This window comes from Plantactinospora sp. CNZ320 (assembly GCF_002846275.1).
Genome location: NZ_PJMP01000001.1, coordinates 5,295,001 through 5,410,343, shown reverse-complemented (window position 1 = coordinate 5,410,343; position 115,343 = coordinate 5,295,001). Strand labels below are relative to the sequence as shown.

Annotated in this window: 95 protein-coding genes, 3 tRNA genes, 2 rRNA genes, 1 other RNA gene and 2 pseudogenes (2 of these 103 only partly in view); 40 read left to right on the top strand and 63 right to left on the bottom strand. The window is 70.0% G+C overall.

The genetic code is table 11. From position 1 onward, the window contains the following. Nucleotides 1-87, bottom strand: the 5' portion of a protein-coding gene (gene sp36 / locus CLT71_RS36610; RefSeq protein ID WP_130465462.1) for a Sp36 family protein. Its footprint begins 69 nt before the window's first position; the window shows 87 of its 156 coding nt (coding positions 1-87); the start codon lies at nt 85-87; its stop codon lies beyond the left edge, outside the window. Nucleotides 88-861: 774 nt separating this feature from the next. Here sp36 and CLT71_RS24140 point away from each other — a divergent pair. The 3 genes from CLT71_RS24140 to bagB all read left to right on the top strand — a co-directional run bounded on the left by CLT71_RS24140 (nt 862) and on the right by bagB (nt 3,739). Further along, a complete protein-coding gene (locus CLT71_RS24140) occupies nt 862-1,428 on the top strand; it encodes an Rv0361 family membrane protein (protein WP_486483722.1) in 567 nt (188 codons plus the stop codon). Nucleotides 1,429-1,499: 71 nt separating this feature from the next. Next, nucleotides 1,500-2,459 (top strand): ATPase BagA, encoded by a 960-nt coding sequence (bagA, locus tag CLT71_RS24135; protein WP_101371736.1) that lies wholly within the window; start codon nt 1,500-1,502, stop codon nt 2,457-2,459. 131 nt (nt 2,460-2,590) lie between these two features. Further along, on the top strand, nt 2,591-3,739 hold the full coding sequence (gene bagB, locus CLT71_RS24130) for an ArsA family ATPase (protein ID WP_486483419.1): 1,149 nt from the start codon (nt 2,591-2,593) through the stop codon (nt 3,737-3,739). On the opposite strand, the gene CLT71_RS24125 is transcribed toward bagB, so the two are convergent. Then, on the bottom strand, nt 3,726-4,022 hold the full coding sequence (locus CLT71_RS24125; RefSeq protein WP_101369108.1) for a WhiB family transcriptional regulator: 297 nt from the start codon (nt 4,020-4,022) through the stop codon (nt 3,726-3,728). The two genes, bagB and CLT71_RS24125, sit on opposite strands and share 14 nt — an antisense overlap. A 408-nt stretch (nt 4,023-4,430) precedes the next feature. Between CLT71_RS24125 and CLT71_RS24120 the strand changes: the two genes are divergently transcribed. Beyond that, the gene (locus CLT71_RS24120; protein WP_101371735.1) at nt 4,431-6,845 is read left to right on the top strand and encodes a transglycosylase domain-containing protein; all 2,415 of its coding nucleotides are present in this window, start codon (nt 4,431-4,433) and stop codon (nt 6,843-6,845) included. 148 nt (nt 6,846-6,993) lie between these two features. On the opposite strand, the gene CLT71_RS24115 is transcribed toward CLT71_RS24120, so the two are convergent. Then, nucleotides 6,994-7,452 carry a GatB/YqeY domain-containing protein gene (locus CLT71_RS24115; protein ID WP_101369107.1) on the bottom strand — a complete coding sequence of 153 codons (459 nt, stop codon included), beginning with the start codon at nt 7,450-7,452 and terminating at the stop codon, nt 6,994-6,996. Between the two features lie 25 nt (nt 7,453-7,477). Between CLT71_RS24115 and CLT71_RS24110 the strand changes: the two genes are divergently transcribed. Both CLT71_RS24110 and CLT71_RS24105 read left to right on the top strand, forming a co-directional pair. Continuing rightward, a complete protein-coding gene (locus CLT71_RS24110) occupies nt 7,478-8,371 on the top strand; it encodes a metallophosphoesterase (RefSeq protein WP_101369106.1) in 894 nt (297 codons plus the stop codon). A gap of 96 nt (nt 8,372-8,467) precedes the next feature. Next, nucleotides 8,468-8,541 (top strand) — tRNA-Pro (locus tag CLT71_RS24105). 76 nt (nt 8,542-8,617) lie between these two features. On the opposite strand, the gene CLT71_RS24100 is transcribed toward CLT71_RS24105, so the two are convergent. The 4 genes from CLT71_RS24100 to CLT71_RS24085 form a co-directional block, all read right to left on the bottom strand. Further along, complete coding sequence (locus tag CLT71_RS24100; protein ID WP_101371734.1) at nt 8,618-8,797, bottom strand: hypothetical protein; 180 nt, start codon at nt 8,795-8,797, stop codon at nt 8,618-8,620. Then, on the bottom strand, nt 8,794-9,606 hold the full coding sequence (locus CLT71_RS24095; RefSeq protein ID WP_101369105.1) for an endonuclease/exonuclease/phosphatase family protein: 813 nt from the start codon (nt 9,604-9,606) through the stop codon (nt 8,794-8,796). The genes CLT71_RS24100 and CLT71_RS24095 overlap by 4 nt, the downstream gene beginning before the upstream one ends. An 88-nt stretch (nt 9,607-9,694) precedes the next feature. After that, nucleotides 9,695-10,339: an alpha/beta fold hydrolase gene (locus CLT71_RS24090; RefSeq protein ID WP_101369104.1), complete on the bottom strand. Its 645-nt coding sequence runs from the start codon at nt 10,337-10,339 to the stop codon at nt 9,695-9,697. Between the two features lie 60 nt (nt 10,340-10,399). After that, nucleotides 10,400-10,816, bottom strand: coding sequence for a hypothetical protein (locus tag CLT71_RS24085; RefSeq protein ID WP_101369103.1), 417 nt, complete (start codon nt 10,814-10,816; stop codon nt 10,400-10,402). 50 nt (nt 10,817-10,866) lie between these two features. Between CLT71_RS24085 and CLT71_RS24080 the strand changes: the two genes are divergently transcribed. The 3 genes from CLT71_RS24080 to CLT71_RS24070 all read left to right on the top strand — a co-directional run bounded on the left by CLT71_RS24080 (nt 10,867) and on the right by CLT71_RS24070 (nt 12,233). Then, on the top strand, nt 10,867-11,184 hold the full coding sequence (locus CLT71_RS24080) for a metalloregulator ArsR/SmtB family transcription factor (protein ID WP_199187705.1): 318 nt from the start codon (nt 10,867-10,869) through the stop codon (nt 11,182-11,184). Beyond that, nucleotides 11,181-11,594 (top strand): SRPBCC family protein, encoded by a 414-nt coding sequence (locus CLT71_RS24075; protein ID WP_101369101.1) that lies wholly within the window; start codon nt 11,181-11,183, stop codon nt 11,592-11,594. The genes CLT71_RS24080 and CLT71_RS24075 overlap by 4 nt, the downstream gene beginning before the upstream one ends. Nucleotides 11,595-12,029: 435 nt before the next feature. Beyond that, nucleotides 12,030-12,233 (top strand): hypothetical protein, encoded by a 204-nt coding sequence (locus tag CLT71_RS24070; protein ID WP_101369100.1) that lies wholly within the window; start codon nt 12,030-12,032, stop codon nt 12,231-12,233. A gap of 18 nt (nt 12,234-12,251) precedes the next feature. Here the strand turns inward: CLT71_RS24070 and CLT71_RS24065 are convergent, their stop codons facing one another. Next, nucleotides 12,252-12,701 carry a hypothetical protein gene (locus CLT71_RS24065; protein ID WP_101369099.1) on the bottom strand — a complete coding sequence of 150 codons (450 nt, stop codon included), beginning with the start codon at nt 12,699-12,701 and terminating at the stop codon, nt 12,252-12,254. A 202-nt stretch (nt 12,702-12,903) separates the two neighbouring features. Between CLT71_RS24065 and CLT71_RS24060 the strand changes: the two genes are divergently transcribed. The 3 genes from CLT71_RS24060 (at nt 12,904) to CLT71_RS24050 (ending at nt 16,170) form a co-directional block, all read left to right on the top strand. Beyond that, nucleotides 12,904-13,872 carry a DJ-1/PfpI family protein gene (locus CLT71_RS24060; protein ID WP_101369098.1) on the top strand — a complete coding sequence of 323 codons (969 nt, stop codon included), beginning with the start codon at nt 12,904-12,906 and terminating at the stop codon, nt 13,870-13,872. 133 nt (nt 13,873-14,005) lie between these two features. Beyond that, nucleotides 14,006-14,629, top strand: coding sequence for a DJ-1/PfpI family protein (locus CLT71_RS24055; RefSeq protein ID WP_101369097.1), 624 nt, complete (start codon nt 14,006-14,008; stop codon nt 14,627-14,629). A gap of 110 nt (nt 14,630-14,739) precedes the next feature. After that, the gene (locus CLT71_RS24050) at nt 14,740-16,170 is read left to right on the top strand and encodes a sensor domain-containing diguanylate cyclase (protein WP_101369096.1); all 1,431 of its coding nucleotides are present in this window, start codon (nt 14,740-14,742) and stop codon (nt 16,168-16,170) included. A gap of 87 nt (nt 16,171-16,257) precedes the next feature. Here the strand turns inward: CLT71_RS24050 and CLT71_RS24045 are convergent, their stop codons facing one another. Further along, nucleotides 16,258-17,325 (bottom strand): aspartate-semialdehyde dehydrogenase, encoded by a 1,068-nt coding sequence (locus CLT71_RS24045; RefSeq protein ID WP_101369095.1) that lies wholly within the window; start codon nt 17,323-17,325, stop codon nt 16,258-16,260. A gap of 6 nt (nt 17,326-17,331) precedes the next feature. Then, nucleotides 17,332-18,597 (bottom strand): aspartate kinase, encoded by a 1,266-nt coding sequence (locus tag CLT71_RS24040; RefSeq protein ID WP_101369094.1) that lies wholly within the window; start codon nt 18,595-18,597, stop codon nt 17,332-17,334. Nucleotides 18,598-18,811: 214 nt separating this feature from the next. Between CLT71_RS24040 and CLT71_RS24035 the strand changes: the two genes are divergently transcribed. From CLT71_RS24035 to leuA, 3 genes are all read left to right on the top strand, one after another. Beyond that, nucleotides 18,812-19,660 (top strand): hypothetical protein, encoded by an 849-nt coding sequence (locus CLT71_RS24035; RefSeq protein WP_199187703.1) that lies wholly within the window; start codon nt 18,812-18,814, stop codon nt 19,658-19,660. An 85-nt stretch (nt 19,661-19,745) separates the two neighbouring features. Then, complete coding sequence (locus CLT71_RS24030) at nt 19,746-20,291, top strand: nitroreductase family protein (RefSeq protein ID WP_101369093.1); 546 nt, start codon at nt 19,746-19,748, stop codon at nt 20,289-20,291. Between the two features lie 325 nt (nt 20,292-20,616). Beyond that, nucleotides 20,617-22,371 (top strand): 2-isopropylmalate synthase, encoded by a 1,755-nt coding sequence (gene leuA, locus CLT71_RS24025; protein ID WP_101369092.1) that lies wholly within the window; start codon nt 20,617-20,619, stop codon nt 22,369-22,371. Nucleotides 22,372-22,521: 150 nt separating this feature from the next. Here leuA and CLT71_RS24020 read toward each other — a convergent pair whose 3' ends face one another. Next, nucleotides 22,522-24,009, bottom strand: coding sequence for a DHA2 family efflux MFS transporter permease subunit (locus CLT71_RS24020; RefSeq protein WP_101369091.1), 1,488 nt, complete (start codon nt 24,007-24,009; stop codon nt 22,522-22,524). A 185-nt stretch (nt 24,010-24,194) separates the two neighbouring features. Between CLT71_RS24020 and CLT71_RS24015 the strand changes: the two genes are divergently transcribed. From CLT71_RS24015 to CLT71_RS24000, 4 genes and pseudogenes are all read left to right on the top strand, one after another. Then, nucleotides 24,195-24,779 (top strand): HNH endonuclease family protein, encoded by a 585-nt coding sequence (locus tag CLT71_RS24015; protein ID WP_486483721.1) that lies wholly within the window; start codon nt 24,195-24,197, stop codon nt 24,777-24,779. A gap of 35 nt (nt 24,780-24,814) precedes the next feature. Next, nucleotides 24,815-25,042: pseudogene (locus CLT71_RS24010) on the top strand (hypothetical protein); the annotation flags it as partial. A 97-nt stretch (nt 25,043-25,139) separates the two neighbouring features. Next, the gene (locus tag CLT71_RS24005; protein WP_101369089.1) at nt 25,140-25,694 is read left to right on the top strand and encodes a winged helix-turn-helix domain-containing protein; all 555 of its coding nucleotides are present in this window, start codon (nt 25,140-25,142) and stop codon (nt 25,692-25,694) included. Further along, nucleotides 25,691-26,563 (top strand): SRPBCC family protein, encoded by an 873-nt coding sequence (locus CLT71_RS24000; RefSeq protein WP_101369088.1) that lies wholly within the window; start codon nt 25,691-25,693, stop codon nt 26,561-26,563. Before CLT71_RS24005 ends, CLT71_RS24000 begins: the two co-directional genes overlap by 4 nt. A 79-nt stretch (nt 26,564-26,642) precedes the next feature. On the opposite strand, the gene CLT71_RS23995 is transcribed toward CLT71_RS24000, so the two are convergent. The 11 genes from CLT71_RS23995 to ffs all read right to left on the bottom strand — a co-directional run bounded on the left by CLT71_RS23995 (nt 26,643) and on the right by ffs (nt 38,331). Continuing rightward, on the bottom strand, nt 26,643-27,764 hold the full coding sequence (locus tag CLT71_RS23995) for an oligopeptide/dipeptide ABC transporter ATP-binding protein (protein ID WP_101371732.1): 1,122 nt from the start codon (nt 27,762-27,764) through the stop codon (nt 26,643-26,645). 29 nt (nt 27,765-27,793) lie between these two features. Beyond that, nucleotides 27,794-28,927: an ABC transporter ATP-binding protein gene (locus tag CLT71_RS23990; RefSeq protein ID WP_101369087.1), complete on the bottom strand. Its 1,134-nt coding sequence runs from the start codon at nt 28,925-28,927 to the stop codon at nt 27,794-27,796. A 6-nt stretch (nt 28,928-28,933) separates the two neighbouring features. Further along, nucleotides 28,934-29,905, bottom strand: a complete 972-nt coding sequence (locus tag CLT71_RS23985) for an ABC transporter permease (RefSeq protein ID WP_486483720.1) — start codon at nt 29,903-29,905, stop codon at nt 28,934-28,936. Between the two features lie 79 nt (nt 29,906-29,984). After that, nucleotides 29,985-30,989, bottom strand: a complete 1,005-nt coding sequence (locus CLT71_RS23980; RefSeq protein WP_101369085.1) for an ABC transporter permease — start codon at nt 30,987-30,989, stop codon at nt 29,985-29,987. Between the two features lie 114 nt (nt 30,990-31,103). Beyond that, a complete protein-coding gene (locus tag CLT71_RS23975) occupies nt 31,104-32,771 on the bottom strand; it encodes an ABC transporter substrate-binding protein (protein ID WP_101369084.1) in 1,668 nt (555 codons plus the stop codon). A 514-nt stretch (nt 32,772-33,285) separates the two neighbouring features. Further along, the gene (recR, locus tag CLT71_RS23970; protein WP_101369083.1) at nt 33,286-33,879 is read right to left on the bottom strand and encodes a recombination mediator RecR; all 594 of its coding nucleotides are present in this window, start codon (nt 33,877-33,879) and stop codon (nt 33,286-33,288) included. An 11-nt stretch (nt 33,880-33,890) separates the two neighbouring features. Then, on the bottom strand, nt 33,891-34,199 hold the full coding sequence (locus CLT71_RS23965; RefSeq protein WP_234359584.1) for a YbaB/EbfC family nucleoid-associated protein: 309 nt from the start codon (nt 34,197-34,199) through the stop codon (nt 33,891-33,893). Nucleotides 34,200-34,347: 148 nt separating this feature from the next. Next, on the bottom strand, nt 34,348-34,767 hold the full coding sequence (locus CLT71_RS23960) for an RDD family protein (protein ID WP_101369081.1): 420 nt from the start codon (nt 34,765-34,767) through the stop codon (nt 34,348-34,350). Between the two features lie 42 nt (nt 34,768-34,809). Beyond that, entirely contained in the window at nt 34,810-35,208 is a 399-nt protein-coding gene (locus CLT71_RS23955) for a DUF2752 domain-containing protein (protein WP_101369080.1), read from the bottom strand. A 196-nt stretch (nt 35,209-35,404) separates the two neighbouring features. Continuing rightward, nucleotides 35,405-38,014: a DNA polymerase III subunit gamma and tau gene (locus CLT71_RS23950; protein WP_101369079.1), complete on the bottom strand. Its 2,610-nt coding sequence runs from the start codon at nt 38,012-38,014 to the stop codon at nt 35,405-35,407. Between the two features lie 227 nt (nt 38,015-38,241). Continuing rightward, an RNA gene (ffs, locus tag CLT71_RS23945) (signal recognition particle sRNA small type) lies at nt 38,242-38,331 on the bottom strand. An 85-nt stretch (nt 38,332-38,416) separates the two neighbouring features. Here ffs and CLT71_RS23940 point away from each other — a divergent pair. Further along, nucleotides 38,417-38,501, top strand: a tRNA-Ser gene (locus CLT71_RS23940). 400 nt (nt 38,502-38,901) lie between these two features. Continuing rightward, nucleotides 38,902-40,095 (top strand): three-Cys-motif partner protein TcmP, encoded by a 1,194-nt coding sequence (gene tcmP, locus CLT71_RS23935; RefSeq protein WP_101369078.1) that lies wholly within the window; start codon nt 38,902-38,904, stop codon nt 40,093-40,095. Between the two features lies 1 nt (nt 40,096). Here tcmP and CLT71_RS23930 read toward each other — a convergent pair whose 3' ends face one another. Continuing rightward, the gene (locus tag CLT71_RS23930) at nt 40,097-40,855 is read right to left on the bottom strand and encodes a phage Gp37/Gp68 family protein (protein WP_101369077.1); all 759 of its coding nucleotides are present in this window, start codon (nt 40,853-40,855) and stop codon (nt 40,097-40,099) included. 168 nt (nt 40,856-41,023) lie between these two features. Next, the gene (locus CLT71_RS23925) at nt 41,024-41,773 is read right to left on the bottom strand and encodes a GntR family transcriptional regulator (RefSeq protein ID WP_101369076.1); all 750 of its coding nucleotides are present in this window, start codon (nt 41,771-41,773) and stop codon (nt 41,024-41,026) included. Nucleotides 41,774-42,087: 314 nt separating this feature from the next. Between CLT71_RS23925 and CLT71_RS23920 the strand changes: the two genes are divergently transcribed. Then, nucleotides 42,088-42,360 (top strand): hypothetical protein, encoded by a 273-nt coding sequence (locus CLT71_RS23920; RefSeq protein WP_143743586.1) that lies wholly within the window; start codon nt 42,088-42,090, stop codon nt 42,358-42,360. A gap of 701 nt (nt 42,361-43,061) precedes the next feature. Here CLT71_RS23920 and CLT71_RS23915 read toward each other — a convergent pair. From CLT71_RS23915 to CLT71_RS23885, 9 genes are all read right to left on the bottom strand, one after another. Further along, nucleotides 43,062-44,852: an ABC transporter ATP-binding protein gene (locus CLT71_RS23915; RefSeq protein ID WP_199187701.1), complete on the bottom strand. Its 1,791-nt coding sequence runs from the start codon at nt 44,850-44,852 to the stop codon at nt 43,062-43,064. A gap of 161 nt (nt 44,853-45,013) precedes the next feature. Further along, on the bottom strand, nt 45,014-45,169 hold the full coding sequence (locus tag CLT71_RS37125; RefSeq protein ID WP_158242295.1) for an ALQxL family class IV lanthipeptide: 156 nt from the start codon (nt 45,167-45,169) through the stop codon (nt 45,014-45,016). Between the two features lie 52 nt (nt 45,170-45,221). After that, entirely contained in the window at nt 45,222-45,365 is a 144-nt protein-coding gene (locus CLT71_RS37120; protein WP_158242294.1) for a hypothetical protein, read from the bottom strand. Between the two features lie 348 nt (nt 45,366-45,713). Further along, on the bottom strand, nt 45,714-47,585 hold the full coding sequence (locus tag CLT71_RS23910; protein ID WP_143743584.1) for an alpha/beta fold hydrolase: 1,872 nt from the start codon (nt 47,583-47,585) through the stop codon (nt 45,714-45,716). Continuing rightward, nucleotides 47,582-50,278 (bottom strand): class IV lanthionine synthetase LanL, encoded by a 2,697-nt coding sequence (gene lanL / locus CLT71_RS23905; protein WP_158242293.1) that lies wholly within the window; start codon nt 50,276-50,278, stop codon nt 47,582-47,584. Before lanL ends, CLT71_RS23910 begins: the two co-directional genes overlap by 4 nt. 510 nt (nt 50,279-50,788) lie before the next feature. Then, entirely contained in the window at nt 50,789-53,974 is a 3,186-nt protein-coding gene (locus CLT71_RS23900) for a BTAD domain-containing putative transcriptional regulator (RefSeq protein WP_101369072.1), read from the bottom strand. A gap of 315 nt (nt 53,975-54,289) precedes the next feature. After that, on the bottom strand, nt 54,290-55,810 hold the full coding sequence (locus tag CLT71_RS23895; RefSeq protein WP_101369071.1) for an MFS transporter: 1,521 nt from the start codon (nt 55,808-55,810) through the stop codon (nt 54,290-54,292). Nucleotides 55,811-56,011: 201 nt separating this feature from the next. Further along, nucleotides 56,012-56,752, bottom strand: a complete 741-nt coding sequence (locus CLT71_RS23890; RefSeq protein ID WP_101369070.1) for an SRPBCC family protein — start codon at nt 56,750-56,752, stop codon at nt 56,012-56,014. A gap of 280 nt (nt 56,753-57,032) precedes the next feature. Then, complete coding sequence (locus tag CLT71_RS23885) at nt 57,033-58,712, bottom strand: right-handed parallel beta-helix repeat-containing protein (RefSeq protein WP_486483418.1); 1,680 nt, start codon at nt 58,710-58,712, stop codon at nt 57,033-57,035. A gap of 294 nt (nt 58,713-59,006) precedes the next feature. Here CLT71_RS23885 and CLT71_RS23880 point away from each other — a divergent pair, with 294 nt between their 5' ends. Next, nucleotides 59,007-60,656 carry a VCBS repeat-containing protein gene (locus CLT71_RS23880; RefSeq protein WP_158242292.1) on the top strand — a complete coding sequence of 550 codons (1,650 nt, stop codon included), beginning with the start codon at nt 59,007-59,009 and terminating at the stop codon, nt 60,654-60,656. 142 nt (nt 60,657-60,798) lie between these two features. Here CLT71_RS23880 and CLT71_RS37115 read toward each other — a convergent pair whose 3' ends face one another. After that, nucleotides 60,799-61,671, bottom strand: a complete 873-nt coding sequence (locus tag CLT71_RS37115; protein WP_158242291.1) for a hypothetical protein — start codon at nt 61,669-61,671, stop codon at nt 60,799-60,801. 194 nt (nt 61,672-61,865) lie between these two features. Next, on the bottom strand, nt 61,866-64,238 hold the full coding sequence (locus CLT71_RS23870) for an HAD-IC family P-type ATPase (RefSeq protein WP_101369068.1): 2,373 nt from the start codon (nt 64,236-64,238) through the stop codon (nt 61,866-61,868). Between the two features lie 155 nt (nt 64,239-64,393). Here CLT71_RS23870 and CLT71_RS23865 point away from each other — a divergent pair, with 155 nt between their 5' ends. Then, a complete protein-coding gene (locus CLT71_RS23865; RefSeq protein WP_143743582.1) occupies nt 64,394-66,139 on the top strand; it encodes a histidine kinase in 1,746 nt (581 codons plus the stop codon). Between the two features lie 142 nt (nt 66,140-66,281). Here the strand turns inward: CLT71_RS23865 and CLT71_RS23860 are convergent, their stop codons facing one another. Continuing rightward, nucleotides 66,282-67,028 (bottom strand): GNAT family protein, encoded by a 747-nt coding sequence (locus CLT71_RS23860; protein WP_101369066.1) that lies wholly within the window; start codon nt 67,026-67,028, stop codon nt 66,282-66,284. Nucleotides 67,029-67,172: 144 nt separating this feature from the next. Between CLT71_RS23860 and CLT71_RS23855 the strand changes: the two genes are divergently transcribed. The 4 genes from CLT71_RS23855 to CLT71_RS23840 all read left to right on the top strand — a co-directional run bounded on the left by CLT71_RS23855 (nt 67,173) and on the right by CLT71_RS23840 (nt 70,244). Further along, nucleotides 67,173-67,709 carry a hypothetical protein gene (locus CLT71_RS23855; RefSeq protein WP_101369065.1) on the top strand — a complete coding sequence of 179 codons (537 nt, stop codon included), beginning with the start codon at nt 67,173-67,175 and terminating at the stop codon, nt 67,707-67,709. Nucleotides 67,710-67,800: 91 nt separating this feature from the next. Continuing rightward, a complete protein-coding gene (locus CLT71_RS23850; protein WP_101369064.1) occupies nt 67,801-68,598 on the top strand; it encodes a hypothetical protein in 798 nt (265 codons plus the stop codon). A 39-nt stretch (nt 68,599-68,637) separates the two neighbouring features. Continuing rightward, complete coding sequence (locus tag CLT71_RS23845; RefSeq protein ID WP_101369063.1) at nt 68,638-69,321, top strand: flavin reductase family protein; 684 nt, start codon at nt 68,638-68,640, stop codon at nt 69,319-69,321. Nucleotides 69,322-69,491: 170 nt separating this feature from the next. Then, nucleotides 69,492-70,244: a DUF6082 family protein gene (locus tag CLT71_RS23840; protein WP_143743579.1), complete on the top strand. Its 753-nt coding sequence runs from the start codon at nt 69,492-69,494 to the stop codon at nt 70,242-70,244. Between the two features lie 15 nt (nt 70,245-70,259). Here CLT71_RS23840 and CLT71_RS23835 read toward each other — a convergent pair whose 3' ends face one another. Both CLT71_RS23835 and CLT71_RS23830 read right to left on the bottom strand, forming a co-directional pair. Then, on the bottom strand, nt 70,260-70,466 hold the full coding sequence (locus tag CLT71_RS23835) for a DUF397 domain-containing protein (protein ID WP_101371729.1): 207 nt from the start codon (nt 70,464-70,466) through the stop codon (nt 70,260-70,262). 282 nt (nt 70,467-70,748) lie between these two features. After that, complete coding sequence (locus CLT71_RS23830) at nt 70,749-71,438, bottom strand: RlpA-like double-psi beta-barrel domain-containing protein (protein WP_486483417.1); 690 nt, start codon at nt 71,436-71,438, stop codon at nt 70,749-70,751. Nucleotides 71,439-71,729: 291 nt separating this feature from the next. On the opposite strand from CLT71_RS23830, the gene CLT71_RS23825 reads away from it, so the two are divergent. After that, a complete protein-coding gene (locus CLT71_RS23825; protein WP_101369060.1) occupies nt 71,730-73,100 on the top strand; it encodes a glycoside hydrolase family 18 protein in 1,371 nt (456 codons plus the stop codon). Between the two features lie 165 nt (nt 73,101-73,265). Here CLT71_RS23825 and CLT71_RS23820 read toward each other — a convergent pair. Continuing rightward, a tRNA-Ser gene (locus CLT71_RS23820) sits at nt 73,266-73,355 on the bottom strand. A 76-nt stretch (nt 73,356-73,431) separates the two neighbouring features. On the opposite strand from CLT71_RS23820, the gene deoD reads away from it, so the two are divergent. After that, nucleotides 73,432-74,139: a purine-nucleoside phosphorylase gene (gene deoD, locus CLT71_RS23815; RefSeq protein WP_101369059.1), complete on the top strand. Its 708-nt coding sequence runs from the start codon at nt 73,432-73,434 to the stop codon at nt 74,137-74,139. A gap of 76 nt (nt 74,140-74,215) precedes the next feature. On the opposite strand, the gene CLT71_RS23810 is transcribed toward deoD, so the two are convergent. The 4 genes from CLT71_RS23810 to CLT71_RS23795 form a co-directional block, all read right to left on the bottom strand. Then, on the bottom strand, nt 74,216-75,448 hold the full coding sequence (locus CLT71_RS23810) for an ABC transporter permease (RefSeq protein ID WP_101369058.1): 1,233 nt from the start codon (nt 75,446-75,448) through the stop codon (nt 74,216-74,218). Then, nucleotides 75,448-76,245 carry an ABC transporter ATP-binding protein gene (locus CLT71_RS23805; RefSeq protein ID WP_199187944.1) on the bottom strand — a complete coding sequence of 266 codons (798 nt, stop codon included), beginning with the start codon at nt 76,243-76,245 and terminating at the stop codon, nt 75,448-75,450. The genes CLT71_RS23810 and CLT71_RS23805 overlap by 1 nt, the downstream gene beginning before the upstream one ends. 62 nt (nt 76,246-76,307) lie before the next feature. After that, nucleotides 76,308-77,348, bottom strand: a complete 1,041-nt coding sequence (locus CLT71_RS23800; RefSeq protein WP_486483416.1) for an efflux RND transporter periplasmic adaptor subunit — start codon at nt 77,346-77,348, stop codon at nt 76,308-76,310. 125 nt (nt 77,349-77,473) lie between these two features. Then, nucleotides 77,474-78,016, bottom strand: a complete 543-nt coding sequence (locus CLT71_RS23795) for a hypothetical protein (protein WP_101369055.1) — start codon at nt 78,014-78,016, stop codon at nt 77,474-77,476. Nucleotides 78,017-78,147: 131 nt separating this feature from the next. Here CLT71_RS23795 and CLT71_RS23790 point away from each other — a divergent pair, with 131 nt between their 5' ends. Both CLT71_RS23790 and CLT71_RS23785 read left to right on the top strand, forming a co-directional pair. Next, a complete protein-coding gene (locus tag CLT71_RS23790; protein ID WP_101369054.1) occupies nt 78,148-78,804 on the top strand; it encodes a response regulator transcription factor in 657 nt (218 codons plus the stop codon). Then, nucleotides 78,801-80,081, top strand: a complete 1,281-nt coding sequence (locus tag CLT71_RS23785) for an ATP-binding protein (protein WP_101369053.1) — start codon at nt 78,801-78,803, stop codon at nt 80,079-80,081. Before CLT71_RS23790 ends, CLT71_RS23785 begins: the two co-directional genes overlap by 4 nt. Before the next feature lie 139 nt (nt 80,082-80,220). Here the strand turns inward: CLT71_RS23785 and CLT71_RS23780 are convergent, their stop codons facing one another. From CLT71_RS23780 to CLT71_RS23770, 4 genes are all read right to left on the bottom strand, one after another. Further along, nucleotides 80,221-80,790 carry a nucleoside deaminase gene (locus CLT71_RS23780; protein ID WP_486483415.1) on the bottom strand — a complete coding sequence of 190 codons (570 nt, stop codon included), beginning with the start codon at nt 80,788-80,790 and terminating at the stop codon, nt 80,221-80,223. Between the two features lie 8 nt (nt 80,791-80,798). Further along, entirely contained in the window at nt 80,799-81,332 is a 534-nt protein-coding gene (locus CLT71_RS23775) for a tRNA adenosine deaminase-associated protein (RefSeq protein ID WP_101369051.1), read from the bottom strand. A gap of 162 nt (nt 81,333-81,494) precedes the next feature. Continuing rightward, complete coding sequence (locus tag CLT71_RS37535) at nt 81,495-81,662, bottom strand: hypothetical protein (RefSeq protein ID WP_199187700.1); 168 nt, start codon at nt 81,660-81,662, stop codon at nt 81,495-81,497. Nucleotides 81,663-81,798: 136 nt separating this feature from the next. Next, nucleotides 81,799-82,179, bottom strand: a complete 381-nt coding sequence (locus CLT71_RS23770) for a hypothetical protein (RefSeq protein WP_199187699.1) — start codon at nt 82,177-82,179, stop codon at nt 81,799-81,801. Nucleotides 82,180-82,528: 349 nt separating this feature from the next. On the opposite strand from CLT71_RS23770, the gene CLT71_RS23765 reads away from it, so the two are divergent. After that, nucleotides 82,529-83,320 (top strand): M23 family metallopeptidase, encoded by a 792-nt coding sequence (locus CLT71_RS23765; protein ID WP_101369050.1) that lies wholly within the window; start codon nt 82,529-82,531, stop codon nt 83,318-83,320. 28 nt (nt 83,321-83,348) lie between these two features. After that, entirely contained in the window at nt 83,349-84,353 is a 1,005-nt protein-coding gene (locus CLT71_RS23760) for a prephenate dehydrogenase/arogenate dehydrogenase family protein (RefSeq protein WP_101369049.1), read from the top strand. On the opposite strand, the gene mtnA is transcribed toward CLT71_RS23760, so the two are convergent. Both mtnA and CLT71_RS23750 read right to left on the bottom strand, forming a co-directional pair. Continuing rightward, nucleotides 84,325-85,353 (bottom strand): S-methyl-5-thioribose-1-phosphate isomerase, encoded by a 1,029-nt coding sequence (gene mtnA, locus CLT71_RS23755; RefSeq protein ID WP_101369048.1) that lies wholly within the window; start codon nt 85,351-85,353, stop codon nt 84,325-84,327. The genes CLT71_RS23760 and mtnA overlap by 29 nt on opposite strands. 85 nt (nt 85,354-85,438) lie before the next feature. Further along, nucleotides 85,439-87,286: a M48 family metallopeptidase gene (locus tag CLT71_RS23750; RefSeq protein ID WP_486483414.1), complete on the bottom strand. Its 1,848-nt coding sequence runs from the start codon at nt 87,284-87,286 to the stop codon at nt 85,439-85,441. Between the two features lie 207 nt (nt 87,287-87,493). Between CLT71_RS23750 and CLT71_RS23745 the strand changes: the two genes are divergently transcribed. Further along, nucleotides 87,494-88,567 carry a PHP domain-containing protein gene (locus tag CLT71_RS23745; protein ID WP_101369047.1) on the top strand — a complete coding sequence of 358 codons (1,074 nt, stop codon included), beginning with the start codon at nt 87,494-87,496 and terminating at the stop codon, nt 88,565-88,567. On the opposite strand, the gene CLT71_RS23740 is transcribed toward CLT71_RS23745, so the two are convergent. Further along, nucleotides 88,553-89,557 carry a DMT family transporter gene (locus tag CLT71_RS23740; protein WP_101369046.1) on the bottom strand — a complete coding sequence of 335 codons (1,005 nt, stop codon included), beginning with the start codon at nt 89,555-89,557 and terminating at the stop codon, nt 88,553-88,555. The two genes, CLT71_RS23745 and CLT71_RS23740, sit on opposite strands and share 15 nt — an antisense overlap. Nucleotides 89,558-89,643: 86 nt before the next feature. On the opposite strand from CLT71_RS23740, the gene CLT71_RS23735 reads away from it, so the two are divergent. Then, nucleotides 89,644-90,240: a Uma2 family endonuclease gene (locus CLT71_RS23735; protein WP_101369045.1), complete on the top strand. Its 597-nt coding sequence runs from the start codon at nt 89,644-89,646 to the stop codon at nt 90,238-90,240. An 89-nt stretch (nt 90,241-90,329) separates the two neighbouring features. After that, entirely contained in the window at nt 90,330-92,000 is a 1,671-nt protein-coding gene (locus CLT71_RS23730; RefSeq protein ID WP_101369044.1) for a DUF885 domain-containing protein, read from the top strand. Between the two features lie 119 nt (nt 92,001-92,119). Here the strand turns inward: CLT71_RS23730 and CLT71_RS38175 are convergent. The 7 genes and pseudogenes from CLT71_RS38175 to CLT71_RS23695 form a co-directional block, all read right to left on the bottom strand. Further along, nucleotides 92,120-92,626 (bottom strand): annotated as a pseudogene (locus CLT71_RS38175) (CPBP family intramembrane glutamic endopeptidase); the annotation flags it as partial. 259 nt (nt 92,627-92,885) lie between these two features. Next, nucleotides 92,886-93,287: a DUF6069 family protein gene (locus tag CLT71_RS23720; protein WP_101369042.1), complete on the bottom strand. Its 402-nt coding sequence runs from the start codon at nt 93,285-93,287 to the stop codon at nt 92,886-92,888. Beyond that, nucleotides 93,280-93,747 carry an SRPBCC family protein gene (locus tag CLT71_RS23715; RefSeq protein WP_101369041.1) on the bottom strand — a complete coding sequence of 156 codons (468 nt, stop codon included), beginning with the start codon at nt 93,745-93,747 and terminating at the stop codon, nt 93,280-93,282. The genes CLT71_RS23720 and CLT71_RS23715 overlap by 8 nt, the downstream gene beginning before the upstream one ends. Continuing rightward, nucleotides 93,744-94,088, bottom strand: a complete 345-nt coding sequence (locus CLT71_RS23710; protein WP_101369040.1) for a metalloregulator ArsR/SmtB family transcription factor — start codon at nt 94,086-94,088, stop codon at nt 93,744-93,746. The genes CLT71_RS23715 and CLT71_RS23710 overlap by 4 nt, the downstream gene beginning before the upstream one ends. A 45-nt stretch (nt 94,089-94,133) precedes the next feature. Continuing rightward, a complete protein-coding gene (locus tag CLT71_RS23705; RefSeq protein ID WP_101371726.1) occupies nt 94,134-96,167 on the bottom strand; it encodes an ABC transporter ATP-binding protein in 2,034 nt (677 codons plus the stop codon). Nucleotides 96,168-96,223: 56 nt separating this feature from the next. Beyond that, nucleotides 96,224-97,957 carry an ABC transporter ATP-binding protein gene (locus tag CLT71_RS23700; RefSeq protein WP_101369039.1) on the bottom strand — a complete coding sequence of 578 codons (1,734 nt, stop codon included), beginning with the start codon at nt 97,955-97,957 and terminating at the stop codon, nt 96,224-96,226. A gap of 34 nt (nt 97,958-97,991) precedes the next feature. Then, entirely contained in the window at nt 97,992-98,675 is a 684-nt protein-coding gene (locus CLT71_RS23695; protein ID WP_101369038.1) for a TetR/AcrR family transcriptional regulator, read from the bottom strand. 187 nt (nt 98,676-98,862) lie between these two features. On the opposite strand from CLT71_RS23695, the gene murD reads away from it, so the two are divergent. Then, nucleotides 98,863-100,245 carry a UDP-N-acetylmuramoyl-L-alanine--D-glutamate ligase gene (murD, locus tag CLT71_RS23690; RefSeq protein ID WP_101369037.1) on the top strand — a complete coding sequence of 461 codons (1,383 nt, stop codon included), beginning with the start codon at nt 98,863-98,865 and terminating at the stop codon, nt 100,243-100,245. On the opposite strand, the gene CLT71_RS23685 is transcribed toward murD, so the two are convergent. From CLT71_RS23685 to CLT71_RS23670, 4 genes are all read right to left on the bottom strand, one after another. Beyond that, entirely contained in the window at nt 100,226-100,759 is a 534-nt protein-coding gene (locus CLT71_RS23685) for a hypothetical protein (RefSeq protein ID WP_101369036.1), read from the bottom strand. The genes murD and CLT71_RS23685 overlap by 20 nt on opposite strands. A gap of 93 nt (nt 100,760-100,852) precedes the next feature. After that, nucleotides 100,853-102,844 carry a cell wall-binding repeat-containing protein gene (locus tag CLT71_RS23680; RefSeq protein WP_101369035.1) on the bottom strand — a complete coding sequence of 664 codons (1,992 nt, stop codon included), beginning with the start codon at nt 102,842-102,844 and terminating at the stop codon, nt 100,853-100,855. A gap of 520 nt (nt 102,845-103,364) precedes the next feature. Beyond that, nucleotides 103,365-104,360, bottom strand: a complete 996-nt coding sequence (locus tag CLT71_RS23675; RefSeq protein ID WP_486483413.1) for a hypothetical protein — start codon at nt 104,358-104,360, stop codon at nt 103,365-103,367. Nucleotides 104,361-104,507: 147 nt separating this feature from the next. After that, nucleotides 104,508-108,887: an ExeM/NucH family extracellular endonuclease gene (locus CLT71_RS23670; protein WP_101369033.1), complete on the bottom strand. Its 4,380-nt coding sequence runs from the start codon at nt 108,885-108,887 to the stop codon at nt 104,508-104,510. A 395-nt stretch (nt 108,888-109,282) separates the two neighbouring features. Here CLT71_RS23670 and CLT71_RS23665 point away from each other — a divergent pair, with 395 nt between their 5' ends. Next, entirely contained in the window at nt 109,283-111,196 is a 1,914-nt protein-coding gene (locus tag CLT71_RS23665; protein ID WP_199187698.1) for a VanW family protein, read from the top strand. A 140-nt stretch (nt 111,197-111,336) separates the two neighbouring features. Next, nucleotides 111,337-112,140 carry a serine protease gene (locus CLT71_RS23660; RefSeq protein WP_101369032.1) on the top strand — a complete coding sequence of 268 codons (804 nt, stop codon included), beginning with the start codon at nt 111,337-111,339 and terminating at the stop codon, nt 112,138-112,140. A gap of 110 nt (nt 112,141-112,250) precedes the next feature. Here the strand turns inward: CLT71_RS23660 and rrf are convergent. After that, a 5S ribosomal RNA gene (rrf, locus tag CLT71_RS23655) occupies nt 112,251-112,367 on the bottom strand. Between the two features lie 92 nt (nt 112,368-112,459). Continuing rightward, nucleotides 112,460-115,343 (bottom strand): 23S ribosomal RNA (locus CLT71_RS23650) (it continues 227 nt past the right edge of the window).

Genomic DNA, 115,343 nt, shown 5'->3' with positions numbered 1-115,343 from the left:
TTCCCAGCCGTCCTCGCCCCAGTTGTCGAGAATCTGCTTGGTGGCGTGCGTGAGCAGCGGAACCGTGGCGTACTCCCACTTCTGCATCGCTAGAGGTCTCCTCGTCTCGGGCTTGTCGGCGACAGCCTACGGGCTGCGGCCACACGGGTACGCGTACGCCTCCCGATCCGTGCGGCGGAGCTGCCCCGGCCCCGCCGCGTACCATGGCTGCCCCGTTGGGCGGGGCGGGATACCCTCGCCGGGCGGGTCGCCACAGCTCTGCCGCCACACTCACCGACCATGCCAGCCCTCCCGACCCGCCGGCCGGCGCCTTGACCACCGCATCGGGGCCCTGCGGGGATTGGGGAGACCATGAGGCAACCGTCCGACGGCGACGAATCCGCCCGCCCGCCCGCCGAACCCTCACCACAGGCCGAACCCTCGCCACCGGCCGAACCTTCACCGCAGGCCGAGGCGACCGAGCCGATCCAGCAGCCACAGCCGAGCGGTACTCCGACCACGGCGGACGTACCGGAGCGGCCGGCCGGCTCTTCGGCCGAGACCGCGCAGCAGCCCTCGGCTTCCGCTGATCCGCCAACTCCCACTGATCCGGCAAACCCCGCCGCTCCGCCCGAACCCGCCACTCCGGCTGATTCCGACGGGCCGGGCGACCCCACCGCACCGGCTGATGCCGACGAGCCGGTCGATCGCGCCGCACCGGCCGGTTCCGCCGCCCAGCCCGACGCCCCAGGCGCGCCGGAGCCACCGACCCAACGGCTCTCCGGCCCCCCGATGGCCGGACCGACTATGGCCGGCCCACCGATGACCGGCCCGCCGATCACCAGCCCACCGATGACCGGGCCGACGATGGCCGGACCGACGATGGCGGTGGGGCCGGGATACGGCCCGGAGTATCAACAGCCTGGTCAGCCGGGTGCAGGCGCTGGCGTACCCGGTCATCCGGCACCTCCCGGCTACCCGGCCGCCGGCCTCGCCGCGCCGCCGAGGAAACGGCGCGGCCTGCTCATCGCGTCGATCGCGCTTGCCGTGACGCTGCTGCTCTGCGTGCTCGGCGGGGTCTCCGCCTATCTGGTGCTGCGGAGCGCGGAGCGGGGTGAGGGAGCCGCCGATCCGGTCGTCGCCGTGGACGAGTTCCTGACGGCGGTCTACAGCGAACGGGACGCCGACCGGGCGAGCGGCCTGGTCTGCCCGGCCGCCCGGGACGGCGACAGGATCGCTGCCAAGATCGAGGAGGTGGCGGACGCCGCCGGGCGGTACGACACCGCGCGGTTCCGCTGGGCCACCCCCAAGGTCGACGAGCAGACCGAGACACGGGCCGTTGTGTCGACCCAACTCACCATGACCACCGGCGACGAGCGATCGGTGAACCAGCAGTTGACCTTCGTGGTGGTACGGGAGACCAGCTGGTGGGTCTGTGACGTGATCTGACCATCCGGCTGGCCAGCCGCCGGGGTGGTTAGGCTCGGAGGGTGCGAGCGGGTGAGGAGTCGGGCGACCGGGTGGACGCCGACCGGGCGAGTGCCCGGTGGCCGGCCCGGCTACACGTGATCACCGGTAAGGGCGGTACCGGCAAGACCACCGTCGCCGCCGCGCTGGCGCTCGCGCTGGCCAGCGGCGGTCGCCGTACCCTGCTGGTCGAGGTGGAGAGCCGCCAGGGCATCGCCCAGCTCTTCGGCACCGACCCGCTGCCGTACGAGGAGCGGCCGATCGCCACCGCGCCCGGCGGCGGCGAGGTACGCGCCCTGGCCGTCGACTCCGAGGAGGCGCTCCTCGAGTATCTCGACATGTTCTACAAGCTCGGTGCGGCCGGCCGGGCGCTACGCAAGCTCGGCGCGATCGATTTCGCCACCACGATCGCCCCGGGGCTGCGGGACGTACTCCTCACCGGCAAGGTCAAGGAGGCGACCACCCGGACGGCCGACAAGCGCCGGGTGTACGACGCCGTGGTGCTGGACGCCCCGCCGACCGGTCGGATCGGCCGGTTCCTGAACGTCACCGCCGAGACCGCCCGGCTGGCCAAGGTCGGCCCGATCAAGACCCAGAGCGAGGGGGTGGCCGCGCTGCTCCGCTCCCCGATGACCGCCGTACACGTGGTCACGCTGCTGGAGGAGATGCCGGTCCAGGAGACCATCGACGCGATCGCGGACCTGAACAGCCTGCGGATCCCGGTCGGGCGGCTGATCCTGAACGCCACCCGCCCGCCGCTGCTGGCCGGCAGGGTCAGCCAGGCCGAGTTGCGCCGAGGGTTGGCCGCCGCCGGCCTGCCGACCGACCGGGCGACTGTCGCCGGTCTGCTCGCCGAGGCCCGCGACCAGCTCATCCGGCGGGAGCTGGAGGAGTCGCTCCGGGCGGACCTGGTCGAGCTGGGGCTGCCCCTGGTGGAGTTGCCGCTGCTGGCCGAGGGCGTCGACCGCGCCGGCCTGGACCTGATCGCCGCCACCCTGCTAGCCGCCGCCTGAGGTGTAAGGAAGGGCCCCTTCTACAACAGAAAGCGATAACAGGGGGCCCTTCCTTACACCTCAGCGCCGATTGACTCACACCTGAGCGGCACCACGCCGCCCGCGCGGCGCTGTCCCGATACGCTCGGTTGGTGCGTCCCGATCACCCAGCACCGGAGCTGGACATCGACCAGATCCTCGCCGATCCCGGCGTGCGGATCGTGGTCTGCTGCGGCTCGGGTGGGGTGGGCAAGACCACCACCGCCGCCGCCCTCGCGCTCCGGGCCGCCGAGCGGCACGGCCGGCGTACGGTGGTGCTCACCATCGACCCGGCCCGGCGACTTGCCCAGTCGCTCGGGCTCACCGAGCTGGACAACACCCCACGGCAGGTCAAGGGGATCGACGTCGAGAGCAGCGGCGGCGAGCTGCACGCCATGATGCTGGACATGAAACGGACCTTCGACGACGTGGTGCTCGCGCACACCGATCCGGCGAAGGCGGCGGAGATCTTCGCGAACCCGTTCTATCAGGCGATGAGCTCCACCTTCGCCGGCACCCAGGAATACATGGCGATGGAGAAGCTGGGCCAGTTGCACGCCCGGGGCGACTGGGACCTGATCGTGGTCGACACTCCGCCGTCCCGGTCCGCCCTGGACTTCCTCGACGCACCGGCCCGGCTCTCCCGGTTTCTGGACGGGCGGATGCTGCGGCTGCTGCTGGCACCGGCCCGCAGTGGTGGACGGAGCATGTTCAGCCTGGTCACCGCCTCGTTCGGGATGTTCTCCCGGGTGGTGCAGAAGGTGCTCGGTGCCCAGTTGCTCACTGACCTGTCCGGTTTCGTGGCGGCGCTCGACTCGATGTTCGGCGGCTTCCGGCAGCGCGCCGAGCAGACGTACCGGGTGCTGCAGGCTCGGGAGACGGCGTTTCTGCTGGTCGCGGTGCCGGAGCCGGACGCGGTCCGGGAGGCGGCGTACTTCGCCGGCCGGCTCAGCCAGGAGCGGATGCCGCTGGCCGGGCTGGTACTCAACCGGGTGCACCGGCCGGTCGTGGAGCGGCCGACCGCCGCCGAGAGCCTGGCCGCGGCGGAGCGGCTGGTGGAGCTGGGCGGGCACGAGGCGACCGTGGAGACCCTGTTGGCGCATGCCGCGCTCAGTCAGCAGGCGGCGCGGGAGCGGCGGGTCGCCCGGGTCTTCACCGACGCTTTTCCGGCGGTACCGACGGTGGCGGTGACGGCTCAGCCCGCCGACGTACACGACGTCGACGGGCTGCGCACGATCGGTGCCGCGATCAGCCGGCGTTGACCAGGACCTTGTCCTTGTTCTTCAAGGCCGCCTCGAACATCTTGCGCCAGCTCGCCACCTGTGGGTGACGACGCAGCAGCGCCCGGCGTTCCCGTTCGGTCATGCCACCCCACACGCCGAACTCGATGCGGTTGTCGAGCGCGTCGGCCAGGCACTCGTACCGCACGGGGCAGCTGCGGCAGATCCGCTTCGCCACGTTCTGTTCGGCGCCCTGCACGAACAGCGCGTCAGGATCACCGTTCTGACACGCCGCCAACGTGGGCCAATCTGTGATCATGCCCATCTGCTCCTGTCCCCCCTTGCAGTCCCGCTACCGACCAGAGCCGGTCAGCCGGCGATAACCCCCCGGCCATCCGCGACGCCCTCCCCCGGGCACCACGGACGACATGCGTTTCTCTCGCTCGACCATCATGCTCTGTAGTCAACTGATTACGCAACGTTGTCAGCCAAATCCGTCAACCCGGACATTTCCTGGCCCTTCGTCCGGCAATCCGGCCCTGACTACCCGGCGGCGATCAGCGAAAACGCTGCGGAGACTTCCCGGAAGGAGGAGACTCGACAGCTAGGAGCCCGCAACCGCACACCAGGGGTCGTGCGTTTAACACAACGAGGCCAGCGCCCGCAGGAAATGGGGAAAGTACGCAGGGCGCGACCTCTGTGTCGATTCACGTACCCTGTCGAGGTGACCTGGATGCGGAAGCGTGACCACAATGTCTTCACCAACGCCGCGTCGCTGCTGATCTGTGGGCTGCTGGCCGGCGTGGTGGTTGCCGCGGCCGCGTTCCCCGCAGTGGCGATGTCCGGGCTGGCCGCCAAGGCCGGCGCGGAAACGTTCGACAAGCTGCCCACCGAACTGACCGTCAAGAAGGCGCCGCAGATCAGCTACCTCTACGCCTCCGACGGCAAGACACCGCTCGCCACCATGTACGACGAGAACCGCCGCGACGTACCGCTCAAGGACGTCGCGCCGGTGATGGCGAAGGCGCTGATCGCCGCCGAGGACAAGCGCTTCTACGAGCACAACGGCGTCGACGTCAACGGCGTCGCCCGGGCGTTCGTGGCCAACAACCAGGCGGGGGTGACCACCCAGGGTGCCTCCACGCTCACCATGCAGTACGTCCGGCTCACCATCGCCTACTCGGCGACGCACCCGCAGGACGTCGTCGCGGCCACTGAGGACACCAGCGCCCGGAAGCTGCGCGAGATGCGGTACGCCCTGCAACTCGACGGTGACCTGACCAAGGACGAGATCCTGGAGGGCTACCTCAACATCGCCCCGTTCGGCAACGGCGCGTACGGCATCTTCGCCGCCAGCCAGGTGTACTTCGGCAAGCACCCGAAAGCCCTGAAGCTGGAAGAGGCCGCGATGCTGGCCGGGATGGTCAAGGCCCCGTCGGACAACGACCCGACCACCAAGAGCGGCTACCCGGAGGCGGTCAACCGGCGCAACTGGGTACTCGACCAGATGGTCGAGACCAAGGCGATCACCCAGGAGGAGGCCGACAAGGCCAAGGCGGTCAAGCTGGTCGTCAAGGACAAGCGCACCCCGAACGGCTGCGTCGACGTCGGCAAGAACGACTGGGGCTTCTTCTGCGACTTCTTCTACCGCTGGTGGATGGATCAGGAGACCTTCGGCCGCACCAAGTACGACCGGGAGCGGCGGCTCAAGAGCGGCGGCTACACCGTGGTCACCACGCTCGACGCCAAGACCCAGAAGGCGGCCAAGGACGCGGTCGAGCGCAACGTCAAGACCGGCAAGAAGGAAGCCATGATGGTGGCGGCGGTCGAGCCCGGCACCGGGCGGGTCCGCGCGCTCGCGGTGAACCGCAACTACAAGCTCGACAACCCGAACAAGCCGCAGAACAAGATCAGCACGAACCCGGCGAAAAGGAAGAAGAAGCTCCGGGGTACGTACCCGAACACCACCAACCCGCTGCTGACCGGTGGTGGCGACATCACGGGTTACCAGGCCGGCTCGACCTTCAAGATCTTCACGGTGGTGGCGGCGCTGGAGAACGGCTACCCGCTGGAGACCACCATCAACGCCAAGGAGGTCGCCCCGACGAAGTACATCGTCGAGCGGGGCTCCAAGGCCGCGTGTCCGGGCACCAACAAGTACTGCCCGCAGAACGCCAGCAAGAGCATGGCCGGCGTACACAACATGTGGAGCGCCTTCGGGTCGTCGGTGAACACCTACTTCGTGCCGCTCCAGGAGCGGGTCGGCGCCGCCAAGGTGGTCGACGCGGCGAAGCGGATGGGCATCACCTTCCGGGCCAGCAACGACGCGAACTTCGCCGCCACCAAGCAGGCCGCCAACGGGTGGGGCGCCTTCACCCTCGGCGTCTCCCAGACGACCCCGCTGGAGTTGGCCAACGCGTACGCCACGCTGGCCGCCGACGGCAAGTACTGCAAGCCGATCCCGGTGCAGCTGATCCGGGACCAGGAGGGCAACAAGCTCGACATCGCCAACCCGCAGTGCTCGCAGACGATCAAAACCGAGGTGGCCCGGGCGGCCGTGGACGCGGCCCGCTGCCCGGTCGGCGACAACTCGTCGACCTCGCGCTGCAAGGGACGTACCGCCGAAAACGTCCGGGGCGCTGTCGGCAAGCCGGTCGCCGGCAAGAGCGGCACCACCGACGGCGGGAAGAGCGCCTCTCTGGTCGTGATGACCAAGCAGCTCGCGGTCGCCGGCATCCTCGCCGACCCGGACTGGGCCGAGACCAATCAGAAGTTTGGGCACAACGAGCCGGGCGGCGTGAACCACGCCGTCTACCAGACGCTCCGGGACGCGATGAAGGGGAAGCCCTCGGTCCAGTTCACCCCGCCAGGCACCAAGATCGTCAATGGTGACCAGCGCAACATCCCGAACGTCAAGTGCCAGCCGGTCCAGTCCGCCCTCTCCCGGGTCAGGGGCGCGGGCTTCGACGCCGAGCTGGGCGGCCAGGTCGACTCGACCTGCCCCGCCGGCACCGCCGCCGGCACCAGCCCCGACGGCCGGACGATCAAGGGTGGAGCGGTGACCATCGAGGTCAGCAACGGCAAGGCGCCGGCCGGCGCAAACGGTCCGGGCGGCCCAGGCGGCCCCCGGCCACCCGGCCGCCGCTGAGCCGACACGTAACGACGACGACGGGCGGGCATCCCCAACCAGGGATGCCCGCCCGTCACACGTTCGCCGTCACACTTTCTGACGTCCTGCGGTACCCGCGCCGTCGCGCGTAGCCACCGTCACACGAATTGCCGTCGGGTGTCCGCCGTCAGCCGGCGCCGAGCTGTCGACGTACCTCGGCAGCCACCCGACCGCCCTCGGCCCGGCCCGCCACCGCGGCCTGGGCCGCCTTCATCGCCGGGCCCATCTGGCCGCGCTCGGTGAACCCACCGGCGGCCAGTGCCCCGGCGACCAGCTCGGCCAGCTCCTCGTCGGCGAGCTGCTTCGGCAGGTACCGGTCCAGCACCTCGCCCTCGGCACGCTCCCGCTCCGCCTGCTCGGCCCGCCCGGCGTCACCGAAGGCGGCGGCCGCCTCGCGCCGCTTCTTGGCCTCCTTGGTCAGCACCGCCAGCACCTCGGAGTCGGAGAGCTCCCGCTTCTCCTTGCCGGCGACCTCGGCGGTGCCGATCGCCGCCAACGCCATCCGAAGGGTCGAGGTGGTCAGCTCGTCACGGGCCTTCAACGCGGTACGCATGTCCGTGGTCAGGAGGTCCTTCAAGGTGCCCATGGACGGTCAAACTACCCTGAGCGGCATGCGAAAGCGCACAGTATTCCGGTTGGCCGCCGGCACCGTCGTCGCGGGCGGCGCCGCCCTGGCGTACGCCTCGCTCGTCGAGCGCAACATGTTCACACTGCGCCGGTACGACGTACCCGTGCTCGCCACCGACGCCGAACCGCTGCGCATCCTGCACCTGTCGGACCTGCACATGATGCCGGACCAGCGCCGCAAGCAGTCCTGGGTGGCCTCGCTGGCCGCCACCGACCCGGATCTGGTGGTGGTGACCGGGGACAACCTGGCACACCCCGACGCGGTACCCGGGGCGCTGCGGGCGCTGCAACCGATGCTCGACTACCCCGGTGCCTTCGTGTTCGGCTCCAACGACTACCGGGGACCGGTCTGGAAAAATCCGTTCAGCTATCTGCTGCCGGACCGGGAGTACGTGCAGGGTGTCGAGCTGCCCGCCGAGGAGCTGCGGGACGTACTTGTCGGCGCGGGCTGGCACGACCTCAACAACGCCCGTACGTCGATCAAGGCCGGCGGCCGGCAGATCGAGCTGGTCGGCGTCGACGACCCGCACATCGAGCGGGACGACTACGCGTCGGTCGCCGGACAGGCTCCGGCCGAGGCCGACCTCGCCATCGGAGTCACCCACTCGCCCGAGCCCCGGGTACTCGACGAGATGGCCGCCGACGGCTTCACCCTGCTGCTCGCCGGTCACACCCACGGGGGTCAGGTCCGGGTCCCGCTGGTCGGCGCGCTGACCACCAACTGCGGCCTGCCCCGGTCGATGGCCCGGGGTCTGCACCGCTGGCCCGAGACGGACGCCTGGCTGCACGTCTCCGCCGGCCTCGGCACCCACCCCACCGCCCCGGTACGGTTCGCCTGCCGGCCGGAGGCCTCACTGCTGACCCTGATCCCGCGCTGACCTGCCCGATGCGGGGGTCGACGCGGGCCCGGCGCACCGGGCGGGATACCGAATTTGCCCGCCGGGGCGGGTGGGCTACTATTGCTCGGCACGCCTCGGGGTGTGGCGCAGCTTGGTAGCGCGCTTCGTTCGGGACGAAGAGGTCGTCGGTTCGAATCCGGCCACCCCGACAGAGGTCAGAGGGCACATCCGATCCACGGATGTGCCCTCTGGTGCCTTCTGTACAGCAGTGAAGTACAGCTGCGGTCAGCGCAGACTCTCGCCGAGACGCTTGAGCGCGTCGCGGGTGGCGTCCGAGGATGCCTGCGAATAGATCTCCATCGTGACCGAGACCTCGGCGTGCCGGAGCACCTGCACGATGACGCGCGGGTGCACGTCCAGATCGTGGTTACCCGCTTTTCGAAGTGCCTGTCCGGCGACGGTCACCCGCACGGCTCCAGATCTGCGAGCACGCCGAAGTGATCACTGGCCCAGACGCCTCCCACAGGATGGTGCAACACCAGAGCGCACCCGGTCACGCCAAGCGTCGGCCCCCACTGATCGGATCGAACGAAGACGTAGTCGATACGTCGGCCGGTCTCGAATCGGATCTGGCCACTCGCCCGGAGAGGGTTGTCCGCGGTGAAGGTGCAGCCGCCCTCGATCCCGTGGACGGCTTCCCACGAATCGCGATAGGCGACACTGAGTCCGTCGAGGGACTGCCGTCCGGACCAGAAACGAATCATCGACGACTCCGGTCCGCTGTCGAGGTCACCGGCCAGCACCACATGCGCCGGCTTCTCGAGAGCCACGGCATCCTCCACCAGTTGAGCGACGATTCGAGCCTGGAGCTCTCGCTCGTGCGACAGGTGGAACTGCCAGGACGGCTTGAAGTGCACCAGCAACGTCGGGCCGTACGGCTCCGGCGCCTGGACGTCGGCCATGGCGACGCTGCCGATCCACGGCTCCGCCGCGTTGACCCGGGCTGTGACGTGCAGGAACCGCTGGCGCACGTTGGTCATCGGCCAGCGGCTGGCGATCGAGGCCCCTACCCCATCTGGTGTGCGACCCATCTGGTGCACGATTTCGTATCCGTGACCGAGTAGATCAACGACCTGGTCGTAATCTTTCCGCACCACGGTCTCCTGGAAGACCGCGATGTCGGGCCTGAGCCTCTGCAGTTCGGCCGCGATGACCGCACGTCGCGAGGGCCAGTCGCCATGCATGCCCCAGAGGTTGTAGGTAAGTACCCGCATCGGGCGGACGTTCCCGCCAAACTTCCCAGCCAAACTGGAGTACGAGAACGGCAGGCGCGGGTTGTGCGGGCCGCGTTCCCCAGCAGCTTCAGAGCCGCAGGTAACCGGTCAGCCGGTCGGCAAGTTGCTTCGGGTGACTGAGCGACACCGCGTGACCGCCGTCGATCTCATCCGGAATGACGCCGAGCCGGGCGGCGGCCACCCGACGTTGGAAGTCCGCCTGAAAGAACTGATCATCGCGGGCGATGAGCACCTTCGTCGGCACGTCCGGCCAGGAATCCAGGGGCCACGGCCCGTTCCACTCCACACTGGCCTGCTCCCGGCCGTGCGCCGCAGCCTCGGCGACGATCTCAGCCGGCACGCCGTTGAAGAACTGCTGCTCCTCGCTCAGCCCCTCCACCCCCCGGTAACCGGTGTTGTCCCACCAGTCACCCGGACTCTCGCCTGGTTTCGGAATCATCGGCGTGAGCAGGACGATCAGCCGTACGGGCAGCTTGTCGGCGATCAGCGGGGCGGTGAACGCACCGTACGAGTGTCCGACCACCACAAGGTCGCCCCGGTCGCCGATGGCGTCGACGACCGTTGCGCAGAACTCGGCGAACCCCGCCGACCGGTCCTCGATCGGCAGCTCGGGCACCACCACGTCGTGGCCACGGCTGGCCAGCTCAGGGGCCAGCAGGTGCCAGTCCCAGGCACTGCCCCCGCCGCCATGGATCAGAACAAAGGTTGCCATGCGCCGAAGCCTCACACACGGGTACGACATCAGCCATCGACGACCTGGTGCGGTGACCGCTCACGCCTCGCGGGCGAACTCCATGTCCATCCAGTCCACCCAGGTCGTGCCGTTCGGCGAGTGCTCCCACTTCGCGGCCATCGTCCTGCCGTCCGGGTCGATGGTCAGCGTCGCGCGCATCGTGGCCCCGGCGAACGTCCAGACACCTGACTCGTCGACGCTCGCCCGCATCTCGCCGTATCCGCCCTGGTCGTCGAAGGCCCGCATCCGTAACCGGCCGTCGTCGGCCGGGTCGGGGTCGCCGATCAGCTCGATCACCCGTACCTGCTCCTCGCCCATCCGTACGTCGACGTGGTGCACCAGGAATCCGCCGCCCGGGAACCACTCGTAGGCGTCGGTGCCGGCGATCCGCACGCCGTCGACCGTACGGCCGCTGGACCGCCATCGTCCGACCAGCGGCTCCAACCGCGAGATCATCGAATCACACTCCCCGTCCTGATGTAAGCTCGTAAGCACACGCTAACACGATGGGAGCATGGATGGACGAGGTGTTCGTTGCCGTGGCCGACGCCACCCGCCGCCGGATCCTCCTGCTCACCCGGGAAGGCGAGGTGGCGGCCGGTGAGATCGCCACGCAGATCCCGACGATCAGCCGGCCGGCCGTCTCGCAGCACCTTCGCGTACTCGTCCATGCCGGCCTGCTCGACGTGCGGCGCGACGGGAGCCGCCGCCTCTACCGGCTGCGCGCCGAGGGTTTCGCCGAGGCGGCCGGCTTCCTCGACGCCATGTGGGCGGCCCGGCTCGACGATCTCAAGCGGGAAGCCGAAAAGGAACATCGAGGATGATCGAGCACACCATCCGGATCGACGCCCCGCCCGAGGTGGTCTGGCGCTTCTTCACCGACCCGGCCCGGATGGCCCGCTGGCTCGGCCCGGCCGAACTCGACCCCACCCCGGGCGGTGAACTGACGGTCCAGCTCACCGACGGCCCACGGCCCGTCGTGCGCGGCCGCTTCACCGAACTTCGACGGTACGAGAGGATCGTCTTCACCTTCGGCTGGGACCCGACGCCCGGTGTGCCCGCTCTGCCGCCCGGCTCCTCGCAGGTGGAGGTGACCCTGGTGGCACGGTCCGGCGGCACCCTGCTGACCCTGCGCCACACCAACCTGCCGCCCGGCCTCGCCGCGAACACCCGCACCGGCTGGGTCGGCTTCCTCGGCGTACTCGAGGTTGAGGCCGCAGGTCCACGACGCTGAAGCGGCTGCACCAGCCCAGCATCGTCAGCGCGTCGCCCACGTTCCGCGCACCGGCCGTCCGCCGATCGTGGCCGTCCCGAGCCTGAACGGTGATCCTTCGCCGGCACCGTGGAAATATGCGCCCCTTCCGTACGGCTCTGCTGCTGCCCCTGATCCTGGTGTCCCTCGCCGGCTGCACCCCGTCGGATCTGCCGCTCGCGGCGTTGGCGCTGCGGGACGGTGAGCCGACGGTCCTGCTGGTCGTCTGCGGGTCGGACACTGCCTCGATCCATCTGTACGAGGACCCTTCGATGAGCTCCGCCAGCCCTGCCACCAGCGCCACCACCGACTCTCCAGAGTGGTCGATCGATCGACACCGACCAGGCCGAGCCGGTCAACGAGATTCCGCTGCTCGACGCGACTCCGCCATCCGGCTGGGCGGTCGCGTCGTCCACGTTGGACCGCGTCGAACCCGGCGTCTGGTACCGCATCTCCGCCTACCAAGGGTCCCGGGCGGCCTTCAAGGTGCGATTCGACACCGAAGCCCTCGACAAGCTCGACGGCGAGCACGTGCTGGCCCCGGTGAGCTATCGCGGGCAGGAGGTCATGACCAGGGACAGGTTCGAGCGGAACGCCCGGAAGGCGTGCGAGGAGGGTTGACCGGGCGGCGCGCCCCGCTCAGGGTGCGGGAACCGGATCGTTGTTGAGCTGGGCGGTCACGATCGCGACCAGCCGGTTGCGCGCCTCCAGCAGTTGCCGGGACAGCTCGTCGAGGGCACGCGGGTCGACGAGTTGGCGTACGTGGGTCTTGTCGTCGAGCAGTTCCCAGCGCCGTACGGACTCGTCGGGTGCCTCGCTCACCCACATCGCGGAGACGACCGCGTGCCGCTTGGCGAGCAGCTTCGCCGCGATCTCGACGACGGGCAGGTACGCCTGCCGGTACTCGGGGGTGGCGAACTCGACCGAACCCCGGGCGGCGCGTACCGGCTCACCGGGTCTGGCGAGCACCTCGAACGCGTTGCCGCCTGCCTGGTCCGCACCGATCCAGGCCAGGATGAGTTCCAGGTCGCCGGCTGCGATCGTGATCCGGCCGATCGCGGCCACCACCTCGTCGGGCAACCTCGCCATGTCGGGCTCTCCGTTCTCCGGTTCCCGCCACCATGATCACAAAGATTGTGGCCGATCCTAGCCAAGCACGCGGCGGCGTACGGGGCTCCGGTCCGGCGTGTTGGCCGAGCGCCGGTCGGACCGGGGCCGGCCGATGCCGTTGGCGTAATCTGCAATACCTGCGTCATTGACGCCGTAACTCCGCCGCGAGCAGCATGAACACATGCAGCGACGGGTGGTGGCGGTGATTTTCGAGGGCTTCCAGAGCCTCGATCTCGCCGGTCCGGCCGACGTGTTCGCGCTGGCGAGTCTGATCGTCGGCGAGCGTCGGGGCTACCGGATAGACGTCGCGGCGGTGCGTCCCGGACCGGTGACGGCGGGCAACGGGGTCACCACACTTGCAGCACTGGCACTCGACCGGGTCACGGGGCCGGTCGACACCCTGCTGGTGGTGGGCGGGCTCGCCGTACCGGCGCACCTCGCCGACCGGCAACTCGTCGCCGGGATCTCCCGGCTGGCCGGTATCGCGGACCGGGTCAGTTCGGTCTGCAACGGCGCGCTCCTGCTCGGCGAGGCCGGGCTGCTCGACGGCCGGCGCGCCACCACACACTGGCTGACGGCGCAGGAGTTGGGCGACCGCTACCCGGCGGTGGACGTGGACGCCGACCGCATCTACCTCCGGGACGGCAACGTCTGGACCTCGGCCGGAGTCACCGCCGGCATCGACCTCGCGCTCGCGCTGGTGACCGAGGACCACGGCCACGAGATCGCCCGGCACGTCGCCCGCGGCCTGGTGGTCTATCTGCACCGGCCGGGCGGGCAGAGCCAGTTCAGCACGGCGATGCGGAGTTCGGTGCCGCGCAGTGACCCGCTGCGGGAGCTGCAGACCTTCATCGACGCCAACCCGACCGAGGATCTCAGCGTGCCGGCACTGGCCCGGCGGGCGGGGATGAGCGAACGGCACTTCTCCCGGCTCTTCACCGAGCAGACCGGCGTCTCCCCCGGCCGGTACGTCGAACGCAGCCGGGCCGACGCCGCCCGCCGGCTGCTGGAACGTACCGGCCATCCGCTGGACCGGGTGGCCCGGGAGTCCGGCCTCGGCGCCGCCGAAACGCTGTACCGGGTCTTCCGCCGGCACTGGCGGATCGCGCCCGGCGACTACCGCCGCCGGTTCCGAACGAAACAGACCTGACCGCACGGATCGGAGTCGATCCCGCGCGCCCTCTGCACACAGAAGCGCCTGTCGCGGAGGCAGGTGCCGACATCCCTGCCCGGAACTGGTCCGGGCAGCCGATCCAGTCCGTTCCGACGAGGAGGAACCGAGCATGCACGTCGCCATTCCGCTCTATCCGCGATACACCGCCCTGGACGTGGTGGGGCCGTACACGGTGCTGGCCTTCGCTCCCGGTGTGACGGTGACGTTGGTGGCCGCCGAACCCGGTCCGGTCGTCGACGACCGGGGCACGATGGCGATCACCGCCACCGCGAGCTACGCCGAGATGTCCCGCCCGGACGTGGTCGTCGTACCGGGCGGGCCCGGCACCCGGGCCGCGCTCGCCGACGTCGCGCTGGTCGGCTGGATCGCCCTCGCCCACCAGTACACCCGGTGGACCACCTCGGTCTGCGCCGGTTCCTTCCTGCTCGGCGCGGCCGGGTTGCTGGCCGGGCGGCGGGCGACCAGCCACTGGGGCTGGCTCGACGAGTTGCGGGCCTTCGACGCCGAACCTGTCCGGGAGCGGGTGGTCCGGGACGACCGGATCGTCACCTCCGCCGGCGTCTCGGCCGGTATCGACATGGCGCTGAGCCTGCTGGCCGAGGCGACCGACCTGCCGACCGCGCACGCCGTCCAGCTCGCCATCGAGTACGACCCGGCGCCGCCGTTCGACGCCGGCTCCCCGGTGAACGCGCCGGCACCACTCCGCGAGGCGGCCCTGGCGATGATCAACTGACCGAGCGTTCCGGGCGAGGGGAGGCGGGGATCACTCGTACCAGCAGATTCTCAGCACCCTGAGTAATCTTGGTCGGGCCCCTCGAACCCCTCCTCCCCGGATCGGAAACGGTGTCCCACGACCACTCCCGCGTCCTCCGCGACGTGACCGCGCGGCTGCCCACGGCGTCCACCGCCGTCGAGGCGAGCCAGGTGACGGTCGCCACGCTGGGCCGGCACACGCCGGGACGGGTCGCCGTGCTGCTCTGGGTGCGTGATCGACTCCGCTGTGTCGCGGCAACCGGATCGTGGCAGGTCTTCGCCTCGGTACCGGGCGGCGCCGGCACGCCGGGTCGGGTGTACGCCTCCGGCAAGACCGAAACCGTGCCGGACGTGACGAAGGAGCCCGACTACGTACCGCTACGACCCGACGCATGCGCCGAGATCTGTGCCCCGATCCTGGACCAGACGGGGCAGCCGATCGGGGTACTCGACCTGGAGTGGCCGACCACCGAGGTCGACCTGGACGCCTGGCGGCACACAGTCGAGCGGGCCGCCGCCCTGCTGGGTGCCAGGGTCGGGCAGCTCGGCGGCCCACCGGCCGAGACCCGGAGCGAGAAACTGCTCCGGCACGCCTCCGCGCTGACCGCCGCCGCCACCGAGCCCGACCTGATGACCGCCGCCGTCTCGGCGGCCCGGGACGTCTCCGGGCTCACCTCGGCGATCTTCGTGCTGGACGGTCCGGCCGGACCACGGGTGGCGACGCCGAACCTGGTACCCGATGATCTGGAGTCCCGGGTGCACGCCGCGCTGGCCGGCGCGGGCCGATCGGTCCTGGAGCGGCTCCGGGCGCACGCACACGCCTACGGCGCCTCCTACACCCTCGGCGAGGGACACCACCCGACCACGCCGGACCAGGACGTGCTGATCGCCGCCGGGGTGCGCACGCTGATCTCGGTGCCGCTCGGCCCGACCGAGTTCTGCGGGGTACTGCTGGTCGGCGACACCCGTAGCCTGCGTCCCGACCCGACCACCGTCAACCTGATCGAGCTGCTCGCCGCCCAGTCGTGGATCTGCCTGGAACGGCTGAGCGGGCTGGCCCGGCTGCGCGATCAGGCCAGTTCCGACCCGCTGACCGGGCTGCGTCACCAGGGCTCGTTCGGCGAACGGATCGCCGAGTCGCACCCGGGCCGGACGGCACTGCTCGCGGTCGACGTCGACGACTTCAAGAGCGTCAACGACACCTACGGTCACCAGGCCGGCGACCGGGTACTCGTCGATCTCGCCCGGGCCCTGCAGGGGGCGCTGCGGCACGGTGACGAGTTGTACCGGATCGGCGGTGACGAGTTCGTGGCCGTGGTCGAGGTGCTCCGCCCGGAGGAGGCGGTCGGGATCGCCCAGCGTCTGGTGGAGGCGGCCCGGCGTACCGGCCGGACGGTGAGCATCGGGGTGGCGGTACAGCAGGACGGCGAGCCGCCCGACCTCACCCTGCGCCGCGCCGACGAGGCCCTCTACGGCGTCAAGCGCGACGGTCGCGACGGCGTCCGCCTGGCCCCCACCTGAGATCTCGGGCCGCTCCGATTCTCGGCGACCTGTGGTTCGCGCTGCACTACAACTCGGCAAGGATCTTGCCGCCGCCCCGCCCCGCGGTCAGCGGGCGGGGGTGGTGAACTCGGCGGCCAGCAGCTCGGCAATCTGGGCGGTGTTCAGCGCAGCGCCCTTGCGCAGGTTGTCGCCGGTGACGAAGAGGTCGAGGGCGCGGGGGTCGTCCACCGAGCGGCGGATCCGGCCCACCCAGGACGGGTCGGTGCCGACCGCGTCGATCGGCATCGGGAACTCGCCCGCCGCCGGGTCGTCGACCACGATCACCCCGGGGGCGTTACGCAGCGCCTCCCGGGCGCCCTCCGCGTCCACCTCGGTTCCGAAGACCGCGTGTACGGCCACCGAGTGCCCGGTGACCACCGGCACCCGTACGCAGGTGGCCGAGACCTTCAGGTCGGGCAGTCCGAGGATCTTGCGCGACTCGTTGCGCAGTTTCAGCTCCTCGGAGGACCAGCCGCCGTCCCGCAGTGATCCGGCCCAGGGCACCACGTTGAGGGCCATCGGGGCGGGGAACGGGCCGAGGTCGTCGCCGACCGCCTGCCGCACGTTACCCGGTCGGGAGCCGAGCGCCCGGTCACCGGCGATCTTGGAGAGCTGGTCGTGCAGCACGTCCACCCCGACCTGCCCCGCGCCGGAGACCGCCTGGTACGACGAGAGCACCAGCTCACGCAGCCCGTACTCACGGTGCAGTGGCGCGACCGCGATGATCATCGTCAGGGTGGTGCAGTTGGCGTTCGCGATGATGCCCTTGGGGCGGTTGCGCACCTGCTCCGGGTTGATCTCCGGCACCACCAGTGGCACGTCCCGGTCACCCCGGAACGCGGCGGAGTTGTCCACCGCCACCGCACCCCGGGAGACCGCGACAGGTGCCCACTGCGCGGAGACCTCGTCCGGTACGTCGAACATGGCGACGTCCACGCCGTCGAACGCCTCGGCGGTCAGCTCCCGTACGGTCAGCTCCTCGCCCCGGCACATCCGCGTCTGCCCGGCCGAGCGCGCCGAGGCGATCAGCCTGATCTCACCCCAGACGTTCTTCCGGGAGGAGAGCAGGTCGCACATGACCGTGCCGACCGCACCGGTCGCCCCTACCACCGCCAGCGTGGGGAGCGTCGTCATCGTGGGCTACCTCCCGGTCCCGGCGTACACCACCGCTTCCTCGTTACCGCCCAGGTCGAACGCCTCGTGCACGGCCCGCACCGCGACGTCGAGGTCGGTGTCCCGGCAGACGACCGAGACCCGGATCTCGGACGTGGAGATCATCTCGATGTTCACCCCGGCCTCGGCCAGCGCGGCGAAGAAGTTGGCCGCCACGCCCGGGTGCGAGCGCATGCCCGCGCCGATCAGCGACACCTTGCCGACGTGGTCGTCGTAGAGCAGGCCCTTGAACTTGACCTGCTCCTGCACCTTGCTCAGCGCCGCCATCGCGGTCGGGCCGTCGGTCTTGGGCAGGGTGAAGGAGATGTCGGTCCGGCCGGTGCCCTCGGTCGAGACGTTCTGCACGATCATGTCGAGGTTGATCTCGGCCGCCGCGACGGTCTCGAAGATCCGGGCAGCCGCGCCCGGCTCGTCCGGTACGCCGACCGCCGTGATCTTCGCCTCGCTCCGGTCGTGGGCGACCCCGGTGATAAGTGCTTGCTCCACGGGTAGGTCCTCCGTCGATCCGGTCACCATCGTGCCGGTGTTGGTCGAGTATGACGAACGTACCCGGATCGGCAACCCGGCCCTTCGGGCGTACTCCACGCTCCGCAGGTGCAGGACTTTCGCGCCGCAGGCGGCCAGTTCGAGCATCTCCTCGTAGGTGATGGTCCTGATGTGCCGGGCGTTCGACACGATCCGCGGGTCGGCGGTGAAGATGCCGTCGACGTCCGTGTAGATCTCGCAGACGTCCGCGTCGAGCGCCGCCGCCAGGGCCACCGCGGTGGTGTCCGAGCCGCCCCGACCCAGCGTGGTGATGTCCTTGGTGTCCTGGGAGACGCCCTGGAAGCCGGCGACGATCACCACCGCGCCCTCGTTGAGCGCCGCCCGCAGCCGGCCCGGCGTGACGTCGATGATCCGGGCGCGGCCGTGCACCGAGGTGGTGAGCACGCCCGCCTGCGAACCGGTGAAGGAGCGGGCCTCGTAGCCGAGGTTGTGGATCGCCATCGCCACCAGCGCCATCGAGATGCGCTCACCGGCGGTGAGCAGCATGTCGAGCTCCCGGCCGGGCGGCAACGGGCTGACCTGGTTGGCCAGATCGAGCAGCTCGTCGGTGGTGTCACCCATCGCGCTGACCACGACCACCACGTCGTCGCCCGCCTTGCGGGCCGAGACGATCCGCTCGGCCACCCGCTTGATCCGCTCGGCGTCGGCAACCGACGATCCGCCGTACTTCTGCACGACCAGTGCCACGACGGTGCACTCCTTCCCCTGGGCCGGGCGAGGCGCACGCCCCTGAGCGTGCCGACGCCGCCGGCCCGAGACCGGCGGCGCCGTGTGAGACCAACTCAGGGTACCGGCCCGCGTCCTTGCCCCCACCAGGCGTTCCCACCATCCGACCCGCCCCGACACGCCTGGGTAGCTGGACTGACCGCCCGTTTCCGAGGTATACCCCGAGAATGGCCGGGTGCATTCCGGTGTAGCCCCCCTGTTCGGCGTGCTCCTGCTGGCCGGGTCGGTGCTGCTCGCCGGCTGCGGCACGGCGGACGACCCGGCGCCGGCCGCGACCACCCCCGCCCCGGCGGCGAGCCAGCCGACCGAGGCGCGGGACGAGCTGGCGGCGCTCGCCGCCGCCGCACAGGACCGCCACCTGACCGCCGTCTACACGCTCAGCGTGCCCGGCCAGCCGGACCGGTCGATATCGGTGGTCCGGGCGACCGACAGCTCCTGGCGGGTGGACGTCCCCGGCGGCGCGCTGGGCGGCAGCGCCGACATCTCGCTGGCCCAGAACGGCTCCGGGATCTTCCAGTGCGCACTTCCGTCGGCCGGGCAGCCGGACTCGGGCTGCGTACGGGTGGCCGGGTCGGGCCAGCCGCTCGATCCCGCCATCGATCCCCGGCTGCGACACCCGTTCACCGACTGGCCGGAGGTGCTCTCCGACCGGCAGGCCCCGCTTTCCGTCACCACCGCCACGCTGCCGGGCGCTCGGGGCAGGTGTTTCGCTGTCGAGTCGACCTCGGCGTCGGTCAGCCCGCCGCTGGATCCCGGCATCTACTGCTTTGCCCCCGACGGCACCCTGACGGCGGCCCGGCTGCCCGACGGCACCCTGACCCTGGCCGGTACCCCGACCGCCGCCCCGGCCACCATCGCGTTGCCCGGCCCGCTGGTGGCCCGGGAGCCGCTGCCGATCGCCGGACCGCCGCCCGGCACCGACGACCCGAACGACACCGACGACCCGGCCAGCACCGACCCGAACGACACCGACCCGAGCGGCACCGACCCGGCCGGCGACGATCCGAACGGGCCCGAGGGATGATCTTCACTCACGTTATGGGTGCGTTTAGTCACGTCAGGTGACCCCAATGTGGGGACAGAGCGCCCGATACGGCACACTCGACCCCATGGCCCAGCTCTCGCCGATACTGGCGACCCGATGGAGTCCGCACGCCTTCGACCCGGTCGCCGACCTCACCGACGCCGACGTCGCGTCCCTGCTGGAGGCGGCCCGGTGGGCCCCGTCCGCCGAGAACACCCAGCCCTGGCGCTTCCTGGTCGGTCGCCGTGACGACGAGGCGTTCAAGCGGATCCTGACCAACCTCTCCACCGGCAACCAGCGCTGGGCGGGACGCGCCTCGGCGCTGCTGCTCGGCGCGCACGCCACCACCGGGCCGAGCGGCGGCCCGCTCCCGCACGCCGCGTACGACCTCGGCCAGGCGGTGGCGCATCTCACCGTCCAGGCGACCGCGCTGCGGCTCCACGTACGGCAGATCTCCGGCTTCGACGCCGCCGGGCTCCGGGCCGACCTGGAACTCTCCGCCGAGGTACGCCCGCACGTGGTGGTCGCGGTCGGTCGGCTCGGCGACCCGTACTCCCTCCCCGAGGACCTGCGGGCCCGGGAACTCGGCCTGCGCCAGCGTCGCCCGCTGGCCGAGCTGATGCTGCGCTGAACCGCCCGCCGAGCCGACCCGGCACACCCGCCGCCACCTGGGCGTTTCTCAGATTGCGGACTACGCTTACCCGAACGCTCGTCGAGCACTTAAGGTGACTTTGTCATGTGGCAGGCCCTGCTTCTTCGCTGCCGCGACGAGGCTTCCCAGGCCGGCACCTCGTCGCGGAGTTGAAGCGCGCCGTCCTGCATTTCGGCCGGACCCCGTTGCGGCCAGCCTTCTTCCAGATCTGACGCGAGGATTCGACATCCGGATCCAGCTCGAAGATCTGACATCTCGATCAGACCTCGGCGCTCACGCCACATGACCACGGGAGCATTCCGCCATGGCAAAACCTGCGGCCATCACCACCGACGGTGATCCGATAGCCCGGCAGCGGCCCAGCCGCATGCCGTACCAGCGTTACCAGCCCTACCACCAGCAGTTCGCGATCGACCTGCCCGACCGGCAGTGGCCGACCCGGCGCATCGAGACGGCACCCCGGTGGTGCGCGGTCGACCTGCGCGACGGCAACCAGGCGCTGATCGACCCGATGTCCCCGGAGCGCAAGCGGCGGATGTTCCAGCTCCTGGTGCAGATGGGCTACAAGGAGATCGAGGTCGGCTTTCCGTCGGCCAGCCAGACCGACTTCGACTTCGTCCGGCAGCTCATCGAGCAGGACCTGATCCCGGAGGACGTCACCATCCAGGTGCTGACCCAGTGCCGGGAGCACCTGATCGACCGCACCTTCGAGGCGATCCGGGGTGCGCGGCGCGCGATCGTGCACTTCTACAACTCGACCTCGACCCTGCAACGCCGGGTCGTCTTCGGGCTGGACAAGGCCGGGATCACCGACATCGCCACCTCCGGCGCCCGGCTGTGCCAGAAGTACCACGAGATCCACGCCCCGGACACCGACGTCTTCTACGAGTACTCGCCGGAGTCCTACACCGGGACGGAGCTGGACTACGCCCTGGAGGTCTGCGCCGCGGTGATCGAGGTGATCGACCCGAGCCCGGACCGGCCGCTGATCATCAACCTGCCGGCGACCGTCGAGATGGCCACCCCGAACGTCTACGCCGACTCGATCGAGTGGATGCACCGCAACCTGCCCCGGCGGGAGAGCGTGATCCTCTCCCTGCACCCGCACAACGACCGGGGCACCGGGGTCGCCGCCGCCGAGCTGGGCCTGCTGGCCGGTGCCGACCGGGTCGAGGGCTGCCTCTTCGGCAACGGCGAGCGCACCGGCAACGTCGACCTGGTGACGCTGGGGCTGAACCTCTTCTCCCAGGGCGTCGACCCGCAGATCGACTTCTCCGACATCGACGAGATCAAGCGGGCCGTCGAGTACTGCAACCAGCTTCCGGTGCACGAGCGGCACCCGTACGCGGGTGACCTGGTCTACACCGCCTTCTCCGGCTCGCACCAGGACGCGATCAACAAGGGCTTCGACGCGCTGCACGCCGACGCGGAGGCGGCCGGGGTGCCGGTCGACCGGTTCGGCTGGGCGGTGCCCTACCTGCCGATCGACCCGAAGGACCTGGGCCGCACCTACGAGGCGGTGATCCGGGTCAACTCGCAGTCCGGCAAGGGCGGCGTGGCGTACATCATGAAGACCGAGCACCACCTCGACCTGCCCCGACGGCTCCAGATCGAGTTCTCCGGGGTCGTGCAGCGGGTCACCGACGACGGCGGCGGCGAGGTGGAGCCGGGCCGGATGTGGCAGCTCTTCGCCGAGGAATACCTCGTCGACCAGCAGCGGGAGCCGGCCGTCCAGGTCGAGGGCTACAGCATCGGCACCGTCGACGGCAAGGTCGAGATCGAGGTCGACGCACGGTTCGGCGGCGAGAGCCGGTCGCTCTCGGCGACAGGTAACGGCCCGATCGACGCGTACGTCAACGCGTTGCAGGCGCTCGACGTGCGGGTACGCGTCCTCGACTACCACGAGCACGCGATGTCCTCGGGTGGCGACGCCCAGGCCGCCGCGTACGTGGAGTGCGAGGTCGACGGCCGTACGGTCTGGGGTGTGGGTCTCGACCCCAACATCGTGACCGCCTCGGTCCGCGCGGTGACCAGCGCCGTCAACCGCGCCCTGCGCTGAGCTCCCCGACCACCTGAACCAGGGCGACGCCCTGTCCTGAACAGCCGCGTCGTACGGGTCGGACCGGTGATCCCGGCCGACTACGTACGATCCGGCACGCCGCCGCCGACGTGCCCGCCCCAACAGTCGCGGGCACGCCTGTCGGCACCGCTACGAGCGGCGCCGTCCCGCAGTCGACCGGTCCGGATCCTGCTCCGGTTCGTGCTGGTGGGTCGGGGGCGGCGGCAGGGAGGGGCAGGGGCGGGACTTCTTCGGTTCCCGCTCCGGCCGGTGCACCGCCACGGCGGCGAGCAGTGCGCCGAGCAGCATCAGCCCGGCGGACCAGAGCACCGCCTGCCGGTACGCCGGGGTGAGCTGGTTGGAGTGGGCGTACCCGCCGCCGGAGAGGCCGACCACCAGCGGCAGTGCGGAGACGGCGAGCAGCCCACCGACCCGGGACGCCGCGTTGTTGAAGCCGCTCGCGGCGCCGGCCAGCCGGTCCGGGGCGGCAGCGAGGACCGAGGCGGTCAGCGGGGCCACCACCAGGGTCATGCCGAGCCCGAAGAGGGTGATCCCGGGCAGGATGCCGGTCCAGTACGCCTCGCCCCGGTTCACTCCGTGCAGCAGGAGGAGCCCGGCGGCGGCGACCAGCGGGCCGACGGTGAGCTGCGGCCGTGGCCCGATCTTCGAGGCGAGCGCGCCGGAGCGGGCCGAGCCGACCAGCAGCAGGACTGTCATCGGCAGGGTCGCCAGGCCGGTCTCCAGGGCGGAGTAGCCGACGGCGTTCTGCAGATAGACGGAGAAGAAGAAGGTGAGCCCGGTGAGCGCGGCGTAGACCAGCACCGTGTAGACGTTGAGCACCCCGAAGAGTCGACTGGCGAAGAGCGTCGGCGGCAGCATCGCCCGCTCGCTCCGGCGCCGTTCGAGCAGTACGAACGCGACGGCGGCGGCGATGCCGAGCGTCGCCGCGCCGACCACCTGCCCGGAGCCGGGTCCGCGCTGCTGCGCCTCGATCAGCGCGTACGTGACGCCGGCCAGGCCGAGCGCGCCGAGCAGCGAGCCGGCGACGTCGAACCGTACCGCCGTGGCGCCGTCGGCCCGGCTCTCCGGGGTCCAGCGCAGCGCGGCGATGATCACGATCACCGCGAGCGGGAGGTTGAGGAAGAAGATCGTCCGCCAGGAGAACGCGTCGATCAGCCAGCCGCCGAGGAACGGGCCGAGTGCGGTCGACACGCCGGCCAGGCCGGACCAGGCACCGATCACCCGGCCCCGCTCGTCCGGGTGGAAGCTGGACTGGAGCAGGGCCAGCGAGCCGGGGGTCAGCAGCGCGCCGCCGAGTCCCTGGAGAAGGCGGGCCACGACCAGCCACTCGACGCTGCGTGCCGCGCCGCAGAGCACCGAGGCGGCGGTGAAGGCGAGGACTCCGGCGAGGAAGACCCTCCGTCGCCCGACCCGGTCGCCGAGCGCCCCGCCGAGCAGTACGAACGCGGCCAGGGTCAGCAGGTAGCCGTTGAGCGTCCACTGTAGGCCGGCGGTGCTGGCGTGCAGTTCGGCGCCGAGGTGTGGCAGGGCCACGTTGACCACGGTGGCGTCCAGGAAGACCATGCCGGAGGCGACGACGGCGGCGAGCAGGGTACCCCGGCCGGCCGTACTGGACATTCTCAATGGGGCTGACGAGTCACTCACGGTGTCAATCTGCCCTGCTCGTGTCGTAAGATGCCGCGAAACGCCGGAACCTGCGCCGGTTACCCCGACGCGGGTCTAACACCTCGCGAGCTGGAAGCGTGCCGTTCATCCGTACCAGATCACTAGCACGGTCGGGAACAGCGGCCGTGCTCGTCGCCCTGCTCGCGGCCGGTGCCGCCTGCGCCCCGGTCGAGAGCCCGGCGCCGGAGCGGTCCGGCCCGACCGACACCCATGCCCAGCTGGACCAGCTCACGGTGGCCAGTGCGGGCTCGATGCGCGGCTACAGCCGGGAGCGCTTCCCGCACTGGCGCAAGGCTGGCAAGAACTGTGACGTCCGGGACACCGTGCTCCAGCGGGACGGCACCGGCATCAAGCTCTCCGGATGCAACGTGGTCGGTGGGCGCTGGTCGAGCCGGTACGACAAACGGACCCTGGCGGATCCCTCGGACGTGGACATCGACCACATGGTGCCGCTGGCGAACGCCTGGCGCTCGGGTGCCGACGAGTGGGACGACGACAAGCGCAGCGACTTCGCCAACGACCTGGACCGGCCGCAGTTGGTGGCGGTGTCGGCGAGTTCCAACCGGGCGAAGGGCGACCAGGACCCGTCCCAGTGGAAGCCGTCGAACCGGGACGACTGGTGCCAGTACGCGGAGGACTGGATCGCGGTCAAGCACTACTGGCGACTGTCGGTGACCTCCGGCGAGAAGGCCGCGCTCGACGACATGCTGGGGAGCTGCTGATGGGCGAGACGGGATCCGCCGCGCAGAGCACCGACATCACCGCTGGCCCGGGTGGGGTGATGACCGACGAGGTCGGGGTGATCACCGGGGAGTTGACGCTCCGCACCGAACTGGACGGCAGGGACGCCGTACTCCGGGTGCAGTACAAGGACGCCGACGAGTGGTACGCGGTCACCGGCGGACGGGCGGCGCTGGCCGACCCGGCCGACCTGGTCGCGGTGCACACCGTCGCGGTCGGCCTGCTCAACCGCCCCGAGGGCTGACCTCCGCGCACCGACCGGATGAGTCCGGCTTGGATCCGGTCGGCTTCCGCGTGCCCGATTGACAAAATCACTTTTTACGTACAGGATGTTTTTTGTTATGAGAGATGTGATGTACCTGGAGCAGATCGAGCAGGCCGAGACCCTGCTCAAGCCGCAGCGCATCGAGGTGCTGCGGCAGCTGGCCGAGCCGCACACCTGCACAGAGGTGGCGACCCAGCTCGGCCAGACCCCGCAGCGGGTCTACTACCACGTCAAGCGCCTGGTCGAGGCCGGCCTCGTCGACCAGGTCTCCGAGCGCAGGGTGCGGGGCATCTCCGAGGGGATCTATCAGGCGAGCGCCCGCTCCTACTGGCTCTCCCCCCGGCTGGTCGGCCGGCTCGGGCTGCGCAAGGCGCAGGACGAGATGAGCCTCGGCTACCTGCTCAACCTGATGGAGGAGGTCCAGGCCGACATCGCCGCCCTCGACCGGACCGCCCCGGAGCTGCCGTCCATCGGCGTCTCCGGCGAGATCCGGGTGCCGGCGGAGCAACGCCAACAGTTCCTCACCGACCTGCAGACCGCACTGCAAGAGCTGTTCACCCGCTACGGCGGAGCCGAGGGCGACGCCTTCAAGCTCGCCGTCGCCTGCTATCCACATGGAGGCACCGAATGACCGCACCAATGACCCTCCGCGCCCGCGCCGCCGCACCGATCAAGAACGTCTGGCAGGCCCTGACCGACGCCGCCGAGCTGCGCGTCTGGCTCGCCGAGCACGCCGAGGTCGAGCTGCCGCACCGGTACGAGTTCTGGGGGCGGCACGTGCCCGAAGGCGATGCCCCGCACCAGCGGCTGCGCCACGTCGGCGAATACAGCCTCCGGTTCGACTGGTTGCTGGACGGCGAGGAGACCCACACCGAGATCACCCTCACCGAGGAGAGCGCCGACTCCACAGTCATCACGCTCTCGCAGAGCCACTGGCTCTGGACGGACGTGACGACCGGCGCAAGCATCCGGGGCGTGCTCCAGACGTACTGGTCGCTGGCGATCGCCAACCTCGTCGACCACGTCGAGGGCCGACCGCTGACCGCGAAGACCGACTTCACCTCGACGACCATGCGCGAGGAGATCGTCATCGACGCCACGCCGGAGGCGGTCTACGAGTCGCTCACCGACTCGGCCAAGGCCAGCGAGTGGTTCGGCTACCCGATCGGGATCGAGCCCGTCGTCGGCGGCCGCTACGCCATGGGCGGCTTCGACAACAACCCCAACCCGGCCAAGGTGCTCGACCTGACCCCCGGCCGGGCGATGACCGTCGACTGGGGACCGGCCGGCGTGGTGAGCTGGGAACTGGAGGGCAGCGGAGGAAAGACCAAGCTCTCCTTCGTGCAGAGCGGTTTCGACCGGCCGCCGTACGCGGCCTGGACCGGGTGGCTCAGCGGCCTCGCCGAGCTGCGCCGCTATCACGAGCTGGCCGACTGGCGGCCGATCTGGATCTACGACCCGACCGACAACGTACCGGTCGAGGCGCACGCGGAGAGCTGACCGCGACCGGTGTGCCGCCGGCCCCGCCCGAGGGGTACGGCGGCACACCGCACGGCGTACCTCTCGGCGGGCCGGCGCCCTAGACGAACGAGCCCGGCTCGCTCGGCGCGGAGACCACGCCGGGTGCCTCGCCCTCGTCCTCCGGCCGGACGATCTGCACGCTCACCTTGTGTGGCCGGATCTCGCCGCTGGCGATCTGCTCCGCCCAGTGGCAGGCCACCCGGCTCTCGCCGATCTGGCGCAGCACCGGCCGTTCGTCGCCGCACCGGGTCGGCTGCGCCCACGGGCAGCGGGTGTGGAAGCGGCAGCCGGCCGGCGGGTTGGCCGGCGAGGGCAGGTCACCGGCGAGCAGGATCCGCTCCCGGCGGTCCTCCACCTCCGGGTCCGGCACCGGCACCGCCGACATCAGCGCCCGGGTGTACGGGTGCAGCGGCTCCCGGTAGAGCCGGTCGCTCGGCGCCTCCTCGACAAGCGCGCCGAGATACATCACGCCGACGATGTCGGAGATGTGCCGGACCACCGCGAGGTCGTGCGCGATCACCAGATAGGTCAGCCCCAGCTCGTCCTGTAGCTCGTCGAGCAGGTTCACCACCTGGGCCTGGATCGACACGTCGAGCGCGGAGACCGGCTCGTCGGCGACGATCAGCTCGGGACCCAGCACCAGGGCGCGGGCGATGCCGATCCGCTGCCGTTGCCCGCCGGAGAACTCGTGCGGATAGCGGGACAACGCCCACTTCGGCAGCCCGACCGCGTCCAGCGTCCTGGTGATGATGTCCCGCCGGGCGGCGCGGTCGGCACCGATCCCGTGCGCCTGCAACCCCTCCACCAGGATCGACTCGACGTTCTGCCGGGGGTCCAAACTGGACATCGGATCTTGGAAGATCATCTGCATACGCCGACGCATCGCCCGGAGCGGGTTCGGCGACAGCCCGGTCAGCTCGACGCCGTCGAAGTTCACCCGCCCGCTGGTCGGCTTGGTCAACTGGAGCAGCGCGCGGCCGAGCGTCGACTTGCCGCAACCCGACTCGCCGACCAGCCCGTACGTCCTGCCGCGCGGGATGGTCAGGTCGACCCCGTCCACCGCCTTGACGTGCCCGACGACCCGGTCGAAGATCACACCCCGGGTGATCGGGAAGTGCACCTTCAGATCCCTGACCTCGACCAGGTTGCCGGACTGCCCGGTCGGCTTCTCGTCTGTCATGCCGGACTGCCCGGTCGGCAACTCGTCGGTCATGCCGACTCCTCCTCGCGCGGGGCGGGCAGCTTCGCCTGCTCCTCCACCGGTACCGGCACGTCCTCGGTGGTCGTCGCCGTCGCCTGGGCCGGGATCACACCCTCCACCTCCGGCTCCGCCGCCTTCGGCGAAGCGGGCGCGGCCGGGGCCGATCCGAGCGGCGGCACCGGGTTGACACACCGGTACGTCCGATCGGTGTGGGTCAGCGCGAGCTGCGGCGGCTGGCCAAGGCACGCCTCCACCTGCCGGTCGCAGCGCGGCGCGAAGGCGCAGCCGTCGGCCCAGGGCAGTACGTCCCGGACCGAGCCGGGGATCGGGGAGAGCCGCTCGCCCCGGCCGGCGTCCAGCCGCGGGATCGACCTGAGCAGCCCCACCGTGTACGGGTGCCTCGGCTCGGCGAAGAGCGGCTTGCGCCGGGCGGTCTCCACCACCCGGCCGGCGTAGAGCACGTTCACGGTGTCGCACATCCCGGCGACCACTCCCAGATCGTGAGTGATCATGACCAGCGCGGTACCGGAGTCGCGTACCAGATCCTTGAGCAGCTCCAGGATCTGCGCCTGGATGGTCACGTCCAGCGCGGTGGTCGGCTCGTCGGCGATCAGCAGTCGAGGCCGGCAGGCCACCGCGATCGCGATGAGCGCCCGCTGGCGCATCCCGCCGGAGAGCTGGTGCGGATATTCCTTGAGCCGCCGGTCCGGATCCGGGATGCCGACCCGGTCCAGCAGGGCGGCGGCCTCCTTGCGGGCCGCGTCGCCGCTGAGCCCACGGTGCCTGGCGAGTACCTCGGTCACCTGCCGGCCGATCGGGATGACCGGATTGAGCGAGGAGAGCGGATCCTGGAAGATCATCGCGACGTCCCGGCCCCGGATGTCCCGCATCGCCCGCTGGTCGACCCGGAGCAGGTCGGTACCGTCGAACTCGGCCCGGCCCTCGACCGAGATCCCGGGCTGCCGGGGCAGCAGTCCCATCAGCGCCAGCGAGGTGACGCTCTTGCCGCAGCCGGACTCGCCGACCAGGCCGACGACCTCGCCCGCGTCCACCGAGAACGACACCCCGTCGACCGCCCGCACCGTACGCTTCCCGCGCTGGCGGAACGTGACGGAGAGATCGTCCACATCAAGCAGTGCCATGACAGATCACTTCCGCAGCTTCGGGTCGAGGGCCTCACGCATCGCCTCACCGAGCAGGGTGAAGCCCAGCGCGGTGATGATGATCGCCACCGCCGGATAGATCGCCAACTCCGGCCGGATCCCCAGGTACGGCTGCGCGTCGGCGAGCATCACGCCCCACTCGGGAACCGCCGTGTCGGGGTTGCCGAGGCCGAGGAAGGAGAGCGCGGCCGCCTCGATGATCGCGGTGGCCAGGGTCAGCGTGGCCTGCACGATGACCGGGGCCAGCGAGTTCGGCAGTACGTGACCGAGTGCGATCCTCGAACGGCGTACCCCGAGCGAGGTCGCGGCGAGCACGTAGTCGCTGTTCGACTGGGCGATCATCGCGCCGCGCAGCAGCCGGGCGAAGACCGGCACCGAGACCACGCCGACCGCGATCATCACGGTGGTGAGGCTGGCGCCGAGCAGTGCCGCGATGCTGACCGCGAGCAGCAGGCTGGGCAGCGCCAGCATCATGTCGACGATCCGCATCAGGATGGTGTCGACCCAGCGCCCCCAGCGCCCGCCGAGCCCGGCGGCGGCACCGGCGACGCCGCCGATCAGGGCGCCGGCCGCCAAGCCGATCAGCGTGGAGACGACGCCGACCAGCAGGGTCTGCCGGGCGCCGACGATCAGCCGGCTGAACTCGTCGCGGCCCTGGTGGTCGAAGCCGAGCCAGTGGTCGCCGCTGGGGCCGGGGATGATGCCCTGGCCGGATTTGACCAGGCCCTCCCGGATTCCGATGGTGTCGGTCGGCGTGTACGGCACGAAGAACGGCCCGACGATCGCGACCAGCACGAAGATGCCGAGCACCACGGCACCGACGATGGCGGCCGGGTTGCGCCGGAGCCGGCGGAACGCCTCCTGCCAGAGGCTGACCCCACGCTCCTCGTCACGGGCGGCGGAGAGTTCGCCGAGCCGGTCGAGCTTCTCGGCCTTCTTCCGGGCCCGTTCGGTGATCGTCACCGGAGCCACCTTCCGTTTGCGACTGCGGGGCTCGCAAGCTCACTCCTCGCGCTCACAATCTCGTTGGTCGCGCTCACCGGACCCTCACTCTCGGGTCGATCAGGCTGTACGAGAGGTCGACCAGCAGATTCACCAGCACGAAGACCACCGCAATGATCATGATGAAGCCCATCAGCACCGGATAGTCCCGATGGCCGATCGAGTCGGCGATGAACGCGCCGATGCCGCTGAACGCGAAGACGGTCTCGGTGAGTACCGCGCCGGAGAGCAGACCGCCGGTGAGCAGGCCGATCGTGGTGGCCACCGGCAGCATGGCGTTGCGCAGCACGTGCCGTCGGCGTACCACCCGCTCGGTCAGGCCCTTGGCCTCGGCCGTACGGACGAAGTCCTCGCCGAGCACCTCCAGCACACTCGCCCGGGTGATCCGGACGATGATCGCCAGCGGGATGCTGGCCAGGGCGATGCCGGGCAGCACGAGATGCCAGAGCGCGTCGGCGGCGGCGTCCCACTCGCGAGTGAGCAGCCCGTCCAGGACGAAAAAGTTGGTGACCCGGGTCGCGCCGATGGTCGGGTCCTGCCGGCCGCTGGCCGGGAAGAGGTTCAGGTTCTCGGCGAAGATCGCCTTGAGCACGTACGCCAGGAAGAAGACCGGGATGCAGACCCCGATCAGCGATCCGGCCACCGAGGCGTGGTCGAGGAGCCGGCCGCGACGGCGGGCGGCGAGGTAGCCGAGCGGGATGCCGACCGCGATCGCAATGATCAACGCGGTGACGGAGAGTTCCACGGTACCCGGGAAGCGTTCGATGAACTCGGTGGTCACCTCGCGTCGGGTCGAGATCGAGGTGCCCAGATCCAGCCGGAACATGCGCTGCATGAACCGGCCGTACTGCACCATGATCGGCTCGTCCAGTCCGAGGTTCTCCCGGATCGCGGCCCGCATCTCCGGGGTGCCCCGCTCGCCGAGGATCGCGGTCTCCGGGCCGCCGGGCAGCCGGTGCAGCCAGATGAACAACAGGATGGAGAGCCCGAAGAGCGCGGGTATCAGCTGCAACAGACGTCTGACGATGAACCGGAACACTGGCGGCCTCTGGCGGGGTGCGGAGGGTCGCGCGGGCGGGCGCTCGTCTGACCTCCGGCCGGGGTCTACCGGCCGGGATCAGGGCGCGCCCGCCCGCGGTCCCTTTTCTCTATGTCAGGACTTGAACTCGGCGGTGGCGAACCGCTCGTCGGTGAGCGGGCTCGCCTTGACGCCGGTCACGTCCTTACCGAACACGATCGCCGGCGGCGAGTGCGAGATCGGTACACCCGGCAGGAACTTCATGACCTCGGCGTTGAGCTCCTTGTAGAGCTCGGTCCGGGCCGCGATGTCCGCGGTGCCGTCGGCCTTCTTGAAGAGGTCGAACAGCGCCTGGTTGTTGAAGCCCCACTCCGGCTTCGGCCGGTCGAAGAAGGTGCCGATGAAGTTGTAGCCGTCGCCGTAGTCACCGGTCCAACCCAGGATGTGCAGGTCGTGCGCGGTGCCCGTACCGGTGGCGTTGAGGTAGTCCGGCGTCCACTTCAGCGGAATCGGCTGGACCTTGATGCCGACCGCCTGGAGGTCGTTCGAGAGCAGCTCGAAGAGGTCCTTCGGGTTCGGCATGTACGGCCGGGTGACCTCGGTCGGGTAGTGGAACCGCAGCGTCAGGTTGGTGGCACCGGCGTCAGCCAGGAGCTGCTTGGCCTTCTCCACGCTGTACTCGTACGTGGGGACCTGCGGGTTCCAGCCCTCCACCGTGTCCGGCATGAACTGGGTGGCGACCTTGGCGCCCGGGGGGAGCTTCGAGTCGACCAGCGCCTGCCGGTTCAGGGCGTGCGCGATCGCCTGCCGCACCCGGATGTCGGCGAGCTTCGGGTTGCCGCCGGTCTGGTTCATCGCCAGGTAGAGGACGTTGAACGCCGGGCGGGTCAGCACGTTGAAGCCCTCGCCCTTCAGCGGCTCCACGTCCGCCGGGCCGACCAGGTCGAAGCCCTGGATGTCGCCGGAGCGCAGCGCCTGCTTACGGGCGTTCTCGTCCGAGATCGTCTTGTAGATGAGGGTCTTCAGCTTCGCCTTCTGCGCGCCGCTGTACTCCTCGTACCGCTCCAGGGTCAGCGTCTTGTTCGCCACGTCCCAGGACTTGAACTTGAACGGCCCGGTGCCGGTCGGGTGCTCCATCGCGTACGACGGGTACTGGATGTTGTCGGCGCTACCGCCGATGGTGCTGGCCTGGTACTGCTCCAGCGCCTTCGGGCTGTGGATGGAGAACGACGGCAACATCAGCGCGGCCGGGACCTTGCTGGATACCCGGGTGAAGGCGAGGTCGACGGTGGTCGCGTCCTTCGCCGTGCAGGACTTGAAGAGGCTCGGGGGCAGGTCGTCCCGCTCGTTGGCCGCGAAGCCGCCCATCACGTCCTGCCAGTACGGCGTGACGTCCGGGCTCTGCATCAGGCCCTTGGCGTTGTACCAGCGGTTGAAGTTGACGCAGACGGCCTCGGCGTTGAAGTCGGTACCGTCGTGGAACTTCACGCCCGAGCGGAGCTTGAAGGTCCAGACCATGCCGGTCGCGTCCGGAGTCCAGCTCTCGGCCAGACCCGCCGTGATCTTGGTGCCGCCCTCCTCGGGGCGAACCAGCGTCTCGAAGACCTGACGAGCGACCCGCAGTGACTCGCCGTCACTGGCCAGGCTGGGGTCGAGCACCTTCGGGTCACCGGCCACGCCGAAGACCAGTGTGTCCTTCTGGCTTGCGCCCGAATCGCCGCGGTCGCTCTCGGCACAGCCGGCTACCGCGAGGGCCGCGACCGCTACGGCCGCGATGGCGACCTTCGGTCTTGGTGCACGCATGGTGCTTCACCTCGTCCTGTGGATACGACAAACGCGGTGACGGGGGCCACCGATGGCGAGACACTAGCCCCCGGTCGGACCGGCCGGAAACGGGCCGCGAATGGGTTGGTACCGGATCGTGTCTTTACTGTCATGACACCGACGACAGAGCGTCGCGCATGGTCGACATTCAGGGCGTTTGTCCGGATCTGACTATGCGAATTTGTTACATCGCCTGTCGGGCTGATGCCCCCGATGTCAGACCTGCGGCCGGGTCACCGGCGCCTCCGAGCGGTGCCCGGACAAAGGCCTCCGAGCGGTGCCCGGACGAAGACAGCCGGAGCCGGGTCGGGAGGAGGACAGCCGTATCCGGAATGGAAAGGGGAACGGGCCGGCCCGGCACCGGAGGGATGCTGCGGCGCCGGACCGGAAGGATCAGGCCGAAGGGATCGGGCCGGAAGGATCGGGGCCGGAAGGATCGGGCTGAAGGGCTCGGAGCCGGAGGGATCGGGGTCGGAAGGATGTCGACGGTCGGTCAGACGGCGCGGCGGCCCTCGAAGGCCCGGCCCAGGGTGATCTCGTCGGCGTACTCCAGGTCGCCGCCGACCGGCAGGCCGCTGGCGAGCCGGGTCACCGAGATGCCCATCGGCTTGACCATCAGGGCCAGGTAGGTCGCGGTCGCCTCACCCTCGGTGTTCGGATCCGTGGCCAGGATCAACTCCCGGACCGAGCCGGTGCCGAGCCGGACCAGCAGTTCACGGATCCGCAGGTTGTCGGGGCCGATCCCCTCCAGCGGATTGATCGCGCCGCCGAGCACGTGGTAGCGGCCCCGGAACTCGCCGGTCCGCTCGATCGCGACCACGTCCTTGGGCTCCTCGACCACGCAGAGCACCTCTTCGGTACGCCGTGGATCGCGGCAGACCCGGCACTGCTCGGACTCGGCGACGTTGTAGCAGACGGTGCAGAACCGCACCAGCTCCTTGACCCGACGCAGTGCGGTCGCCAGCCGGGTGACGTCGGCCGGGTCGGCGGAGAGCACGTGGAACGCGATCCGCTGGGCGCTCTTCGGACCGACCCCCGGCAGGCGCCCCAACTCGTCGATCAGATCCTGGATGGCACCCTCGTACATCGCGGGGTGGCTCAGAAACCGGGCAGGCCGAGGCCGCCCATGCCGCCGGTGACCGGACCCATCTTCTCCTCGGTCAGCCTGCGTACCTCGTCGTGGGCGTTGTGCACGGCCGCGAGTACGAGATCCTCCAGCGTCTCCACGTCCTCCGGGTCGACGGCCTTCGGATCGATCTTGATGGCCTTGACCTCACCGGCGCCGGAGATGGTCACGGTGACCAGCCCGCCCCCGGCCGTACCGGTCAGCTCCGCCTCGGCCAGCTCCGCCTGCGCGGCGGCGAGCTGCTGCTGCATCTTCTGCGCCTGCTTCATCATCTGTTGCAGGTTGGGCTGTCCACCCGGGCGCACGGCGACTCCTCGGTTGCGGAAACTGGTCGGCTCCAGCCTAGTCCGGCCGGCCGCGAGCGGTTCGACGGCCCGCGACCGGCCGGCGCGTCGATCGGCCCGCGACCTACCGACGCCCTGCCTCGGCTCAGCCCACGACCACGGTCCGCATGATTTTGTCGGCGATAGTCTGCCGCTTGGCGTCCCAGAGCGGGAAGAGGTAGCCGATGTAGCAGATGATGCCGTCGACGAAGTGCGCGAGGTCGCGGAGGAACGCCTTGCCGGCGCCGATCGGCTCTTCGGTCGCCTCGCCGATCAGCCGGATGCCCAGCGCCCGCTTGCCCCAGCTCTGCCCGGTGGTGCCCGTCAGGTACCACCGGTTGTAACCCCAGAGCGCCAGCGCGAGCAGCACGACGATCCAGTAGATCGGACCCTCACCGGTGACCTCGCCCGTTCGCGGGTCCATGGTCGACTGGTCGAAGGCAGCGGCGACGATGTAGAGCGGCAGGACGACAAGCTGGTCGATAACGTGGGCGCCGAAGCGCGGCCCCCAGGTGGCGTACTTCAAGTAGTGCTCCTTGGACGAAGGGTGTACGAGGGGAAACGCGGCTCAGCCCAGGCCGAGCCGGTGTAGCTGGAACAACCAACTCGCGCAGGCGAGCAGGCCCACGCCCCATCCCGTACGCCGCCATGCCCGGTCCGACCAGCGCACCGGCGGCGGCAGTACCCCGGACGCCCGCAGCAGGAGCAGCGGCGGCACCGCAACCGCGAGCAGCGCCAGGCCGACGATCACCGGGTTGGCCGCGATCGCACCGGCCAGGTCACCCCGGACCAGGGCGACCGCCGCCGTGGTCAGGCCGCAGCCCGGACACGGCAGCCCGGTCAGCGAGCGCAGCGGGCACGGCAGGCCCAGGCCGGTCGCGTCGGTCAGGTGGGGCCACGCCGCAGCGGCGGCCGCCACACCCAGACCGAAGACGCCGAGCCGCTCGGGTACCGAGAACTCGCGCACGCCACACTCACAGGAGAATCACAGAAACCGGGATGGGCGACCGATACTAGAAGATCATCAATCGGCGCGTCGCCCGGTTTTCCACGGATGTCGAAAGCCGACAGTCGATGTCGAGCCCCGGTCACCACTCAACCGACGCCCCGGCCAGGACGGGGGCGGAGGGGGCCCGCCGTGGAAACGACCGCCGGAGCGCTCGCTACTTGAGGTCGACCTCGCCGATCCGCTCCGCTCCGAGCGTCTGCTGCAACAACTGCACCGCCTGCTGCTCACTGGTCTGCCGGGCGGTCCGCTCGTCGATCACCTCGTCGAGCGGCTCGTCGCCCGGATCGAAGCCCTCGTAGCCGATCGCCGTCGTCGTCGACGTGCGTGGGCTGTCATAGTCGGGGTCGTAGGGCGGCTCGCCGGCCCAGTCCCGGTCCGCCGTCCGTTCCGGCGCCGGGGTCGGTTTCGGTCCACGGCCGGCCGCCGCCGCCCGGGCCGCCGCCAGGCCGGAACTGACCGCGCCACCGCCAGCCGCCGCACCGGTACGCCCACCGCCCGCAACACCGACACCGCCGCCGCCCGAGCCCTGCCCGGCCGTACCACCGTTGCCGGCCAGCGCTCCGTTACCGGTCGACGCCGTGCTACCGGCGCCTAGAGCACCGGAGCCACCGTTCGGGGCGCCGCCGCCCGTCGCCCGGCCGCCGGGTCCGCCCGGTGCTGGGCTGCCGTTGGTACGGGTACCAGCGCTGCCGGTCGAGCCACCGCCGGCAGCCGGCGTGCCGGTGCCACCCGGGGACGACGCCCCTGCCGGTGTCGCGCCTGTCGTGGCGGCGGCACCCGTTCCGCCTGGCGGGGTCGGCTCGGGCCAGTCGTCGTCGGCCGTCGCGCTCGGCGCGGCGCCACCGGGTCGGGCCGGTTCCGGCCAGTCGTCGTCATCGGCGCCGGACGGCGTCGAGCCGCCCGCGCCGGAGGGTCCGGTCGTACGCTCCCGTCCACCGGTCGCGCCCCGGCCACCACCGGAGGAGGCGGAGCCGCTGCCGCCCCGGGGCTGGGTACCGTTCGCGGCCGGGCCGCCGCCGGTCGACTGCCGGGGCGGGGCGGCGGCCGGCGCTGGTCCGCGCTGCTCGCCGGCCACCTCACAGCGGATCTGCCAGCGCCCGCCCAACTCCTCGTAGAGGGCGTCGGTGAGCACACCGGAGGCGTTGGCGAGCATCTGGGCGAGTACCGGAGACTTGACAGTCAAAATCAGCGTGTCGCCGTCGAGGTCGCGTACGACCGCGTCCCGCATCAGGGCGGCGATCCGCTTGTTACTGCGGTTGACCATGCCGACGATCTCGCCCCAGACCCGGCGTACGGCGGCGGCGTCCAGTTCACCCGTCGGCTCGGCGCCGGCCGGTACCGGATCCGGGGTGGCCGGGTCGGGCATCACCGCCGCCGGCGGGAGGGGGCGCCGGGCCGGTGGCTCCGGCCGCTCCTCAGCCGGGGCGGCGGGCGCCTGGCTCGGCCCGGGTGCGGTGATTTCGCGTACCCGGGGAGGAGGAGTGACCGGTGCGGGGCTGGCGGCGGCCGGCGGTGCCTGAGTGGTCGCGGGGGGCGTGCCCGGGTCTGCCGCGGCGGCGACCGGCGGGCGGATCGGGGCGGCGGCCGGGGCCGCGTCGCCGGAGAGGGTGAGCCGGCGCTCCATGCGTTCGAGGCGTTGCAGCAGGCTGCCGGTGGAATCCTCGGCACCGGGCAGCAGCATCCGGGCGCAGATCAGTTCGAGCAGCAACCGGGGGGCGGTGGTGCCACGCATCTCGACCAGGCCGTTGTGCACGATGTCGGCGCAGCGGGACAGCGTGGCGGGGCCGAGCCGTTCGGCCTGGGCGGCCATCCGCTCGATCTGGTCGGTCGGGCCGTCGATCAGGCCCTTGGCGACCGCGTCCGGCACCTGCCGCATGACGATCAGGTCGCGGAGCCGTTCGAGCAGGTCGGAGGCGAACCGGCGCGGGTCGTGCCCGGCCTCGGCGACCCGGTCGATCGTCGCGTACGCGGCGGCGCCGTCCCCGGCGGCGAGCGCGTCGCACATCTCGTCGATCAGGGCGGCGTCGGTCACCCCGAGCAGCGCCACCGCGCGGGCGTAGCTGACCCCCTCCGGCCCGGCACCGGCGATAAGTTGGTCGAGCACCGAGAGCGAATCCCGGGCGCTGCCACCACCGGCCCGGACCACGAGCGGAAAGACCGCCGGCTCGATCTTGACGCCCTCGGCCGAGGCGAGCTGCTCCAGGTACGGCCGGAGCACGCCCGGCGGGATCAGCCGGAACGGATAGTGGTGGGTCCGCGACTTGATCGTGCCGAGGACCTTCTCCGGCTCGGTGGTGGCGAAGATGAACTTGACGTACTCCGGGGGCTCCTCGACCAGCTTGAGCAGGGCGTTGAAGCCCTGGGTCGAGACCATGTGCGCCTCGTCGATCACATAGATCTTGAAACGGCTGCTGGCCGGGGCGAAGAAGGCGCGTTCGCGCAGTTCACGGGCGTCGTCGACACCGCCGTGGCTGGCCGCGTCGATCTCGATCACGTCGATCGAGCCGGCCCCGTCGGCGGCCAGGCTCTTGCAGGAGTCGCAGACCCCGCACGGCTCCGGGGTCGGCCCCTGCTCGCAGTTGAGCGAGCGGGCCAGGATCCGGGCGCTGGAGGTCTTGCCGCAGCCACGCGGGCCGGAGAAGAGGTACGCATGGTTCAACCGACCGGTACGCAGCGCCTGGGACAGCGGCTCGGTAACGTGCTCCTGGCCGATCACCTCGGCGAACGTGCGGGGCCGGTACTTGCGGTAGAGCGCCAGTGCCACTCGTCCCGCCTCCTCTCGACCGGGCCATTCTCCACCCGTCGCCGCGCTGCCGAGTGCCAAGGTTGTCACGCGCGCCCGACGTTTTCCACGTCGATCATCCGGTCCGGGTGGTGTTCGGTGGACCCGGGTCGATCATGTGGGGCGGGTGACGTGCCGGCCGGTCGATGGAACCGGGACGGCGCCGGAGGCTGCCCGTGGCCCGCTGCTCGCGACGGTCAGGGGGAAGACAAGGCCCCCCGTGCACCCGCCAGAGCTCGCTTATCCTTGCTGCCTTCCGGCCCTGGGGAGGTTCACGAGGTGACGCCACACGGGGGGTGCCGCCAAGTGTACCCGGCCGGCTCCGGGATCTCCGGGGGGACCGGCGGGGTGGGCGTACGCCGGGGAGCCTGTATCCTGTCGGACGGAGGATTCGCCTAGAGGCCTAGGGCGCACGCTTGGAAAGCGTGTTGGGTTAACACCCTCACGAGTTCGAATCTCGTATCCTCCGCTCACCTGAGCAGCGCAAACGCCCGGCAGATCCCCGTGGGACCCGCCGGGCGTTCTGCGTCCGGTCTCAGTTTCGGTCTCAGTTGCCGGTCACGAGCGCTCCCGACGGCCCGTCGTCGGGCTCATCGTTGGCGGTGATGGAAGGCACCTGGTGGGAAGCGCCGGCTTCCTTCCCGGCTGGTCCCAGATGAGACCACCAGATCGCAGCTACGTCGACCCGGATCGTGGCTTTGATCACGCATGGTCTCCGGGCCGTTGCCGGCCCTCCTAAGCCTTCGTGTCCTCGGCGTCGCGGCGCCGCCCCGATGCCATGCCTGCGACCTCCTTCCCCGGCTACAGGGTGGCGCGGATCGATACTCATAGCTATCGTTTGACTACGGATCGAGATAGGTGGTGGGCCTGTGTCGAGCAACGACGACTTCTTCGCCACGAAGAAGGCGGCGGCGGTCTTCAAGCATGGAATCCTGTCCCGCTACCCGGTGGTGTTCGCCGCAAAGGCGGGCATGAACGTGCAAGACCACCGCGTGACATTTCTAGACGGTTATGCCGGGCGTGGCCGCTACGACGATGGGCAGCCCGGGTCGCCGTTACTGCTGGTCAAGTCCGCGGAACAGGTTGAGAAGTTTCGTTCCGTGCGCGCGATTTTCGTGGAGCGAGACGACGACAACTTTGAAAACCTGTCTCGCGTGCTCAGCGAGCGGGAAGGCGCCAGGATGCCGGTGCTCTACCACAAGTCCTTGGACGAATGCCTGCCCGAGATTTTGACAATGGTGAAAGATGACGCGCTGTTTGCCTTCCTGGACCCGTTCGGGCCAGCGTTGGACTACAACCTGCTGCGAGCCGGGCTGCTGGGCCGTCCTCCACGACCACCAACCGAGGTGCTGTTGCACTTCAGCGTGCAGGCCGTGGCCCGGATGGGCGGGGCGCTGCGGAAGGTGAGGGCCGGTGGCGCGCCCTTGACAGGACCGGACCTTAAGTCAGCGCAACGCCTGAACCGGTTTCTTGGCGGTGAGTGGTGGCAGCAGCACTTTGCCACCGTTTCGGATGCGCGCGACGAGCAGCGGGCAACCCTCGCGGCGATGACCGTCGCCGATCAGTATCGCAGGGTGATCGCGGACGGGACGGGGTTCATGTCGATGAGCATGCCCGTTCGGCCCCGGCCCGACCTGCTGCCCAAGTACGTGCTCGTCCTGTTCACCCGTCACGTCGAGGGGGTGTGGCAGTTCGCTGATGCGCTGGGCAAGGCGGGCGCCGAGTGGCGCAAGGCATGTTTGACCGAGGCATGGAACCGGGGCCTAATGTCAGCTCAGCCAACGCTCTTCGACCTGGAAACGGTAGTTCCCAACTTCGACGCGTCCGAACAGGCTAGTGGACAAGAGTGGGGCAAAACGATCGCGGCGAACATCCTCCGACTAGCGATGTCCGGTGGACCGTTTCGGATCGCTGACCGGGTCACCGATGTATACGGCATCACGCTGGGCTCAGCCTGGATACCGCACGTGCGCTTGGCGGTGCGAGACCTGCACCGTCAGGGCCTCATCGTGAACGACGGCAAGGGCGATCGCTTCCACTACAACCTGATTCGTCCCTCGTGACTCAGGCAGCTACCTCCACCCGAGACGTGACCGGCATCTGGCCCCAGGTAAGCCCATCAAGCAGTCGCCCGCCAGCCTTCGGAGTGCGACCACCCCATTGCTTGAAAAAGAACGGCACACCACTGTCCAGGCATCGATCGCGCAGAGATCGTGCCCAGGTCGGGGACATCGGCCGGGCGCTCGGCCCAGACTCGCCGCCCACGATCATCCAGTGGATCCCCGTCAGGTCTACCTCAGCCAGCGGGCCGAGTAAAGGCTCAGCCGAGACGAAACGGACCGCTGCGGGGACCTGACGTAGATGGTTGAGGCGCGCGAGCTGGCTGGCATCCTCCACGCTCACCCCCATCCACACGTTCGGTGGCCAGTCGAACAGGTGCGCTACCTTGGACAGTCGCGCGGCGCGTTTGGTCAGGATCTGGTAGGTGTGCTGCGGCGTCGCCGCCATCACGGCGAAGACCTGGCGGATGAACGAGGTAGACACCCGAGCGTGAAACAGGTCCGACATCGAATTCACGAAGACCATCCGGGGCTGGTGCCACCGATAGGGAAGCGCCAAGGCATCGACGTGCGTGGTCACCGCGAACCCGGGACCGGACGTACGTGGATCTCCGTCGTTCTGATATTTGGGCGAGCCCATCGCCTTGAGGCGTTTGGCCAACGTCAAGGCATAGCAGTTGTCGCAGCCTGCCGAGATGCGGTCGCATCCGGTGGTGGGGTTCCACGTGGCCTCGGTCCACTCGATCGCACTGTGATCGGCCATAGCCAGCCCCCTTCTCCTGTTGGGTAATCTTGTCGTACACAGGTTCGGATGAACAGAGCCAGGAATCACATACTTGTGATTCGTTGTCGACCTGTGCCCTCAACGGGCTAACGGCGGAACCGCTGCATGGTCGTGGTACAGGTGGTTGACCTTGCCCGACGCCCCCAGTCAGTCGATCGGCACCCGGTACACCAGCTCGTACCGGTCGCCAGGAAACACGATGTCGGCGGTCTCGACCGGTTGGCCGGCGGCGTAGTAGGTCCGCTCGACCACCAGCACGTACGAACCTCGGGACGGGAGCACCAAGTGCTCGATCTCGCGGGTGTCGGCAGCCCGTGCGCTGACCCGCTCCGCGAACTCGTCGATGCGGATTCCGATCGCGTCGAACCGAGCCACCACGCCGACCGCCGCTCCGTCCTCGGGCCACTCGACCGGCGAGCCGGAGGTCAGGGACAGCGGCTCCCACGACGTAGCGAGCTGGACCGGCGAGTCATCGGCCAGGTACCGGTAGTCCGTCCGCATCACCGCAGCCCCGGGCTCGATCTCAAGCCTGGCCGCGATCCGCTCGTCGGCCGCATCGTGTCGGGAGTCGTGCTCCCAGGTCGGTCGCTGGCCGTCGCTGAGTGCGTCTCGTGCGAACGGTGAGGTCGAGCGAGTGTCGGAACGTCGATCGCGCCCCAGCGCGTTACGGGTGATGCGCCGGCTCTGCCGCACGTAGTTGCCGGAGCCACGCCGGCCCTCAACCAGCCCTTCACCCTTCAGGATGGACAGTGCCCACTTCACCACCGTCGTGGAGACGCCGTACCGCTGGCGAAGCTGCGCCTCGGTCGGGAGCTTGTCGCCGGGCGCCAGGTCGCCGGCTCTGATCTGGTCGCGTAGCTCCGCAACTATGCGCAGGTACGCGGCATTTTCGGGCATGGTGAACCGCCCCTTCGTCCGGTCTGCGCCTGCCAGTCGACCACAGAAAAGTTAGTGCGCCAAGTTCTTGAGTCGATCAGTGTTAGTGCACTAACTTCCATTTGACTCCGTAACTGGTCAGCTCCGGTCTGCAACCAGGTGGATCGGTGACGGAGTTCTGGGTGCGCCCGTGGACGGCGGATACCCGAGCGTGCCCAGCTTCGATCGGGGCCGGTGTCTTCCCCTTGCACCGGTCCCGGCCGCCTTCGACCGGGTGCGGCGGTCGGTGCCGGGGCGGCCCGGCCGCCGCGCCCTCATCAACTGAGGAGATCAACGTGAACCTGTGGCAACGGTGGCGGGCACACCGCCAAACCAAAGTGACGGCCGAGGTCGAGCGGGCGGCGCGGGAGCGGGACGCGGCCGAGGCGGAGGCCGCGCGTCAACGCGTACTCGAAATGGCCCGCCGGCAGCGCGACGACCCGGACCACGGGACCGGCCCCGAGTCCACCCGGTCCGCCCGTGCCTGGCACGACCCGACCATGGTGCTCGGCCTGCCCCTGCTCACCTACGGGCAGCAACGGCTCTATCGGACACCGCGACAGTGTTGAACGGGCTCCGGCGCTGGTGCCTCCGACGACCGCCGGGACGCGTCCGCGACTACCGGTGGGACGGGCGGCGCTGGTGCCGATACCGAGAGCGGCGATGACCGAGCCGCCCCCGACCACCGGCCCGGCCGTCGAGATCCCGGAGCTGCCGGTCGGCGCCCTGCTCCGGCTCGGCCCCGGCGAGTGGTCGCACTGCGCCACGGCGCGCCTCGGGACGTACCTGGAGATGACCCTGACCAGGATCCACCGCAACGCCGTCCGGGCGGACGACGCGGGACTCTGGGTCTGGGTGGTCGGTCACGAGCATCCGGCCTGCACCTGGGCGCACGTCGACCCACATCCGCCGTGCCTACAGCTCATGGCGCGGGTCGACGTGCTACCAGTGCGGTGGACGAATGACCATCTTCGCGCTGGCCACCTCGATCGAACTGTGCCGGCAAGCCGATCCTCTTATGGTTTCAGCTCATCGACGGGGTCGACCACGACCGATGGAGCCGGCAGTAGCGGCGGCAGCAGCGAAGGCGCGGGACGTTCGGATGATCTTCAGGGGCGTCGGGCCGGACCCGGGCGGTGTCGAAGACTCCCAGAATAATCCCGTTCCCATCCCTGAACGACCGCAATGATCGGCAGGTCCGGACGGATCCCCGACCCGCAGCACGAGTCGGCAGGGTGTACCGCCGACCATACACAGCCCAACGGCTTGCTCAGTGGGCGAGCGCGTTCTCCGCGTCGACCTCGTTCGCGAGGAGTTGTGTCGTCGCGAGTTCCCGGTACAGATCGTCGTCGCCGATCAGTGTGGCGTGGCGGCCACGAGCCCGGACGACTCCCCCGTCGAGCACCAGGATCTGGTCGGCGTCGGTGACGGTCGAGAGCCGGTGCGCGATCACGATCACGGTACAGCGCTCCGCCACGCCGGCTATGACGTCGCGGAGGGCCTGCTCGTTCCGGGCGTCGAGCTGGGCGCTCGCCTCGTCCAGCAACAACACCTGCGGGCGCCGCAACAGCGCCCGGGCTATCGCCAGTCGTTGCCGCTCGCCGCCGGAGAGCGTGATACCACGCGGGCCGACGACGGTGTCGAGGCCGCCGTCGAGACCGCCGACGAGGCGCTCCAGCCGGGTCGACCGCAGCGCCTCGGCGATCTCGCCGGGGGTGGCGTCGGGCGCCGCGTACAGCAAGTTGTCCCGAATGGTGCCCGCAAGCACCGGCGCGTCCTGCTCCACGTACGCGATGCGCCGACGCAGCTCCGCCCGGGAAAGGGTGGTGATGTCCACACCGTCCACTCGGATGCTGCCGCTGTCCAGATCGTAGAAGCGTTGCAGCAGAGAGAAAAGGGTGGTCTTGCCTGCTCCGGAGAGCCCTACGATCGCCGTCTGGCAGCCGGCCGGCACCGTGAACGAGACACCCCGCAGCGCTGGCGACCGGTCCCGGTACGAGAAGGTCAGGTCGCGTACGTCGATCCGCGGCGGCGTAGCCGTGCGCTTTCCATCGGTCACGGCGACGTCCACGTCCTCCTCGATTTGCATCATCCGGATCTCCTCGATCCGTCCGGCCGCGCCGAGCCCCTGTTGCAGGGTTCGGGCTCCGTTGATCAAGGAGCTGATCGGATTCGCCAGATAGAAGACGTACAGCAGGAAGGCGATCAGGCTGGAGAGGCTCAGCGCTTTCGAGGCGACCAGCACGCCGCCCATGCCGAGCACCACGAGGAAGCTGGCCTGTACCGAGGCGCCCGAGACCACCGTCACCACCGCGGTGTGCCGGGCTCCGACCAGCCCGGCCCGGTACGCCTCGTCGATTGCGGCGTTGGCGAGCGCGGTCTCACGCTGTTCGGTCCCGTTCGCTTTCACCGTACGGGCCGCGCCGAGCGCACGGTCCAGCGCCGCGCCGACCGAGCCGATCGCTCCCTGCGCCCTGGCCACGGCCTCCCGGATGCGGGGAAGCACCACGGTCAGCACCGCAACGACACCGACGAAGACGGCGGCGGTGATGCCGAGCAGGCCGAGGTGCAACGACGCCATCAACGCGATCGCGGCGACGAGGGTCAGCGCTCCGTTGACCACCAGGATGAATCCGTCAGTGACCGCGCTCTTCAACAAGACGCTGTCAGAGGTCACCCGGGCCACGAGGTCGCCCGGCGGCCTGTTGTCGAGTTCCGGCACCCGTAGCCTGATCAACCGGAACACAGCATCCCGCCGTACGCGCCGCACCACACGCTCCGACGTACGCTGTTGCAACCACGAGTTCAGGCCCGTCAGCCCAGCCCCGCCGATCAGCAGACCGCCCGCAACCAGCACACCGGTGAGCACGCCGTCGCCGGACACGAGCGAATCGAGCACCCGTTGCGCGAGGAGCGGCAGGACCAGCCCGGCCGCACCGGTCAGGAGGCTGAGCAGAAGTACGCCGAGCAGTGCTGCCCTGTGCGGCCGGGCGTACCGGTACAGGACTCGCAGCGAGCCGCTCGGCGCCGCACCGCCGGTTCCGCCATCTCTGGTCATCATGCCGATGCCTCCGTACAACCACCGTGGGAGACGCGCCGTGTCACGCGCAAGGTTTCCGAGGCTGTGGGGGCTGGCCGAACACTCGGCGCGGTCAGCCCCCACAGGTTCCACTGGCGGGTCGATGTGCCACCCCGCCGGATCGTCGTGTCCGGACTGGCGGATCAGCCCTCGTTCGTGTTGGTGCAGGAGGCGCAGGTCCAAATGAGGAAACTCGCGAGAGGGTTGGTCAGGCAGGTGTACCAGCAGCAGGCGGCCAGCGGAATACCCTCCGCCTCGGTCTGCGGCAGTTCCTGCAACGCGGCGACGTCGACGTTCATGTGTCACCTCCTTCGTCCGTCATCGTGGTCGTTCCGATGCCGATACCGGGAATCAGTCGACCTGGGTGTCACGGGTGCACAGGATGGTGCACGTCTCGCAGGTGAGAATCGACCAGAGCGCGCAACAGCCGGCCGCTTGCATCGCGTACCGCTCGGTCGCCGGAAACTCCTGTAGGGATGCGATATCCGTGGACATGAGTTCGTTCACCTCCTCTCGACCTTCTCGTCAGTCGATCCGGTGGGACCGATGGGCGTGCCCGGCCGCTCCGGATTCGGCGTCACCTGGTCGCGCTGCAGCCGAAGCAGGTCACCCACGAGGGGCCACAGATGTCCACCCACGGGGTCGTGCAACAGAGCGCGTTCGGCCGCACCACGGCCAACGCGTCCTGCTCTCCCGGTAACAACTCCTGAAGAGCCGCGACGTCTACTGACATGAAATTCACCTCCATTCGTAGTAATCGATGGTCCTTTCCAACCGATAAGGCGTGGCGCTCGTGCCCAGCCTTCACCCCGGCCACGTACCGAAAGCAAGGTTGAAAAGGATTCAGCGCAGGGCCAGGGACGACAACGGTGGAGACTCCTGCGCCGACAATCCGTGACACAGGAAGCGCACTATCTGGTCGCGGACGCTGGTCCCGTCGTCGTAGCGGGGGTAGTGGTCGCCGCCGGCAACCTCGCGGTAGGTGAAGTCGACGCCTTCCCGACGGCCCGCGTCGACCAGGCACTGCCGCAACGTCCGGGACTGGTCGACCGGGATGACCGGATCCTCGCTGCCGTGCACGATTAGCAGCCGGGCGGTCAACCTGGGCGCCACACGTAGCACATCACGAGGACCGATGGAGTCGCCGATCTCGGTCAGTCCGTCGAGCCGGTCGAGCAGGCGGCGCACTCCCGGGCTCGCCACCGGGTAGAGCCGCCGGCCGGAGAGGAACGGCGCCACCACGGCACACCGCGACCACAGTCCTGGTTCGACACCCGCCGCCAGGAGTGCGAGATAGGCGCCGTAGCTCAGCCCGTAGAGCAACAGCCGCCGGTCGGACACCTGCCGTTCGCCGACTATCGTACGGGCGAGGTGGCGGACATCCTCGAGATCGGGACCGCCCCACGAACCCTGGATCGCGGTCTGGTGGGCCGTACCGTAATGGGTGCTGCCGCGTTGGTTCGGCGCGACAACCGTGGCGCCTGCCTGGACCATGTCCCGGAAGAGCGGATCGAACTGCGGCCGCCAGGCCTGCTCCGGGCCGCCGTGCAGGGCGATCACCACCTGGTCGGCCCGACGCCAATCGGGATGGCCGTAGACGATGGCCTCCAGCGGGCCCGCCGGCCCGGAGAACCGCTCGACCCGCGCCGACGCCGACCCGTTCGGCGCCGATGCGAAGCCGTCCGGAGCCGAGGCGGGGCCGTCCGGAGCCGCCGCCGTCGACGTGGTGAGCAGGGGCACCGTGATCAGGTCGGCCGGTTGCTCTGGCGTCGTGTAGGCAAGCCGGAGCACTGCCCCGTCAGTGTCGACGTCGAACCGCACCGGACCGCAATGGGTGCCGAGCGGTAAAGGCAACTCCTCGTGCCGGTCGTCGTCGAGATGGTGGACCACTGTCCGATGGTCCACCCCGTGGCTGACCCGCAGCGCCAGCCGCCGCCCGTCCTGGTCGAAGCAGAGCGGCAGCACCGCGCCGTCGAGGCCGTTCAGTCCCGGCGGGAAGTACCGGTCGTGCGGCCGGTCGACCGCCTCGATTGCCAATCGGAACTCCCCCGAGCAGTCGCTGGCCAGCAGCATCAGCCCTCGGGGTGGGCTCGTGCACTGAAGGATCTCGTTGTTGTTCCGCCCGGTGGCGGCGAGTGGTGCGACGGTCCCACTGGCGACGTCCACCGCGACGGGCCGGATCCGGCCGTCGGACTGCCGCCGGTTCACCGCGAAGCGGCGTCCGTCGACGTCCAGCCAGCCGCCGCCAATGAGCTGGAGGTCGGGCAGCGTCACCACCCGCTCGACGCCAGGTGTCCTGGCGGTTACCCGCCACACCGTCCCCTCCGACGGGCCGTCGCGACCGACGACGAGCGCCAGCGTGTTCGGGGCCGGACAGGATCGGATCCGGATCTTCTGGCACCGGATCCGACCGAGGGTCTGCTCCTCGGCGAACGGCGCACCGGTCCGCGTGAGCAGCACCAGTTCGTGGTCGACGGCCGTCGTCGACCGCACCAGCAGCACCCGCCCGCCGGGCAGTGGCAGCGCGGTGGACGGTGCCCCGCGCGCCGGGTCCACCGGCAGGACAGCTGGTCCGCCCTTCTCGTCGAACGTCCAGAGTTGCACCATCACCCGGTGCCGGGCGTCCATCGCCAGGCAGGCAGCCCGCCGCCCGTCGGCGGAGATGGTGAAGTTGATGCGTTCCAATTCGGCGTCGCCCCCCGTCGGCGTAATCACCGGTCGTCGCCCGCCTTCGGGACGACGGGCGCTGGCAGGACGAGGTCGTCGATCATCCACATCCGCCGCCCGCCGTTGCGTAGCCGCAACAGCAGCGCCAGCACTCCGGCGAGACCGGAGTTGTAGCCCATGTCGATCGCGCTCATCGAGTCGCCCGGAACCACCAGGTGGCCGTCCCGGAAGGTGTGGCGGGCGTAGATGCACATCGCCATCTCCTCCGCCCACTCGCGATAGCGGACATCACCCAGTGCCGCCGCCACATCTAGCAGGAATTCGGCCCCACCGGTACCGCCGTGGCAGCCCGACGGCGAGTACAGCCATCGCTCCGAGCGCACCGCCACGGCCGCCGCCTCGGCCAGGTCGCGGGCCCACTCGTCTCCGGTGACCCGCCACAGCCGGATCAGGAACGCCCCGATTCCGGCGGAACCGCTGCACCACCAGGTCAGACCAATGTGCTCGGCGCCCTCCTCACCGGTCGGCCACCGGGCCGCATCCCCGTCGATCTGGGCAGTCACCCGCAGCGCGTCGGCACCGGCAAGCGCCAGTTCCACGTACTCGGGGCAGTCCAGGGTCTTACCGGCGGCGAGCAGGAAGGTGCTCACTCCGGCGACACCGTGGGCGTACCCCAGGTGGCTGATGCCGGACATCTCCGACCGGAAGTTGAGCGGTACCGGCCAGCCGACGGTGTCACCCTCGCGCTTCGCGGCGGCGATCAGGGACCGGGCGCAGCCATGCGCCCGATCCGCGAACTGCGGGTCGCCGGTCTCCTTGAGTAGGTGCAACATCGCGGTGCCCGCACCGGCGGTGCCGTGGGTCATGTCAGGATTCGGCCACCGGATCGGCACCCGCCTGGCGAACGCCAGCGCCCGCTGCGTCATCTCGTCGCCATTGAGTGCGCGGGCGGCGTCGTAGTACGCCCAGGCAGTTCCGGACCGTCCGAAATAGAGGCCGGGCAGGACCCGCGACTCCTCCGGGATTCGCCGGTCCAGCCACCCGGTCGCTCTGACCAGCCCGTCCCACACCTCGGGCTCGTCCAGTTCGGTGGCGGCCCGGGTCAGCATCGCGATCACCCCACCCGCACCGGCCTGCACGTTGCAAGGGTCGGAGGTGACCCCCTCCGCCACGATCGGCGGCCACAGGTGGGGCTCCGTCAGCTTCATCGTCGCGAGGGTGTAGCCGAGCCCGCCGCGCAGCATCCGTTCCTGGTCCGTGGCCGGCAGCAGGGCGTCGGCCGGCGACACGTCGACCGTTGGCCGGTCCGGGTAGGTCGCCGCGAGGAACTCGGCGGTCCGGGCCAGGCTCCAGCGCTGGCGCGGATCGTCTGCGGTAAGCCCCAAGATCGCGGGAGCGAGCCGGCGGCACGCCTCGACGCTGGCTGCCGCGGGCCGGACGAAGGCGGTCAGACGCTCGCCGATCGGGCGTGCGGGCGCCTCGTCCTCCGGCCCGACCGGGTCGATGCCGGTGGCCAGGTTGAGCAGGGTAGCGCCAAGGCTGAACAGGTCGACGGTCTGTTCGGGTGCCGGCCCGTGCCGGGCACTGCGGAGTTGCTCGGGTGCGGTGTAGCCGAAGGTCGAGATGTTGCGTACCGGCTCGCCCGGTCGGGCGACGAACTCCAGGTCAACCAGACGTGGCAGATTGTCGCCGGGTACCACGATGTTGGCCGGGTTGAGGTCCCGGATGACGTATCCCTCGGCGTGCACCCGGCGCACCATGGCCACCAGCGCCCCGGCCATGTTCTCCGCGTCCTCGACCGAGATTCCCCCGTCGGACGTCTGCTTCTTGCGCTCGTCCCGCCAGTGGCGCAACGACTTCCCTTCGAGTTCCTCCTCGGCGAGAAACAGGTCGCCCTGGTACTCGAAGAGCTCGACCTTGCGCGGTGTGAACCCCAGCGGCGCGAACTCGTCGAGCATCTCCGCCTCGTGCCGCATCCAGTCCCGGGCCTCTCTGCCCATCAGGTCGGCACCGACGTACGGCCGGGCCTGCTTGATGACTACCCGCTGGCCAGTCTCGTTGTCGACGCCGCGGTAGACACCGCCGCGGAACGACTGCCTGATCGCCTCCGTGACGGCAAACCGGTCCGCGAGCAGCACCTGCTGTCCCCGGGCGGAGTCGGGCTTGGCCGTCGGCGTATCCGGAAGGGGCAGTGGCGCCCAGGCCGGCACGTCGAACCAGGCGCGACGGCGGTCCCGGAGATAGCTGCCGTCGGGCTGTACCAGGACGAACTCGTAACTGCCCTCGGTGTTGAGCACCTGCCTCGGAGAGAAGCCTCCGTAGCGGTAGTACACCAGGCTGCCCGGCGCGTAGGGCCGGTCGGACAGTATGCCCGGGCCCGGAAAGTCGCGGGTGGCGCGGTCGAGGGCCTCGATGATCTGCCGGAAGTGGTCATCGTGGTCCGGGTAGACGGTGATGAACTTCCCGCCCGAGCCGCGGTCGACCCGCGACGAGACGAGGTCCTCGACCTCGCGCAGCCCTCGCGCGTACTTGAACGAGGCCCGATGGCCCACGAGAACCTCGGCCGCGCGTTCGAGTACGTCGGCTGCGGACAGCGGGGTGGCCGACACGTGGATCTTCCAACCCTGGTCCCGTCGCTGGTGTCCCGGCGGTGAGACGTAACACCAGAAACCCTCCGGATTGACCGTCCAGGTCTCCGCACCACTCAGTTTCTCCAGGACGATGTCGATCCGATCTCGCAAGGTCGTATCCGCCTCGCCTGGATCGGGATGTGGACGAGAATGTGATCTTCCCTCGGGTTTTATTGGCGACATCTCCGGCATCGGATACCTCGATCACTGGAAACGGAACGGCGGGCGGCGCTCTGCCCCGGGCAACCGACGATCGGCGGCGGAGCATCGGACAATCGGCGAGGCGCCTCGACCGATGTACCAAGAGCATCCTGACAAGGCGGCCCTTACATATGCCTTTCACGGGATTGACACCGCCATTACACGCCCAGAAATCAAACCAAATCTTCCCAATGTCGCAATCAAGAGGCGCTCTAATCAGGGTTGCGCTGCGGGACGGACTGCACGAGCAGTTGATGGTATTTCGTAGTGAAAGGACTGAGGCCGTCACTTTCACGACTCGCGGCACGATCCGGCACGACGACGAGTTGGGCCGTGTCGGCGCGACTGGTGGCGTGACCCGGTGTCAACAGCCAGGCGGGCCCGGGGCGTGGATCCGTGGGGAGACCTACGGGCGCGGCTTCACGGAAGCGACCGTTCCGCCTGGCCTGCCACACAGTCCAGTAGCCGGACGGTGTCGTCGAACCGCTGCCGGCTGTCCAACTGCTGGAAGAGGTCCCGGGCCTCCCGAAGGCACCCCCGAGCGGCATCCGGATCGACGGTGGCATAGGCCGAGGCGAGGCTGACCAACGCCTCGGCCAGAAAGGACAACCAGCCACGCGTCCGCCACAGCGCGACGGACTCCTCCAGGTAGCCGATCGCCCGGCCCGGCCGCCCGGCCGCCAGCTCCACCTCACCGAGCGTCCGCAACGCGTCGGCGACGTGATGGTTCAGGTGGTACCTGCGCGCCAGCACGAGCGCGGACTCCGCGACCGTACCCGCCCGGGGATCCGCCTGCTTCAGATAGAGGCGTCCGAGTGCCACCAGGGTGAACGTCTCCGTGTAGTCGTCACCATGCCGACGGGTTATCGCCAGCGACTCGGTGAACATCCGTTCGCTGAGTTCGAGGTTGCCCAGCTCCCGGTGAGCGATCCCGGAGAACTGTAGGACGGTGGCGACGTATCGGGGGTTTTCGAGGATCAGAGCACGCTCCAGCGCGGCTGCCAGGTGCGGCAGCGCCGGCCCATATCGACCCTGGTCAGCGTAGACAACGGTCATCGCCATGTGGGCGCGGGCCTCGCCGCCGAGGTGGCCCGACTCCTCCGCGAGCCGCAGCGCCTCGGTGGCTGACCGGAGCGCCTCGGAGTACGCCCCCCTGGCGGTCAGCGCCCAGGAGCGCAGGACGATGGCGTCCGATAACCCCGGTTTGTGGCCGAGCCGCCTGAAGAGCTCGACCGCCCGTCCCGCCTCCAGATAGCTCCTGGACATCGCCTCGTCGTCCTCGCTCGTCGCCGACCAGGTGCACACGTCGATCAGGCCGCGTCGCATGACCGCCTCACCGAGCAGGTTCCCCGCCTTCTGGCAGAGCGCCAAGACCCTGATGTTGGTGCGCGCCCAGTCGTCGTACATGCCACGCAGGTCGAAGTACTTCTCCAGGCAGCCGGCCAGGTCGAACGCGAAGTCGTCCAGGCCGAGATCACACGCCTGCCGAATGAGGGAGAGCAGCACCTGTCGTTCCACGTCGAACCACGACGCCGGGTCGGCCTGCAGCGTCCCCTCCTGGGCCGGAAGGCACAGGTGTCGCGGGGCGGGACCGCTGATCGGCGCGTAGCAGGGGCCGGGTACCCGGAACGCCATCCGCTCCGCGAGCCCCAACCATGCGCCAAAGCCACGCTCGACAACCCCGCTGTTCTCCTCCGCCGGGTGCTCCCGCTGCGCGCGTTCCCGCGCGAAGATGCGTACCAGGTCGTGGAACCGGTAGCGGCTCTGGCCGACCACGTCGGTGCCGTCGGCGGCGAGCAGTTGGGCGTCAACGAGCATCTCCGCACACCTGGTCGCATGATCCATTGGTTGATCCAGCACCGCCGCAGTCATCCAGGCCGGGAAGTCGGGCACGTCGAAGAGCCCGAGCAGGCGGAAGAGTCTGCGGGGCGCCTCGTCCAGTCCGTCGTAGCTGAGGGCCAGGGAGGCCCGTACCGCGAGGTCACCGGTTACCAGGCCGTCCAGCCGGCGGTACTCGTCGGCGAGGATGCCGATCAGGTCCGCGAGCTGCCACGTCGGTCTGGCGACGAGCCGGGCGCCGGTGATCCGTACCGCCAGCGGAAGGCCGCCACAAAGGCGGGTCACCTCCGCCGCCGCGTGCGGGTCCGCCGTCAGCCGATGCCCGTCGACTATCCGGGAGAGCAGCAGCAGCGCCTCGTCGTGCGAGAACACGTCGAGTGCGAGCTGGGTCGCGCTCTCCAACCCGGTCAACCTCGCCCGACTCGTGACCATGACCGCGCAGGTCGCCGAGCCAGGCAGCAGCGGGCGTACCTGCTGTTCACACGCGGCGTTGTCGAGGACCACGAGCATCCGACGCCCCGCCAGGTGGCTTCGGTACATTTCCGCGCGCTGCGACAGTTCCGCTGGAATAGCTCGACCGTCCACCCCGAGCGAACGCAGAAACCAGGCCAGCACGTCGCCCGGATCGAGTGGCGATGCCTGCACGCCGCGCAGATTGACGAAGAGCTGACCGTCCGGATACCTGCTCTCGATCATGTGCGCGACCTGTACGGCAAGCGTGGTCTTGCCGATGCCGCCCATCCCGGCAATGGCCGCGACCACGGGCACACCGGTCTCGCTGTCACCCCGGGCCGCGTCACCGAGCAGCTCCCGGAGCAGCGCGACCTGCTCGGCACGGCCGGAGAAGTCGGCGAGATTGGCCGGCAACATGGCCGGGCGTACGGCGACCGCCGGGGCCGGTGGCCCCACCGCCACGACCGGTTGGTCCACCGCCGGAAACGGCACGGATACCGTCGGTGGCGGCTGCGACGGAAAGGAGGGTGATGGTGGCCGTGCCGAGGGGCCACCGTTCGGCCTGGAGGTCACCGACTGCGCGGCGATGATCCGCTCGTGCAGGAGTTGCAGCTCCGCAGAGGGCAGCACGCCAAGTTCCCCAGAGAGCCGGTCCCGCAGCTCCGCGTAGGTGATCGCCGCCTCGGCGGTCCGCCCGGCGGCGACCAGTGCCCGCAGCGCCAGCGCGTGCAGCGGCTCGTCGAACGGATTGGCCTCAGCCACCCGGAGCAGATGCCCGACGGCGAGATCGGGGCAGCCGCCCAGTTCACACACCTCGGCCAACTCGCACGCCGCCGCCACCCGGTCACGGTTGAGTTCGGCGACGGCCTTGTGGGTGTGCAACCACTCCGCGGCGTTGCCCAACACCGGACCACGCCACAGGTTCAACGCAGCTGCCAGCCTCGCCCGTCGTTCGTCCCGGTCGACGCTCCGTTCCGTCACCAAGGTGCGGAACTGGATCACGTCGACCGCCTCGGGCCCGGTGTACAACTGGTAGCCCGTTAGGTTGCGTTCCAGAGAGACGATCCCGGCCAGCCGTTCCTTGAGCCAGGTACGCAGCCGGAAGACGGTCGTGTGCAGCGCGGCCAGAGTGCCGCGCTCGGGACCCCACACCAACTCGATCAGTTGCTCGGAATCGACCGGCTGATCCGGTACGAGCAACAACACGCCGAGCAGCAGGCTCGGATTGCGGCCGGGAAGGTCGACCGGATGGCCGTCGAGCCGGGCGCGTAGCGGTCCGAGTCCCTGGAAGTAGGCCCCGGCAGACATAGACATTGCCGAAAGTGTACTGCCGAGAGCCTCTGATCACCGACCAAGCTCAAGAACGGCCACTGCTGAACAGCAATGCGACAGAATCCTGCGCAATCGTGGGCAGCTACAGTATGCCTGTCACCGGGCCAGCGTGGCGCACGGCTTCGGCGACGGATGTCGCCGAAGCCGCAACCCGTTCCGTGGGGGATATTCCGATGCCTTTGCGTACGTTATCCAATGAATAGTGGACGGGGCATGTTCGTGCGCAACCGGCAACCGCGACGGCACCATCGCCTACCGCACCTCGAGCGACCGGGAGGCGGCGTACCGGGCTCCGCGTCAGGTTCGCACCAGCGGTCCGTTCTCCGTCTCGTTGGCCGCCTCGGCGCTCATCTCGGCTTTCGGATCGGCCTTCGGTCGCAGGGCGATCGCGGCGGCCAAGGCCAAGGCGACGAAGATGACGGTTCCGACGACGCCGACCGCGTTGAGCCCGGCCGTGAAGGCGCTCCGGGCCGCCCCGAGCAGGCCAGGGACCTCCCCGGCGACCGCGAGGGCACCGGTCAGACTGCTCCTGGCTGCCTCGGGCGCGCCGGCCGGCGGTTCGAGCACCGTGCGGTACACCAGGGTGGCCAGGCTGCCGAGCGTCGCGATCCCCATCGCGATCCCGAACTCGCCGCTGGTCTCCGAGATGGAGGCGACCGAGCCGGCCCGCTCCGGCGGCGCGGTGGCGAGCATCAGGTTCATGGTGAGCGCCATCGGGGCCGAGATTCCCGCCGAGGCGAGCACCAGCCCGACTATCAGCAGTGGCGCGTCGGCGGTGCCGACCTGCGTGACCAGCGCCAGGCCGATGCCGGAGACGGCGAGCCCGGCAGCGGCGACCACGGCCGACGGCAACTTGCGGGCCAGGGCCGGCGCGACCATCGAGCCGAGGACCATCGCGATGTTCTGCGGAATCAGTCGCACGCCGGTCTCCAGCGGTGACAGCCCGGCGACGTTCTGGAGGTACAGGCTGGAAACCAGTGACAGCCCGGCCATCACCACCCCGCCGAGCAGCATGATGCCCAGGGCCGTACTGAAGACGCGGTTGCGGAACAGGCCCAGGTCGAGCAACGGGTCGGGCAGGACCCGCTGACGCCGTACGAACATGGTGCCGACGGCGAGCCCGACGGCGACCGCGAGCAGCGGTACGGGCTGCCAGCCGTCGCGGGCCACCGACTTCAACCCGTAGATGACCGGCAGGATCGCGGCGAGCGAAAGTGCCACGCTGGCGAGGTCCATCCGGTGCTCGGGCCGCTCCGGGCGGTACTCCGGCAGCAGGAACGGTCCGGTGCCGAGTAGCAGCAGCATGAACGGTACGCCGAGCAGGAACGCCGAACCCCACCAGAAGTGCTCGAGCAGCATGCCGCCGACGAGTGGCCCGAGCGTCATCCCGCCCATGAAGCAGCTGAACCAGATGCCGATCGCCATCCCCATCTGCTTCGGGTCGGTGAACATGTTGCGGATCAGGGCCATCGTGGAGGGCATCAGGGTGGCGCCGGCGATGCCCAGCAGCGCGCGGGCGACGATCAGCAGTTCGGCGTTGGGTGCGTACGCCGCGACGACCGACGCGATGCCGAACACGGCGGCACCGACCAGCAGCAGTCTTCGGCGGCCTATCCGGTCGCCGAGTGCGCCCATCGTGACGAGGAACCCGGCGAGCATGAACGAGTAGATGTCGAGAATCCACAGCTGCTGGGTGGCGTCGGCGTGCAGGTCGTTGCTGAGCTGCGGGAGGGCGAGATAGAGGACGGAGACGTCGAGTGAGAGCAACAGCGTCGGCAGGGCGAGCACAGCCAGCCCGATCCAGGGGTTCCTTCTCATCGGTTCGGTTCCTTCTGTGGTCTGTTCGGGTGTTCGGCCAGATGGCTGCGGAACGAACAGCAGCCGGCCGGTGGTCACAGGAAAGGGGCCGGCCCACGCGGGAGGGGCCGGCCCCTGGTCTTGCTGTCCCGGCCTGTCGTGCCGGTGGCGGTCTACGCCAGGCGGCTCAGGCCGTTGCCTTCGCGCGGCGAACCAGGCGGCTCAGGCCATCGCCTTGGCGAGCCAGTCGCCCCAGGCCTGCTCGGCCTCGGCCGGATCGATGTCGGCGAAGACGTGATGGCCGGTCAGGATGACGCCGTCGCCGCCGACGAACCGCAGCAGCGCGTCGTCGGTGCGCACGCCGAGGAAGCTCGGTGCCAGCACGGTGTCGACGACGCCCTCGACCTGCGTACCGTCGACGGTGAAGCGCACCGGTGTGCCTTCGCGCACGTCGGTGGACAGGCCGGTCGCGTCGGTGAGCTTGGCCCAGACCGTGTCCTGGTCGGGCTGCTGCGGACCGAACGCCGCGACCGGCACGGCGGTCCGCCCGGGGAAGTACTTCAGGTACTGCGCCAGGCTCCGCAGGTAGAGCGGGTTGCCCACCTTCAGCGCCTCGTACTCGGACTCCCAGTCGCCGGTCAGGACGCCGCTGTGCACCATGCGCAGCGTGGTGGAGCCGCCGTCACGACCCTCGATCAGATATTCGAACGCCATGAACGCACCGTCCTCGCCGGGCCGGCTGCGATAGGCGAAACGCCGGCCGGGCTCCCACGCGCTGATCGTGGCGTCCTCGGTGTTGCCGAACATCGTCATGCTGGTCGTGCCGCCCTCGCGGGGCTCGACCTCGTTGCGGCCCATGAACCAGGAGTCGATGCCCGGACCTGTGGCGATGGCGTTCCAGACCTGCTCCGGGGTGGCTTCGAGGGTGATGTCGTGGGTCAGCTCGAACTCGTGCGCGGTCATATCGGACTCCCTGGTGTCGGTCTGTGCTGCGGTTCCGGTTGTGCTGCGGTGCGGTCTGTCGGCGTCCCGGGCGGCGCCGGCTGGTCGGCCCGACAGTGCTACGGCCTGGCCGGCTTCGACGACTCCGACTTCGAGCATGCGTGAACGCTATGACCGACAACTTGATTTGTCAAGACGATACTTCTTGTCGGTCGGTGCTCGCGTTGCCGGTCGACTCGGCCGCGAACGCGAGACGCCGGCGCCATCGTTGCGATGACGCCGGCGTCGTACGACTGACTCGTTACGGTGTGACCACCCTGCCGCCGAAGGTCACCACGAGGCGACCGTCGGAGGCGAAGGACCAGCCCAGCGCGCCGGAGTACTGGGAGCACCGGGATCCGTTGGTACCGGACCAGAACTGGTTCGAGCTGTCGGAGTTGCCGACGATCCGGTCGTTCGAGCCGCCGTCACACGAGGTGTTGTTCCGGAACACCGAGGAGCCGCCGTCAAAGTTGAAGTTGCGCTCGGTGTTGCCGATGTTGGCGTTGTTCGACACCGTCATCGTGCCGGGGTTGCGGTTGTAGGTGAACCCGTGCTTGCCGTTGTCGTACGCGATGTTGCCCCGGATGGTGTGGTTCACCGCGATGTCCTCGCCGCCGAGCTTGAAGCCGTTGCGGTCGCCGTTGCCGGCCTGGCCGCCGTTGCTCAGCGTGCCGTTGTTGTAGGCGAGGGAGGACTCGATTGTCACCGCACCGATGGCCCCGGTGTCGCTCTTGGTGTAGAGGTCGTAGCCGTCGTCGATGTTGTTGTGCGCAACGGTGTAGCGGAAGACGTTGCCGGGGCCGACGGTGAGCTTCGGGGCGAAACCGTCGGCGTCCTCACCGTCGGAGTCGACGTTGTCGTGCGAGACGGTACTCAGCACGAGGTTGTTGGCGGGCCACTGGTCACGGGGCGCGTCTGCCACCAGCCGGGAGAGCTGGAGCCCGGAGTCCCGGTTGTGGCGGGTCACCGTACGCTCGATGATGTTGTTGTTTCCGGCGAGCAGGATGCCGTTGTCCCCGGCCCGCTCGACGATGATGCCCCGGATGTGCCAGTACGATCCGCCCACCTGGAGGCCGCGGTTCGCCGGATCCTCGCTCTGGGCCGAGAAGTTGAGGATCGGCGTCTCGCCCGGATAGGCGAAGATGTTCTTTCGCGCGCTCGACGTGCCGTTGTTACCTTGGCCGATGGTGATGGTCTGCGAGTAGCGGTAGGTGCCGCCGCGCAGGTAGATCGTGCCGCCGGCGGCGACCCGGGTGATCGCGGAGGTGAGCGTCGTCGGGTTCGCCTCCGTGCCGGCCGCGCCGTCGGTCCCGGTCGGCGCCACGTAGAGCGTGCTGCTCGACGGCGGGGGCGTGGTCGGTGCCGGCGTGGTCGGCCCGGGGGTGGTCGTCGGCGGGGTGGTCGGCCCGCTGGTCGGCGGGGTGGTCGTGCCCGAGGCGTACGTCTCGAACTCGGCGACCCTCGGCGTACCGGTCGCACCGGTGATCTCGAAGTTGATCTTACGTAGCGAGGTGGCGGCGAAGGTGATGGCCCCGTTGCCTGTGCCGGTACCGGTGGCCAGGGTGGCGCCGGTGTCGTTGTTGACGACCCGCCAGGAGCCGATGACCCCGACGGCGCCGGTCGCCTCACGGATGTTGATCGAGGCAACCGTCGTGGCGGAACCCCACTTGATCGAGATACGACCGGTCGAGCCGGCCGGCGACCAGTAGGTGCTCATGTTGCCGTCGAGCACGTTGCCGTAGCTGGTGCCGCTGGCCTTGCTGGACCCGTCGGCACCGGCCCCGAGGCTGAGGTTTGTCGCGTCGGCGCTCACCGACACGGTTCCCGGGCCGCCGGCCGCACCCAACGCCCGGGTCACCGGCAGCGCGGCTGCGACCGCGGCCGCCGCTACCACGGCGGTACCGCTGGCAAGGAGTTTGCGTCGTACTGCGGTTCTCACTGGTGGACTCCTCAGGAGTGAGCGCGGTGCGGGGGGCAAGGCCCTCCACAGCCCCGGCACCGCGTGTGTGACTTCTGTCCGCACCCTCAGCCCGGTCGAGGATCGAAACATCGATGAACAACAGATTAGGAAAGCGCTTACCGGAGACGCAAGGGCGGGAACGTGCAGGTTTGTTGCACTCCTGTGTGGAGGATGCGCCGAGGGCGGAGCGCTGCTCGTCCTCCGAACCGCGTAGCCGATCCGGGGACTGGCCTGGCATCATGTGCCCGACACTGGGTTCACGGGGAGAAATCAATGGCTACTGCTCGGCTGCGCCGGATCGCCGGAGCGACATGTGTCGCCGTCCTCCTGGTGGGCCTGTCACCGACCAGCGCCGCCGGAGCACCCGTCAAGCCACGACCCGGCACCACCACCGCAGACCGCACCACCATCAACCGGGATGGTGCGGGGCTCGACGTCCAGCGTGTCCGGACCTCCGGCACGGCCGCTCCGAAACTCGCCGCCGCCGCCACGATCTCCCGGCTCGACATCGACCGGGACGGCAGGGACGAGATCGTCGCGGGCGGTTTCCTGTCGCGCGGCTACGGCGTCGTCGTCACCTACTCCGGCCTGCCGCAACGCGACTACATAACCGCGCCGATCACGTCGCCGACCCGGCCGAACTTCGGCGACTCGATGACGTCCGGCGACTTCAACGGCGACGGGTACGCCGATCTCGTGGTCGGCAACCCGGGCGAGTTCACCGCCACCGGCGCCGCCTTCGGCGGTGCGGCCTGGATCTTCTACGGCAGCGCCACCGGCCTCGACCTCGACCGCCGCCAGCATCTCAACCAGGACACCACCGGGGTGCCGGGCGAGATGAGCGGCTACGACATGTTCGCCGGCGCACTCGCCGCGGGCGACGTCAACGGCGACGGCCGGGACGATCTCGCGGTCGGCGCCTACGGCGAGACGGTCGGCGGCGTCGCCAACACCGGCTCGGTCACCCTCTTCTACGGCAGCCCGACAGGGCTCAGCACGGCGAACGTCCAACTGCTCACCAGCCAACCGGCAGTGCTCAACGCCGGCTTCGGCACGTCGCTGGCGATCGGCGACACGACCGGGGACGGGTACGCCGAACTGGCCGTCGGTGCCCCCTACCACGGCGACGACTACCTCAACCCGTACCGGGGCGGGTTCGTCACACTGCTGCGGGGCGGCCCGAGCGGGATCACGACCACCGGATCCACCCTGCTCAACGGCCTCGACCTGGAGAGCCGGGGCATCGGTGACGAGACGGTGATCGCCGACATCGACGGCGACGGGGACGGAGACGTGGTCACCAGTGCCCCGAGGAGTTGGATCGGCTACATCGCCTACGTCCCCGGCACGCCTTCGGGAATGGACATCGCGAAGGCAACTGTGATCAGCATGGAGACGCCGGGAGTCCCCGGCGACCCGCACGCCTATGTGGAGGGTGGGTCGCCGCACTCGTCCTTCGGACACGCACTGTCGACCGGGGACGTGACCGGGGACGGCCGCGCCGACGTACTCACCGGGGCGATGGGGTACGACGCCGGTACCGTACGGGACGGTGGAGCGGTGCTGCTCATCCCCGGTACCGCCCAGGGGCTGACCGGCGCCGGCTCGGTCATGCTGATCCCGGGTACCCCCAACGGGCCCCTGCACGACCAGCAGCCGAACCCTCTCGGCTCGCCGGCCACCGAGGACTACTTCGGCGAGGCGACCTCGATCCTCAACCTCGACGGCACCGGCCCGCTCGACATGCTCGTCTCGGGGAGCCGGGTCGGTGACAGCGGGCTGATGGTCGAAGTGGACCTCTGGTACACGGTGAAGCGCCGCCCCACCGACACCCGGACGCTCGCCGGTCTGATCGTGGCCGACGTCTGGACCGGCTCGGACCTCGGGGTGTACACCCTCGGCCACACGCTCCTGCACCGCTGACCGGAGTCGGCGGGCCCGGGGTCGGCGGGCCCGGGGTCGAGGCCGGCGACGGTGGCAGCGGCCGGCAGCCGGAAACGACGACGGATCCCCGTCCGCCCTGCGCGGGCGGACGGGGATCCGGGAGTACGGGACGCGCGCCCGATCAGGCGCAGATCGCGTACGCCTTGACGGCCCACGAGTTGCCGTAGCCGCCCTCCTCCTCGGCACCGGTCACGGTGACCGTGGTCGACGAGTTCGCCCACATCGCGGTCATCCGTACCTCGCCCTGGCCGTTGTCGATCTCACCGCCGACACCGTGCACCCGCTTGCCCACCGGGCACCGGGCGACCGCCGTCTTCGGGCTGGTCGAGTCGAGGACCCCGAAGCCGGTCACCCGGACCAGTCCGGCCGGCGGGGTCGCACAGATCGCCTTGCCGACCATCGTCCATTTTCCGGCGTAGTCGGGGCCACCGTCCTCCATCCCGGTCACCGTGATGCTGGTCAGGTCGGCGCTCGGGCGTAGGTCGTCGATGACCACCCGGCCCAGCCCGCCGGACATCTCCGCGCCGAGACCGAGGACCTTCTTGCCGGGCGGGCACTCGACCTCCATCGTCTTGCCGAGGTTGGAGTCGTGGTCGGAGAACTGGGTCCGGGTCTCCAGGCCGGCCGGTGCCGGGGCGCAGAGCGCGCTCGTGGTGATCGACCAGTCGTTGCCGTACCCGTTGCCGTCCTCGCGCCCGGTCACCGAGTACGCCTCACCGCCGACCAGCGGCAGCATGGTGTCCATCGTCACCTGACCGTTGCCGTTCTCGATCCGCCCGCCGCCGCCGAGCACTGTCGTGCCGGCCGGACACTGCGCGTTCGTGGACTTCCAGTCGCTGTTGCTGGGGCCGCCCGTCACCTTCAACACCAGGCCGGGTACCGCGCTGGCCGGCGCGACCAGCGCCAACTGGCTCGCCAGCAGCGCGGCGGACGCCAGGCCCGCGGTGGTGACGATCCGTCGGGTACGCCCAGCGCCGTTCCGTCGTACGTACATGGGGCAGCTCTCCTCGTTCCTCGCGATTCCTCGCGCTATTCGGGTCGCCCGAACTGTCAATTCCCCGACAGTTCCCCGAACCCGTTTTCTTTCGGGTCCGACCCGCCTCCGACCTGGGTTTTCCCGGCCGAGAACGAGGTTACGAGACAGGAGTCCACACCCGACTCACCAATTCGTGCCGCCCTGCCGGACAGTCACGAGGAATGGCGTACGGTCCGGCGCACGGCGACCCGGATCAGCTCCAGCAGTACCCCGGCGGCGACCGCGAGTCCGACCGCCGCAGCCGGTGCCGTCGTGCCGACCAGACTCAACTGGAAGAACTCCTGGAGGAACGGCACCACCAGGATGGTCACGAAGGCGAGGCCGAGGGCCAGCACCAACAGGATCCGCCACCAGGTGTACGGCCGGGCGATGATCGCCACCGCCCAGAGCCCGACCAGGAAGAGGGTCAGCGTCGCGGCCGAGGTCTCCGCGGCCAGGTCACCGCCGTAGACGCTCCGGGCGAAGAGGTACGACGTGATCGTCGCCGCCATCGCCACCACCCCGGACGGTACGGCGGACCGCAGCACCCGGCCGACGAAACCGGGCCGGGCCCGCTCGGAGTTCGGGGCGAGCGCCAGGAAGAACGCCGGGATGCCGATGGTCAGCGACGAGATGATCGTCAGGTGCCGGGGCAGGAACGGGTACGGCACCTGACTCAACACCACGACCACGGCGAGCAGTACCGAGTAGACCGTCTTGGTCAGGAACAGGTTCGCGACCCGCTCGATGTTGCCGATCACCCGCCGCCCCTGCGCGACCACCGCCGGCAGCGCGCCGAAGTTGTTGTCCAGCAGCACGATCTGCGCCACCGCGCGGCTGGCCGGGCTGCCCGAGCCCATCGCCACCCCGATGTCCGCGTCCTTCAGCGCGAGTACGTCGTTGACCCCGTCCCCGGTCATCGCCACCGTGTGCCCGACACCCTGGAGCGCGGCCACCATGTCCCGCTTCTGCTGCGGCCCGACCCGCCCGAACACGGTGTGCCGGCCCAGCACCTCGGCGAGTGCCACCGGGTCGGTCGGCAGGTCCCGGGCGTCGACCGGGTGCTCGGCGCCGGGCAGCCCGAGGCTGCGGGCCACCGCGCCCACCGAGAGCGCGTTGTCGCCGGAGAGGACCTTCACCGCCACGCCCTGCTCGGCGAAGTACCGCAGCGTGTCCGGCGCCTCCGACCGCAACCGCTGGGCAAGCACCACCAGCGCGACTGGGTGCAAGGAAGGGCCCCCGCTTATCGTTTTCTGTTGTAGCGGGGGCCCTTCCTTACACACCAGGAGCAGTACCCGCAGGCCCCGGGCGCCGTACGCGTCCACCTCGGCCAGCGCCGGATGCCCGGCCGGCAGCAGTACGTCGGGAGCGCCGAGCCGCCACTGTTGACTGATCCCGTCCGGGTCGGTGAGGGTGGCCCCGCCCCACTTCCGGGCGGACGAGAACGGGATCCGCTCCCCGATCCGCCACCCCGCCCTCGCCCCGGTTCGGTCCGGCGGCGCCGGGTACGCCTCGACAACCGCCCGCAGGCTGGAGTTCGGCCGCTCGTCAGCCGCGCCGAGCAGACCCAGCACCTCCGGCACCGGGGCGGTCGGGTCGAGGCGGCGTACCTCGGCCACCGTCATCGCCGCGTCGGTGAGCGTGCCGGTCTTGTCCAGGCAGACCACGCTGACCCGGGCCAGTCCCTCGATCGCCGGCAACTCCTGCACCAGGCAGCGCTGCCGGCCGAGCCGGATCACCCCGACCGCGAACGCGACCGAGGTGAGCAGGACCAGCCCTTCCGGCACCATCGGAACCAGTCCGGCGACCATCCGGCGTACCGCCTCCGGCAGGTCGTCGGAGTTGACCAGGTACTGGCTGACGATCAGGGCCAGTCCGGTCGGGACGATCAGCCAGGTGACGAACCGCAGAATGGTGTTCAGGCCGCCACGCAGCTCCGAGTTGACCAGGGTGAACCGGCTGGCCTCCTCGGCGAGCCGGGCCGCGTACGCCGCCCGGCCGACCTTGGTGGCCCGCATCGCCCCGACACCGGCGGTGACGAAGCTGCCGGAGAGCAGCGGGTCGCCGGCCTGCTTCACCACCGGGTCGGCCTCGCCGGTCAGCAGCGACTCGTCGACCTCCAGTTGCTCCGCCTCGACCAGTACCCCGTCGACCGCGATCTGGTCGCCGGGTCCCAGCTCGACGAGGTCGTCGAGGACCAGGTCGGCGGAGGTCACCTCGACGGCCTGGCCGTCGCGGCGTACCACCGGGCGGGCCGCGCCGACGATCGCCAGTCGGTCCAGGGTGCGCTTGGCGCGCAGCTCCTGCACCACCCCGATCAGGGTGTTGGCGATGATCACGCCACCGAAGAGAGCATCCTGGATCGGGCCGACCGCGAGGATCATCCCGAACAGCACACCCATGATCGCGTTGATCCGGGTGCAGAGATTCGCCCTGACGATCTCCCCGACGCTCCGCCCGGACCGCACTGGTACGTCGTTCACCTGCCCCGCCGCGATCCGCTCGGCGACCTGGGCGGTACTCAGCCCGGCTTCGGTTGTCAGCATCGCTCGAAGCTACGAATCCGGGCCGCCGGTCGGCTGCGCCCGATGGTCAGCCGTCGACCCTGAGCTTTCTCAGGGTCGAAGACGCCGGCATTTCCGGGTCGGTGGGGCGACGTCCCGGATCGTCGGGCGCTGCTTCGCTGCGTACCGTCGAAACGGTGCGACCCGTGGCCCAGGCGAACCGGTTCGAGGGCGGGCGGTGGCGCTGCCGGACTCTCCTGGTGGACGTGCTGCTCTGGGCGTCACTGGCCGGCCTGGTGTACTCGTCGTGGACCGGGCACCGGGCGTACCCGATCGGGCTGCTCTTCGCCGGCCTGGCGCTCTGGGGCGGTGCGGTGGCGGTGGGGCGCCGCCTGCCGCTGGTCCCGCTCTTCGCCGTGGTGCTGCTCTGCGTGCTGGACGGAAACTACAGTTTCGGCCTGCCGCTGGTCAGCTATCTGCTCGGCCGGCGCACCGAGAACACCTGGCCGGCGGTGGCGAGCTACTGCGCGTTCGCGGTCCTCGGCACCCCGCTGGTGTTGAGCTGGTCCGGCTTCGTGGCCTGGGCGACCATGGCCGGCGCACTTGTCTACGCCGGGCTCTTTCCGTGGCTGGTCGGCCGCTACCGGCGGCAGCAGCGCGCGCTGATCGCCGCCGGCTGGGAGCAGGCCGAGCGACTCGAACGTGAACAGCAGATGCTGACCCGCGAGGTACGCCTCCGTGAGCGCGCCCGGATCGCCGAGGAGATGCACGACTCGCTCGGCCACGAGCTGAGCCTGCTCGCGCTCCGGGCCGGCGCCCTTGAGGTGTCCACTGACCTGGACGAGCGGACCCGGGCGGTCGCCGCGCAACTGCGGGCCGGCGCGGCGACCGCCACCGGGCAGTTGCGGGACATCATCGACGTCCTGCGGGACGATCTCGATTCCGAGAGCGGTGCCGAGCGCGCTTCCGAGAGCAGTGCCGAGAGCGGTGCCGAGAGCGGTGCCGAGAGCGGTGCCGAGAGCGGTGCCGGTGGCGAGAAGACCGAACCGGCGCCGGGGGCCGGGGCCGGGGATCTCGCCGACCTCGTACGCCGGGCGCGGGCGGCCGGGATGCCGGTGGAACTGCACGACAGGCGCCGCCCGGCCGAGCCGCTTCCGGCGCAGGTGGGACGGACCGTCTACCGGGTGGTACGGGAGTCACTCACCAACGCCAACAAGCACGCGCCCGGTGCGACGGTGCGGGTACGGCTCGAGGTCGACGAGAGCGGGGCGGTGGTGGTGAGCGTGGTGAATGCCCGGCCGCCGGCCGCACCGCGGCCCGCGACGGTCCCGGTCGGGGGTGGGCGCGGCCTGGTCGGGCTTCGCGAGCGGGTACGGCTGACCGGTGGCACCCTGCGCACCGGCGCGCGGGACGGCGGCTTCGAGGTCGTCGCCCGACTGCCCGGCGACGTCGTCGCCCGACTGCCCGGCGAGGTCCTCGCCCGACTGCCCTGCCCTGCCGGGTGGCAGAGCGCGGCAGCGCCGGCGGATCCGCCGTCGTCCGGCGCGTCCCCTACAGCCGGATCGGCTGCCGACCGGCGTCGCCGGGTGCACCGGGAGGCCCGGCGGGGACTGGTCGGGGCGACCATGGTGCTGGCCACGTTCGCCGCGACGCTCGGCGGTGCCGCTCTCGGCTACTACCTCTACGCGACCAGCAACTCGGTGCTCAGCCCGGAACGGTACGCGGCGCTGCGGGTCGGGCAGGACTGGGCCAGCGCGCTCCCGCTGCTGCCTCGCCGGGAGATACTGGAACCGCTCGACCCGGATCCGCTGCCAGCCCCGGCCGGTGCCGACTGCCGGTACTACCGCTCGCACGGCAACGTGCTCCAGCCACGCCTGGACGTCTACCGGCTCTGCGCAGCACACGGCAAACTGGTGTCGAAGGACCTGCTTCCGGCCTCGTGAACCGTTGCTCCCGGCCTCGTCGCCCAGCCCAGCTCGCGAGGGCGTGAACCGTTGCTACCGGCCCTCGTGAGCCGTCGCATCCGGCCTCGTGCACCGTCGCGTCGTGCGGGCGGTGGTGTCGGGGTCCGGCGCGATCGACGGGTCACCGGTGCTGGACCCAGACGTTGGGTTCGACGTAGGTTCCCCGATCGGCTTCCAGGTCGATGCGGAGCGTACCCAGGCCGTCCGGGATGACGAACTCGCCGGAGTCGGGAAACTCCAGGCCGGTCCAGCGCTGCCACTCCGCGACGGTGCCCGTGATCACCTGCGATCGGGGCGCCATCGCCAGGATCCGCCCACCGGCCCTCACGTGGGTACGCAGCCACGGATCGAACGGTGTGCCGTCCGGCCGGGTCCAACCGGCGTACCGGTCGATCGGGGTGAGCGGATAGCGGTCCTTGCTGGTCGGTCGAACCGGGCAGATCACCCGGTGCTGTGCGGGGGCGAGGTCGCCGAGTGCCCGCAGCAGCTGCCCGGCCAGTCCCCGACGCTGATGGTCGGGCCGGACCTGTGCGGCGAGGATCGCGAGCGTGTCCGGCGGCTCACCGGCGTCGTACCCGCCGAGCGCCCGGGCCAGTGCGCCGGTGTAACCGGTCGGCAGGTCGTCGACGGCGCCCGTCCAGCGCAGCGGCACCGCCCAGCCGGCGGCCACGATCTCGCCACCGTCGGCTTGCTCGTCAGCGCCGTCGAGGAGTACGACTTCCAGCCCGGCGAAGAGTTCGCGGATCCGGCCGAGGAGTCGGGCGGCCCCCTGGTCGTGGAAGATGAACTCCGGCCAGCCGTCGCCGAGCCAGGCCAGCTCCTCAGTGGATCGAGGCCGCGCGTGCAGCGGCTCGGCGATGATCACCATGGCTGGATTCTGCCGGTCGGGCTGCGCGCGGCGTAACCGACTTTGCTCGTACACATGTGCTATCCACAGGGTGTGGACGCCGACCCACACCCCGACCAACCAGATCAATCCGGGATAAACTACGCTGTGCCACCGGAGGGTGACATGGAGGCACGAAAAGTCGTACGTCTCGTGGCGGTACTCGTGGCGAGTGCGGTGGCGGTCTGTCATGCGTACCGGACGGTCTCGGACGAGCCGGCGACCACACCTGCCTACGGGCCGGACGTCCTCCATCTCAAGGGCGTCCGCGACATCAGGTTCGGCGACACGGAGCAGGAGTTGTTCCGGCGCGGTGAACTGCACGCCGAACCGGCCCCCGCCTGCGGCCCGAGCCTGACCGACCCGGCCACCGTCAGTCCGGTCTTCGCCGACGACCGACTGGTGCTGCTCTGGGCCAGCCCTCCGGTGCGTACCCCGGAAGGGGTGACCGCCGGCACCCCGGTCGGCCAGGTCGAGGCCGCCTATCCGACCGCCACCCGGCTGACCGCGCCGGCCGGCAGCTACCGCTACGACGGGCTGCTCGCCATGCAGGGCGATCGGGCCTACCTGTTTCTCCATGATGGACGGACGGTCCGCAAGACCGTCGCCGGCTACACCGACTACGCGAAGCGCCTCTTCGACGAAGGCTTCGGCACCTGCTGACCCGCCGCCGCGCCCTGGCGGCGTCGACGTCCGGCCGGGCAGCGTCGCGGGCGGTGGCGGAGGTGCGGCAGGCCGGCAATAGCATCGAGCCGTGCAGGGCACCATCTGGTTCCCCGGCAACCCATGGCCGGACGGGCACCGCGTCACCGCGTTCGACTGGACCGGCCGGCTCGACGACGCCGGCCGACTCTGGTTCGACCTCATGCTGGAGACTGCGGACTACGACGAAGCCGACGGCGATCCGGCCGAGGAATCAGGCGAGGGGGGATCGGGCGAGGGATCGGCCGAGGAATCAGCCGAGGAATCAGCCGAGGAATCAGCCGAGGGATCGGGTGAGGAAGGCATCGAGGACGAGGATGAGGATGTCGAGGACTTCCTCGCCCCGATCGTCTGGCAGAACTACCACTCCTGCACGCTCGGCTCGGGCTGGGAGGGGGCGACAGGGCTGGTGGCAGCGACCCCCGGGCGCCCGTTCCGGTTCGCCGGGCCGCAGCCGCAACGGCTGACCGCCGACGCGCTGCCGATCGCCGACCCGGCGGTCGCACCGGCGTTCCGGATCTATCTGCTCGGCCACGACTCGGTCGCCGGGCACCAGGTCGACTTCGTTCGCGAGCCGAGCGGCGTTGGCTACCGGATCGACTGGCAGGGACGGATCGCGCTCACCTACATCGGTGACCGGGAGTTCCGGTACACCTTCCGGGCCGACATCCGGGAGGTCGAGCTGGGACACGTCGGCATCCCCGAATCGATGTCGGTCGACCAGGCACGGCAGCACCTCGCGGAACTGGTCGACGTCCCGGAGTGGTTCGTTCCCGCCGAGGTTGCCGGGCGTACGGTGCTGAGGCTCGTCGTGCCCCCGGCCGACCTGCCGGAACGTCACGTCCGATGACCGCCAGCAATCACCCGCCCGGCCGACCAGTGTTGCCGCATGCACATCGTTCCCGGGCTCAGGGTGCTGTACTTCGGCACTCCGGTGGTATTGATCAGCTCCCGCAACGAGGACGGCAGCGCGAATCTCGCACCCATGTCCTCGGCCTGGTGGCTCGGGCAGGCTGGCATGCTGGGGCTGGGCAACAGCGGCCAGACGACGGCGAACCTGCGGCGGGAGCGGGAGTGCGTACTCAACCTGCCCTCGTCGGCGATGGTCGACGCGGTGGACCGGATCGCGCTCACCACCGGGAAGCGGGAGGTGCCGGAGCACAAGCTGGCGCAGGGCTACCGGTACGAGCCGGACAAGTTCGCCCTCGCCGGGCTGACCGAACAGCCGTCCGAGCTGGTCCGGGCACCCCGGGTCGCGCAGTGCCCGATCCAGCTTGAGTGCCGGGTCGTCTCGGTGCTGCCGATGGCCGAGCCGACCCCGGACTGCACCGCCTTCCAGGTCGAGGTACTCCGCGCGCACGTCGACGAGTCCCTGGTCATCCCCGGCACGCACCACGTCGACCCGCTGGGCTGGGATCCGCTGATCATGAAGTTCTGTGAGTTCTTCGGCGGCGGCCGCAATGTGCACCCGTCGAGGCTCGCCGAAGGCTGGCAGATGCCGCACCGGCTTCCGGCACTGAGGCCGGATACTGGTTGTGCCAACAACATTTGCGGCGTCCGCAGCACCGTCTAAGATCGGTAATTGTGAGAGAATGGAACTTCCACGGATTGACGGAGCATGATATACCGGGGCAAAACAGCAGGTCTTCCGTAAGATTGTGAATGAACATGCGTGACAGCGGAAGTCATCGGAGGGCAGCACGCAGAATTGCTATCTGACCCGGCCCGATGGAGGAGTCACGGATGGCCGTTCGCGAGCCCTACGCTCTGGGCGAACTGGGGCGCACACTCGGTCGACGCGTACTGCTCGTCGTGTCAATGTTCCTGCTGGGCGCCACACTACTCGTCGCGACGGTGTCGCCAGCGATCCTCAATCGTCTCTACACCAGAGGTGACGACTACTCGCGAGCCAGCGAGATCGGGCAGGCGTACGGAGCCGCCTCGGCGCTCCTGGCCGCACTCGCTCTGTTGGTCGTCTCCGCCTCGGTGGCGCTCCAGTACGGCCAGTTCAGATACGAACGGATGCAGGCGATCCACCAACGCACCGAGGATCTGGTGAAACTCGCGATCGAGAACCCAGAATACTGCCAGTGCTGGGGTTCGCGGGTCTCACCGGAACACGTTGACGAGCGATTGTTCTACTACTGCAGCCTGATCATCAAGTCTTGGACCCGCGCCTGGGAGCGGGGCGGCCTGACCGCCCCCGAAGCCCGCAACTTCCTGGCACAGTTCTTCGACAGCGAGGTTCCCCGGCTGTTCTGGCAGCGGCACGGCGACTGGCACCTCTACCGCAAGCCGCGCACCCGGGCCGCCCGTTTCATGGCCCTGGTGAACGAGGAATATCTTCGCGCCGTAAAGGCCGGTCCGCCGTCACGCCCGTACGAACCACCGGGGTTTGCGGTCAACCCACCCTGGAACAGCTTCGCCAAGTCGGCCCGACTCGGCGACAAGGTCGTACGACCGCAGCGAAGGCGAGAGTCGCGCGCCACGGAATAAGACGGGGCTCGAAATCTATGCGTCGGCACCCGGTGTGCCGAAGACGCCTGCCTTGATTCCGGCGACGAGCGCACGCCACTCGCTGCTTCCGACCAGAAGCACATCCGTCGGCTGTTGGGAATTCCGGAGCGCCACACCGTCACCCATCAGGGTGAACTCGACACAATGGTGCTCGGCAACGCACCGCGAACTGCGCCGCCACCCTGGCTGATCAGAAACCATCCGGTCGGAGCCCACCGTTTCCCTTTCCTCACCTGACCTGACATAGCCATGCCCGCCAAGGGCCGTCGGCCGATGAACATAGCACGGCGGAGACCACGAGATACGGCGTTTCGCCTGGTAGAGGCCCTGTGGCTGACCCGCCTCACGCAATCGGCGCCGAGACGTCAGATCGTGTCGGAATCTTCGGCACGCGTGATCGTACGCAGACTGCGGTGAGCCCAGCCGGCCGGGTGGCCCGGGCCGGTCGGCGGTGCGGTCTCCGGGCAACCCCGAGCGTGAATGTCAGCCGATCCGTTCGATCACCGGCCGTCGGATCAGGAACTTGCCCGGCTCCCGTACCTGCTCGAACGCCGCGTTGTTGAGCAGTACGCAACTGCCGGACGGGCTGGTCACCCTGACCGTGACACTCCGGTTGTTGTCCAGGTTGGTGACCTTCAACGTGGTGCCGATCGGGAACGTGCCGCTGGACGCCGCTGGGCCGGCGTCCTCGTTGAAGAGGGTGACCGTGGAGCCTTTGCAGACCACCTCACCCGCTCCGCCCGAGCCCTGCCCGTCCGAGCCACTCCTGTCCGCACCGCTTCCATCCGAGTCGCTCCCGTCGCCACCGCTTCCGTTCGAGCCGGTGCCGCCGGAGTTGGCCGGTGGCTGGGCGGGTGCCTTGGGCGGCTGGGCCGGAGGCTTCGCCGGGGTACCGGTCGGTTCGGACGCGGGCGGGGCGGCGGGCGGTACCGGTCTGTCCGCGCGTACGTCGGCGGTGCAGCCGGCGGTGGCCCGGCGCTGCTGGATCAGGTCGACCACGGCCTGCCGGTTGGCGATCCGGGCTTCGGAGAGCGCGTCCGGGTTCGCCTGCTGGCCGGCGATGAAGTTCAGGTTGTTGCGCAGTGCGGTGTCCAGGCCCGCACAGCTCTCGCCCGCGTTACCGAGTCCGGTGCCGACGGCCAGCGCGCCGCCGAGCAGAGCCGCCGCCGTCACGCCCAGGAACACCTTGCGTGCTCGGCCGGTCGTCCTGCGTCGCCCGTACATCCACCGCTCCCTCGATCGTCTGCTGCTGCCGGTTGCAGCCGCCGGTGGATACGCGAGGCACGTTCGGATTGGATCAGTTCAGAATCCTAAATGTTCTTTAACTACTCACCGCTACACCTTCGGTGCGATCCGGCGCAGCACACTTGACCGTCCGACATCGACGGCCCTACCTTGCAGAGCAGGCACCGGAAAGTTTCCTAACTGTTCCGTCGACGCTCCATCCCCCGTTCAGGAGTGCATATGCGCCGATCTGTCCTCCGTCGACTCGGTACCCTCACCGCAGCCACCGCCGTGACCGCACTGCTCGCCGGCATCGTCGTACCCCCGGCTTCGGCCGCTTCCGACGCACCGTCCCGGCACGACGGCGACCAGCGCGGCGACTTCGTCAAGGTCGGATACTTCACCCAGTGGGGCATCTACGGCCGGGCCTTCACAGTCAAGAAGTTGCACGACTCGGGCGCAGCCGGCCGGCTGACCCACCTGAACTACGCCTTCGGCAACGTCAGCCCGGACGGCAGGTGCTACGTCGACGGCGGGCCGGGCGAAGGCGACGCCTGGGCCGACTACCAGCGACCGGTACCGGCCGAGGAGAGTGTGGACGGCGTCGCCGACACCTGGGGCGAGCCGCTGAACGGCAACTTCGGGCAGCTACAGAAGCTCAAGGCGCTGCACCCCGACCTGAAGGTGCTGATCTCGCTCGGTGGTTGGAGTTGGTCGACGCACTTCTCCGACGCGGCGCTCACCCCCGAGTCGCGGCAGCGGTTCGTCACCTCCTGCATCGACCTCTACCTCAAGGGCAACCTGCCCAACCCGGACGGCAGCGCCGGCGGCCCCGGCTCGCTCGCCGGGGTCTTCGACGGCATCGACCTGGACTGGGAGTGGCCGGGCTCGGCCGGTGACGTCGACACGGTCTACCGGCCGGAGGACAAGCAGAACTTCACCGCCCTGGTCGCCGAGTTCCGCCGCCAACTCGACGCGCTCGGCAAGCCGGCCCGCAAGCACTACGAACTGACCGCGTTCGTACCGGCCAACCCGGCCGCGATCGACGCCGGCTTCGAGGTCCGGAAGGTCTTCAAGAACCTGGACTTCGCCACCGTGCAGGGCTACGACTTCCACGGCACCTGGGAACCGGTCGCCAACCAGCAGTCGGCGCTGCGGGTACCGGCCGGAGCCACCGAGCCGGACTTCGCGGTCGACCGCACCATCGACGCCTGGCTCGACCGGGGCGCCGAACGGCGCAAGCTGGTGCTGGGCATCCCCTACTACGGGCGCGGCTGGACCGGGGTGACAGGTGGCCGCAACGGACTCTTCGGCACCTCCACCGGAGGCGCCGCCCCGGCCACCTTCGAACCGGGCTACGAGGACTACAAGGTGCTGAAGACCAAGGTCGGCAAGGACGGCTTCAAGGTCTACCGCGATCTGCGCGCCGGCACCGCCTGGCTTTACGACGGTACGACGTTCTGGACGTACGACGACCCGGCCGTCGTACTCCAGAAGACGCTGTTCATTCGCGCGGAGCGGCTGGGTGGCGCGATGGTCTGGTCGCTGGACGGTGACGACGAGCAGGCGACCCTGACCCGGACCATCGACCTCGGCCTCTGGACACCGTAACCGGCCGCCGCGTCGCCGTACGGCGAGGTGCCGCGCGTCGCTGCCAGGACCCGCGACACCTCGCCGCGTAGCAGCCGCTGGGCGGCAACCGAGGCCCAAGACTGAGACCGCAAGCCGAACGCCCGGTAGATCGTTTCCGACCTGCCGGGCGTTTTGCCTGTTCAGTGGCGGTGGCGGCGGGATTTGAACCCGCGGAGGGCGTAAACCCTCACACGCTTTCGAGGCGTGCTCCTTAGGCCACTCGGACACACCACCGCCGAGAAGGGTACCCGACGCCCCGCCCCGACGTCGCGGCGGTATCGGCCGGAGCGACCTGGCAGGATGACCCCACATGAGTACGCACATTGGCGCCAAGCCTGGCGAGATCGCCGAGCGGGTCCTGATGCCGGGCGACCCGCTGCGGGCCAAGTGGATCGCAGAGACCTACCTCGAGGACGCCAAGTGCTACTCGACGGTGCGCGGCATGCTCGGCTTCACCGGCCGCTGGTCCGGTACCGAGGTCTCGATCCAGGGTTCCGGCATGGGTATGCCGTCCGCCTCCATCTACGCCCACGAGTTGATCAACGACTACGGCGTGAAGTCGCTGATCCGGGTCGGCTCGTGCGGCGCCCTCAGCGAGGACCTCCAGCTCCGGGACGTGATCGCGGCGATCGGCTCCTCGACCGACTCGAACATGAACCGGATGCGGTTCGACGGGTTGATCGACTATGCCCCGGTAGCCGACTTCGGGCTGCTGCGTACCTCGGTGGAGGTGGCCGAGCGGCGCGGCATCGCGATGCGGGTCGGTCCGATCCTGGCCGCCGACGCCTTCTACACCGACCGTCCGGACCTCTACGACACCCTCGCCGACTACGGCGTACTGGCGGTGGAGATGGAGTCGGCGGCGCTCTACACGATCGCAGCCCGGTTCAAGGCGCGGGCGCTGACGCTGCTGACCGTCAGCGACCACATCAAGCGGGGCGAGCAGACAACCGCCCAGGAGCGCGAGCAGACCTTCAGCCAGATGGTCGAGATCGCCCTCGACACCATCGTCGCCTGATCACATTGGTTAGGAAGGGCCCCTTCCTATACAAAAAGCGATAAGCAGGGGCCCTTCCTTACACTCTTCCCGCCCGCTACGGGGTGGCGAGCGCCTCGGTCGGGGCTAGGCGGGCGGCTCGGATCGCCGGGTAGAGCCCGGCGAAGGCACCGATCAGCAGGGTCGCACCGACTCCGCCGACCATCGCCCAGCTCGGTACCACCGTCGGCCAGTCCCGGGACAGGGCGTAGCCCGAGGTCACCCCGATGCCGATCAGCACTCCGCCCACCCCGCCGAGGGCGGAGAGCAGCAGTGACTCGGCGAGGAACTGGGTGCGTACCTGGCCACGGGTCGCGCCGAGCGAGCGCCGCAACCCGATCTCGGCCCGCCGTTCGAGTACCGAGATCACCATCGTGTTCGCCACCCCGACCCCGCCGACCAGCAGCGCGACCGCGCCGAGCCCGAGCAGCAGCCCGGTGAACGCCTCGTCGGTGGCCTGCTGTGCCTCCAGCGCGTCGGAGGGCCGGGACACCTTCACCTCGTTCGGCGCCTCCGGATTGGCTGTGGCGCCGAGTACTGCCTGCACCGCCTCGACCGACTGCTCCGCCGACCGGGTGTAGACGGTGGTCGGGTGCCCGTCGAAGCCCAGGTACGACCCGGCCGCCTCCCAGCCGACCAGCGCGGAGAGGTCCAGTTCCGGCGCCAGCGGTACCGGTGCCAGGATCCCGACCACCGTGAACCACCGGCTGCCGAGATAGACCTGTACGTCCGGTCCGGCGGCGCCGAGCCCGAGCCGTTCCGCCGCAGCCGATCCGAGTACGACGGCCGGATAGCGTGCCGTCGCCCCGTTCAGCCAGGTACCGCTGGCCACGGCCGCCCCGACCGTGTCGAGCAGGTCGAGCCGGGCCGCCCGGGCGGCGATCCCGCCGCTCTCCACCTCGGGGATCCGGTCCGAGCGGTAGACCCGGGCCTCGGAGAGCTGCCCGGTGGCGGAGACCTGCTGGACCGGGCCGATCCGGCCGATCATCGCCACCGACTCCTCCGGCAACTGTGCGGCTTCGCCGAACATGGTGTTGCCCGGGGCGACGGTCAGCAGGTTGGTGCCGAGCGCATCGAGCATCCGGTCGAGTTCCGCCCGGGACGAGGAGGAGATGCCCACCACCGCCACCATCGCGGCGATGCCGATCGCGATGCCGAGCGCGGAGAGGAACGCCCGCAGCGGCCGGGTACGCAGCCCGACCCCGCCGACCCGGAGGATGTCGCGGGGCCGCATCCGGGCCGGTACCAGCCGGGGTCGCGCGCCGCCCCCGTTCGCCTTCGCCGCCGCCATCAGCCGACCCCGCCCGCCACGATCGGCGCCATCGGCGCCAGCCCACCGCCGCCAACGCCATCACCGCCACCGTCAACGCTGGCAATGCCACCGCCACCGCTGGCAACGCCACCGGCGGCGGCAGCACCACCGCCGGGGAGAGCGCTGTCGGAGAGCACCAGTCCGTCGCGCATCCGCACCTGCCGGGGCAGGCTCGCCGCGATCTCCCGGTCGTGCGTGATCACCACCACCGTGGTACCGGTGGCGTTCAGCTCACGCAGCAGCGTGAGTACCCCGGCCCCGGACGTCGAGTCGAGGTTGCCGGTCGGCTCGTCGGCCAGCAGCAGCGCCGGGTTGCCCACCACGGCCCGGGCGATCGCCACCCGCTGCCGTTCGCCGCCGGAAAGTTCGTGCGGCCGGTGGTCCAGCCGGTGGCCGAGCCCGACCCGGACCAACGCGGCCTCCGCGCGCCGCCGCCGCTGTCCCAGGGGTACGCCGGCATAGAGCAGCCCGTCCGCCACGTTGTCCAGCACCGGTACGCCCGGCGCGAGATGGAACTGCTGGAACACGAATCCGATCCGGGACGACCGCAGCGCGGAGAGTTGCCGGTCGGAGAGCTTCGCCACGTCGTACCCGTCGATGTGCACGGTGCCGGTCGACGGCCGGTCGAGGGTGCCGATCAGGTGCAGCATCGTGGACTTGCCGGAGCCGGAGGGCCCGACGATCGCCACCAGTTCGCCCGACCCGATGGTCAGGGTGACCCCGTCGAGGGCTCGCACCCCGCCCGGATAGATTTTCGTGACCCGGTCCAGCACCACGACGCCGTCGGAGCCGGCCGGCGGGTCGACGGGTGCGGTCGCCGGGGCGGCCCCCTTCCGGTTCACTTCGGCATCCCCACGGTCGCTCCCTCGACCAGCCCGTCGCCGGTCACCTCGACCCGACCGGAGGCGAAGAGCCCGGTCCGTACCGCGACGATCCGGGTGGCGTCGCCCTCGACGACCTCCACGCCGTAGCCGCCCTCGGCGAGGGCGAGCAGCGCGGCGACCGGGACGGTGAGGACGTTCTCCCGCTGGGCGGCGGTGAACGCCACGTCGACCGAGGCGCTCTCGAACCCGGCCAGCGCCTTCGGGTCGGCGGCGGTGACCGTCACCTCGATCTTGGTTTCCGGGTCGCCCTGTGCGTCGTTACCGGTCTCGATGACCGTCTCCGTGGCGGCGACGGTGCCGGCCACCTCCTTGCCGTCCGGCAGCGTCACGGTGACCTTGGCACCCCGCTTCGCCAACCGCTGGTCGTCCACGTCCAGCGAGACGGTGACCACCCGAGAGGTACCGCTGTAGCTGAGCACCCCACCACCCGGCTGTACGGCCTCCCCGACCTCGACGTCGGTGCTGTCCACCCGGATCTCGCCGGTGGCGTAGACGACCTGGCCCAACTCGACCCGGCCGGTCTCGTCGAGCCCGAGATCCTCCTGCCACTCCCGCACCGCCTCGGCGGTGGCCGAGGTGTACTCGTCGTCGACGGTGAACCCGTCGTAGCCGAGTGCACTCAGGTTCTTCTCGAACTGCTCGACATCCTCGCCGCTGTCGCCGGAACGCAGCGTCCGGTACGCCGGCAGCCCGCCGTAGAGCAGTACCACCTTGTTGTTGTCGATCGAGTAGAGCGGCTTGCCCCGGGTCACCCGGGTACCCGAGGTGGCGATCGAGGTGATCGTGCCCGCCTTGCGTACCGCCACGGTCCGGGTCTCGCCGTACCCGAGTTCGCCGTCGACCGTCTCCGAGTCGACGAGCGTCTGCCGGGTCACCTGCGCGTTCGCCGGTGGCAGATTGCTGGCGGTGGCCGTACCCGGATCGTCACCGCCGAATCCGACGGCGGCGGCGACCCCGGCGGCGACCGCCAGCGCGGCGGTGGTCACGACCGCCACCGCCCGACCCCGGCCGCCCCGGCGACGGCGCCCTGACCCGCCGCCAGCCGCCGGAACCGGCCCGGTGCCGTCTGCGGCCGGCCGGTCCCCGGACGGGCCTGCCTCGGACACGGGGGTGCCCACAGTCATCGGCCACCACCCTGGCGCAGGATCGGGAAGTCGCCCCGGCACTTCTCCATCGCGGCCTGGAACGCCGGATCGTCACGATCGATCCCGCTGGCCTGGTCGAACCGCATGCTGCCGTCCGGCTGCGGGTCCGGGAAGTTCGGTACCCCGTTCTCCCGCATGCACTTCGCCATCTTGCGCACCTGCTCGACCTGATCCGGGTCGAGTTTCAACTGACCGCCGTTCGGCATCAGGTGGCGGCACTTCTCCATCGCCGCCCGCATCTTGGCCGGATCGTCAGCCCGCCCCTGCTGGATCCGGATCCCGCCCTGACCCGGCTCCGGGTCCGGCATCTCCACCCCGTTCTCCCGCATGCACTTGGCAAACTCCAGCCGGCGGTCCTCGTCGCTCACCGCGGCAGCGCTGGCACTGACCGTAGGCCCGGCTCCGGTGCCACCTCCGGCGGTGGCCACCCCCGGTCCCTCGTCGGCCCCGGCGCAGCCGGCGAGGGCCAGGCTGAGAACGGGGAGGACCAGCCAGCCGCCCGACATTCGTCGGCGCATGGCACAACTCCTTCCGTGGGCCGGCGCGGTTCGCCGGCCGATACCGACGAAGTCAAGTCGGCGACGCGTATCCGGGGCGTAACCGTCGACGTTTACGGCGGAGTTATCCGTGGCCGAGTCAGGATGGGACGGTGCGGGTTCTGGTGGTCGAGGACGAGAAGCTGTTGGCGGACGCCGTCGCCGAGTGGCTGCGCCGGGAGGCGTTCGCGGTCGACGTCGCGTACGACGGTGACGCGGCCCTGGAGCGACTCGGGGTCAACGACTACGACGTGGTGGTGCTCGACCGGGACCTGCCGGTGGTGCACGGCGACGACGTGTGCCGGGCGATCGTGGAGGGCGGGGGCGAGACCCGGGTACTGATGCTCACCGCCGCCGCCGCGGTCCGGGACCGGGTGGCCGGGTTGGCCCTGGGCGCCGACGACTACCTGATCAAGCCGTTCGCGCTTGTCGAACTCTCCGCCCGGGTACACGCGCTGGTCCGACGGGCCCGGCCGGCCGCACCGCCGAAGCTGACCCGGGCCGGCCTGGTCGTGGACCCGGCCCGGCACGAGGTCTACCGGGACGGCCGGTACGTGGCGCTGTCCCGCAAGGAGTTCGCGGTACTGGCCGAGCTGATGCGGGCCGGTGGCGCGGTGGTCTCCGCCGAGGAGTTGCTGGAGCGGGCCTGGGACGAGCACATCGACCCGTTCACCAACGTGGTCCGGGTGACGGTGATGAAGCTGCGCCGCAAGCTCGGCGATCCGCAGATCGTCGAGACGGTACCGGGAGTGGGGTATCAGATCCGGTGAAACGACTGACGATTCGGGCCCGCCTGACCCTGGTCTACGGCGGCCTCTTCCTGCTCGCCGGAGTGGTGCTGCTGGCCGTCACCTACGTACTGGTCGAGCAGCGGATGCCCGGCACGTTCGGGGTGACGCTCAACTCGACCCGCCCGCCGGACCCCGTACCCGGCCGGATCATCAGCCCCGAGAATGCCGAACAGCTCCGGGTCTTCGCCCGCCAGATCCAGGACGAGGCCCGGGAGAACGCCCTGGAGACCCTGCTCACCCAGGGCGGCATCGCCCTCGCTCTGGTCTCGGCGACCGCCTTCGCCTTCGGCTGGCTGATCGCCGGGCGGGCGCTGCAACCGCTGCACCAGATCACCGGTACCGCCCGGCGGATCGCCGGAGCCGGTACCGCCGGTCGCGGACTGCACGAGCGGATCGCCTTGGACGGCCCCCGCGACGAGGTCAGGGAACTCGCCGACACCTTCGACCTGATGCTGGAACGGCTGGACCAGTCCTTCGACGGGCAGCGGCGGTTCGTCGCCAACGCCTCGCACGAGCTGCGTACGCCGCTGGCGCTGAACCGGTCACTGCTGGAGCTGGCGATCACCCGGCCGGGCGCGCCGGCCGAGTTGCGGCAGCTCGGCGAGACACTGCTGGCGGTCAACGAGCGGCACGAGCGGCTGATCGACGGGCTGCTCACCCTGGCCGACTCGGAGCAGCAGGTGGTGGAGCGTACGCCGCTCGACCTCGCCGAGCTGGTCGGGCACGTGGCCGAGCAGATGCGGACGGATCTGCCGGTGTACCGGCGCCTCTCCCCGGCACCCACCACCGGGGATCCGGTGCTGCTGGAGCGGCTGACCCAGAACCTGCTGGAGAACGCGGTGCGGCACAACGTGCCGACCGGCGGCCAGGTCTGGGTCGACACCGCGACCGTCGACGGCTGGGCGCGCCTGGTGGTGGCGAACACCGGGCCGATGGTGCCCGGGTACGAGGTCGAGACGATGTTCCAGCCGTTCCGGCGGCTACGCCAGGAGCGGGTCGGCGGTGGTCGCGGCTTCGGGCTCGGGCTGTCGATCGTGCGCGCGGTCGCCGGTGCGCACGGCGGTTCGGTCCGGGCCGAGCCCCGGCCCGGCGGCGGGCTGGTGGTGACGGTCCTGCTGCCGGCCGCGTCGTCGGTGCAGTCCGTTCCGGGGCACGTCCCACCGGCCGCGTCGTCGGTGCAACCCGGTCCGGGCGTCGAGCCGCGCACCGGCAGCCTCGGCCCGGTGCCGGGCCAGGCTCGGGGCGTACCCGGCTGATCCGGTGCACCAGCGAAAGTCGGGATCCGAAAGTTTTCCACAGGCGGCCGAGGTTATCCACAAGGGTGTGCACAACCTCGGCACAAGCTGTGCACAACCGGCGTCGTACCGGACCGGGGCTGTGTACAACAGCCGGGAATCAGCGGAAGAAGGCGCGTAGTGCCGCGGCGCACTCGGCCTCGAGTACGCCGCCGTACACCTCGGGACGGTGGTTGAGCCGCTGGTCGCGTACGACGTCCCAGAGCGAGCCCACCGCACCGGTCTTCGGCTCCCACGCTCCGAAGACGAGGCTGGAGATCCGGGCGAGTACCAGCGCACCGGCGCACATCGTGCACGGCTCCAGGGTCACCACCAGGGTGCAGCCGGTCAGCCGCCAGGCGCCGACCGCCCGGGCCGCCCGGCGCAGCGCCAGGACCTCGGCGTGCGCGGTGGGATCGCCGGTCAGTTCGCGCTCGTTGCGAGCGCTCGACAGTTCGGTACCGTCCGGGCCGTAGACGACCGCGCCGACCGGTACGTCCCCGGCCAGCGCCTCGGCGGCCACCTCGACGGCCCGGTCGGTCGCCGGAGGGGTCGGGGCGGGGCCGGGCGGGGCACCGGCGACCTCGAGCGCCCGCCGCATCCACGCCTCGTGCCGGTGTCGACGCCCGAGCAGCAGTGGCTGGTCGGAGGGGTCGGAATCCCCGGCAGCTCGACCCGTTGGTCCGGTCACGCCTCGCGTCACGCCTCGCGGAGTTCCTCGACCTCGTTGCCACAGCCGATGATCTGGCAGACCTCGGCTGTCACGTCGGCCGGCAGCATCCCCTCGTGGGTGCAGAGCGCCAACAGGCGGTGGGCCGAGATGCCGAGGTCGGCGAGGAGATCGGCATCGCCCACCGGATCAGCGTCCGGGTCGACCGCCGGTTCGTCCTCGTCGTCGTCGGACGACCCGGCCGCGCGCTCCACCGGCTCGACCACGTCGTCGATGTCCAGGGCCGGGGCCTTGATGTCGCCGACCAGCAGCGCGCCGAGCCGCGACTCCTCGGCGAACGCGGAGTCCGAGCCGAAGACCCGCAGGTCCTCGCCCTCGTCGAGTCGCACGATGGCCAGATAGGCGTCGTCGGACTCGACGAAGAGCAAGGAGACCTCGGCGTCCTGGTCGACGTCGCGGAGCAGGTCGGCGACCTCGTCGATGTCGGCCGCGCCATTGAGATCAACTTCTGTCGCGGCCCAGCCGGACTGGCGGCGCACCACCGCCGCAGCGAAGTACGACACGGTCCCCCCAATTACCCAGCGGCCCCCAGCCGCACAACGCGCCGGCTTCCCCTGGTGCACAGCCGGCTCCCCTGTCACGCGTGACGGTATCCGGTCGTATCCAGCGGAGCCCACGCAACGCCCCGAAGGAGGGACGGGGAATCGAAGTGGGCGAGGTTGCGGTCAGTTCACCAGACGGCGACGGGTGGCGATCAGTTCGCGCAGGCGGTCGACGCGGGCACGTCGGGGATGTTCGCGCTCCCGCACCGACTTCGCCCCGGCAAGCTCGGCGAGGAGCTGCAACCGACGACGGCTGCGTTCAGGGTCGAGCCGATGCTCTGTCCAGGCCATACCGCCGAGACTGCCGAGTCGGACCCGGTTCGTCAAGGCCGGTAGCGGTACGCAGCGACAGCCTCACTCAGAGCGGCGGTCGCGAGCGATTCTCGGATACCGTCGACGAGCCGCGACAGTGCAGAGCAGTCGGCCGTCACCACAACGGCCAGTCGGCGCTGGTGTACCAGCGCGTGGCAACGGCCGCCCCGGCGATCGCCCAGCCCATCCCGGTGGCCAGGGCGATGCCCGTACCGGCCCCCCGGTTGCCGCGCAGCGTCAGCAGGAGCGCGACGAGCCAGGCCAACCCGCCGGCCAGCAGCGTCCAGAGGACGTACCCGCGCAGGCTCTGCCCGAGCAGTCCGAAGGCCACCAGCCAGGCGACGGCGGAGGCGGCACCCGCGGCGACGGCGCCGGGGCGTACCGGATGGGGTTCCCGGTAGGTCGGATGGGTCTTCTTCGGTGGCGAACCGGCCGGAAACAGGCCGGACGGGCTGTGTGCGAAGGGCCGGGGCTGGAGAGCCGGCTGTTCCGCCACGACCTCGCTCCTTCCCGCCATCACGGGCGGCCACGCCCCCGACGCACCCGCGTCACGCCCCCGACGCAAAACGCGCCACGCACCCGACGCACCAGCGCGGGGCACCGCCCGTTTCGGCCGGGTCCACCCGTTCGCAGCCTACCCGGCCGGCGACGAACGCCGACCGAATCACAACCCACCAGATCACGACCGACCGGCAACTCGCACGCACAGGTACACACACCCCTCACGCACAGGTCCACCCGGCACGACCCGGGCGACAGGGCCGCGGCGGGTACAGATTCGGCCCGCTGGCCGCGACGGCGGTTCCGGGCCGGCGGGCTCCGCGCTGGTCTGCCACTATGGCCCAATGCCATGGGGAGGATCAGCGGAACCGGCCCGGTTCGGCCGGCGGCGGGGATACCCGGTCGCCGTCCTGCTGGTGACGGTGACGGCGCTCGCGGCGGGCTGCGCCGACACGCGGCAGCCGACCGGCGCACCGGCCTTCGAGCCGATGGAGCCGCCGGCCACCAGCGCCGCCGCCGCCGACGGTACGCCGACCGCCGCACCGACGCCGACCGCCAGCGTGAAGCCGAGCGGGTCGCCGTCGAAGAAGCCGACCACTCCGCCGCCGACCACCAGCGGCAGTCACAAATACGTCTTCCCGGTGCAGACCGGCAACGTCGCCTACCACCCGACCCACTCGGCGTACCCGGCCACCGACATCTTCGCCAACTGCGGCTCGCCGGTGGTCGCGGTCACCAACGGCCGGATCCTGGAGGTGAGCCGGGTCGACAGGTACAGCAAGACCGGGCCGCAGGGGCCGAACAACGGCGGCAAGGCGGTCTCGCTGCTCGGCGACGACGGCGTCCGCTACTACGGCTCGCACCTGACGAACGTCGCCGGCGGGATCGAGGCGGGTGTCCGGGTACGCGCCGGTCAGCAGGTCGGCACGGTCGGCCGGACCGGCAACGCCAACAACGTCTGCCACCTGCACTTCGGCATCTCGCCGCCGTGCCAGAAGACCGCCGACTGGTGGATCCGGCGCGGCGTGGTCTGGCCGGCGTCGTTCCTGGACGCCTGGCGCAAGAAGCGCAACACGTCGCCGGCCGCCAAGGTGCGGGACTGGCGCGCCGACAACGGCTGCCCGAAGGCCCCGTAACGCCGGCCGGTGTGCGAGAGTTCCGGTCGTGGACGTCGCGGTGATCGGGCTCGGTCTCATCGGCGGCTCGGTGCTGCGGGCACTGGCCTCGACCGGTCACGCCGTGCTCGGCTACGACGCCGACCCGGCGACCAGGGCCACCGCCCGGACCGCCGCCGCGCAGGCGCCGCCGGCACACCGCTGGCAGGTCGCCCGGACGGTACCCGACGCGGTGGCCGGCGCCGACCTGGTGGTGATCGCCGTCCCACTGCCGGCGGTCGCCGGAGTACTCGACGAACTCTGCACGGCCGGTTACACCGGACTGGTCACCGACGTCACCTCGGTCAAGGAACCGGTACGCGCCCTGGTCGACCGGCACCTGCGCGGCGGTACCGACCGGCGGGCCGGATTCGTCGGCGGGCACCCGATGGCGGGCCGGGAGACCTCCGGGTTCGGTGCCGCCGATCCGGGCCTCTTCACCGGCTGCGCCTGGGTGCTCTGCCTCGAACCGGGAGTCACCCCGGTGGCGGACTGGCTGGAGCTGGCGGCGTTGCTGACCGGCATCGGCGCCCGGGTGGTACCCGCGGTCGCCGCCGAACACGACCGTGCGGTGGCCGCCGTCAGCCACGTACCGCATCTGCTGGCCACCGCCATCGCGGCGGTCGCGGCCGGCGACCCGCTGGCCGGCACCCTGGCCGCCGGCTCGTTCCGGGACGGCACCCGGGTCGCGGCGACCCGGCCGGAGCTGGTCGCGGCGATGTGCGGCGGCAACGCGGCGGCGGTCGGCCCGGCGCTCGACGCGGTGCTGCGGGAGTTGGAGGGCGCCCGCGCGGCGATCGGCTCGGCGGACCCGATCGGGGCGCTGCGCGACTGGCTGGCGCCCGGCTCGGCGGCCCGGCAGGCGTGGCCGCCCCGGCCCGGTGCTGCGGTGGAGTTGCCGGCCCGGCCGGACGCGCTGCTCCGGCTCGGTCGTTCGGGTGGCTGGGTGACCCGGGTCGCCGGGGACCGGCGTACGGTCACTGCGGTCAGACCCGCTCTCCCCGATCCAGCCTGATCACCCGCCGCTCGGTGACGATCGCCGTGACCAGCTCGTACGGGGTCACGTCGAAGGCGGGATTGACCGCGTCCCCACCACCGACCCCCGGGTCGACGCGGCCCACTCCCGCATCGAGGCCACCGACCTCCGGGGCGGGTTCCGGGGTCCGGCCGTAGGACAGCACCTCGTCGGCACCCCGGTCCTCGATCTCGACCTGTGCACCGTCGGCGGTGTCGGGGTCGACTGTCGACTCCGGCGCGACGACCACGAACGGGATGCCGGCCTGACGGGCACCGAGCGCGTGCGCGTACGTGCCGATCTTGTTGACCACGTCGCCGTTGGCGCAGATCCGGTCGGCACCCAGCACCACCGCGTCGACCTCGCCCCGGGCCATCAGGAACGGGCCGGCCCCGTCCACCGCCACCCGGTACGGCACCCCGGCCCGGCCCAGTTCCCAGGCGGTCAGCCGGGCGCCCTGCAACAGCGGCCGGGTCTCGCTGGCCAGTACCGCGCCGAGCGCGTCCCGGCGGTGCAGTTCCAGTACCGCGCCGAGGGCGGTACCGCCGACCACCGCCGCCAGCGCACCCGTGTTGCAGTGGGTGAGCAGTCGGGGCCGTGCCCCGCAGAGTTCGGCCAGCAGGTCGGCGCCGAGCCGGGCCATCGCCTCGGAGGCGGCGATCTCCTCGTCCCGTACCGCCAGCGCCTCGGCGAGGACCGCGTCGGCGCCCTCCGGCAGCCGGGCGGCGGCCCGGCGTACGCCCCGGGCCAGGTTCACCGCCGTCGGCCGGGCGGTCTCCAGCTGGCGTACCGCCGCCGCCACGTCGCCGGACTGCCGTACGGCGAGCGCGACGCCGAGCGCACCGGCCACGCCGAGCGCCGGAGCACCGCGTACGGCGAGCCGCTGGATGGCCGCGACCAGTTCCTCGACGCTTGTCAGCCGGAGTACGGTGAGCCGCGCGGGCAGGGCCGTCTGGTCGATCAGTTCGACGGCACCGTCAACCCAGTCGATCGTGCGCATGACCGAAAGGGTACGGCGGCAACCGTCGACCTGTCCCGACCGCGTCAGCGCTCCCGAACGGCTTCAGCACTCCCGAACGACGGCGTCAGCGCTCCCCGAACGACTTCAGCGCCTCCAGCAGGGTGTCCCGGCTCTCCTTCTCCAGCAGTTCGCTGCTCCACGCCTCCCGCAGCGTCACCCGGCGGCCGTCGTGCAGCACGAGTTCGGCCCTCAGCGGCACCTCCTTGCCGATGGTGGCTCCGGCGATCTCCTCGAACGGCAGGAAGGTGTGCCGGCCGGCCAGTTCGGCGATCGGGGCGGAGCTGACCAGTTCACGCAGCCGCTTCGTACCCTTGTCCGCCTTGCCCGGGTTGCCGACGAAGACCAGCCCACGGTTGAGCATCAGCACGTCGTGGTCGACGCCGTCGATCTTGATGTTGGCGAGCCCGGCGAGCAGCCGGGCGCCGTTGGCGGTGGCCCGGCGCTGCACCACCCGGCCGTGTGCCGGGTCGATGCCGAGCGCGGCGAGCCGGGCGACCGCCTCGGGGAGGGTCTGCGCCGAGACGGCCAGTTCGGCGATCTCGGTGAAGGAGATCGGTTGACCGTCCCGCCCGACCAGCCGGGCCGGCTCGGACCACGAGTGCTGCCACCAGGCCGCCTGTGCGGCGACTGCCGCGCTCTGCAACAGCATCTCCATCGGTTCGGCGAACTTGCCGGCCGCCTCGCGGCGGGTGGCGTTCGGGAAGAACTGCTCGGCGAACTCGCCGAGCCGGCCGGCCTGGACCACTTCGAACAGGACCGGCAGTCCGGGCTCGGGTGCCCCGGTGAACCGGCCGAGCGCCCGGAAGACGGCGTCGGCCTGGCGCTGCATTCCGGCCGTGACCATCGCGTGGGTGAACTGCGGCCAGGGCAGCACCTGCCGGTCGCCGACGTCGACGACCCGCTCCTGGAGCCGGCGGCCGAGCACGGCGATCTGCGGGAGCAGGGCGTACCCGGGTCGGTTGTCGGGCGGTCGGGGTACGTCGGGAGTGGTGGCGATCACCGAGATGCGCTGCGGGATCGGCGGGTGGGTGTCCCAGCGTGAACCGGTGTCGTCCGGCTCGGTGCCGCGCAGTTTCGCCAGTTCCTCCTGCCGGGCGGCGACCAGGGCGTAGAAGCCGGCGAAGAGGTCGTCCGGCACGAACCCGGCCTCCCAGCCGGGGTGGACGTACCGCTGGAAGAAGAATCCCCAGGCCGCGTCGAGTACCGGCAGTTCGCGCAGCGCGGACGCGGCCGCTGCCCGGCCGGCGACCTGCACGGAGGCGCGGTCCGCCTCCAGCTCCTGGCGACGGGAGGCGGCGTTGTCGACCAGCAGGTAGAGCCGGGCGTAACCCTTGAAGACCCAGCCGGCCGGGTTGGCCGGGCCGATCCGGTGGATGGTGCCGCCGAGGGCGAGCCGGCCCCGGTAGGCCACCGCACCGAGCCGGGTGTGCCGGCCCGAGTAGTGCCCGAGCTCGTGGGCGACCACCGAGCGGATCTGGTCGACGCTCATCGCCTGGAGCAGCGGTAGTCCGATGTAGAGGATCCGTCGCCCGCTGATCAGGCCGAGCAGTTTGGCATCCTCCGTCACCGCCGCGTTGACCTCGGGCAGCAGCCGGATCTCGTCCGGCACCCGGGTGCCGACCACGCCGGCCAGCTCGTGCACCGTACGCCACAGCTCCGGGGCCTGGTCGGGGCCGACCGGAAGCCCTTCCGGTGGCGCCGGCTTGGCCCGGACGGCCTTCCAGAGCGCGACCGAGACGGCGCCCACAGTGGCCACGAAGAGCGGAAACACGATCTTCAGCGCGAGCACGCCGTTGAGCACGGTCGCGAGCCAGATGGTCAGGGCCACCGCCCCGCCGAGCTGAACGAGCGCGACGACGTAGAACCCGGCGAGCATCACCACCGACGCCAGCGCGCGGAAAGTGGCGACCACGATTCGTCCTCCCCCGTGAGTGCTTCCGCCTGCGACCGTGGCGCGAGGCGGCGGACGGACAGTACGACGAGGGTCGGACAGCGGCAACCCCGTTCCGCCTCCGGCCGGGCGGCACCGGCTGATCGGGTACGCCGCTGGCGGCCCGGCCTGCGTCACCGCCCCGGCGAGTCCCCCCGCCGGTGCCGGCCGCTGGTTAACCTGGTCGGCATGACCGGCCGCGACCCCCTCGCCGACCTCCGTCGGATCGCCTTCCTGCTGGAACGGGCGAACGAGGCCAGCTTCCGGGTCAAGGCGTTCCGGTCGGCCGCCAAGACCCTGGCCGAGCTGCCCGCGCCGGAGCTGGCGGCCCGCGCCGAGGCCGGCACCCTGACCGAACTCTCCGGGGTCGGCGACGTGACCGCGCGCACCGTCACCGAGTCGCTGCGCGGCGAGGAGCCCGTCTATCTGCGCCGGCTGCTGGCCACCGAGGGACTCGACCTGGACGAGGAGGCCGCCGCGTTGCGGGCCGCGCTGCGCGGCGACTGCCACACCCACTCCGACTGGTCGGACGGGGGTTCGCCGATCGAGGAGATGGCGTTGGCCGCCGTCGAGCTTGGCCACGAATATCTGGTACTCACCGACCACTCACCCCGGTTGACCGTGGCCCGGGGGCTGACCGCCGCCCGGCTGCGCCGGCAACTCGACTATGTCGCCGCGGTCAACGACGCGCTGCCGGAGGGCTTCCGGATCCTCACCGGCATCGAGGTGGACATCCTCGACGACGGCTCGCTGGACCAGGGCGAGGAGCTGCTGGCCCGGCTGGACGTGGTGGTCGGCTCGGTGCACAGCAACCTGCGGGACCCGAAGGCCCGGATGACCAGGCGGATGCTGGCGGCGATCGCCAACCCGCACCTGGACGTCCTCGGGCACTGCACCGGGCGGATGGTCGCCGCCCGGCCGCCCGGGGTGACCGGCCCCGGCGACCGGGGGCACCGGGCGCGGACCAGGCCGCCGAGCGACTTCGACGCCGACGCCGTCTTCGCCGCCTGTGCCGAGCACGACAAGGCCGTCGAGATCAACTCTCGTCCGGAGCGGCAGGACCCGCCGAAGCGGCTGATCAGGCTGGCCGTGGAGGCGGGCTGCCGGTTCGCCATCGACACCGACGCGCACGCACCGGGTCAGCTCGACTGGCAGCGGTTCGGCTGCGAACGGGCCGCCCGGTGCGGCGTACCGGTGGATCGGGTGGTCAACGCCTGGTCGGCCGAGGCGCTGCTCGACTGGACCGGCTCACACGCGGCCTGACGTGGTCAGTTCCGGCGGCATGCCGGCCGGTACCGCCGGACGCCGTCGCCGACCGAAGAGGCCCTGCGAGACCGCCACCCCGGCCAGCACGATCGCCGCGCCGACCGGCTGGTACCAGGCCAGGTGCTCACCGAGCGCGAGCACCCCGATCAGCACCGCGAAGACGGGAACCACATAGGTGACCGTGGAGGCGGTGCTGGCCCCGGCGACCCGGATGTTGCGAAGGTTGATCACGAAGGCCAGGCCGGTGCCGAGCGCGCCCAGCGCCAGCACGCTGGCGATCACCTCGCCGGAGAGCCGGGTCGGCGCCGGCGGGGCACCGGCGATCAGCGGCGCGGCGATCGCGAGCTGCGCCGTCGCCATCAGCAACTGCGCCGTCGAGAGCGAGAGCCCGGACTCGGCCCGGCCGGCGACGAACCGCTTCTGGTACGGGATGGCCACGCCGTAACAGGCCGCCGCCGCGAAGCAGAAGAGTTGACCTGTGAACTGGGCACCGCCGAGGCCCTGCCAGACGCCGAGCACCACGAGTACTCCGACGAAGCCGAGTCCGAGCCCCACCCCCCGGCGTACGGTCATCCGCTCGGTCCGGAACACCAGTACCGCCAGCGGCAGCACCACCAGCGGGGTGGTGGCGTTCCAGATGCCGGCCAGCATCGAGGAGACCCGCTGCTCGCCGTAGCCGAAGAGGGTGAACGGCAGGGCGACCCCGATCGCCGAGTAGAGCGCGGTGTGCAGCCAGAGTTTCGGATCCCGGGGAAGCCGGTCGCGGAGCACCGCCAGCACGATCAGCAGGGTGATCGCTCCCGCGCCGACCCGACCGAGGGTGACGTAGACCGGGTGCATCTCCGAGATGCCGATCTTGATGAAGAGGAAACTCGAACCCCAGATCGCGCCGAGGGCGAAGAAGCCCGGCAGCCATGATCGAAGGGCGGCCTTGTCAGGGGTGGTAGCGCCAGTCACTCCTGACACTCTGCGCCAGGCGTACGACATTGTCGCGCGATTTTCTCCGGCCCCGTGGCGGGCGCCACACGGCGAACGGTTGGTTGGTAACGTCGATCGCGTCGAGGAGGTGGCCCATGGCGATGCCGGCGCAGTTCGATCCGCTGGTGGACTTCGACGGAATGTGGACAACCCAACTCGCTGACCGCTATCTTCCGCTGCCGGAACTGCCTACCGCACGTTACGAGTGCATCAACGGAAGGTTAGTGATGACCCCGGCGGAAGTCGGCGCCAACAGCTACGGGGAAATGACGCTCGCCCACCTGCTCCGACCGGCGGCCCAAGCATCCGGGTTCTACGTGTACGGGCCGGTCAATCTCACGTTCGAGTTGCGGCAGTGGATCCAGCCGGACATCACGATCCTGCACGCGTTGCCACAGACCGACGACGAGGACAGGTGGGTGCCGGTCCGGCTCTGCACGATGGCGATCGAGTTCGTCTCGCAGGGCAGCCGAAAGCAGGACTTCGTCGACAAGCCGAAGCGGTGTGCCGAGGGTGGCGTGCCGTACTTCATGCGGGTGGAGATCGTCCGCCGGCTCCGGCACGCCTCCGTCGAGTTCTTCACCCTGGAGGACGGCGAATACCGGCGCACCGCCGAGGCGGTCTGCGGGCAGCGGCTCCGGGCCGACAAGCCCTTCGAGATCGACTTCGACCCACGCGAACTCCTGCCCTGATCCCACTCCTGCGGCTGGCCCGCCGACGCGGCAGGGCGTACGGCGTGACGCGGATGAGTGACGTCGGGCGGATCACGTAGGGTCGTGGCGTGGGACGAATCAACGAGTTGGCCGACGGCTACGTCGACGAGTGGGCCCGGCTCAATCCGACCGGGGCGACCTTCGTCGGCATCGGGGGATACGACGACCAACTCGGGGACCTCTCCCCGGAGGGCTTCGCGGCACAGGCCGAGCTGACCCGGCGTACGCTCGCCGCCCTCGACGCCACCGAACCGGACTCCGAGGCGGAGCGGACCGCCAAGGAGGCGATGCAGGAGCGACTCGGCCTGGAACTCGCCCGGTACGACGCGGGCGAGACGACCAGCGAACTGAACGTCATCACCAGCGGACTACACGACCTCCGGCAGGTCTTCGACCTGATGCCGACCGAGGGAGCCGAGGCGGTCGGCAACATCGCCGCCCGGCTGGGCCAGTTCGCCGGTGCGCTCGACGCGTACCGGACCACGCTGCGTACCGCCGCCAAGGCCGGGCACGTCAGTCCCCGGGTGCAGATCGTCGAGGTCGCCAAGCAGTGCGACGCCTGGACCGACCCGAACGGCGACAACTTCTTCCACTCCCTGGTCGAGCGGCTGGAGGCCGATCCGGCACTCGCCGCCGAGCTGCGCCGGGGCGCGGCCGCCGCCACCGCCGCCACCGCCGCGTTCGGGCACTTCCTGCGGGACGAACTCGCCCCGCTGGGCCGGGAGAAGCAGGCCGCCGGGCGGGAGCGCTACGAACTCGCCTCGCAGTACTTCCTCGGCGCCCGGGTCGACCTCACGGAGACGTACGCCTGGGGGTTCGAGGAGCTGGCCCGGCTGGAGGCCGAGATGCGCGCGGTGGCGGCGGAGATCGCCGGTCCGGGCGCCAGCGTCGACGCGGCGGTGACCGCGCTGGACGCCGACCCGGCCCGCCGGATCCAGGGCAAGGAGGCGTTCCGGGACTGGATGCAGGCGCTGGCCGACAAGGCGATCGCCGAGCTGCACGGCACGCACTTCGACATTCCCGAGCAGGTACGCCGGATCGAGTGCTGCCTCGCGCCGACCAGCGACGGCGCCATCTACTACACCGGCCCGAGCGAGGACTTCTCCCGGCCGGGCCGGATGTGGTGGGCGGTGCCGCAGGGCATCACCGAGTTCTCCACCTGGCGCGAGGTGACCACCGTCTTCCACGAGGGCGTGCCGGGGCACCACCTCCAGGTGGCACAGACCCAGGTCCGGGCCGATCTACTCAACCGCTGGCAGCGGCTGCTCTGCTGGAGTTCCGGGCACGGCGAGGGTTGGGCGCTCTACTCCGAGCGGCTGATGGACGAACTGGGTTACCTCGCCGACCCCGGCGACAAGCTCGGCATGCTCGACGGGCAGGCGTTCCGGGCCGCCCGGGTGATTGTGGACATCGGCATGCACCTCGAGCTGGAGATCCCCCGGGACAACCCGTTCGGCTTCCACCCGGGACAGCGGTGGACTCCCGAGCTGGGCTGGGAGTTCCTGCGGGCGCACTGCCGGCTGCCGGACGAGAACCTGCGGTTCGAGCTGAACCGCTATCTGGGCTGGCCGGGGCAGGCGCCGTCGTACAAGATCGGCGAGCGGATCTGGTTGCAGGCCCGGGAGGACGCGAGGACCCGCAAGGGCGCCGACTTCGACCTCAAGGAGTTCCACCGGGCCGCGCTCGACCTGGGCTCGCTCGGTCTGGACCCGCTGCGCGCCGCGCTCTCCCGGATCTGACCCCATCGGGTACGCCAACAGGTCAGCACCGCTGCGATCCCGACCGTGAGGAGTGCGACGGTCATCGGGTCGTAGTGCGACCCCGCGTTCGGGAACATCGACCAGGCCACGTTGTAGGAGGCGTGGCAGATGGCGACGGTCAGCACGCTGCCCGTGCCGTCGTAGAGGTGGACCAGGACGACGCGGAACGCGACGGTGAACAGGGTCTGCCAGGCGATCCACGCCGCAATGTGCCCCGCCTGCCAGTACGGCACGAGATGCCAGCCGGCCCAGACGACCCCGATCACCAGCCCCGCGCCGAGTACGCCCCAGCGCCGACGCAGTGGATCCGTGGCGTACCCGGTCCAGCCCAACTCCTCGACGAACCCGCTCAGCAGGTAGACCACGACCAGTACGGCGACGCCGGCCAACGGCAGGTGCGGCTCCGGCAGGGGCGAGCCGGTCCACCGGAGGATCAGGTACGACACCGTCAGCACCAGGGGAAGCAGCAGGATCGCCGTGACCAACCAGCCGGCGCGTACGGCCGTTGACCGGCGCAGTATCCCGCCGAACCATCGACGTAGCCCGGCCCGACCGTCGAACCGCCAGATCAGCAGCACCGCCGCGACAGTGGGACAGACGAACATCAGTGCGCTGGCCGGCAACTCGGCCCGGGTCAGCGGCGACAGATCGCCGAGCAGCGGCTCGATCGCGTAGAACACCGCTCCGAGGCCGAGCACCGCAGCCATGAACGGTAGGACGGGTCGACGTTCGCTCGGCTCCGGCCCCGTCTGCCTCACCCGGCGAGCGTACCGGGCAGGGTCGCCGGCGTACGCACCATCGGGCTCGGCCTCCGCGACCGCGGCCCACCCCCGAACCGGATGGCGGGCCGGCGACCCTGCCGCGTCAGGCCCGCTGTCGCGGATCCAGCGCGGGTACCGCGACGACGATGATCGCCACGAGTGTCAGGTGGCAGAGGGCCAGCGTCGTCTTGCTGGTGGCGTCCAGGTCGGTGGGCAGGGTCATCACCGCGATCGTGACGACCGCGAGCGCCGCGCCGACGACCGCCGCGACCTGGCTGATCCAGCCGGCGAGCGGGGCCAGCAGGGCGACGGCGACCAGGCCGACCAGCAGCGGTACCGCGCTGAAGCCGGCGACGGTCACCGCCTCGACCTCGGCCGGTCCCTGGGCCGAGGTGAACCGGAACGACCCGCCGGCCGCCCTGCCGACACCGTAGATCACGAGATTGCCGAGCACCGCGACGACGACGGCGAGCGCGACCACCCCGGCCCGGGGAAGCCTAGCCATCCGAGGTTTCCCGTCCCCGTTCCCGGACCAGGTACGCCTCGATCCGGTCGAGCGCGCCCACCCACACCTCGCCGGCGAAGAAGTCCCGCACCTCGGGTGCCGGGAATCCACCCTGTACGACGGTCATCAGGGTGCCGCCGTCCTGTTCCACAAAGGTGATCTCGACCCGGGTCGTCATGGTGAGCCCGTCCGGGCTGCTGCCGGTGGACTCGGTGACGAGCCGGTGCGGGCGGTCGATCTCGACGAAGGTCTGCGTCTCCCGGAACAGCATGTCCGGGCTGGGTCCCCAGACGGCGGTCTGCTTTCCGCCGACCCGGAGGTCGACCTCGATCTCCACGATCCCGGGCTCCTCGTCCAGGATGCTGAACCAGATCTTCTGCTTCTCGGCGTCGGTGTAGGCGTCGAAGACCTCGTCCGGGGTTGCCGGGAGGTGCCGTGTCATTCGCATGTCGAGTGTCATGAGTCCTGTTCCTCGGTGCCTCGTTGCAGGGTCAGGTATGCGTCCAGCCCGTCCAGACGACGTGCCCACAGGCGCTGGTAGAAGCTGATCCAGGCCATCGCCTCGTCCAGCGGGGCGTCGCCGAGGCGGCACTGCCGGGACCGGCCGACCTTCTCGGTCACCACCAGGCCCGCCTCTTCGAGCAGTTGGACGTGCTTCTTCATGCCGGTCAGGCTCATCCCGGCCGGCTGGGCCAGCTCACCGATGGTGGCGGGTCCTTCACCGAGCCGGACCAGGATGCGTCGACGGGTGCCGTCGGCCAGGCAGGCGAAGACCCGATCGAGAACCTCTTGCTGAACCATACGGTTCACCGTACATCAGTGAACCGTATGGTTCAACGTCGGCTGTCAGCCCCGCTGTCGAGGCGCCCCGGCGGGTACGTCGCCCGCCCCGGCCAGCACCGCCGGCTCCACGTCGGCCACCGGCTGGCTGAACTGCGCGTGGTAGAGCCGGTGGTACGCGCCCTGCGCGGCCAGCAGTTCGTCGTGGGTACCCTGCTCGACGATCCGGCCGCTCTCCATCACCAGGATCAGGTCGGCGTCCCGGATGGTCGACAGCCGGTGCGCGATCACGAAACTGGTCCGGTCCGCCCGCAGTGCCGCCATCGCCCGTTGCAGCAGCACCTCGGTACGGGTGTCCACCGAGCTCGTCGCCTCGTCCAGGATCAGCAGCGACGGGTCGGCCAGGAACGCCCGGGCGATGGTGATGAGCTGCTTCTCGCCCGCGCTGACGTTGTTGCCCTCCTCGTCGATGACCGTGTCGTAGCCGTCGGGCAGGCTGCGGACGAACCGGTCGACGAAGGTGGCCCGGGCCGCCGCGAGGATCTCCTCCTCGCTCGCCTCCGGGTTGCCGTACGCGATGTTGTCCCGGATCGTCCCGCCGAAGAGCCAGGTGTCCTGGAGCACCATGCCGATCTCGCTGCGCAGGGTGTCCCGGCGCAGTTCAGTGAGGTCGACCCCGTCCAGGGTGATCCGGCCGGCGTCCAGCTCGTAGAAGCGCATCACCAGGTTGACCAGGGTGGTCTTGCCAGCGCCGGTCGGCCCGACGATCGCCACCGTGTGCCCCGGCTCGGCGACCAGGGAGAGGTCGTCGATCAGCGGCTTCTCCGGCTCGTACCGGAACGAGACGTGTTCGAACTCGACCCGCCCGTGCCGCTCGGTCAGCCGGGCCGGCTCGGCCGGATCCGGGCTCTGCTCGTCGGCGTCGAGTACGTCGAAGACCCGTTCCGCCGAGGCGACCCCGGACTGGAGCAGGTTCGCCATCGCGGCGACCTGGGTCAGCGGCTGGGTGAACTGCCGGGAGTACTGGATGAACGCCTGTACGTCGCCGAGCGTCATCGCCCCGGACGCGACCCGCAGCCCGCCGATCACCGCGATCAGCACGTAGCTCAGGTTTCCGATGAACATCATCGACGGCATGATGATGCCGGAGACGAACTGGGCAGCGAAGCTGGCCTTGAACAGCTCGTCGTTCTTCGCGCCGAAGGCCGCCTCGACCTCGCGCTGCCTGCCGAAGACCTTCACCAGCTCGTGCCCGGTGAACGCCTCCTCGATCTGGCCGTTCAACGCACCGGTGTGTGTCCACTGTGCGATGAACTGCTTCTGCGAACGTTTCGCGATCTGCTTGGTGACCAGCACCGAGGCCGGTACCGCGATCAGCGCGACCACGGCCAGCAGCGGTGAGATCCAGAACATCACCCCGAGCACCCCGATCACGGTGAGCAGCGAGGTGAGCAGTTGGCTGAGGGTCTGTTGCAGGGTCTGCGAGATGTTGTCGATGTCGTTGGTGACCCGGCTGAGCAGCTCGCCCCGGGGCTGGCCGTCGAAGTACGGCAGCGGCAGCCGGTTGAGCTTCGCCTCCACGTCCGAGCGCAACTGCCGGATGGTGCTCTGCACGGCGCCGTTGAGGATGTAGCCCTGTAGCCAGCCGAGCAGGCTCGCGGCGAGGAAGAGCAGCACCGCCAGCAGCAGGATCCGGGCCAGCAGCTCGAAGTCGATGCCGACGCCGGGGATGACCTCCATCTTCAGCAGCAGTTCGGCGTAACCGTCGTTGCCGGCCGCCCGGGCACCCTCGGCGGCCTGCTCGGCGGTGGTACCGGCCGGCAGCTGCCTGCCGATCAGCCCGGAGAAGATCACGTCGGTGGCGTACCCGAGGATCTTCGGCCCGGCGACCGACAGCCCGACGCTGACGATCGCCAGCAGGACCACCGCGACCAGCGAGAGCCGGTGCGGCCGGAGCAGACCCAGCAGCCGCCGGGCCGACGGACCGAAGTTCATCGACTTCTCCGCCGGCATCCCGGCGGTGGCCCAGCCCGGGCCGCCCCGGTGGGCGCCGCCGCCGGGCAGCCGGGCCGGTGTCGGCCGGGCCGTCTTCTGCTTCATCGCCTCACCCTGGGTGTCGTGCCGTTGGAGGTTCCCGTTCTGCTTGCTCGGCTCGGTCATGCCGTCACCTCGACGGTGAGCTGGGACTCGACGATCTCGGCGTAGGTCGGGCAGGTCCGCAGGAGTTCGCTGTGCCGGCCGGCGCCGACCACCGCCCCGTCCTCCAGCACGATGATCTGGTCGGCGTCCAGGATCGTGGAGACCCGCTGCGCCACGATCACCACCGCGGCCTCGGCGGTGACCGGTTTCAGCGCGGCCCGCAGCCGGGCGTCGGTGCCGAGGTCGAGTGCCGAGAACGAGTCGTCGAAGAGATAGATCTCCGGCCGCCGGACCAGCGCCCGGGCGATCGCCAGCCGTTGCCGCTGCCCGCCGGAGAGGTTCGTCCCGCCCTGCGCCACCGGCGCGTCCAGCCCTTCCGGCAGCGCCTCGACGAAGTCGCGGGCCTGGGCGATCTCCAGGCTGGTCCAGAGTTCCTCGTCGGTCGCGTCCGGCTTGCCGTACCGCAGGTTGCTGGCGACGGTGCCGGAGAAGAGGTACGGCCGCTGCGGCACCAGCCCGATCCGGTCCCAGAGCAGGTCGGCGTCGAGTTCCCGGACGTCGATCCCGTCGACGAGTACCGCGCCGCCGGTGACGTCGAAGAGTCGGGGTACCAGCCCGAGCAGCGTCGTCTTGCCCGCACCGGTGCTGCCGATGATCGCCGTCGTCCGGCCGGCCCCGGCCCGGAACGAGATGTCCCGGAGCACCGGCGCCGCGGCGCCCGGGTACTGGAAGCTGACGTTGCGCAGCTCCAGATCGGCCCGGCCGCGGACCTCGCGTACCGGCTCCTCGGGCAGCACGACCGACGATCCGGTACGCAGCACCTCCATGATCCGTTCGGCGCAGACCGCCGCCCGGGGCACCATGATCAGCATGAAGGTCGCCATCATGACGGACATCAGGATGAACATCAGGTAGCTCAGGAAGGCGGTCAGCGCGCCGATCTCGATCTGCCCCGACTCGATCCGGTGCGCGCCGAACCACAGCACCGCCACGCTCGACACGTTCAGCACCAGCATCACGATCGGGAAGATCAACGCGGTCAGCCGGCCGACCCGCAGCGCGGTGTCGGTCAGCTCGCCGTTCGCCGCCTCGAACCGACGGGTCTCGTACGGCTCCCGGACGAACGCCCGGACCACCCGGATACCCGTGATCTGCTCCCGGAGTACCCGGTTGACGGTGTCGATCCGGGTCTGCATCAGCCGGAACTGCGGCACCATCCGGCGGATCACCAGGCCGATCGCCAGCACCAGCACCGGTACGCAGACCAGCATCAGCCAGGAGAGACCGACGTCCTCGCGCAGCGCCATGATCACGCCGCCGAAGAGCGTGATCGGGGCCGCCACCAGCATCGTGCAGGTCACCACGACAAGCATCTGCACCTGCTGCACGTCGTTCGTGGTACGGGTGATCAGCGACGGTGCCCCGAACTGGCCGACCTCCCGGGCGGAGAAGCCCATCACCCGGTGGAAGATCGCCCCGCGTACGTCCCGACCGAAGCCCATCGCCGTGCGGGCTCCGAAATAGACGGCCGCGATCGAGCAGGCGATCTGCAACAGGGTCACCAGCAGCATCCAGCCGCCGGTGCTGACGATGTAACCGGTGTCACCCCGGGCGATGCCCTTGTCGATGATGTCGGCGTTGAGGCTGGGCAGGTAGAGCGAGGCCATGGTGCCGACGAGTTGCAGCAGCACCACGGCGGTGAGCGGTCGGCCGTACGGCCGCAGATAGGTACGTAGTAGTCGGTTCAGCATCGACGACCCCCCGAATCGAGGACGCGGTGACCGGTCACGACCGGTCAGGATGAGTGTGGTCAGTGTGGTGCCCCGAGCCGGACTCCTCGGCCGGCCGGACAGCCTCGGTGGGCCCCGACCCACGTACGCCGTCGAGCAGCACGGCGGCGATCGTCTCGGGAGTCAGCGGCTCGTTCTCGGAGATCCGGGGATGCGAGCCGGCGAAGGTCAGCAGGCGGAGCAGTCGGGCCACCTCGGGCAGCGGATAGCGGAAACGGTCGGCATCCGGCTCCAGCACCCGGACGATGGCCTGATAGATCTTTTCGTTGTGTGATCCCGGCTTGCCCGTGCCGGTCGTCCGGTCCGTCGAGTGCTCCGGCGGCCCGTGCATGCCGATCGAGTGCAGCAGGTTGAAGGCGCTCGTGAGCCGACGCTGGAGGATCGCGGCCAGCTCGGTGAGCCGCTCCGGCAACGGCCTCGCCAGGTCGATCGCCGCCAACTCGTCCAGCACCGGGGCCGGATCGAGGGCGGTCTCGACGGCCACCCGGACCAGCCCTTCCTTGTGCGGGAAGACCCGGAAGATCGTGCCCTCGGCCACCCCGGCCGCCTCGGCGATCTGCCGGGTGGTGACCTTGATCCCATGCTCGCTGATCAGGGCCAGGGTCGCGCTTATCAGCGCCGCACGTCGCTCCTCGGGCGGCAGCGGCCGGGCCCGGCCCGACGGGGTCTGCGAGTTCACGGCGCAACAGTAGTGAGTGAGTTACTCACTCACAAGCGAATTTCCGCGACTTCCCCGAGTCGGTGTCCGGGGTCACCCGTCCCGGTGACCGGATGCGCACCGGACGGCGGCCGGGGGTCGACGTCCCCACCCGGAGCGCCGGAGGCCGGGACTAGAGTTTGGGCGCGTACCGGAGGGAGTTGTTCAGGTGCAACTGGCGGATCTGCGCGGCCGTCGGGTCGCGGTCTGGGGCACCGGCCGGGAGGGCGTCGCGGCGATCAACGCGATCGCACCGGTCGGGCCGGCCGAACTCGTCGCGGTGATGGACCGGGAGACGTACGCCGCCAAGCCCTGGACGGGCCGGCTCGCCGAACTCGCCCCGCTGCACACCGGCCCCGCCGCGCTGGAGGTACTGCTCCGCTCGGACGTGGTCGTCCGCTCACCGGTGATCGGCGAGACCCACCCCTGGGTGGTACGCCTGCGTGAGCGCGGCGTCCCGATCACCAGCGGTACGGCGCTCTGGATGGCCGAACACGCCGCCAGCACCATCGGGGTCACCGGCAGCAAGGGCAAGAGCACCACCACGAACCTGATCAGCCACCTGCTCACCGCCGTCGACCGCCCCAACGTGATGGGCGGCAACATCGGGGTACCGGTACTCGACCTGCCGCCCGCGCAGCGCTACGTCCTGGAACTGTCGATGTACCAGTGCGCCGACCTGACCGACTCGCCCGAGGTCGCCGTACTCACCTCGCTGGCCCCGGAGCACCTGGACTGGGCCGGCGGGGAGGCGGAGTACTACCGGCACAAGCTGAACCTCGTCGACCACGGACCCCGGTGGGTCGCGTTCAACGCACACGACACCCGCCTCCGCGCCGAACTCGCGGCCCGGCCGGGGTTGCCGCTGCTGCCCGCCGGCACAGCCACCCCCGATGCGGCAGCCGAGCCCACCTTCCAGGTGGCCGACGAGCCCGACGGCACCCGCTGGGTACGCCTCGGCGCCGAGCGGCTCTTCCCGCGTACCGCCCTGCCGCTGGTCGGGCGGCACAACGAGGGGAACCTCTGCGTGGCGCTGACCGCACTGCGGGCGGTCGGCGTCGACTGTGTCGCCGAACGGGACCGGCTCGGCGCCGCACTGGCCTCACTGCCGGTCCTGGAACACCGGCTCACCCCGATCGAGGACCCCTCCGGGATCACCTTCGTGGACGACTCGCTCTCGACGATCCCGCAGTCGGCGATCCACGCCATCGAGGCGTACGCGGACCGCCCGTTGACAGTGATCGTCGGCGGTGAGGACCGGGGCGTCGACTACACCCCGCTACGCGACTTCCTCGCCGAGCGGGAGATCGTGGCCACCCTGATCGGCATCCCGGACAGCGGCCCCCGGATCCTGGACGTGGTCAAGGATCTGGGCACCATCACCACGCTGGCCGCCGAGGACCTGCCCGAGGCGGTACGGCTGGGCCGCGAACGCACTCCGGCCGGCGGGGTGGTGCTGATGTCCCCGGCGGCACCGAGCTACGGCCGGTTCGACAACTACGCCCACCGCTCCCGGGTCTTCCGGGAGGCGATCACCGCGACCCGGGCCTAGCGTCGCTGCCCAGATCCTCCGGTTGCAGCTCCGGATCACAGAGCCGACACCCGGCCTCCCCCTCGTACACGTCGTGTTCGGGGCAGCGGGTCAGCAGAACCGGTGCGGGCGCCAACCGCCAGTCCCCCCACCGGGGAGCGTCGACCGGCTCGGGGGTGAACGCCGCCACCATCTCGCGGTACCTGCCGAGCTGGCCGGCCACCTGCGGAGGGTCGTAACGGAGCCGGTGCCAGCCGTGCCTCGCGAGTGCGGTGTCGAGCACCCGGAGGAGGAACGCCTTCTCCGCCGGCCAGTCGGCCGTCCACGGAATCTCACCGAGGTCGAACCCGGCGCACCCACGGGCGTGTGGGTGGCCGTCGGCGAACATCAGGACGAGATTCCGCTGCCAGGGGGTCTCGGCGACCCGGCAACCCGCCAGGGTGAGAACGTCGAAGAAGACGTCCGTCGCGCCGTTGGAAAGATGGAGCGACTCCGGCCCACCCGACGCCGCGTACGCCGTGAATCTGTTCCCCATGCCCGCATGGTCGCACCACCGGCCCCGGCCGGCACGGCAGAGGGGGCCGGTCGGTCGACCGGCCCCCTCTGGGTTAACAACCACGTTGCGGGACTACCGCTGCTCGAGCCGCTCCTTCAGCCCGGCCACGGCCGCCTCCAGCTGCTCCGGAGTACGGACCCGGCTCGGGTCCGCCGCCGTCGCCGCCGCACGGGCGGTGCTGGCGGTACCCCGGTCGATGCCGACGATCCCGATGTTGGTCGGGTTCTGCACCACGGTGTAGCCACCCGGGCCGCTGATCCAGCTACCGGCCGGCGCCTGCTGCCCCGCCGAGACCACCGCGGCGGATCCGAAGATCAGCGCGGTGTCCAGGGAGCCGCTGTGCTCGTCGAGGAAGAGCTCGGGCTCGAAGGAGAGCCCGGACTCGTTGCCCCGGGTGAGCAGCAGCGGACCGTTGATCGTCGCCATCAGGGCACCGCCGGAGAGCGCGTCCGGCCAGTTGACCCCGGTCGCCAGGCCGGCGAAGTCGGTGCCGCCGAAGAACGCCCAGGCGGTGAAGAGGGACGTCTCGTAACGGCTCGACCCGAAGATCTCGATCGGGTTGTACGGCTCGGTCGCCGTCGCACCCTGCAGACCGATACCCACGATCCGCGAGGTCGACCGGACCTGGTCCAGGTAGGTCTTGGTCTCGGGCGCCAGCGTGTAGTCGGCGGTGAGGATGACCACCGCGGACTGCCCACTGCCCGGCACGTTGAACGAGCCGGCCGCCGCACCCGCGGCGAGCGCGTCCGGGAAGTTGACCCCGGTCGCGGCGAGCACGTAGGTCGGGTTCGGGTTGATTTCCTTGGCGATCGCGATCGAGGTGCCGTACCGGGTCTGGCCGGCGAGCCGCTTCACCTGGTAGCCCAGCGCCTTGACCTGGTCCTCGACGGTCGTCGAGATCGCGCCGGGGCTGCCGAGCAGGTAGACGGTCTTGCCGACCGGCAGGATCCGCTTGATCTCGCTCTCGACTGGTGCGTTCAGCCCGGTCGGCGGGGTCATCAGCAGCGGACCCTGCTTCGCGGCGGCCAGCGCCGCACCGCCGAGCGCGTCGGCGAACAGGTCCGCCCGGGAGAGCACGACGGCGTCGGCGAACTGACGCGGGTCGTTCTGGTCGGACGCGGTCGCCCAGTGCGCCTGGGAGACGGCGTTCGCGGTGGTGTACCGGTCCTGCCCGGCGAGCCGGGCCACCGTGTCGGTCCGACGCGGCTGGTACGACGGCACCCCGGACAGCCCGGACACCACGCTCGGGTTCGCCGCCCCGCTGCCGTCGGCGGGCGCCGTCGCCACACCGGAGCCGTTGGTGAACGCGATGGTGTTGCCATCCGGCGACCAGGTCGGGTGGTCGTGGGCCACCGCGTTCGAGGTGATCGCGATGACGCCACTGCCGTCGATGTTGGCGGCGTAGATCTGGCCACCCCGGACGAACGCCACCCGCTTGCCGTTCGGCGAGATGGACGGGTTGCTGGCGTCGTCCAGGATCGTGTTGAAGCTGTCACCGTCGAAGACGCCGACCTGCGACGCACCCGACGGGGTGTCGGCGGTACCACCCTGGGACTGGTAGACGAAGATCCCGCCCGGCCCGGAGTCCGGGTTGAGGTAGTGGCGCCCGTCGGCCGGGGTGAGTTGGCGCGGCAGGAAGCCGCCCGAGGCGACCTGCGCCTCGATCCGCCACGGCGAGCCCGGCTCCCTGGCCGACCAGAGCACGCCGATGCCCTCGCTCCGGTAGACCGGGCTGCGGTACTCGACCACCGGCTCGTTTGGAAGAGGAGGCGGCGAGACCCACCAGTAGTTCCCGCCGTCGTTGTGCCGCAGGGTCGCGATCTCACCGTTCTCGGTGGCGAAGATCGCCCGGCTGCCGTCCGGTGCCCAGGCGGCGCCGTTCACAGTGGTGATGGTCGGGTCTGCGGTGGTGAGCCGGAGCGTGGAGCCGTTGTTGAACCTGATGGTGTTGGTGCCGTTGCTGGCGCTCAGCACGTTCCCGGTGCCGGGGTGACTGGCCTGCGCCGCCGTGGCACCGACAACGGCGGTGGTGGCGCTGAGCGCGACGGCCGAGGCAAACGCCATCGACCGCGAAATAGAACGTGGAGGCAAGGGGACTCCTCGCAACAGAAACGCGTCGCACTACCCAGATAGGGAACGGTTGCCCCCCCGTGGGGCGACGCCGGAGCAACTTTAAGGGTTCCTTTATTCGGCGCGCTGCCCCGTTTCGGTTCTCCGGACCAAATTGGTCCGTTAGGCCGATCACACTCCGACGATCCGGCGAATCGGCGCTGCGAAAGCCAGCATGTCGCACGATCCGGGCGGGTAATCCCGTTTGCGGTCCACAAGAGACGGTGATGGATTGCCGCGCCCTGCCGCTCCGTGATTATCCGAGTACGTACAACAGATTGCGTATCCACCGAACGGCGGATCACACAATGACGCCAGGGCGGCCGTCCGGCCGCCCTACGTGCCCGGACCCTGCCGCGTTACCGTCCGCGCACACGGTGCCGCTCCACCACGGCGGCGCCCTGCGGCCGATCCGAAGATGAGGGAACTGTCGGAGACGTTGTCGAGATAGCTCCGGCTGTCTGGACGGCGCCGGTCAGAGGGCCCGCAACAGGTTGCCGATCGACCGGATGGTGGACCTGATCTCCTGGAGGTACCGGTCCGCGCCCAACGGCTCCGAAGAGGCGTACCCGGACAGCGCCGCCGGATCAAGCCCCACCGTGTCCACCTGGCACCCGTACCCGAGACTCAGCGTACGGATCGCGTCGCAGTGCTGGAACGGCACGTAGATCTGCGAGGTCAGTACGAGCACCCGGTCCCCGGCCGACGGTCGGAGTTCCGCCGCCCAGAAGTGGTACGTGTCGGAGGTGTGCGCCCGCCGGGTCGCCGGTTCCGTCGACGGTGCGGCCAGTACCCGCACCACCGGCCGGCCGGGTGGGCGGTAGACGGCGACCGACCAGGACCGATGGTCGATCCCGCCCGGTGAACGCCGCTCCTCGACGGTTGTCGGGCAGCCGAACGCGGCCCGGATGCCGAGGTCCATCGCGTCCACCTCGTAGCCGTCGTCGAGCCGCATCCGGTGCTGGTCGGCGGGGAGGTGCAGCCGCGCCAGTTCCGCCGGGCGGAGCGGGCGGAAGCTGCCCAGCGCGGCGACCTCACCGGCCTCGACGGCTCCGGTGTCGACGAGCCGGGCGGCGTAGGCGGTCCGTTGCAGGCAGGACCGGGCCAGTCCGCCCAGCACCAGCAGATGGTCGTACCGCCGGCCGGGCACGGGTCGTGGGCCGGCCAGGCCGAGCGCACCGGAGGCCGACCGGACCAGCTCGGCGATGTCGGGGGCGAGGGCGGCCTCGGCCACCTCGTCCCGCTCGACCGCACCGTTGCGGCTGCGGAAGTCCCAGTGCCGGGCCGAGAACCCGTCCAGCCAGTCCAGCAGCTCGATCGGGGCGAGCCGGTCGGGCAACTCCGCGCCGAAGGCGGCCACCAGGTCCCGCAGCGGCCGGGACCGGACCCAGCCGGTCAGCCCGGTCACCAGGTCGGCCCGGGACGTCGCGCCGGCCCCGCTCGGCAGCGGCACGGGCTGGTACCCGCTCACCCTCGTCCTCTCCCGCCCACGGAGGAACGCTGTCCACCCCCGTGGGCACGTCACGACAGACGACCGCGGGTCCGGAACCGGTGACCGGTCCCGAACCCGCGGCCGCGTTGCGTCAACTCGACTGTCGGTACGTACGCAAACCGTCGTTCACAGCCTGGCACACTGTCCGGTCGCCGGGCCCCGGACCGTGTTGGTCCGGCCGTCGTTGCCCGGTGCCGGGGAGTTCGCCAGGCAGCTCAGCGGCCCGCTGATGGTGTTGCCGGCGACAAGCACCGGCTGGCTGCCGGAGTTGCCGACCAGCGAGACCGGGCCGCCGACGGTGACGGTGTCGACCCGCACCCCGCCACTGGACAGCGCCACCGAGACCGGGCCGGCGACCCTGCCCTCCTCGACCAGCACCGCACCGGTCGCGGCGACCACCGTGACCGGGCCGGAGATCCGGGTACCGCTCAGGGTCAGCGTTCCCGCCCCGGTGGCGGTTACCGGGCCGGTGATGCTGCCGCCGGTCGCCAGCAGTGACGCGCCGGGCAGCACGGTCACCGCCCCGGTGACGGTGGCGTTCTCCAGGCAGGTGAGCCCGGAGAAGACGGTGACCGCCCGGTTGTGCCGACCGGTGATCGTCGTGGTGCACTCCGGTCCCGGCTGCCCGACCGCCGAGCGCGGCGCCGGGTCGGCGGTGACCGGCGAGTTCGCCGCGAGGTAGTTGGTAAGCATGGTCAGGTCGTTGTCGCCGGTGGTGACCCGGTCGGTGCCGCCGGCCAGGGTGGTGAAGTTGTCCCCGCCGGACGCGAGGAACGAGTTCACCGTCACCCGGTAGCTGCCGCTCGGGTTGATCGGCGTGCCGTTCAGGGACATCGACGTGATCCGGGAACCCTGGGCGGCCTCCGGGTCGTAGGTGTAGGAGAAGCCCTTCGAGACACCCAGCCAGAGCACCGGCCGGGAGGCGCCGGCCGGCTGCCACTGCTCCTCCAGCACCTGCTTGAGCTGCGCCCCGGTGTACGTCTTCGTCACCACGTCGTTGGCGAACGGCTGCACCGAGAACGCCTCCGCGTACGTGACCACCCCGTCCGGGGCGTACAGCAGGTCGGCCCGGAGACCGCCCGGGTTCATGAGCGCGATCTGCGCCCCGCCCCGGCCCGCCGCACTGGTCCCGGCGAGCTGCACGTCGGCGATGAAGTTGCCGAGCACCGACTCCTTGCCCCGGTCCTCGTTCCCGGCCTCGTTGTACGCCCGCCTGATGTCCGCGGTGATCGACCCGAGCGGCCGCTGACCCAACTCCTGCGCCCGCTCCTTGGCCGCCGCCACGATCTGCGCGACCTCCGCGTCCTGCGGTGCGCCGACCACGTCGACGAGTGCGGCATCGGCCGCGGTGACCGTACCGCTGGCCGGGTCGAAGGTCAGGTCGACCCTGCCCAGCCGCTTGCCGTAGTCCTCGGCCTGCACCACCGGGCGCAGCCGGTCGGTGCCGGGGATCGGCACCTCGAAGGCGTACGGCTGGTGGGTGTGCCCGCTGAAGATGACGTCGATGGTGGCGTCCGCCCGGGTGAACTTCCCGAAGACCGGGTCGTTCGCCAGCGCCTCGGCCGAGCCGATGTTCTCGGTCGCCGCGCCCTCGTGGGTGAGCAGCACCACCACGTCGGCCTCGCCGTTGGCCGGGTTGCCGTCGGAGAGCTGTGCGGCCACCGCGTTCGCCTCAGCCACCGGCTCCCGGAAGGTGATCCCGGCGATGCCGTCCGGGCTGACCAGCGAGGCGGTCTGCTCGGTCACCACGCCGACGAAACCGACCTGGATCCCACCGACACTGCTTACCGAGTACGCCGGCAGCACCCGCTCGTCGCCCCGATAGACGTTCGCGCCGAGCAGCGGGAAGTCGGCCCGGTCGGTCACCCTGCCGGTCAGGTCCGCGATGCCCTTGTCGAACTCGTGGTTGCCGACCGCCGAGGCGGCCAGCCCCATCGCGTTCAGGGCGTCGATCGTCGGGTTGTCGTCGTCGATCGCCGAGACGAACGTGGAGGCGCCGATGTTGTCGCCACCGGAGACGAACGCGGTGTTCGGGTTCTCCGCGCGGAGCTGGTCGACCAGGCCGGCGACCTGGGCGGCACCGCCGACCGGGCGGCCGTCCGGCGCGTTGCCGGGCGACTCCAGCCGACCGTGGAAGTCGTTGACGCTGAGCAGCCGCAGATCGACCGGGCCGGTCGCACCCGTCTCCAGGCCCAGCACGATCGGGTTGTGGTCACTGGCCCGGTACGGGTTCTCGGCGAAGAACGCCGGGTGCCCGTCGTACTGGTAGGCGAACGACTCGTGCGAGTTGATCTGCCAGACGTCGACCCCGGTGACCCGTTCCGCCAGCGACGCCGAGGCGACCGCGTGGTCGAGCGAGCCGGACTCGCCACCGAAGACGTAACTGGCCCGGCCGGTGTCGTTCAGGTCGACGTACCCGGCGTCGTGGAGGACCTTCATCGGGTCCTCCTGGGTGTACGCGTTGAAGTCGCCGAGCAGCAGCACCTGGTCGCTGCCGCTGTCGGCCTTGAGCCGGTCGACGAAGGCGGTAAGCGCGCGGGCCTGCCGGACCCGGTCGCCGTTGAACGCGCCCTGCCCGTCCCCGCTGTCGGCGTTGTCGCCGGTCGCCGAGTCGGAGCTGCTCTTCGACTTGAGGTGGTTGGCCACCACGGTGAAGGTGGTCGTGCCGGCCGTGAAGGTCTGCGCGATCGGCTCCCGGGCGTTGAACCACACCGTCTCGTCGTTCACCGACCGGGAGGCGCCCTTCGGCTGTGCCTTGGCCGGCTTGAAGACGATCGCGGTGGTGATGAAGTCCTGCTGGGCCGCGGCCGGCAGCTCCGCCGGGGTACGTACGTAGTCCCAGGTGCCGGCACCGGCCGCCGTGTTCAGTGCGGCGACGAGCCGCTTCAGCGCCTGCTGCGGGTCGGCGGCGTTGAACCGGACCGAGTTCTCGATCTCCTGGAGGGCGACCACGTCGGCACCGAGCGCGTTGATCGCCGAGACGATCTTCGCCTCCTGCCTGGCCAGCGCCGCCTCGTCCGGTGCACCCCGGGCGTCGCCGCCGAAGTGCACGAAGTAGTTCAGCACGTTGAACGCGCCGACCTTGAGGTCGCCGCCGACGTCCCGGGGTGCCGGGGTACGCGGGTTGGTCACCTTGAACGTGGTCCGGGCGGCCGGCGGGGTCTGCGCGTCGACCGGGGTGGTCGGCTGGAGCCGCCACTCGTCGAACCCGTACGAGAGCACGCTCGGGCCGAACGCCTCGACCGAGTCACCGACCCGCAGCGGGCTGCCCGGGGCGAGGTACGGCGGCAGCAGGTTGGCACTGGCCAGGTTCGTGGTACGGCCGTCGTCGACCAGCAGCCGGGCCAACCTGTTCGCCGTCGCCGCCGCGCGGGCGGCGTCACTGCCGGGCCGGGCGACGTCGGTGGGGATCACCGCTGCCCGGTCGCCGGCGGCGAGCACGACCTCGCCGTACCGGTTGGTGTTGTAGACCTCGGAGACGGTGAACTGGCCGACCGGGGCGACAAGCATCGACTCGACCGACTCCCGGGCCGGGGCCTCCAGCGGCAGCGAGAGCGCGACCGGCGACGGCAGCGCGACACCCTGCTCGCAGACCTGCACGTCCGCCTTGGCGCCGATGCTGACCTGGGTGAGCCCGTTGAACTCGCTGGCGGTGCCGCTGACCCGGACCCGGTCGCCGATCCCGACGCTCGGGTGGTTGGCGGCGTTGCTGGTCAGGTAGACGAAGATGCCGTCCGAGGCGGTGCCGGCGGCCGGCGGCCGCCCGTCGCTGCCGGCGGTCTGTAGGTAGACGCCGTTGTAGCCGCCGGTGCGGTGGTCGCCGGTGACGACGCCCTCGACGGTGACCCGGGTACCGGCCAGCGGCGTGGCGTCGCCGCTGCCCTGCACCTGGGCGATGGTGTGGCTGACCGGGGTGTCGCAGCCGACCGGGTCCGGATCCGGATCCGGGTCGCCGCCACCGTTGCGGGTGCCGAAGCTCTTCAGTGCCGGGGCCCGCCACGTCCCGTCGATCCGCTGGAGGGACTCGCCGATCGGGGTGCCGCTGCCCTCGGCGACGCCGATGTCGGTGGCGGCCCGCCCGTCGGCCGGCCCGCCGACCGCGGTCATCCCGCCCTCGTAGCTGAGGAACTCGGCGACCGCGCCGTCGGGGGCGACCAGCGCGATCCCGTCCGGCGCGCCGTTCTGGATGCCGTCCGTCGGGTACGTCGCGACGACCACTCCGGCCGCCGGCACCGTCCCGCTGAGCGTCCGGGTGTTGTACGGGGCACCGTTGTTGCCGTTGTAGAGAACGAGCTGCCAACCGGTCAGGTCGGTACCGGCCGGAGCCTCGACCTCGATCGCCTCACCGGTGTCCGTACCGACGTTGTCGTAGTGGATCTCACTGAGGAAGGGCGTCGCCACGGGTTCGGCGGCGAGGGCCGCTACTCCGCTGGTCACACCGAGCGCACCACTGGTGAGCAGTACGCCCAGCGCCTTGAGCGAGCGTCCGCGTCTGTTCCGGCGCATCAAGTTGCCTCCGATAGGGGGTAGACGGTCGGAGCATATGCGGGCCAGGTGACGTACCGAGAGCTGCCAGGCGTACGGAACACCATGGATGTTTGGTCGTACCCCGCCGAAGATCGGACTATTCGCAGTTTTCGCCCGCGCGTCGGAACTACTTGCCCCGACACCGTCCACTCGGGCTCGATCGTTTCCGAGGTCGCACCGCCACGCCGGTTGCCGAGGTCACCCCGGCTCAGGCCGGACCCGCTGCCCGGCGGAGCCGGTTTTTGGCTACCGTAGTCGGTCAAGGTCCTGCCGGGCGGCTGTCGTGCCGGCCCGCCGCATCGCGCTGAGGTGTCCGTGAGGCTGGGGTGTCCGTGAGTCAGTACGGCGACAACAGAATGAACCAGCGAGGTTCGATGCCCGCCGACGAGCGGCCGACCGTGCAGATGGCCGCCGTCGGGGGGACTGCCGGGGATCGCCCGACCATCCAGATCACCACCGTCACACTGCCGGCCGGGCAGCAGAACGGCGGTCCGGGCGGCGGCGCCGGAAGTACCCCGGAGACCGTCACCACGACCTCGGCCGGCTGGGAGACGCCGGTCTCGGGCTCCGGCCCGGCAGACCCGGCGGGCAACCCCGGCCAGCCGACCGGCCGGCGACGCCTGCGGCGGCTCCTGCTCGCCGGTGGCGCGGCCGTCGCCGTCCTCGTCGCCAGCGGCGGCGCCACGGCCGGCTACGCGTACGCCGGTGACGTGCCCCGGGGCACCACCGTGCTCGGCGTCGACCTGGGCGGCCAGAGCCGGGCCGAGGCGGCCAAGGCGCTCCGCGCCGACCTGGACGGCCGGGCCAGCACCTTCACCAGCCCGGTGCAGGTCCGCATCGGCGACCAGACCGGTGAGGTCTCGCCGGCCGCAGTCGGGCTGGCGGTGGACGTCGAGGCGACCGTGGCGGCGGCCGCCGAGCACCGTCCCGGCCCGTTGAGCCTGCTCTTCGGCTCCCGCAGCACCGAGCCGGTGGTCACCGTCGACGCCGAGAAGCTCGACGCCGAACTGCGCAAGATCATGGGTCGGACCGGGCCGCAGATGACAATGCCGGCGATCACGTTCAGCGGTACGACGCCCCGGCCGGTCTATCCGAAGCCGAGCAAGGGCCTGCAACCCGAGGAGTCGGCGAAGGCGCTGCGGTCCGGCTGGCTGCGCGGGCAGCCGGTCCAGGTGCCGCTTGTCGAGACGCACCCGGCGACCAGCACGGAGGAGGTCGACAAGCTGGTCACCGAGTTGGCCAAGCCGGCGGTCTCCGGCCCGGTCACCGTGAACACCGAGCGGGGGAACTTCACCATCACGCCGGCCGCCATCGCCAAGAGCCTGGTGCTGACCTCCGACAAGGCCGGCAAGATCTCGCCCCGGGTGGACGAGAAGAAGCTGCGTACCGCGCTTTCCGGCCAGCTCGACAAGGTGGAGGTGAAGCCGAAGGACGCCACCATGTCGATCCAGGGCAACAAGCCGAAGATGGTGGCCGGTTCGAGCGGCTCGCAGGTCGACACCGCCGCGCTGGCCCGCGACCTGCTGGCGGTGCTGCCCAAGACCGACGGCCGTACCCTGCGGGCGCAACTCAAGCCGGTCGAGCCGAAGGTCAGCACCGAGGACCTGGCCAAGATGGGGATCAAGGAGAAGGTCTCCAGCTTCACCACCAACTTCACCGGCGGTCTCAGCTCGCCACGCAGCCAGAACATCGTCACCATCGCCCGGGACGTGGACGGCACCGTGGTCAAGCCCGGCGAGACCTTCTCACTGAACGGGCACACCGGCGAGCGGGGCTACGCCCAGGGCTACCGGGACGCGCCGGTCATCCTCGACGGCAAGCTCGTACCGGGGGTCGGCGGCGGCACCTCGCAGTTCACCACCACGCTGTTCAACGCGACGTACTACGCCGGCCTGGAGGACGTGGAGCACAAGCCGCACTCCTACTGGTTCAGCCGCTATCCACCGGTCATCGAGTCGACCATCTTCTGGCCGGACCTCGACTTCAAGTTCAAGAACGACAGCCCGTACGGCGTACTCATCGACACCTCGCACACCTCCAGCTCGATCACGGTGTCGATCTGGAGCACCAAGGTCTACGACAGGGTGACGACGGAGTGGAGCCCGCGCCGGAACATCACCAAGCCAAAGGTGATCAAGCTCCAGCCGGGGCCGTCCTGCATCCCCACAAACGGGATCGACGGCTTCACCCAGGACGCGTTCCGGCTCTTCCACAAGGATGGAAAGGTCGTCAAGCGGGAGAAGTTCACCTGGAAGTACCTCGCCGAACCCCGGTACAGCTGCGGCTGAGCATCTCCCATCCCGGTGGTATGACACAACCGGGATGACATCGGCGCATTGCGATATAGCGATGGGGGTCCATACGCTGCCGGCATCGTGATCTAAGGCGCGCCCACGAGGCGCGTCGCCGATGTTCGGAGAGGACCCCCATGGCTCGTTGGCGCTCCCTCACCCGCCTGGCCGCCGCCACGTTCGCCGCGGTAGCCGTCGGCGGCGTCACCCTGGCCGCACCGGCCGCCGCCGCACCGGAGAACACCGACGTCACGCCCTTCGTCGTCGGCGGCACCCGCGCCGCGCAGGGCGAGTTCCCGTTCATGGTACGACTCTCGATGGGCTGCGGAGGCTCGCTCTACAGCCCCCGGCTGGTGCTCACCGCCGCGCACTGCGTCGGGCGTACGGGCAGCAACACCAGCATCACCGCCACGCTGGGGGTGGTGGACCTGCAGTCGTCGAGCCGGATCCAGGTCCGCTCCAACTACGTCTACCGGGCACCGGGCTACAACGGCAACGGCGACGACTGGGCGCTGATCCGGCTGGCCAGCCCCGTCACCGGGCTCAGCACCCTGCCGATCGCCACCTCGACCGCGTACGACAACGGCACCTTCACCATTGCCGGCTGGGGCGCCACCCGGGAGGGCGGGGCACAACAGCGGTACCTGATGAAGGCAAGCGTGCCGTTCGTCAGCGACTCGGTCTGCAACGGACCGTCGGCGTACGACGGTGACGTCATCGCTGCCGAGGAGATCTGCGCAGGCCCGCTCTCCGGCGGCACCGACACCTGCCAGGGTGACTCGGGCGGCCCGATGTTCCGACAGGGCGGCACCGGCCTGGTCCAGGTCGGCATCGTCAGCTGGGGCTACGGGTGTGCACGGGCGAACTACCCTGGCGTCTACACCCAGGTCAGCTACTTCTCCTCGGCGATCGTCTCGGCGGCGGCGAGCTTGGGCGGCTGACCGGCGGAAAGGGTTGTGGTCGGGGCCGTGGGAACCGACCCAACCCGGTCGACAGGGCGTGAAAACACGAGTGGCGCCACCTGTGAAGGTGGCGCCACTTCGTAGAAGATGTCCGGCGGCGTCTTACTCTCCCACACCCTCCCGAGTGCAGTACCATCAGCGCTGGAAGGCTTAGCTTCCGGGTTCGGAATGTAACCGGGCGTTTCCCCTCCGCCATAACCGCCGTAACCCTATCAACAACACAAACAACACATCCCACCCACACGCGGGAACCGTTGTTCGTTTGCTGTGAATCACACAGTGGACGCGTAGCAGCTTCGTAGTCAAGTCCTCGGCCTATTAGTACCGGTCAACTGAACCAGTTACCTGGCTTACATCTCCGGCCTATCAACCCAGTCGTCTCACTGGGAGCCTTACCCCCTTTACGGGGTGGGATACCTCATCTTGAAGCAGGCTTCCCGCTTAGATGCTTTCAGCGGTTATCCCTCCCGAACGTAGCCAACCAGCCGTGCCCCTGGCGGGACAACTGGCACACCAGAGGTTCGTCCGTCCCGGTCCTCTCGTACTAGGGACAGCCCTTCTCAAGTATCCTACGCGCACGGCGGATAGGGACCGAACTGTCTCACGACGTTCTAAACCCAGCTCGCGTACCGCTTTAATGGGCGAACAGCCCAACCCTTGGGACCTGCTACAGCCCCAGGATGCGACGAGCCGACATCGAGGTGCCAAACCATCCCGTCGATATGGACTCTTGGGGAAGATCAGCCTGTTATCCCCGGGGTACCTTTTATCCGTTGAGCGACACCGCTTCCACACGCAAGTGCCGGATCACTAGTCCCGACTTTCGTCCCTGCTCGACCCGTCAGTCTCACAGTCAAGCTCCCTTATACACTTACACTCAACACCTGATTGCCAACCAGGCTGAGGGAACCTTTGGGCGCCTCCGTTACATTTTAGGAGGCAACCGCCCCAGTTAAACTACCCACCAGACACTGTCCCTGAACCCGATAAGGGCCCGAAGTTAGATACCCAAACCAACCAGAGTGGTATTTCAAGATTGCCTCCACCCATACTGGCGTATGGACTTCACCGGCTCCCACCTATCCTACACAAGCTAATTCAGATACCAATGTCAAGCTATAGTAAAGGTCCCGGGGTCTTTCCGTCCTGCCGCGCGTAACGAGCATCTTTACTCGTACTGCAATTTCGCCGGGCCTGTGGTTGAGACAGTGGGGAAGTCGTTACGCCATTCGTGCAGGTCGGAACTTACCCGACAAGGAATTTCGCTACCTTAGGATGGTTATAGTTACCACCGCCGTTTACTGGCGCTTAAGTTCTCAGCTTCGCCCCGAAAGACTAACCGGTCCCCTTAACGTTCCAGCACCGGGCAGGCGTCAGTCCATATACATCGAATTACTTCTTCGCATGGACCTGTGTTTTTAGTAAACAGTCGCTTCCCCCTGCTCTCTGCGGCCATACAACGCTCCACCAGCAAGTGGCTTCACGTCTCCGGCCCCCCTTCTCCCTAAGTTACGGGGGCAATTTGCCGAGTTCCTTAACCACAGTTCACCCGATCGCCTCGGTATTCTCTACCTGACCACCTGTGTCGGTTTAGGGTACGGGCCGCTCGGAACTCGCTAGAGGCTTTTCTCGGCAGCATAGGATCACTGACTTCACCTGAATCGGCTCGGCATCACGTCTCAGCCACATGGCGTGCGGATTTGCCTACACACCGGCCTACACGCTTACCCCGGCACAACCACCGGCCGGGCTCAGCTACCTTCCTGCGTCACCCCATCGCTTGACTACTACCCGCCAGGTTCCCACGCTCCCCCACAGAGGTCCGAAGACCGCCACAGGTTCGGGTGGTTAGCACAACGAGGTTCATCACGGGCGCTCCTACACGGGTACGGGAATATCAACCCGTTATCCATCGACTACGCCTCTCGGCCTCGCCTTAGGCCCCGACTCACCCAGGGCGGATTAACCTGGCCCTGGAACCCTTGGTCATCCGGCGGAAGGGTTTCTCACCCTTCTTTCGCTACTCATGCCTGCATTCTCACTCGTGCCGCGTCCACAACTGGGTCACCCCGCTGCTTCACCCCCGGCACGACGCTCCCCTACCCATCCACACACCTGCATGCAAATCCCGAAAGACCTACACGAAGTTAAAATGTGAATGCCACAGCTTCGGCGGTGTACTTGAGCCCCGCTACATTGTCGGCGCGGAACCACTTGACCAGTGAGCTATTACGCACTCTTTAAAGGGTGGCTGCTTCTAAGCCAACCTCCTGGTTGTCTATGCGACCCCACATCCTTTTCCACTTAGCACACGCTTAGGGGCCTTAGCTGGCGATCTGGGCTGTTTCCCTCTCGACTACGAAGCTTATCCCCCGCAGTCTCACTGCCGCGCTCTCACTTACCGGCATTCGGAGTTTGGCTGATTTCAGTAACCTTGTAGGGCCCCTAGACCATCCAGTGCTCTACCTCCGGCAAGAAACACACGACGCTGCACCTAAATGCATTTCGGGGAGAACCAGCTATCACGGAGTTTGATTGGCCTTTCACCCCTAACCACAGGTCATCCCCCAACTTTTCAACGTTGGTGGGTTCGGCCCTCCACGCGGTCTTACCCACGCTTCAGCCTGCCCATGGCTAGATCACCCCGCTTCGGGTCTAGAACACGCGACTACACGCCCTATTAAGACTCGCTTTCGCTACGGCTACCCCACACGGGTTAACCTCGCCACATGCCACTAACTCGCAGGCTCATTCTTCAAAAGGCACGCCGTCACCCCAAAAGGCTCCGACGGATTGTAGGCGAACGGTTTCAGGTACTATTTCACTCCCCTCCCGGGGTACTTTTCACCATTCCCTCACGGTACTCGTCCGCTATCGGTCACCAGGAAGTATTTAGGCTTACCAGGTGGTCCTGGCAGATTCACGGCAGATTACAGGAGTCCGCCGCTACTCGGGAACACCCACAAGGAAGACCAGCTGCTTTCACCTACCGGACTATCACCGCCTACGGTTGGCTTTTCCACACCATTCAGCTAACAACTGGCTTTATAACTCCCCGGATGGTTGTCAGCCCACCCCATGAGGTCCCACAACCCCGACCACGCAACCCCTGACAGGTATCACACGCAACCGGTTTAGCCTCAATCCGCTTTCGCTCGCCACTACTCACGGAATCACTATTG

What these genes read in the sequence shown, in the direction of transcription:
- CLT71_RS24140 (WP_486483722.1), top strand. Translation starts at nt 862, where the DNA reads ATGGCGGTGGGGCCGGGATACGGCCCGGAGTATCAACAGCCTGGTCAG.
- CLT71_RS24125 (WP_101369108.1), bottom strand. Translation starts at nt 4,022, where the DNA reads ATGGGCATGATCACAGATTGGCCCACGTTGGCGGCGTGTCAGAACGGT.
- CLT71_RS24120 (WP_101371735.1), top strand. Translation starts at nt 4,431, where the DNA reads ATGCGGAAGCGTGACCACAATGTCTTCACCAACGCCGCGTCGCTGCTG.
- CLT71_RS24115 (WP_101369107.1), bottom strand. Translation starts at nt 7,452, where the DNA reads ATGGGCACCTTGAAGGACCTCCTGACCACGGACATGCGTACCGCGTTG.
- CLT71_RS24110 (WP_101369106.1), top strand. Translation starts at nt 7,478, where the DNA reads ATGCGAAAGCGCACAGTATTCCGGTTGGCCGCCGGCACCGTCGTCGCG.
- CLT71_RS24095 (WP_101369105.1), bottom strand. Translation starts at nt 9,606, where the DNA reads ATGCGGGTACTTACCTACAACCTCTGGGGCATGCATGGCGACTGGCCC.
- CLT71_RS24090 (WP_101369104.1), bottom strand. Translation starts at nt 10,339, where the DNA reads ATGGCAACCTTTGTTCTGATCCATGGCGGCGGGGGCAGTGCCTGGGAC.
- CLT71_RS24085 (WP_101369103.1), bottom strand. Translation starts at nt 10,816, where the DNA reads ATGATCTCGCGGTTGGAGCCGCTGGTCGGACGATGGCGGTCCAGCGGC.
- CLT71_RS24080 (WP_199187705.1), top strand. Translation starts at nt 10,867, where the DNA reads ATGGGAGCATGGATGGACGAGGTGTTCGTTGCCGTGGCCGACGCCACC.
- CLT71_RS24075 (WP_101369101.1), top strand. Translation starts at nt 11,181, where the DNA reads ATGATCGAGCACACCATCCGGATCGACGCCCCGCCCGAGGTGGTCTGG.
- CLT71_RS24065 (WP_101369099.1), bottom strand. Translation starts at nt 12,701, where the DNA reads ATGGCGAGGTTGCCCGACGAGGTGGTGGCCGCGATCGGCCGGATCACG.
- CLT71_RS24060 (WP_101369098.1), top strand. Translation starts at nt 12,904, where the DNA reads ATGCAGCGACGGGTGGTGGCGGTGATTTTCGAGGGCTTCCAGAGCCTC.
- CLT71_RS24055 (WP_101369097.1), top strand. Translation starts at nt 14,006, where the DNA reads ATGCACGTCGCCATTCCGCTCTATCCGCGATACACCGCCCTGGACGTG.
- CLT71_RS24045 (WP_101369095.1), bottom strand. Translation starts at nt 17,325, where the DNA reads ATGACGACGCTCCCCACGCTGGCGGTGGTAGGGGCGACCGGTGCGGTC.
- CLT71_RS24030 (WP_101369093.1), top strand. Translation starts at nt 19,746, where the DNA reads ATGGCCCAGCTCTCGCCGATACTGGCGACCCGATGGAGTCCGCACGCC.
- leuA (WP_101369092.1), top strand. Translation starts at nt 20,617, where the DNA reads ATGGCAAAACCTGCGGCCATCACCACCGACGGTGATCCGATAGCCCGG.
- CLT71_RS24020 (WP_101369091.1), bottom strand. Translation starts at nt 24,009, where the DNA reads ATGTCCAGTACGGCCGGCCGGGGTACCCTGCTCGCCGCCGTCGTCGCC.
- CLT71_RS24005 (WP_101369089.1), top strand. Translation starts at nt 25,140, where the DNA reads ATGAGAGATGTGATGTACCTGGAGCAGATCGAGCAGGCCGAGACCCTG.
- CLT71_RS24000 (WP_101369088.1), top strand. Translation starts at nt 25,691, where the DNA reads ATGACCGCACCAATGACCCTCCGCGCCCGCGCCGCCGCACCGATCAAG.
- CLT71_RS23995 (WP_101371732.1), bottom strand. Translation starts at nt 27,764, where the DNA reads ATGACAGACGAGAAGCCGACCGGGCAGTCCGGCAACCTGGTCGAGGTC.
- CLT71_RS23990 (WP_101369087.1), bottom strand. Translation starts at nt 28,927, where the DNA reads ATGGCACTGCTTGATGTGGACGATCTCTCCGTCACGTTCCGCCAGCGC.
- CLT71_RS23975 (WP_101369084.1), bottom strand. Translation starts at nt 32,771, where the DNA reads ATGCGTGCACCAAGACCGAAGGTCGCCATCGCGGCCGTAGCGGTCGCG.
- recR (WP_101369083.1), bottom strand. Translation starts at nt 33,879, where the DNA reads ATGTACGAGGGTGCCATCCAGGATCTGATCGACGAGTTGGGGCGCCTG.
- CLT71_RS23930 (WP_101369077.1), bottom strand. Translation starts at nt 40,855, where the DNA reads ATGGCCGATCACAGTGCGATCGAGTGGACCGAGGCCACGTGGAACCCC.
- CLT71_RS23925 (WP_101369076.1), bottom strand. Translation starts at nt 41,773, where the DNA reads ATGCCCGAAAATGCCGCGTACCTGCGCATAGTTGCGGAGCTACGCGAC.
- CLT71_RS23915 (WP_199187701.1), bottom strand. Translation starts at nt 44,852, where the DNA reads ATGATGACCAGAGATGGCGGAACCGGCGGTGCGGCGCCGAGCGGCTCG.
- CLT71_RS37125 (WP_158242295.1), bottom strand. Translation starts at nt 45,169, where the DNA reads ATGAACGTCGACGTCGCCGCGTTGCAGGAACTGCCGCAGACCGAGGCG.
- CLT71_RS37120 (WP_158242294.1), bottom strand. Translation starts at nt 45,365, where the DNA reads ATGTCCACGGATATCGCATCCCTACAGGAGTTTCCGGCGACCGAGCGG.
- CLT71_RS23900 (WP_101369072.1), bottom strand. Translation starts at nt 53,974, where the DNA reads ATGTCTATGTCTGCCGGGGCCTACTTCCAGGGACTCGGACCGCTACGC.
- CLT71_RS23895 (WP_101369071.1), bottom strand. Translation starts at nt 55,810, where the DNA reads ATGAGAAGGAACCCCTGGATCGGGCTGGCTGTGCTCGCCCTGCCGACG.
- CLT71_RS23890 (WP_101369070.1), bottom strand. Translation starts at nt 56,752, where the DNA reads ATGACCGCGCACGAGTTCGAGCTGACCCACGACATCACCCTCGAAGCC.
- CLT71_RS23880 (WP_158242292.1), top strand. Translation starts at nt 59,007, where the DNA reads ATGGCTACTGCTCGGCTGCGCCGGATCGCCGGAGCGACATGTGTCGCC.
- CLT71_RS37115 (WP_158242291.1), bottom strand. Translation starts at nt 61,671, where the DNA reads ATGTACGTACGACGGAACGGCGCTGGGCGTACCCGACGGATCGTCACC.
- CLT71_RS23870 (WP_101369068.1), bottom strand. Translation starts at nt 64,238, where the DNA reads ATGCTGACAACCGAAGCCGGGCTGAGTACCGCCCAGGTCGCCGAGCGG.
- CLT71_RS23860 (WP_101369066.1), bottom strand. Translation starts at nt 67,028, where the DNA reads ATGGTGATCATCGCCGAGCCGCTGCACGCGCGGCCTCGATCCACTGAG.
- CLT71_RS23855 (WP_101369065.1), top strand. Translation starts at nt 67,173, where the DNA reads ATGGAGGCACGAAAAGTCGTACGTCTCGTGGCGGTACTCGTGGCGAGT.
- CLT71_RS23845 (WP_101369063.1), top strand. Translation starts at nt 68,638, where the DNA reads ATGCACATCGTTCCCGGGCTCAGGGTGCTGTACTTCGGCACTCCGGTG.
- CLT71_RS23840 (WP_143743579.1), top strand. Translation starts at nt 69,492, where the DNA reads ATGGCCGTTCGCGAGCCCTACGCTCTGGGCGAACTGGGGCGCACACTC.
- CLT71_RS23835 (WP_101371729.1), bottom strand. Translation starts at nt 70,466, where the DNA reads ATGGTTTCTGATCAGCCAGGGTGGCGGCGCAGTTCGCGGTGCGTTGCC.
- CLT71_RS23825 (WP_101369060.1), top strand. Translation starts at nt 71,730, where the DNA reads ATGCGCCGATCTGTCCTCCGTCGACTCGGTACCCTCACCGCAGCCACC.
- deoD (WP_101369059.1), top strand. Translation starts at nt 73,432, where the DNA reads ATGAGTACGCACATTGGCGCCAAGCCTGGCGAGATCGCCGAGCGGGTC.
- CLT71_RS23810 (WP_101369058.1), bottom strand. Translation starts at nt 75,448, where the DNA reads ATGGCGGCGGCGAAGGCGAACGGGGGCGGCGCGCGACCCCGGCTGGTA.
- CLT71_RS23795 (WP_101369055.1), bottom strand. Translation starts at nt 78,016, where the DNA reads ATGCGCCGACGAATGTCGGGCGGCTGGCTGGTCCTCCCCGTTCTCAGC.
- CLT71_RS37535 (WP_199187700.1), bottom strand. Translation starts at nt 81,662, where the DNA reads ATGGCCTGGACAGAGCATCGGCTCGACCCTGAACGCAGCCGTCGTCGG.
- CLT71_RS23765 (WP_101369050.1), top strand. Translation starts at nt 82,529, where the DNA reads ATGCCATGGGGAGGATCAGCGGAACCGGCCCGGTTCGGCCGGCGGCGG.
- mtnA (WP_101369048.1), bottom strand. Translation starts at nt 85,353, where the DNA reads ATGCGCACGATCGACTGGGTTGACGGTGCCGTCGAACTGATCGACCAG.
- CLT71_RS23745 (WP_101369047.1), top strand. Translation starts at nt 87,494, where the DNA reads ATGACCGGCCGCGACCCCCTCGCCGACCTCCGTCGGATCGCCTTCCTG.
- CLT71_RS23740 (WP_101369046.1), bottom strand. Translation starts at nt 89,557, where the DNA reads ATGTCGTACGCCTGGCGCAGAGTGTCAGGAGTGACTGGCGCTACCACC.
- CLT71_RS23735 (WP_101369045.1), top strand. Translation starts at nt 89,644, where the DNA reads ATGGCGATGCCGGCGCAGTTCGATCCGCTGGTGGACTTCGACGGAATG.
- CLT71_RS23720 (WP_101369042.1), bottom strand. Translation starts at nt 93,287, where the DNA reads ATGGCTAGGCTTCCCCGGGCCGGGGTGGTCGCGCTCGCCGTCGTCGTC.
- CLT71_RS23715 (WP_101369041.1), bottom strand. Translation starts at nt 93,747, where the DNA reads ATGACACTCGACATGCGAATGACACGGCACCTCCCGGCAACCCCGGAC.
- CLT71_RS23710 (WP_101369040.1), bottom strand. Translation starts at nt 94,088, where the DNA reads ATGGTTCAGCAAGAGGTTCTCGATCGGGTCTTCGCCTGCCTGGCCGAC.
- CLT71_RS23705 (WP_101371726.1), bottom strand. Translation starts at nt 96,167, where the DNA reads ATGAAGCAGAAGACGGCCCGGCCGACACCGGCCCGGCTGCCCGGCGGC.
- CLT71_RS23700 (WP_101369039.1), bottom strand. Translation starts at nt 97,957, where the DNA reads ATGCTGAACCGACTACTACGTACCTATCTGCGGCCGTACGGCCGACCG.
- CLT71_RS23685 (WP_101369036.1), bottom strand. Translation starts at nt 100,759, where the DNA reads ATGGGGAACAGATTCACGGCGTACGCGGCGTCGGGTGGGCCGGAGTCG.
- CLT71_RS23680 (WP_101369035.1), bottom strand. Translation starts at nt 102,844, where the DNA reads ATGGCGTTTGCCTCGGCCGTCGCGCTCAGCGCCACCACCGCCGTTGTC.
- CLT71_RS23670 (WP_101369033.1), bottom strand. Translation starts at nt 108,887, where the DNA reads ATGCGCCGGAACAGACGCGGACGCTCGCTCAAGGCGCTGGGCGTACTG.
- CLT71_RS23665 (WP_199187698.1), top strand. Translation starts at nt 109,283, where the DNA reads ATGCCCGCCGACGAGCGGCCGACCGTGCAGATGGCCGCCGTCGGGGGG.
- CLT71_RS23660 (WP_101369032.1), top strand. Translation starts at nt 111,337, where the DNA reads ATGGCTCGTTGGCGCTCCCTCACCCGCCTGGCCGCCGCCACGTTCGCC.